95 protein-coding genes, 3 tRNA genes and 20 pseudogenes (1 of these 118 only partly in view) are annotated in these 115343 nt (G+C 35.4%); 69 read left to right on the top strand and 49 right to left on the bottom strand.

The window, feature by feature from the left end:
- From OPR49_RS05550 to OPR49_RS05520, 7 genes and pseudogenes are all read right to left on the bottom strand, one after another.
- Window positions 1–70: the beginning of a GPW/gp25 family protein gene (locus OPR49_RS05550; RefSeq protein ID WP_265026888.1), read on the bottom strand. 290 nt of this gene lie to the left of the window's left edge; 70 of the gene's 360 nt are visible here — the first part of the coding sequence; it begins with the start codon at window positions 68–70; the stop codon falls past the left edge of the window.
- 2 nt (window positions 71–72) lie between these two features.
- A complete protein-coding gene (locus OPR49_RS05545) occupies window positions 73–327 on the bottom strand; it encodes a PAAR domain-containing protein (protein WP_250295033.1) in 255 nt (84 codons plus the stop codon).
- Window positions 324–788 (bottom strand): phage baseplate assembly protein V, encoded by a 465-nt coding sequence (locus tag OPR49_RS05540; RefSeq protein ID WP_264328558.1) that lies wholly within the window; start codon window positions 786–788, stop codon window positions 324–326. The genes OPR49_RS05545 and OPR49_RS05540 overlap by 4 nt, the downstream gene beginning before the upstream one ends.
- Window positions 775–1257, bottom strand: coding sequence for a hypothetical protein (locus tag OPR49_RS05535; RefSeq protein WP_065095515.1), 483 nt, complete (start codon window positions 1255–1257; stop codon window positions 775–777). Before OPR49_RS05535 ends, OPR49_RS05540 begins: the two co-directional genes overlap by 14 nt.
- 9 nt (window positions 1258–1266) lie before the next feature.
- Entirely contained in the window at window positions 1267–1758 is a 492-nt protein-coding gene (locus OPR49_RS05530; RefSeq protein WP_065095516.1) for a phage tail protein, read from the bottom strand.
- 1 nt (window position 1759) lies between these two features.
- A complete protein-coding gene (locus tag OPR49_RS05525) occupies window positions 1760–2065 on the bottom strand; it encodes a head-tail joining protein (RefSeq protein ID WP_052265018.1) in 306 nt (101 codons plus the stop codon).
- A gap of 83 nt (window positions 2066–2148) precedes the next feature.
- Window positions 2149–2799 (bottom strand): annotated as a pseudogene (locus OPR49_RS05520) (major capsid protein); the annotation flags it as partial.
- Between the two features lie 54 nt (window positions 2800–2853).
- Between OPR49_RS05520 and OPR49_RS05515 the strand changes: the two are divergent.
- The 5 genes and pseudogenes from OPR49_RS05515 to OPR49_RS07650 form a co-directional block, all read left to right on the top strand.
- The gene (locus tag OPR49_RS05515) at window positions 2854–3942 is read left to right on the top strand and encodes an IS481 family transposase (protein ID WP_265027486.1); all 1089 of its coding nucleotides are present in this window, start codon (window positions 2854–2856) and stop codon (window positions 3940–3942) included.
- A gap of 227 nt (window positions 3943–4169) precedes the next feature.
- Window positions 4170–4790: a TRP75-related protein gene (locus OPR49_RS05510; protein WP_070356736.1), complete on the top strand. Its 621-nt coding sequence runs from the start codon at window positions 4170–4172 to the stop codon at window positions 4788–4790.
- Window positions 4791–4815: 25 nt separating this feature from the next.
- A complete protein-coding gene (ispG, locus tag OPR49_RS05505) occupies window positions 4816–6096 on the top strand; it encodes a flavodoxin-dependent (E)-4-hydroxy-3-methylbut-2-enyl-diphosphate synthase (protein WP_265026887.1) in 1281 nt (426 codons plus the stop codon).
- Window positions 6097–6239: 143 nt separating this feature from the next.
- Window positions 6240–6763, top strand: a pseudogene (locus tag OPR49_RS07655) (transposase).
- A gap of 34 nt (window positions 6764–6797) precedes the next feature.
- A pseudogene (locus OPR49_RS07650) lies at window positions 6798–7305 on the top strand (IS256 family transposase); the annotation flags it as partial.
- A gap of 256 nt (window positions 7306–7561) precedes the next feature.
- On the opposite strand, the gene OPR49_RS05495 reads toward OPR49_RS07650, so the two are convergent.
- The 6 genes from OPR49_RS05495 to OPR49_RS05470 form a co-directional block, all read right to left on the bottom strand.
- Window positions 7562–8020, bottom strand: a complete 459-nt coding sequence (locus tag OPR49_RS05495; RefSeq protein WP_265026886.1) for an IS4 family transposase — start codon at window positions 8018–8020, stop codon at window positions 7562–7564.
- Between the two features lie 75 nt (window positions 8021–8095).
- On the bottom strand, window positions 8096–8575 hold the full coding sequence (locus tag OPR49_RS05490) for a hypothetical protein (protein WP_265026885.1): 480 nt from the start codon (window positions 8573–8575) through the stop codon (window positions 8096–8098).
- Between the two features lie 206 nt (window positions 8576–8781).
- Window positions 8782–11169: a DNA topoisomerase (ATP-hydrolyzing) subunit B gene (gene gyrB, locus OPR49_RS05485; RefSeq protein WP_265026884.1), complete on the bottom strand. Its 2388-nt coding sequence runs from the start codon at window positions 11167–11169 to the stop codon at window positions 8782–8784.
- A gap of 216 nt (window positions 11170–11385) precedes the next feature.
- Window positions 11386–11994, bottom strand: coding sequence for an SCO family protein (locus OPR49_RS05480; protein ID WP_265026883.1), 609 nt, complete (start codon window positions 11992–11994; stop codon window positions 11386–11388).
- Window positions 11995–12038: 44 nt separating this feature from the next.
- Complete coding sequence (gene dnaQ / locus OPR49_RS05475) at window positions 12039–12734, bottom strand: DNA polymerase III subunit epsilon (protein WP_064124802.1); 696 nt, start codon at window positions 12732–12734, stop codon at window positions 12039–12041.
- Between the two features lie 17 nt (window positions 12735–12751).
- Complete coding sequence (locus tag OPR49_RS05470) at window positions 12752–13402, bottom strand: Tim44/TimA family putative adaptor protein (RefSeq protein WP_265026882.1); 651 nt, start codon at window positions 13400–13402, stop codon at window positions 12752–12754.
- A gap of 164 nt (window positions 13403–13566) precedes the next feature.
- Here OPR49_RS05470 and secB point away from each other — a divergent pair, with 164 nt between their 5' ends.
- Entirely contained in the window at window positions 13567–14070 is a 504-nt protein-coding gene (gene secB / locus OPR49_RS05465; protein ID WP_264338747.1) for a protein-export chaperone SecB, read from the top strand.
- A 198-nt stretch (window positions 14071–14268) separates the two neighbouring features.
- On the opposite strand, the pseudogene OPR49_RS07780 reads toward secB, so the two are convergent.
- Window positions 14269–14397, bottom strand: a pseudogene (locus OPR49_RS07780) (WPE palindromic element domain-containing protein); the annotation flags it as partial.
- 280 nt (window positions 14398–14677) lie between these two features.
- On the opposite strand from OPR49_RS07780, the gene acnA reads away from it, so the two are divergent.
- Complete coding sequence (acnA, locus tag OPR49_RS05460; protein ID WP_265026881.1) at window positions 14678–17263, top strand: aconitate hydratase AcnA; 2586 nt, start codon at window positions 14678–14680, stop codon at window positions 17261–17263.
- Window positions 17264–17438: 175 nt separating this feature from the next.
- On the opposite strand, the gene OPR49_RS05455 is transcribed toward acnA, so the two are convergent.
- Window positions 17439–18692, bottom strand: coding sequence for an MFS transporter (locus OPR49_RS05455; protein WP_265026880.1), 1254 nt, complete (start codon window positions 18690–18692; stop codon window positions 17439–17441).
- A 410-nt stretch (window positions 18693–19102) separates the two neighbouring features.
- On the opposite strand from OPR49_RS05455, the gene putA reads away from it, so the two are divergent.
- On the top strand, window positions 19103–22243 hold the full coding sequence (gene putA / locus OPR49_RS05450) for a bifunctional proline dehydrogenase/L-glutamate gamma-semialdehyde dehydrogenase PutA (protein ID WP_265026879.1): 3141 nt from the start codon (window positions 19103–19105) through the stop codon (window positions 22241–22243).
- Window positions 22244–22384: 141 nt separating this feature from the next.
- Here putA and OPR49_RS05445 read toward each other — a convergent pair.
- Window positions 22385–23520: pseudogene (locus tag OPR49_RS05445) on the bottom strand (transposase).
- A gap of 416 nt (window positions 23521–23936) precedes the next feature.
- Here OPR49_RS05445 and OPR49_RS07775 point away from each other — a divergent pair.
- Window positions 23937–24859 (top strand): annotated as a pseudogene (locus tag OPR49_RS07775) (IS110 family transposase).
- A gap of 75 nt (window positions 24860–24934) precedes the next feature.
- The gene (gene lpdA, locus OPR49_RS05430; RefSeq protein WP_182319365.1) at window positions 24935–26308 is read left to right on the top strand and encodes a dihydrolipoyl dehydrogenase; all 1374 of its coding nucleotides are present in this window, start codon (window positions 24935–24937) and stop codon (window positions 26306–26308) included.
- Between the two features lie 5 nt (window positions 26309–26313).
- Here the strand turns inward: lpdA and OPR49_RS05425 are convergent, their stop codons facing one another.
- Window positions 26314–26703: a hypothetical protein gene (locus OPR49_RS05425; protein WP_265021402.1), complete on the bottom strand. Its 390-nt coding sequence runs from the start codon at window positions 26701–26703 to the stop codon at window positions 26314–26316.
- 69 nt (window positions 26704–26772) lie between these two features.
- Here OPR49_RS05425 and murG point away from each other — a divergent pair, with 69 nt between their 5' ends.
- Window positions 26773–27804: an undecaprenyldiphospho-muramoylpentapeptide beta-N-acetylglucosaminyltransferase gene (gene murG, locus OPR49_RS05420; RefSeq protein WP_015589119.1), complete on the top strand. Its 1032-nt coding sequence runs from the start codon at window positions 26773–26775 to the stop codon at window positions 27802–27804.
- Here the strand turns inward: murG and gshB are convergent.
- Together gshB and OPR49_RS05410 are read right to left on the bottom strand one after the other, a co-directional pair.
- Window positions 27789–28718, bottom strand: coding sequence for a glutathione synthase (gene gshB, locus OPR49_RS05415; protein ID WP_265026876.1), 930 nt, complete (start codon window positions 28716–28718; stop codon window positions 27789–27791). The two genes, murG and gshB, sit on opposite strands and share 16 nt — an antisense overlap.
- Window positions 28719–28778: 60 nt before the next feature.
- On the bottom strand, window positions 28779–29375 hold the full coding sequence (locus OPR49_RS05410) for a BON domain-containing protein (RefSeq protein ID WP_006279461.1): 597 nt from the start codon (window positions 29373–29375) through the stop codon (window positions 28779–28781).
- Between the two features lie 140 nt (window positions 29376–29515).
- On the opposite strand from OPR49_RS05410, the gene OPR49_RS05405 reads away from it, so the two are divergent.
- The 5 genes from OPR49_RS05405 to lon all read left to right on the top strand — a co-directional run bounded on the left by OPR49_RS05405 (window position 29516) and on the right by lon (window position 35459).
- Window positions 29516–29597 (top strand) — tRNA-Leu (locus OPR49_RS05405).
- A gap of 158 nt (window positions 29598–29755) precedes the next feature.
- The gene (gene tig, locus OPR49_RS05400) at window positions 29756–31090 is read left to right on the top strand and encodes a trigger factor (RefSeq protein WP_265027536.1); all 1335 of its coding nucleotides are present in this window, start codon (window positions 29756–29758) and stop codon (window positions 31088–31090) included.
- Between the two features lie 11 nt (window positions 31091–31101).
- Window positions 31102–31728 (top strand): ATP-dependent Clp endopeptidase proteolytic subunit ClpP, encoded by a 627-nt coding sequence (gene clpP / locus OPR49_RS05395; RefSeq protein ID WP_265026875.1) that lies wholly within the window; start codon window positions 31102–31104, stop codon window positions 31726–31728.
- On the top strand, window positions 31728–33005 hold the full coding sequence (gene clpX / locus OPR49_RS05390; protein ID WP_265026874.1) for an ATP-dependent Clp protease ATP-binding subunit ClpX: 1278 nt from the start codon (window positions 31728–31730) through the stop codon (window positions 33003–33005). The genes clpP and clpX overlap by 1 nt, the downstream gene beginning before the upstream one ends.
- 15 nt (window positions 33006–33020) lie before the next feature.
- Window positions 33021–35459 carry an endopeptidase La gene (gene lon / locus OPR49_RS05385; protein WP_265026873.1) on the top strand — a complete coding sequence of 813 codons (2439 nt, stop codon included), beginning with the start codon at window positions 33021–33023 and terminating at the stop codon, window positions 35457–35459.
- Between the two features lie 11 nt (window positions 35460–35470).
- On the opposite strand, the gene OPR49_RS05380 is transcribed toward lon, so the two are convergent.
- Together OPR49_RS05380 and OPR49_RS05375 are read right to left on the bottom strand one after the other, a co-directional pair.
- On the bottom strand, window positions 35471–37249 hold the full coding sequence (locus tag OPR49_RS05380) for an ABC transporter ATP-binding protein (RefSeq protein WP_265026872.1): 1779 nt from the start codon (window positions 37247–37249) through the stop codon (window positions 35471–35473).
- 49 nt (window positions 37250–37298) lie between these two features.
- Window positions 37299–39086, bottom strand: coding sequence for an ABC transporter ATP-binding protein (locus OPR49_RS05375; RefSeq protein WP_265026871.1), 1788 nt, complete (start codon window positions 39084–39086; stop codon window positions 37299–37301).
- Between the two features lie 201 nt (window positions 39087–39287).
- On the opposite strand from OPR49_RS05375, the gene OPR49_RS05370 reads away from it, so the two are divergent.
- From OPR49_RS05370 to OPR49_RS05335, 8 genes and pseudogenes are all read left to right on the top strand, one after another.
- Complete coding sequence (locus OPR49_RS05370) at window positions 39288–40583, top strand: Na+/H+ antiporter NhaC family protein (protein ID WP_265026870.1); 1296 nt, start codon at window positions 39288–39290, stop codon at window positions 40581–40583.
- On the top strand, window positions 40576–41868 hold the full coding sequence (locus OPR49_RS05365; protein WP_265026869.1) for a cbb3-type cytochrome c oxidase subunit I: 1293 nt from the start codon (window positions 40576–40578) through the stop codon (window positions 41866–41868). Before OPR49_RS05370 ends, OPR49_RS05365 begins: the two co-directional genes overlap by 8 nt.
- A 1043-nt stretch (window positions 41869–42911) precedes the next feature.
- Complete coding sequence (recJ, locus tag OPR49_RS05360) at window positions 42912–44651, top strand: single-stranded-DNA-specific exonuclease RecJ (protein ID WP_265026868.1); 1740 nt, start codon at window positions 42912–42914, stop codon at window positions 44649–44651.
- Window positions 44652–44909: 258 nt separating this feature from the next.
- Window positions 44910–45808: pseudogene (locus tag OPR49_RS05355) on the top strand (integrase core domain-containing protein).
- Window positions 45809–45841: 33 nt separating this feature from the next.
- Window positions 45842–46165 (top strand): annotated as a pseudogene (locus tag OPR49_RS05350) (exopolysaccharide biosynthesis protein); the annotation flags it as partial.
- Window positions 46166–46262: 97 nt separating this feature from the next.
- Window positions 46263–46919 (top strand): exopolysaccharide biosynthesis protein, encoded by a 657-nt coding sequence (locus tag OPR49_RS05345; protein ID WP_265026866.1) that lies wholly within the window; start codon window positions 46263–46265, stop codon window positions 46917–46919.
- Window positions 46912–48285, top strand: a complete 1374-nt coding sequence (cysS, locus tag OPR49_RS05340; RefSeq protein ID WP_265026865.1) for a cysteine--tRNA ligase — start codon at window positions 46912–46914, stop codon at window positions 48283–48285. Before OPR49_RS05345 ends, cysS begins: the two co-directional genes overlap by 8 nt.
- 6 nt (window positions 48286–48291) lie before the next feature.
- Window positions 48292–48711, top strand: a complete 420-nt coding sequence (locus tag OPR49_RS05335) for a DedA family protein (RefSeq protein WP_320157597.1) — start codon at window positions 48292–48294, stop codon at window positions 48709–48711.
- A gap of 91 nt (window positions 48712–48802) precedes the next feature.
- On the opposite strand, the pseudogene OPR49_RS07640 reads toward OPR49_RS05335, so the two are convergent.
- The 3 genes and pseudogenes from OPR49_RS07640 to OPR49_RS05325 form a co-directional block, all read right to left on the bottom strand.
- A pseudogene (locus OPR49_RS07640) lies at window positions 48803–49000 on the bottom strand (ankyrin repeat domain-containing protein); the annotation flags it as partial.
- Window positions 49001–49021: 21 nt separating this feature from the next.
- Window positions 49022–49330 (bottom strand): annotated as a pseudogene (locus OPR49_RS07635) (ankyrin repeat domain-containing protein); the annotation flags it as partial.
- A gap of 5 nt (window positions 49331–49335) precedes the next feature.
- The gene (locus OPR49_RS05325; RefSeq protein WP_265026863.1) at window positions 49336–49629 is read right to left on the bottom strand and encodes a hypothetical protein; all 294 of its coding nucleotides are present in this window, start codon (window positions 49627–49629) and stop codon (window positions 49336–49338) included.
- A gap of 234 nt (window positions 49630–49863) precedes the next feature.
- On the opposite strand from OPR49_RS05325, the gene OPR49_RS05320 reads away from it, so the two are divergent.
- From OPR49_RS05320 to OPR49_RS05305, 5 genes and pseudogenes are all read left to right on the top strand, one after another.
- Entirely contained in the window at window positions 49864–50808 is a 945-nt protein-coding gene (locus tag OPR49_RS05320) for an IS110 family RNA-guided transposase (protein ID WP_265026757.1), read from the top strand.
- A 303-nt stretch (window positions 50809–51111) separates the two neighbouring features.
- On the top strand, window positions 51112–52200 hold the full coding sequence (locus OPR49_RS05315) for an IS481 family transposase (RefSeq protein WP_265027486.1): 1089 nt from the start codon (window positions 51112–51114) through the stop codon (window positions 52198–52200).
- 34 nt (window positions 52201–52234) lie between these two features.
- Window positions 52235–52324 (top strand): annotated as a pseudogene (locus tag OPR49_RS07505) (DUF3168 domain-containing protein); the annotation flags it as partial.
- A complete protein-coding gene (locus tag OPR49_RS05310) occupies window positions 52299–52688 on the top strand; it encodes a phage tail protein (RefSeq protein WP_265026862.1) in 390 nt (129 codons plus the stop codon). The pseudogene OPR49_RS07505 and the gene OPR49_RS05310, both read left to right, overlap by 26 nt.
- A 65-nt stretch (window positions 52689–52753) precedes the next feature.
- Entirely contained in the window at window positions 52754–53530 is a 777-nt protein-coding gene (locus tag OPR49_RS05305; RefSeq protein WP_265026861.1) for a hypothetical protein, read from the top strand.
- Window positions 53531–53601: 71 nt separating this feature from the next.
- On the opposite strand, the gene OPR49_RS05300 is transcribed toward OPR49_RS05305, so the two are convergent.
- Window positions 53602–54690, bottom strand: a complete 1089-nt coding sequence (locus OPR49_RS05300; protein WP_265027486.1) for an IS481 family transposase — start codon at window positions 54688–54690, stop codon at window positions 53602–53604.
- Between the two features lie 191 nt (window positions 54691–54881).
- Here OPR49_RS05300 and OPR49_RS05295 point away from each other — a divergent pair, with 191 nt between their 5' ends.
- Window positions 54882–55484 (top strand): hypothetical protein, encoded by a 603-nt coding sequence (locus tag OPR49_RS05295; protein ID WP_265026860.1) that lies wholly within the window; start codon window positions 54882–54884, stop codon window positions 55482–55484.
- Between the two features lie 330 nt (window positions 55485–55814).
- Here OPR49_RS05295 and OPR49_RS05290 read toward each other — a convergent pair whose 3' ends face one another.
- A complete protein-coding gene (locus OPR49_RS05290; RefSeq protein WP_256469370.1) occupies window positions 55815–55940 on the bottom strand; it encodes a hypothetical protein in 126 nt (41 codons plus the stop codon).
- Between the two features lie 443 nt (window positions 55941–56383).
- Between OPR49_RS05290 and OPR49_RS05285 the strand changes: the two genes are divergently transcribed.
- The 4 genes from OPR49_RS05285 (at window position 56384) to OPR49_RS05270 (ending at window position 59981) form a co-directional block, all read left to right on the top strand.
- On the top strand, window positions 56384–56968 hold the full coding sequence (locus OPR49_RS05285; protein WP_265026859.1) for a hypothetical protein: 585 nt from the start codon (window positions 56384–56386) through the stop codon (window positions 56966–56968).
- Window positions 56969–57054: 86 nt separating this feature from the next.
- Complete coding sequence (locus OPR49_RS05280; protein ID WP_265026858.1) at window positions 57055–57648, top strand: hypothetical protein; 594 nt, start codon at window positions 57055–57057, stop codon at window positions 57646–57648.
- A gap of 104 nt (window positions 57649–57752) precedes the next feature.
- On the top strand, window positions 57753–59459 hold the full coding sequence (gene argS / locus OPR49_RS05275; RefSeq protein ID WP_265027534.1) for an arginine--tRNA ligase: 1707 nt from the start codon (window positions 57753–57755) through the stop codon (window positions 59457–59459).
- Between the two features lie 54 nt (window positions 59460–59513).
- Complete coding sequence (locus OPR49_RS05270; RefSeq protein ID WP_265026857.1) at window positions 59514–59981, top strand: ankyrin repeat domain-containing protein; 468 nt, start codon at window positions 59514–59516, stop codon at window positions 59979–59981.
- 46 nt (window positions 59982–60027) lie between these two features.
- On the opposite strand, the gene OPR49_RS05265 is transcribed toward OPR49_RS05270, so the two are convergent.
- Window positions 60028–61116 (bottom strand): IS481 family transposase, encoded by a 1089-nt coding sequence (locus OPR49_RS05265; protein WP_265027486.1) that lies wholly within the window; start codon window positions 61114–61116, stop codon window positions 60028–60030.
- Between the two features lie 85 nt (window positions 61117–61201).
- Between OPR49_RS05265 and OPR49_RS05260 the strand changes: the two genes are divergently transcribed.
- A complete protein-coding gene (locus OPR49_RS05260) occupies window positions 61202–61351 on the top strand; it encodes a hypothetical protein (RefSeq protein ID WP_182366755.1) in 150 nt (49 codons plus the stop codon).
- Window positions 61352–61770: 419 nt separating this feature from the next.
- Here the strand turns inward: OPR49_RS05260 and tkt are convergent, their stop codons facing one another.
- Complete coding sequence (gene tkt, locus OPR49_RS05255) at window positions 61771–63822, bottom strand: transketolase (protein WP_265026856.1); 2052 nt, start codon at window positions 63820–63822, stop codon at window positions 61771–61773.
- 113 nt (window positions 63823–63935) lie between these two features.
- Here tkt and rpsD point away from each other — a divergent pair, with 113 nt between their 5' ends.
- The 10 genes from rpsD (at window position 63936) to OPR49_RS05205 (ending at window position 71958) form a co-directional block, all read left to right on the top strand.
- On the top strand, window positions 63936–64550 hold the full coding sequence (gene rpsD / locus OPR49_RS05250) for a 30S ribosomal protein S4 (RefSeq protein ID WP_010962555.1): 615 nt from the start codon (window positions 63936–63938) through the stop codon (window positions 64548–64550).
- A gap of 9 nt (window positions 64551–64559) precedes the next feature.
- Window positions 64560–64646: transfer RNA gene (locus OPR49_RS05245), tRNA-Leu, on the top strand.
- A 30-nt stretch (window positions 64647–64676) separates the two neighbouring features.
- On the top strand, window positions 64677–64877 hold the full coding sequence (gene iscX / locus OPR49_RS05240) for a Fe-S cluster assembly protein IscX (protein ID WP_010962556.1): 201 nt from the start codon (window positions 64677–64679) through the stop codon (window positions 64875–64877).
- Between the two features lie 814 nt (window positions 64878–65691).
- On the top strand, window positions 65692–66033 hold the full coding sequence (locus OPR49_RS05235; RefSeq protein ID WP_064125521.1) for a DUF721 domain-containing protein: 342 nt from the start codon (window positions 65692–65694) through the stop codon (window positions 66031–66033).
- Between the two features lie 37 nt (window positions 66034–66070).
- Complete coding sequence (gene rpmB / locus OPR49_RS05230) at window positions 66071–66385, top strand: 50S ribosomal protein L28 (protein ID WP_006279619.1); 315 nt, start codon at window positions 66071–66073, stop codon at window positions 66383–66385.
- Window positions 66378–67241, top strand: coding sequence for a lipoyl synthase (gene lipA / locus OPR49_RS05225; protein ID WP_264724115.1), 864 nt, complete (start codon window positions 66378–66380; stop codon window positions 67239–67241). Before rpmB ends, lipA begins: the two co-directional genes overlap by 8 nt.
- Window positions 67242–67294: 53 nt before the next feature.
- The gene (gene ubiE, locus OPR49_RS05220) at window positions 67295–68011 is read left to right on the top strand and encodes a bifunctional demethylmenaquinone methyltransferase/2-methoxy-6-polyprenyl-1,4-benzoquinol methylase UbiE (protein ID WP_265026855.1); all 717 of its coding nucleotides are present in this window, start codon (window positions 67295–67297) and stop codon (window positions 68009–68011) included.
- Window positions 68008–69126, top strand: coding sequence for an FtsW/RodA/SpoVE family cell cycle protein (locus OPR49_RS05215; RefSeq protein ID WP_265026854.1), 1119 nt, complete (start codon window positions 68008–68010; stop codon window positions 69124–69126). Before ubiE ends, OPR49_RS05215 begins: the two co-directional genes overlap by 4 nt.
- A gap of 68 nt (window positions 69127–69194) precedes the next feature.
- Window positions 69195–70895, top strand: a complete 1701-nt coding sequence (locus OPR49_RS05210; protein WP_265026853.1) for an ABC transporter ATP-binding protein — start codon at window positions 69195–69197, stop codon at window positions 70893–70895.
- Window positions 70896–71121: 226 nt separating this feature from the next.
- Window positions 71122–71958, top strand: coding sequence for a hypothetical protein (locus OPR49_RS05205; protein ID WP_265026852.1), 837 nt, complete (start codon window positions 71122–71124; stop codon window positions 71956–71958).
- 15 nt (window positions 71959–71973) lie between these two features.
- On the opposite strand, the pseudogene OPR49_RS05200 reads toward OPR49_RS05205, so the two are convergent.
- Window positions 71974–72111, bottom strand: a pseudogene (locus tag OPR49_RS05200) (IS481 family transposase); the annotation flags it as partial.
- 73 nt (window positions 72112–72184) lie between these two features.
- Here OPR49_RS05200 and OPR49_RS05195 point away from each other — a divergent pair.
- The 3 genes and pseudogenes from OPR49_RS05195 to OPR49_RS05185 all read left to right on the top strand — a co-directional run.
- Window positions 72185–72502 (top strand): annotated as a pseudogene (locus OPR49_RS05195) (transposase); the annotation flags it as partial.
- Window positions 72503–72576: 74 nt separating this feature from the next.
- Window positions 72577–73815 carry an IS256 family transposase gene (locus OPR49_RS05190; protein WP_265026724.1) on the top strand — a complete coding sequence of 413 codons (1239 nt, stop codon included), beginning with the start codon at window positions 72577–72579 and terminating at the stop codon, window positions 73813–73815.
- 22 nt (window positions 73816–73837) lie between these two features.
- The gene (locus OPR49_RS05185) at window positions 73838–74437 is read left to right on the top strand and encodes an IS256 family transposase (RefSeq protein ID WP_406833417.1); all 600 of its coding nucleotides are present in this window, start codon (window positions 73838–73840) and stop codon (window positions 74435–74437) included.
- Here the strand turns inward: OPR49_RS05185 and OPR49_RS05180 are convergent.
- Window positions 74382–75620: an IS256 family transposase gene (locus tag OPR49_RS05180; protein WP_265026724.1), complete on the bottom strand. Its 1239-nt coding sequence runs from the start codon at window positions 75618–75620 to the stop codon at window positions 74382–74384. The two genes, OPR49_RS05185 and OPR49_RS05180, sit on opposite strands and share 56 nt — an antisense overlap.
- A 73-nt stretch (window positions 75621–75693) precedes the next feature.
- On the opposite strand from OPR49_RS05180, the pseudogene OPR49_RS05175 reads away from it, so the two are divergent.
- A pseudogene (locus OPR49_RS05175) lies at window positions 75694–76194 on the top strand (IS256 family transposase); the annotation flags it as partial.
- Here OPR49_RS05175 and OPR49_RS05170 read toward each other — a convergent pair.
- Entirely contained in the window at window positions 76191–77186 is a 996-nt protein-coding gene (locus tag OPR49_RS05170; protein ID WP_406833434.1) for an IS481 family transposase, read from the bottom strand. The pseudogene OPR49_RS05175 and the gene OPR49_RS05170 sit on opposite strands and share 4 nt — an antisense overlap.
- Before the next feature lie 67 nt (window positions 77187–77253).
- On the opposite strand from OPR49_RS05170, the pseudogene OPR49_RS05165 reads away from it, so the two are divergent.
- Window positions 77254–77940: pseudogene (locus OPR49_RS05165) on the top strand (integrase core domain-containing protein); the annotation flags it as partial.
- Window positions 77941–78110: 170 nt separating this feature from the next.
- On the opposite strand, the pseudogene OPR49_RS05160 reads toward OPR49_RS05165, so the two are convergent.
- The 3 genes and pseudogenes from OPR49_RS05160 to OPR49_RS05150 all read right to left on the bottom strand — a co-directional run.
- A pseudogene (locus tag OPR49_RS05160) lies at window positions 78111–79079 on the bottom strand (IS4 family transposase); the annotation flags it as partial.
- Between the two features lie 135 nt (window positions 79080–79214).
- Window positions 79215–79763 carry an aminoacyl-tRNA hydrolase gene (gene pth, locus OPR49_RS05155; RefSeq protein WP_265026851.1) on the bottom strand — a complete coding sequence of 183 codons (549 nt, stop codon included), beginning with the start codon at window positions 79761–79763 and terminating at the stop codon, window positions 79215–79217.
- Window positions 79763–80374 (bottom strand): 50S ribosomal protein L25/general stress protein Ctc, encoded by a 612-nt coding sequence (locus OPR49_RS05150; RefSeq protein WP_155968825.1) that lies wholly within the window; start codon window positions 80372–80374, stop codon window positions 79763–79765. The genes pth and OPR49_RS05150 overlap by 1 nt, the downstream gene beginning before the upstream one ends.
- A gap of 145 nt (window positions 80375–80519) precedes the next feature.
- Here OPR49_RS05150 and OPR49_RS05145 point away from each other — a divergent pair, with 145 nt between their 5' ends.
- Entirely contained in the window at window positions 80520–80819 is a 300-nt protein-coding gene (locus OPR49_RS05145; protein WP_065094969.1) for an NADH dehydrogenase ubiquinone Fe-S protein 4, read from the top strand.
- 301 nt (window positions 80820–81120) lie between these two features.
- Here OPR49_RS05145 and ftsL read toward each other — a convergent pair whose 3' ends face one another.
- The gene (gene ftsL, locus OPR49_RS05140) at window positions 81121–81432 is read right to left on the bottom strand and encodes a cell division protein FtsL (protein WP_265026850.1); all 312 of its coding nucleotides are present in this window, start codon (window positions 81430–81432) and stop codon (window positions 81121–81123) included.
- Window positions 81429–82310 (bottom strand): 16S rRNA (cytosine(1402)-N(4))-methyltransferase RsmH, encoded by an 882-nt coding sequence (gene rsmH, locus OPR49_RS05135; RefSeq protein ID WP_265026849.1) that lies wholly within the window; start codon window positions 82308–82310, stop codon window positions 81429–81431. Before rsmH ends, ftsL begins: the two co-directional genes overlap by 4 nt.
- Window positions 82311–82530: 220 nt before the next feature.
- Here rsmH and OPR49_RS07500 point away from each other — a divergent pair.
- Window positions 82531–83740, top strand: a pseudogene (locus OPR49_RS07500) (MFS transporter).
- Between the two features lie 50 nt (window positions 83741–83790).
- Here the strand turns inward: OPR49_RS07500 and map are convergent.
- The 3 genes from map to ftsA form a co-directional block, all read right to left on the bottom strand.
- Window positions 83791–84573 carry a type I methionyl aminopeptidase gene (gene map, locus OPR49_RS05115; protein ID WP_265026845.1) on the bottom strand — a complete coding sequence of 261 codons (783 nt, stop codon included), beginning with the start codon at window positions 84571–84573 and terminating at the stop codon, window positions 83791–83793.
- 323 nt (window positions 84574–84896) lie between these two features.
- Window positions 84897–85118 carry a nucleoside triphosphate pyrophosphohydrolase family protein gene (locus OPR49_RS05110; RefSeq protein ID WP_265026844.1) on the bottom strand — a complete coding sequence of 74 codons (222 nt, stop codon included), beginning with the start codon at window positions 85116–85118 and terminating at the stop codon, window positions 84897–84899.
- 41 nt (window positions 85119–85159) lie between these two features.
- Complete coding sequence (ftsA, locus tag OPR49_RS05105) at window positions 85160–86398, bottom strand: cell division protein FtsA (RefSeq protein WP_265026843.1); 1239 nt, start codon at window positions 86396–86398, stop codon at window positions 85160–85162.
- A gap of 138 nt (window positions 86399–86536) precedes the next feature.
- On the opposite strand from ftsA, the gene def reads away from it, so the two are divergent.
- From def to uvrC, 10 genes are all read left to right on the top strand, one after another.
- Window positions 86537–87076: a peptide deformylase gene (def, locus tag OPR49_RS05100; protein ID WP_265026842.1), complete on the top strand. Its 540-nt coding sequence runs from the start codon at window positions 86537–86539 to the stop codon at window positions 87074–87076.
- The gene (locus OPR49_RS05095) at window positions 87066–87887 is read left to right on the top strand and encodes a uracil-DNA glycosylase (RefSeq protein ID WP_265026841.1); all 822 of its coding nucleotides are present in this window, start codon (window positions 87066–87068) and stop codon (window positions 87885–87887) included. Before def ends, OPR49_RS05095 begins: the two co-directional genes overlap by 11 nt.
- A gap of 940 nt (window positions 87888–88827) precedes the next feature.
- Window positions 88828–89040: a hypothetical protein gene (locus tag OPR49_RS05090; protein WP_182319003.1), complete on the top strand. Its 213-nt coding sequence runs from the start codon at window positions 88828–88830 to the stop codon at window positions 89038–89040.
- A 5-nt stretch (window positions 89041–89045) separates the two neighbouring features.
- On the top strand, window positions 89046–91094 hold the full coding sequence (gene nuoG, locus OPR49_RS05085) for an NADH-quinone oxidoreductase subunit NuoG (RefSeq protein WP_265026840.1): 2049 nt from the start codon (window positions 89046–89048) through the stop codon (window positions 91092–91094).
- Window positions 91078–92103: an NADH-quinone oxidoreductase subunit NuoH gene (nuoH, locus tag OPR49_RS05080; RefSeq protein ID WP_006280461.1), complete on the top strand. Its 1026-nt coding sequence runs from the start codon at window positions 91078–91080 to the stop codon at window positions 92101–92103. The genes nuoG and nuoH overlap by 17 nt, the downstream gene beginning before the upstream one ends.
- On the top strand, window positions 92096–93091 hold the full coding sequence (gene hemB / locus OPR49_RS05075) for a porphobilinogen synthase (protein ID WP_265026839.1): 996 nt from the start codon (window positions 92096–92098) through the stop codon (window positions 93089–93091). Before nuoH ends, hemB begins: the two co-directional genes overlap by 8 nt.
- Before the next feature lie 146 nt (window positions 93092–93237).
- Window positions 93238–93996 (top strand): phosphatidylglycerophosphatase, encoded by a 759-nt coding sequence (locus OPR49_RS05070; protein WP_265026838.1) that lies wholly within the window; start codon window positions 93238–93240, stop codon window positions 93994–93996.
- Window positions 93997–94039: 43 nt separating this feature from the next.
- Window positions 94040–94879, top strand: a complete 840-nt coding sequence (locus tag OPR49_RS05065) for a glycine--tRNA ligase subunit alpha (RefSeq protein WP_265026837.1) — start codon at window positions 94040–94042, stop codon at window positions 94877–94879.
- 3 nt (window positions 94880–94882) lie between these two features.
- Window positions 94883–97000 (top strand): glycine--tRNA ligase subunit beta, encoded by a 2118-nt coding sequence (glyS, locus tag OPR49_RS05060; protein ID WP_265026836.1) that lies wholly within the window; start codon window positions 94883–94885, stop codon window positions 96998–97000.
- On the top strand, window positions 96984–98801 hold the full coding sequence (gene uvrC / locus OPR49_RS05055) for an excinuclease ABC subunit UvrC (RefSeq protein WP_265026835.1): 1818 nt from the start codon (window positions 96984–96986) through the stop codon (window positions 98799–98801). Before glyS ends, uvrC begins: the two co-directional genes overlap by 17 nt.
- Window positions 98802–98902: 101 nt before the next feature.
- On the opposite strand, the gene OPR49_RS05050 is transcribed toward uvrC, so the two are convergent.
- Window positions 98903–98979, bottom strand: a tRNA-Arg gene (locus OPR49_RS05050).
- Window positions 98980–99127: 148 nt separating this feature from the next.
- Here OPR49_RS05050 and OPR49_RS05045 point away from each other — a divergent pair.
- The 4 genes and pseudogenes from OPR49_RS05045 to OPR49_RS05030 form a co-directional block, all read left to right on the top strand.
- On the top strand, window positions 99128–99901 hold the full coding sequence (locus OPR49_RS05045; protein ID WP_265026834.1) for an ABC transporter ATP-binding protein: 774 nt from the start codon (window positions 99128–99130) through the stop codon (window positions 99899–99901).
- Window positions 99902–100029: 128 nt separating this feature from the next.
- A complete protein-coding gene (tatA, locus tag OPR49_RS05040; RefSeq protein ID WP_006013840.1) occupies window positions 100030–100197 on the top strand; it encodes a twin-arginine translocase TatA in 168 nt (55 codons plus the stop codon).
- Window positions 100198–100363: 166 nt separating this feature from the next.
- Window positions 100364–100474: pseudogene (locus OPR49_RS05035) on the top strand (exopolysaccharide biosynthesis protein); the annotation flags it as partial.
- A 74-nt stretch (window positions 100475–100548) separates the two neighbouring features.
- Window positions 100549–100998, top strand: a pseudogene (locus OPR49_RS05030) (IS481-like element ISWpi2 family transposase); the annotation flags it as partial.
- 40 nt (window positions 100999–101038) lie between these two features.
- On the opposite strand, the gene OPR49_RS05025 reads toward OPR49_RS05030, so the two are convergent.
- Window positions 101039–102127, bottom strand: a complete 1089-nt coding sequence (locus OPR49_RS05025) for an IS481 family transposase (protein WP_265027486.1) — start codon at window positions 102125–102127, stop codon at window positions 101039–101041.
- A 79-nt stretch (window positions 102128–102206) separates the two neighbouring features.
- Between OPR49_RS05025 and OPR49_RS05020 the strand changes: the two are divergent.
- A pseudogene (locus tag OPR49_RS05020) lies at window positions 102207–102839 on the top strand (integrase core domain-containing protein); the annotation flags it as partial.
- A gap of 70 nt (window positions 102840–102909) precedes the next feature.
- Here the strand turns inward: OPR49_RS05020 and OPR49_RS05015 are convergent.
- A complete protein-coding gene (locus OPR49_RS05015; RefSeq protein WP_265026833.1) occupies window positions 102910–104313 on the bottom strand; it encodes an NAD(P)H-dependent flavin oxidoreductase in 1404 nt (467 codons plus the stop codon).
- Window positions 104314–104479: 166 nt separating this feature from the next.
- On the opposite strand from OPR49_RS05015, the gene coaE reads away from it, so the two are divergent.
- On the top strand, window positions 104480–105067 hold the full coding sequence (gene coaE, locus OPR49_RS05010; protein ID WP_182319052.1) for a dephospho-CoA kinase: 588 nt from the start codon (window positions 104480–104482) through the stop codon (window positions 105065–105067).
- 85 nt (window positions 105068–105152) lie between these two features.
- Here the strand turns inward: coaE and OPR49_RS05005 are convergent, their stop codons facing one another.
- The 6 genes from OPR49_RS05005 to OPR49_RS04980 form a co-directional block, all read right to left on the bottom strand.
- Complete coding sequence (locus OPR49_RS05005; RefSeq protein ID WP_265026832.1) at window positions 105153–105320, bottom strand: hypothetical protein; 168 nt, start codon at window positions 105318–105320, stop codon at window positions 105153–105155.
- 216 nt (window positions 105321–105536) lie between these two features.
- Window positions 105537–106715: a ribonuclease D gene (locus OPR49_RS05000; protein ID WP_010962422.1), complete on the bottom strand. Its 1179-nt coding sequence runs from the start codon at window positions 106713–106715 to the stop codon at window positions 105537–105539.
- Window positions 106716–106752: 37 nt separating this feature from the next.
- Window positions 106753–106887 carry a hypothetical protein gene (locus OPR49_RS04995; protein ID WP_265026831.1) on the bottom strand — a complete coding sequence of 45 codons (135 nt, stop codon included), beginning with the start codon at window positions 106885–106887 and terminating at the stop codon, window positions 106753–106755.
- Window positions 106888–107598: 711 nt separating this feature from the next.
- Window positions 107599–110094 (bottom strand): DNA mismatch repair protein MutS, encoded by a 2496-nt coding sequence (gene mutS / locus OPR49_RS04990; RefSeq protein WP_265027533.1) that lies wholly within the window; start codon window positions 110092–110094, stop codon window positions 107599–107601.
- A 485-nt stretch (window positions 110095–110579) separates the two neighbouring features.
- Window positions 110580–111398: an ankyrin repeat domain-containing protein gene (locus OPR49_RS04985; protein WP_265026830.1), complete on the bottom strand. Its 819-nt coding sequence runs from the start codon at window positions 111396–111398 to the stop codon at window positions 110580–110582.
- 185 nt (window positions 111399–111583) lie between these two features.
- On the bottom strand, window positions 111584–111766 hold the full coding sequence (locus OPR49_RS04980) for a hypothetical protein (RefSeq protein WP_006279522.1): 183 nt from the start codon (window positions 111764–111766) through the stop codon (window positions 111584–111586).
- Window positions 111767–112163: 397 nt separating this feature from the next.
- Here OPR49_RS04980 and OPR49_RS04975 point away from each other — a divergent pair, with 397 nt between their 5' ends.
- Entirely contained in the window at window positions 112164–112877 is a 714-nt protein-coding gene (locus OPR49_RS04975) for a TerC family protein (protein WP_265026829.1), read from the top strand.
- 175 nt (window positions 112878–113052) lie between these two features.
- Here OPR49_RS04975 and guaA read toward each other — a convergent pair whose 3' ends face one another.
- Window positions 113053–114615, bottom strand: coding sequence for a glutamine-hydrolyzing GMP synthase (guaA, locus tag OPR49_RS04970; protein WP_265026828.1), 1563 nt, complete (start codon window positions 114613–114615; stop codon window positions 113053–113055).
- Window positions 114616–115343: the final 728 nt, after the last annotated feature.

The raw sequence follows: 115343 nt of genomic DNA, 5'->3' as shown, positions 1-115343 counted from the left end.
CAATTATCGATTGCTTTAAGTGCTCTATTCCTTCTAATGTTTTTCCTGTTTTACCATCCATACCCTTCATTTCTATTTTGCAAAGACGCTTTCACTGCCTTTTATTACTTTAAACCCACATGAAACTATATCTCCTACTCTTCCTACACTAAGACCATTTGCAAACACTGTTTTTGATACTTGAATCATTACTTTTCCTTCACTAAAACTGTCTCCTTGTCTACATATTGACTTACCGTTTACAAAAACATTATTACTTCCGCTAATGCAGAAATGTGGTATAGCTTCTCCACAATAGTCTCCTAACCTTACTATTCCTTTGTTCAATTTAAGTCAATCCTTTCTGCTTTCAGTTTTATTCCACTTTTTGTCATTTCTATACTTGATTTCCCAGCCTTCAGTGTTATTTTGTCCACTACTTCAATCTCTAAATGATGCTTCCCTTTATCATATAACAATCTTGTTCCATCTTGAAATTTTATACTATTTATTTCTTTTTTATTCTCTGGTGCAGGGTATTTTTCCTGATATATTCCTCCTAATACCACTCCTAATGATAGTTCACCAAAAGGAGAAAATATCATAACCTGTTCACCGATATCTGGTGGAGACCAATCTCTATCTTTTCCTGCTTTGCTCGTTACCCATGGCAGATAATCTGTTAAAAATTCTCCTATTTTCACTCTTACTTTTGCTTTTTCATAATCTATTTCTTTAATAATTCCGATACGAATAATATTCGCTACTTTTCTCTGTAACTCTGCAATGGCAAAATTATTTTCCAACATGCATTTCTCCCACTGCTATTTTATGTGGCTTAATTTTCCCCTCTAACCAGACTGATTCTCCAAAATGCAGATAGTGAACCCATTCAACCAACCACACTAAATATGCATCGAGCTCTGGCCTAAAATCATCTCCTCCTCCTGATATAAATTCTCCTGGTGAAACATTTTTCACGTTCCAAGTATTTTTATTTACTACTCTTGCTACTTCTGCTGCTAATGACCTTACAACTAACGAGGAATACTCGACTGTTCCATCAACTACAATTCTCGCTTCAAATCTTGCTTTCAGCGCTAATTCCTCTGTTCCAGGATCTTTTCCCGATTCTAAACTCACAAGCTCTACAAATAACGCTGGCGCTAATAATTCTTTCCTTATTGCTGGATAAATTTCACATGTCTGTATAGACGGTATTTCTTCCTTCAGTGTGCTGCAAATTGCTTGATGTAAATCTTTCCAGAACTTTGTCATGCATATAATTTAACTCATGTAATGTATAAAATATTTTTCAAATACCTTTTCAACTTCATAATTAACAAGATTCCCTATTATCCTTGAAGCCTCAGGTTTCAGTGGCAACTTAACTTCCTTTATTGGCAATGCTGCCCTTCCTTCACGTTTAAACATACCGCTATTTCCTTTTGGCATAACTGCTGCAAATCCTCCTATAAACTCATGCTTTCCTACTTTCGATCCTCTTCTTGTTTTTTGTATCTTGCCAATTGTCGATGCTCTAATGTCATAGAGATTTGCTCTAATTAACACTTCTAATCTGCTAGTTTTCGCCTTAAAAATTCTTAATCTCTTTCTTATCAAACTTAATTTTATCTTCTTTTCCTCACTAATTTCTTTTGCTGTCTTCAATTTTAGCCATAGTGCTGTTCTGTTTAACGCTCTCACTATTGCTAATTCTATTTTTTTTCTTTTAGCATTTACACTTTCTATTACCTCAACTTCTATATGAACAGACATTTTACACCCCATACGCTTCGATTCGCCAGACCATTCCAGATTTATCTCTAAGTGGTGGTGTGTGTATTTTGTATTTGCAATCACCTATAACAAAAATATCTCCTACAATTGGCCTCAGTATATCAAAAATGCTTACCTCAAGAAAAAGCATCTCTCCCACAAATTGTCCTTCACCAATCTCGTATAATTTATCTGGCTGTTGCTTTAATACCTGTACCATATATGACTTATCCTTTGATTTATATAAAGCCACTTCTCCTAAATGGGCAAAACAATCTTTAAATAATCTCTTAATATTCTCTTGCACGTTTCTCCGCTATATACTAACATTTATATGCTAAGAAGAGGTAAAGCATTCTTCTGCCTCACACCGCTTTATATTTGCTCTACCTATGTTGCAACGATCTTGACTAGTATCGCTGGACGGTGGCACATTGGCAGAGGGTTTGACTGCGTATGCAAATCAGTCCCTCTATCAAATCTTCTTGGCTCTTGTTTTGCATAGAGTGGCTGTCCTAGTGTATTTACTGTTTCATTAAAATCTGCTGGTGCAAAATATGTTGTAAATGTGCTCGCTGTTCCTACTGGAAAACAGTGTCCTGTATCTCTTTCTATAAACCTTCTTACGGTTCCTTCAGGATCAGTTGCTTGCCCTCTATATTCCTCAAACGTGATTCCACAAAACGTAAATCCTGATCTCATATCATTCCTTAGCGCTGCTCCTTCTTGCCATCTTTCATATGCTTCTTTCACTTTACTATGCGAAGTTAATGCATCAAAAAACTCAGGGCTTACCAAGGCATGAATTCCGGTCATATATTCACCACTTAGATTATCTTCTATATGCCGGAGTACTTCCAGACACTTACGCTTGACATCTGTTGTTGCTGTTCCAAGGGCAAAATTTACTACTTTTGGTGTTATTTCAAATTCGTTGTACAGATTTAATAATTCTGACCCATCAGCATCTAAAATTATTCCCTTCAGCGCTCCCATTCGCAAATGCTCTAATGTTATTGCATGTGTATTAAACAGGACTTGATATGACACTTTAAAAAAGTAAGTTAAGAATAATAAAAATAAGGAGTGTTAGAAATGAGTACAATACAAACAAAAATACTAAAACCAAAACTAGGATTACTAGAGCTAGCAAAACAATTAGGAAATGTGTCTCAAGCGTGCAAAGTGATGGGATACTCAAGAGATACATTTTATCGATTCAAGGAGTTATATGAAAATGGGGGAGAAGAAGCATTACATGAAATAAGTAAGAAAAAACCGCTATTAGCAAACAGAGTTTCGGAAGATATAGAAAGAGCAATAATTGGCATAGCTACAGAATTTCCTGCATATGGACAAGAAAGAGCTGCAAATGAGCTGAGAAAAAGAGGTATAATAATTTCCCAAGGAGGAGTAAGATCTGTATGGCTAAGAAATGACCTTGAAACTTTGAAAAAGAGACTTAAAGCACTGGAGGCAAAAGTAGCTCAAGACGGAATCATTTTAACTGAAGAACAACTTGCAGCTTTAGAAAAAGTGAAAGAACAAAGGGAAGCTCATGGTGAAATTGAGACGCAACATCCAGGTTATTTGGGTTCTCAAGATACCTATTATGTGGGCAATATCAAAGGCATAGGGCGCATTTATCAGCAAACTTTTGTTGATACTTATTCCAGAGTTGCAATGGTTAAACTTTACACGGACAGAACAGCTATTACAGCTGCAGATCTTCTTAACGATAGAGTTATCCCATTTTTTGATGAGCAGAGAATTCCATTATTACGCATTCTAACTGATAGGGGTACGGAGTATTGTGGCAAGCCCGAAAATCACGCTTATCAGCTATATTTAGGAATCGAAAATATCGATCATTCTAGAACCAAAGCCAACTCTCCACAAACTAATGGCATATGTGAAAGATTCCATAGAACTATGCAAGATGAGTGTTACAATATTATCTTTAGAAAGAAAATCTACTATTCTTTGGAGGATCTACAGATCGATGTTGATCATTGGTTGCGTTCTTACAATGAGACAAGGCCTCACTCAGGCAAATACTGCTATGGCAAAACACCTATGCAAACGTTTTTTGACAGTAAACATATTGCTTTTCAGAAAAATATTAGTAGCATTAAACAACAGCCTGATATTAGTTTTGACTACGTCAATTCTTCTGTCAGTTAATTCTTCTCTGTCAGATTAAATCTTGTCTTTTACACATAACACTTTTCTTGAAAAGGTGTTACGCAACTTGTAACACCTTACTCTTCTCTTAGTCTGCGTAGGTTTTTTTGTAGTAAACATATCACTTTTTAGAAAAATATTTGTATTGTAAAGTTAGTAAAGATTCTGGTTTACTTAAAGTTTGTTAATTGCTATCTTTTAAAACACGATATTTACTATAGCACCATATGCTTAGGGTTTTTTCTAAAATTTTATTTATATTAATGTTTTTGGTTTCTAGCTTTTTTACTGTGCATAGTGCTGAAGCTAAATCTAAGCTCAGTAAGAGATACATACCTCCTGGTAACCCTGGTGGTGCAAACTTTCATACAGATGAGGATTTTGCTGAGTCATATAAACTGTATGAGAAGCGTAGGGAATTGCTCAAGAAAAAAAAATTACAAGATCGAGCTATAAATAAAGAAGATCTAATCAAAAAATTAAAAGAGAAAAAAATTGCTAGTCTTGATAATGAGCCAAATGACATGGAAGCTTGCATAGTCGACGATGAAGAGAGCACTATGATAAATCAGCATGGTATTAATATCGCACGTTTAAGGGGTGCTGTATTTATAGATCAAGAGTCAGTTTTCCAGTATGAAAATAAGCAGCATGAAAGTGAACAACAAGAAGAGAAGAAAGTTACTTCAACACGAGAAAAAAAAGTTTCTCCTATAAATGTCACTATAAAAGAAACTCCATCAAGAAGAACGTGCTCACATGATTCTATTGCTAATTTGGATAACGTAGATGCTTATAGTTTGAATGGTTCAAGTTCATTTGGCAGTGTAGCTGACACAGTAAAATAGTATCACAATATTGGCCATTAATAATATGCTAGATAAAGACCTGATATTGAATGATGATGCATATGAATTATTGCCGATTTCCAGGCACAAAACTCATGTTGTAGAAGTTGGAAAAGTAAAGATAGGTGGAAATAATCCTATAGTTGTACAATCTATGGCGCTTGGCGTGCATATAGATTCTGATAATATAAAAAGTAGCGCAAAACATTATGCAAAAGAGATAACAGAACTAGCGCGTACAGGTTCAGAATTGGTGCGAATTGCCTTGAATTCAGAGGAAGTAGCAAGGGCAATACCTTATATAGTAGAAGAGATAAATAAAGAAGGTTTTGACGGTAAAATATTGGTAGGCTGTGGTCAGTATGAGCTAGATAAATTAGTTCAAGATTATCCAGACAACATCAAAATGCTGGGTAAAATTAGGATAAACCCAGGCAATATAGGCTTTGGCGACAAACGTGATGAGAAGTTTGAAAGGGTTATAGAGTATGCAATAATGCACAATCTTCCGGTTAGAATTGGAGTAAATTGGGGTAGTCTTGATAAATACCTTTTGCAAAAATTGATGGATGAAAACTCTTCGCTTAGTAATTCAAGGCCTTCTGACGTTATACTGCGCAAAGCACTTGTAATGTCTGCTCTTGATAGTGCAAAAAAAGCTGAAGAAATTGGTCTAAATTCAAACAAAATAATCATTTCATGTAAAGTTAGCAAAGTACAAGATTTAATTTTAGTTTATATGGCACTTGCAAAATCTTCCAATTATGCGCTGCATTTGGGTTTAACTGAGGCTGGTATGGGCAATAAAGGTGTGGTAAATACCGCAGCAGGGCTTACTTATTTATTGCAAAATGGCATTGGAGATACAATACGGGCTTCTTTGACTCAACGTCCTGGTGAATCGCGTACTAATGAAGTGGTGTTGTGTCAGGAAATATTGCAGTCTATAGGCTTGCGACACTTTAACCCTCAGGTTAATTCATGTCCTGGTTGTGGGCGCACGAGTAGCAATCGTTTTCGTATATTAACTGAAGAGGTGAATGGCTATATAAAAACTCATATGCCGATGTGGAAGAAAAAAAATCCAGGTGTAGAGCATATGAGCATTGCTGTTATGGGATGCATAGTAAATGGTCCTGGAGAAAGCAAACACGCAAATTTGGGAATCAGCTTGCCTGGATATGGAGAAAAACCTGTTTCAGCAGTCTACAAAGACGGCAAATATTTCAAAACTTTACAAGGTGATAATGTCTCTGAAGAATTTAAGGTAATTATTGATAATTATGTGAAGGAGCATTACACGTAACCTTTCACGGTTAATTAATAGATGAATCGCAAATAAAAAAGAAAATTAAACCTTGTTTTTCTTTTTTCGTTGGGAATGTTCAAAAAAGTGTGTCAAACCGAAAAAAAAGTAATAAATTGATATAAAAAAATGGAGGTGTGACAATGAGTCAGAAAGTAGTAAACAGAACTAACGGATTGGTAGATTATAAAGAGTTGGAAACAAATATCCTGTCGTCTATACGAGAAGGAAGACCGTTGACAGGAAGGGAGGGAGCATTAACACCATTTATAAAAAAGCTGCTGGAAGCAAGTTTGGAAGGTGAAATAGAAAACCACTTATTAGCTGAAAGTGAAGAGAATAATCGAAGAAATGGGAGAAATGGAAAGACTTTACGGACAAGTGCAGGTTCATTTGAGCTTTTGACGCCTAGAGATAGGGAGGGAAGCTTTGAACCCCAAATAGTCAAAAAAAGGCAAACAAACCAGAGCTTGAAACGAAGATTTTGAGCACATTTGCCAGTGGTATGGGCTATAGAGATATAGCGTCACATGTTGAGGAAATTTATGATCACAAAATATCGGCGGCAGAGATATCAAGTATTACTGACAAATTGCTACCAGTAATCAACGAATGGCGTAGTCGCCCGCTGCAGTCTGTATATCCGATAGTGTTCATGGTTTTTTAAGGTCAAAGAGGACGGACATTGTGTAAGTAAATGTATGTACAATATATTGGGCATAGACCAAAATGGCAGAAAAGAAGTATTAGGTTTTTATTTGGCTGAAAGTGAAGGAGCTAACTTCTGGTTGGGAGTACTAAATGATCTAAAAGAAAGAGGAGTAGAAGATATTCTAATTGCCTGTGTTGATGGGCTAAAAAGCTTTCCTACAGCCATAAACAGTGTGTTTCCTAATGCGGAGGTACAGCTATGTGTGGTGCATCAGATACGCAATTCTCTGAAATATGTATCTAGCAAAGATGTAAAAATTTTTATGAGTGATTTAAAAAAAGTATATCAGGCTTCAAGTAGAGAAATAGCTGAAAATTATCTGCTTGAGTTGGAAGAAAAATGGGGAGAAAAATATCCACTAGTCATAAAATCCTGGCAGAATAATTGGATCCGGCTATTTCAAGTATTCTGGCCCAGTCAGGAGGCTAATTTATACTACCAATCCTATTGAGGGATTGCATAGACAGATTAGAAAATTTACTAAAACTAAGGGCTCATTTACCAGCTTGTATAAACAAGTGTATTGTGCTATAAAAAAGGCAGAGCAAAATTGGACTATCCTAATTGGGCTTTAACTATATCTCAACTTGACATTTTCTTTCCTGGCAGATTGAAAATTGAGTTGAATTAAAAATGCGGTTTGACACACTTTTTTGAACATTCCCAAACTCCCAAAACAAAGTCATTAATAGAGTCTTTTGGCTGTCATTTGCTTTATCTTCCAACATATTCACCTGATCTAAATCCTCACTTTTACCCACAATTTTGAGAGGTCATTATGTGAAGCATAACTATGCTCTCATTAAGGTTTTCATAGCCCCGCCATAGAGTCATAGACCCTGGTAAATTATCACTTTTTCTATTCATAAATCCACCCAATTTTCCTAACCAAATAATAGCTTGTTTTATGTTTGGAGGTTCTTCCGGTAATGTTGCTACCCGATACTCACGCATGTAAAGGACCTTCCACTCTTCGTTGCTTAAAATTTTAGTACAAATTTCCATGGGATTTGATAAAGCCACTTTTGTCAAATATAAAATTTTAAACGCGATTATACTTTTTATAGCAATTAACTTCTGTAATCTTTCTTTTGTAGCTAAGCGAGAGCTTTCTATCTTACATCCTGATTTTAAAATCCTAAAATACTCTTCAATTTTCCATCTTAGCTTATACCAATTTATCTTTTCTATGGCATCTAAAGTATGGTACATTAGTTAGTAGAGTCCAGTCGACAGCTTCCAATCCATCAGGAGCTTTTGCACTTACCACATATACAGGGAATTATTTTATGTATTGTATCTTTTGACCCATAAATGGAAGAAGATCTGATAGGCTTTCATATACTTAACTTCAATATTAGCTTTTCTTGATCTCTGGTTTCCACCTTTAGTAACTTCTAGAGAAATTTTCTTTTTTACTGGCAGTTGAATGATGCGTGTTTGCAAATCTGTTTTTCCGACTTCAGTACAGATAAATCTTCTATTAGCTCGATTGCGGATTACATAAAAACTACCTAACGTCTCAGCCACCCATAAAAATTTGAAGATGTCTGCTTCCCTATCACCAAGGGTAACAAGTTGTACATTTGGAGGAAGGTTGTTTATAGTTTCTTTGAGAGCTGTTATCCACTTATAACTTTCTTTTTCTTCTATGGAGGTACGGTATTTTCTGTTTGCTTTTTCTTGTGCCGTTTCTTCTTCCCTAATAGAACGCGCCCAACATTGTTGGGAAGATAGACCTAAAGGTAATCCGTCTTTGCTAGGCACTATGCAACAGTAAACCCATTTTATGCTTTGTATAAGCTTTAGAAATACTGCCTAGTCTCTTGGTCTTTATATGAGAGTCAAAATCCAAATAACTGGATTCCAGTGTCAAGCACTGGAATGACACCGTTATAAAGGAACCAGTGTCAGCTACTTGAATGACACAGTCTTTGCTTAAACCCGTAACGTTCGTACATTTTGCTAAAAGTTCAAATATCAACATCATGCACGTTGAGTGCATTGCTATTAATAAAATCACGGCGTGGTTCAACTATATCACCCATTAGTATTGAAAATATGGAATCAGCTTCTTCACAATCTTTTATTTCAACCTTTAATAAAGTTCTAGCCTCAGGATTTAACGTAGTATCCCATAGCTGATCAGCATTCATTTCACCAAGACCTTTAAATCTCTGCAGAGTTAAACCTTTTTTACCATAGTCCATTATTATTTTTGCAAGCGTACTTGGAGAAGTGATTCTTATTTCAGTTTCTTGTGACTTTAAAAATGAATCACCATTAAATAAATTACTTATACCATCAAGCAAACTTAATATGTTTTGCATATCTTTGCCTTCAAGCATACTAAGTGCAAATATATATTTTTCTGCCAATCCTTGAAATAATTTAGAGATGTGAATTTCTTTTTCTTCATCTTTTATTTCCACTTCCCAAGTGTATTCGCTGTACATTAACTTCAAATACTTTAATATCTCATCAGCCGATGATAGAGCATTCTTTTTACTTAAAATTAGCAATGACTCTAAGAGATTTTGTGGTATTTCTCTATCATAATTTTTGCTAATATTAGAAGTGCTAACGCATTTATTCAAAATAAGGCGCAAGTCGTTAAATTCTGTAGCTGTACCACTTAGTGTTAATCTTTTAACTGCTGAGTTTATTATATACTCTTCAAAAGTTTCGTCATCTTTAATATAAGTGTCTTTAGCATTCTTTGTAACTTTATATAGGGGTGGCTGTGCTATGTATAAGTAGCCTTTTTCAATAACTTCACGCATGTGTCTAAAAAAGAAAGTTAGAATCAAAGTTCTTATATGTGAACCATCAACATCTGCATCTGTCATGATGATAATTTTATGATATCTAGCTTTTTCAATATCGAAGTGTTCACTCCCTATTCCAGCACCAATTGCAGTAATTAAAGAGCCTATTTCTGCAGATGAAAAAATACGATCTAAACTTACACGTTCTACGTTTAGAATTTTTCCTCTTAAGGCAAGCACTGCTTGTGTTTTACGATTACGACCCTGCTTTGCAGTACCACCTGCTGAATTACCCTCTACTATAAATAATTCCGATAACTCAGGGGCTTTTTCCTGGCAATCAGCAAGCTTTCCTGGCAGAGTTGCAATATCAATATTATTTTTGCTTTTAACTAGCTCTCGTGCTTTTCTTGCGGCTTCTCTTCCTTTTGCTGACCTAATTGCTCTTTCTACTATGCTTGCCGCCAATTTGGGATCAGTTTCAAGGATTGTGCTCAATTTATCAGAAACTATACTTTCTACAACTGCACGTGCTTCAGAACTAACTAGTTTATCTTTTGTTTGTGAAGAAAACTTAGGGTCAGGCATCTTGAGAGATAAAACACAAGTTAAACCTTCTCTAACGTCCTCTCCAGTTAAATTTACTTTTGCTTTCTTTAAAAACCCTTCATTAGTTGCATAGTTATTGATACATCTAGTTAGTGCAGATCTAAATCCTGCCAAATGCGTACCACCATCTCGTTGCCGTATATTATTAGTGAAACACAACATATTCTCATAGTAGGAATCATTCCATTCCATCGATATTTCCAAGCTGATGCCAAGATCTTCTGCATCTCCTTTCATACTGGCAATTTTAGTTACATGTGTCTTATTCTTATCTAAATACTGCACAAAATTTGCTGTACCAAAATTGTCTTTAGATTGATTGCTCTGATTGAAATGAGATTCTGTATATGGTTCATTGCGCAGATCACGTAAAGTAATGTCGATATTTGAATTTAAAAATGCTAATTCTCTTATACGACTTTCAAGCGTTGAGTAACTGAAATTAATGCCATTAAAAGTCTCTGTTGATGGCATGAACGTGACTTTAGTTCCTCTTTTGTTTGTATTTTTGTTGACTACCTTTAAAGGTTCAATAGACTCACCATCTTCAAAACGCATAAAGTGTTCTTTCTTATTGCGCCAAATAGTTAATTCCAACCAGCTTGATAATGCATTCACAACTGAGATTCCAACACCATGTAATCCCCCAGAAACCTTATAGGTATTGCTGTCAAATTTACCACCAGCATGGAGTTGAGTCATTATTACCTCTGCTGCTGATATTCCTTCTTCTTCATGAATGTCAGTTGGAATGCCACGACCATTATCAGTTACAGATACTGAACCATCTGCATTTATACTAACTTCAATTTTATCACAATATCCAGCTAAAGACTCATCTATTGCGTTGTCAACAACCTCATATACCATGTGGTGCAAGCCAGATCCATCGTCAGTGTCACCAATGTACATACCTGGACGTTTCCTTACAGCATCAAGACCCCTTAAGATTTTTATTGCATCGGCATTATAACTATTTTCCATTAGATTGCTTCATTTATACACGTTGATTGATGTTACATTCAGATATACTAGTTAGCAACATTTTTAAACTGATAACCCATATTAAAAGCACAACTTTACGAATGTTTATTTTTGAAGACAGCAAATAGTGTCATTCCAATGTGTCTTCCAGGTGGAGATTAAATTATAACGCTCATGCAGTTGCGCACTCGACTAATTAACAGAAAAATCTATAATTTAGTTTACGTATTTTCTGATCTCAGCCAAAATCTTATCAGATTGACTTTCGTCTGAATTTAAATCGGCTGCAAAGTGTGTAACGTATTTTCCTCCAGGGCCAATAAGATATATTATCGAAGAATGGTTGATTTCTTCTTCTCCACCAACTTTGCTTGCATATACTTTGTATTTCGCAACTACTTCGTCTATTTTTTCTCTTTCACCAGTTAACATTTGTATTCTATGGTCAAATTGCTGTTGAAATTCTTTAAGTCTTTCCGTGCTATCGCGCTCAGGATCAACTGTGATAAAAAATGTTTGTAGCTTGTTGTTAGTCTTCTCATCTAACTTTGCAAGTGTTTCTGAAATTATTCCAAGGTTCATAGGGCAAATTCTTTTGCATGAGGAAAACCCAAAGAAAATCATCATGTATTTATCTTTAAAATCACTACTGTGCAGGGTCTGTCCGTCCTGATTAATTAAAGAAAAATCTCCGCCTATCTTAACTTCTGCGTTGTGAATCGCTGCTGGGGCAAATATGCCTTTTTTAGTGAAATAACAATAACCTAAAAAAACGACTGCTAATGCTGCTAGCATATTAGATAATAATCTTATAAACCTTACCATTAGGGTGCTCTCAGTAAAATTAAATTGTATCTTTATTGGTTGATCTATTCAATATATTTATTCCAAAGTGTATTGTTAATTTTGTCTAACAGTTTTTTATGTTCATCAATTTCTTCACTATTTGGTGAATGTTCTCTGGGAGTTAGATTACGCACTTTATGCTGAACGAATGTAGAGTTACTGTCCTGATTGCATTCATTATCAAACAGAAAGGTTTGTAACCCTCCTGTAAGTTCAACATATACCTTTGCAAGCAATTGAGCATCAACTAGTGCTCCGTGCAATTCTCTATTCTCTAGCGATATATCAAAACGCTTACATAATGCATTCAAAGAAGCAGGTGATCCTGCGAATTTTTTCCTCGCAAGAGGTAATGTATCTAGCACTCTATCTGAGGAAATTAACCCAGCATTCAGCTTGCTTAACTCCATGTTCAGGAACTTAACATCAAATTCAGCGTTGTGAATTACCAAAATATCATTAGATATAAAGTCAAGAAATTCAAGTGCAACATCTGAAAATAATGGTTTATCTTCTAAAAATTCTTCACTAATACCGTGAATCTTAAACGAGTGATAAGGTATATCTCTTTCTGGGTTAAGGTACCGATGGAATACTTTACCTGTTGGAATACGATTAATTAATTCCACACACCCTATTTCAATAATTCGATGACCAGATTCAGTGTCAAGACCTGTCGTTTCAGTGTCAAGTACTATTTCGCGTAGCTTGCTTTCCATTTCAAATAAAACTCATCTTACTTATCATTTGTCTTATCGTTACTTGTCTTTTTATAGTGAATAGAAACAAGCAACCAGCTTGGGTCTGATGAATTAATATTTTTTTTGAATTGCCATACATCCTCAACTTTATTAATGGTGGATGTACTACCTGATATTATATTTTCTGAGCTATCTTTAATAAAGTTAATTTGCTCTGAAAGGAAATATACTGCAATAAACACTACATTTTTTACTAGCTTTATTTCTAAAATCTTTTGTGAAACGACAGAAACAATTATAGACTCGTGCACCTCTTTACGATGTTTAATCTTCTCTACGAAGTTGTTGTATAAATCTTTATCCAAGAGAGATTTTAACTGGGGCAGATTTCCTTGATTGAAATACTTTATTATTAATTCAAAAGCTATGCTTGAACCTTCTATAAAGTGGGAAATGGAGAAGTTCTTGTTTTTTTGTAATATTTGTTCATAAGTAACTTTTATTGAACTTTTGTTGTTGCTATCAATGTAACCCTCAATGTTTTCTACTACATCTTCTCTACTTCGGCTTACATCCAATACACTAGTTAGGTTTTTTAGGTTGAGGTTGGCTGACCTTCCTAAAGAATTATACAAACGTGAAAAAATGAACGCCGCTAATAAAGCATATATTACAAGCTCTATCATAGTAACTCAACTCCTTGGCATATAAAGTATCCGAACATTATTAATTATTAATGAAAATATGTTTTTCATATCAACTTATAATCAGGTTTGCTATTTGTTTGTAAATGAATATATTATATAAGAAAGTATTAAATATCTCAACTTAATTAAAGGAGACGTAAGAAATGCCACAACAAAAAATGAGAATTCACGGTCAATATGTTAAAGATCTATCGTTTGAGAATCCGAATTCGCCATTCCTTTCTTCTAGCAAAGCTCCAGATATTAATGTAATGGTTAATATCAATTCAGCAAAATTAGAAGGAATGGAAAACAAAGAAGGAGTGAATGAGGAAAAATCTTTCCATGAAATTACTTTGCATATAGAAGTCAGAGCAACGATAAAAGATGAAGGTATAAAAGATGGCGTGGCTTTCATTTGTGAAACGAAATATTGTGGCATTTTTTCAATAGAAAATTTAAAAGAGTTGAGTGAGGAAGAAGTAAGACAAGCTTTGTTTATTGGCGGACCTACTTTTCTTTTCCCTTTTGCAAGAGAAATAATTGCAAGAGTTACAAGTAGTGGTGGATTTCCCCCACTGATGCTAGATCCTATAGATTTTGAAACTATGTATGAGCAGCAAGGTCAACAACAAAAAAGTAACGGTAGTAATTCCAATTTTAACTAATACAGTGTAATATATAGCTGAAAATAGCTGTGCTACTGAGGTACCAAAGGAGGAAATATCTGAAATGAAGCAGAATATGCATAATAATTTTGAATGTGATCTATATATCCAGTTGTCATCCAAATGTACTTCATCCTTGTCATCCAGGTGCAAATTATTCTTGTCATCCCAGTGCGTGACACTGGGATCTAGTTCACAACTGTACGAACGTTGCAATGTGACACGATGTTGCATAATAAATGATGTCATTCCAGTGCGTGACACTGGAATCCAGTTCTTATTATACAGCTATCTGGTGTACTTATTTAAAATTAAGTTTTCTGGATCTCAGTGCCAAAGCACTGGGATGACACCCTTCCTGGCGGAGATTATTCTCAAATCACAATGTTCGTACAGTTGTGGATCCAGTTTCGTTGTTCAATTTCATCAAAAGTGTTGTATAGCGTGCTTATTTGCAATCAAATTTTCTGGATCCCAGTGTCTGGGCACTGGGATGACATTGGTAGTTATGCTTACTCTACTGCAACACGGGACGTTCGTACAGTTGTGTGTCATGCACTGGAATGACATCATTAGTTGATTTTTCATTTAAAAATGGTTATGCAGGATGAATAATTCTTTAAACGCAAAAACAACTTTAAACATTGACGGGAAGTCATACAAATACTTTAGCCTTAACGCTGCTGGTAAATTTTTAGGGACAGATGTAACTAAATTGCCCTGCTCACTTAAGGTTTTGCTTGAAAATTTATTGCGCAATGAAGATGGAGTAAACGTAAAGCTGGATGATATAAGAGTACTAGCAGGCTGCGTTAATAAACACACTAATCACGAAATTAGCTATAAACCAGCAAGGGTGTTGATGCAAGATTTTACAGGGGTTCCTGCTGTTGTTGATCTAGCTTCAATGCGGAGTTATGTCAAGAAAAATGGAGGCGATCCAAGCAGCATAAATCCGTCTGTGCCCGTTGATCTTGTGATCGACCATTCTGTTCAAGTAGATAGTTATGGAAGTGTTTCCGCATTCAGTAAGAATGTTGAGCTAGAAGTAAAAAGAAATTTGGAGAGATATCAATTTTTAAAGTGGGGGGAATCGTCCTTCACAAATTTTAGAGTAGTGCCACCTGGCACAGGGATTTGCCACCAAGTAAACCTTGAGTATTTAGCGCAAGTTGTGTGTAATGATGATGGAGTCATATATCCTGACACTTTAGTTGGTACTGACAGTCATACTACAATGATTAACGGGTTATCAGTCCTTGGTTGGGGTGTTGGAGGCATAGAAGCTGAGTCTGTGATGCTTGGTCAACCAATTAGTATGGTGATTCCAGAAGTAGTTGGGTTTAAATTAACTGGCAGACTGCCGGAAGGAGTAACTGCAACTGACTTAGTGCTAACAATTACAAATATTCTCAGAACGAAAGGTGTTGTTGGTAAGTTTGTAGAATTTTATGGTGATGGTTTAGATTATTTATCTTTGGCAGATAGAGCCACTATAGCAAACATGGCCCCAGAGTATGGTGCAACTTGTGGGTTTTTTCCAATTGATCAGAAAACGCTAGATTATTTAAGCTTAACCGGAAGGCCAGAAAAGCTGATTAAGTTAGTTGAGGCTTATGCGAAAGAGCAGGGATTGTGGCGTGGCAATAATGAGTTAGCATTTTTTGACGCACTAGAACTTGATTTATCAAGCGTGAAGCCAGTAATGGCTGGTCCCAAAAGACCACAAGATAAGGTTTTTCTTTCACAAGTGGCAGAGTCTTTTTCTAAATCATTTTCAGTTAATGAGTCAAAGGAAAGCGATAAACTCCAAGATGGAAGTATAGTTATTGCAGCAATAACAAGCTGCACTAATACTTCAAATCCAAATGTGATGATTGCTGCAGGTCTTGTAGCTCGTAATGCAATTAAACTTGGATTAAAATCAAAGCCTTGGGTTAAAACTTCTCTTGCTCCAGGGTCACAAGTTGTAACAGAATATTTAGAAAAGTCTGGATTGCAGGTAGATCTAAATGCTTTGGGTTTTAATCTAGTTGGATATGGTTGCACAACTTGCATTGGGAATTCTGGTCCACTTAATAAAGATATAGAAGATGGCATTAAAAACAAAAACTTAACCGTTGCTGCAGTTTTATCTGGCAATCGTAACTTTGAAGGAAGAATTCATCAGTTAGTCAAAGCTAATTACTTGGCATCTCCACCACTTGTTGTTGCATATGCACTTGCTGGTACTGTGCAAACTGATTTGACAAAAGATTCAATATGCAAAGATAAGAATGGAAATGATGTCTATCTCAAAGATATATGGCCAACAAACAATGAAATCGAAGATTGCGTTAAAAGTGTGGTAACACGTGAGATGTTCATACAAAAGTATAAGGATGTTTTTTCTGGTGATGAACATTGGCGAAAGATAAAGTGTGAAAAAAGTGAAATTTATAATTGGGATGCAAACAGCACTTACATACAAGATCCGCCCTATTTTGATAATTTATCACCTAAAAATAATAAAATCGATATAAAAGGTGCACAAATATTGGCAATGTTTGGCGATAGCGTAACCACTGATCACATTTCCCCTGCTGGAAATATTGCCTCAAGTAGTCCTGCAGGTCTATATTTAAAAGGGCTTGGAATTGAACCACAGGATTTCAATTCATATGGATCTCGTCGTGGTAACCACAATGTAATGATGCGTGGGACTTTTGCTAACATTAGAATAAAAAATGAAATGGTAAGCATCGAAGGCGGCTATACAAAATATATTCCTTCTCAAGAAACTATGTCGATTTTTGATGCAGCAATGCGCTACAAGGAAGCTCTCATCATTGTGGCAGGAAAGGAGTATGGCACAGGTTCAAGTAGGGATTGGGCAGCAAAGGGTACTTCATTGCTGGGGATTAAAGCTGTAATTGCGGAAAGCTTTGAGCGTATACATAGGTCCAACTTAGTTGGTATGGGTGTTCTTCCGCTTATATTTAAAGATGGAGTAACTAGAAAGATATTTGATGGTAGTGAGGTAATAGGCATAAAAGGTGAAATAGTGCCAGGTGGAAATCTAGAATGCATCATCAAAAGAAAGGATAATTCAAAGCAATCAATTCAACTCAAATGCTGTGTACAAACCGCAACTGAGATTAAATACTTGATGTGTGGTGGAGTGTTGAGCTACATACTTGCACAATCCTTTTAAAGTTATTGCAGTAAGATTATAGCAGTATTGGAAGTTTATTGTCTGTAAGTTTTAAGTAAACACGCAATTTTGTGTTGATAATTTTTCAATCGTTGTTTTTTTTTATTTGACGCTCTTCTCTGCTGCCAGGTTACTGTCTTGACTTCTGCAGAAATGAGTATAAAAAACTAACCAACTATTTGTTGGTTAGTTTTTTTGCCTTCAGGCTTATAACTAAAACTACTGTACCACCTAAACAAGCACAAATTGGAATGGTACTAAGAGCATATTGATAAGCATAAAGATCATACAACTTAACCCCATCTTCACTTAAAGTTCCAGACCAAGATAAGTCTAGGATTTTGCCTATCACGGTGTGAAAAAATGAACCGCCTAACATGTTTATGCTGTTTAAAAATGCTGTAACAGTCCCTAAATTTTTCATCTCTACTAATTCGCTACCTACAGCAAACATTATAACTTGGTAGCAGCACATAATCCCTACAGAGAAAAGGAGACAAGATAGTGCAAGTACATCGTATGTTTTGTTCATTAAGAGTAATATAAAAGCTGGTGCCGTACTGAATCCGCACATTGCAATAACGGTATAATTACTCAATTTTTTGCTGAGCCAAGCTAATAATGGTCCACCAAGAAGTATACCGAAAAATATAAATGACGCAATACCAGCTGCATCACCTCTGTTTAAGTTATAGGCTGTCGCTAGATATGCAACTCCCCAAACATCAGCAAGTCCTTCTAATGAGCCTGCCATCAGGAAATGAGAGAGGGCCAAACACCAAATCAATCGGGAAGTAAGGATAGATTTCAAATTACCTATTTTAAATTGCTCGTCTGAAGCCATAATTTTTGTATTTTGTGGTAGACGCAAAGCAAAGTATGCTGCAAAACCAATTATTATTGATATTACTCCAAGTGTTAAAGCAACATTTTGCCATTCATAATTTTCTATTAGTAAACTTATGGGTTTGCCTCCGTAAATCGCACCCATAAACCCCAAGGTAAATGAAAAACCTATCATTTTTGCATATTGATCTTTAGGAAACCACTCTGAAACTACCTTAGAAACACCTAAAAACCCAGTTGCAGAGCATGCCCCTATTAAAAATCTACCTAATACTGCCAAGTAGAAATTGTTTGTATATGTAAACATTAAAGTAGCAATACCACAAAACGTAGCGGACACAAATACAACATATCGTGCACCAAATCTATCCAGTAAAATTGCAATTGGTATTTGCATTCCAGAATAACCACAATAATAAAATGCTGCAAGTACTCCAAAGTGGCTAGCACCTATAGAGAACTGATCCATGATCTGATGCATCATTAGTCCAGGCCAAAGACGTAAGATAAACTGATATGCAAAAAAAGATAATGGAAAAAACCACATAAAAAATGGCAAATATTTATGTTTGAGAGTAGACATAAGAACCTCATTTATATTTAAAATTTTGACAGTAAAAAATGATTATGAAGATATATATCGGCTTTAGCCGACAAGAATGAGGGGAGTAGTGATAAGATTGGAGTGCTTGTAATACATCAAACTTTAAATTATAAATATAATTCTTATTTTATGCTAATAAGCTTTGCCATAAAGTCAACAACTTTATTTCTGTAATATCACATTTATGGAAATTTTTCTCAAAAAGGTAGAGATTTTAAGAAAAATTAAAGGAAGGGAGCGTTACTAATTTCTCACAAAACTGCACTTGCGGCTCCCATTTAGGCTTTTTCATCCTAGCTCTTTTGTAAATAACAATTTGCTCTGTGCAAAGTTATGATATAATTTCACCATACATATGGTGTCAGAGTATTTTTTGGAGATAATTATATATGATAAGCTCTATACAAGAACCTAATGAACTCAGAAAACGTTTACAAGGGTTTTATCGTACTGATGAAAAGAGTTATATACGTTATCTTGTAGAAAAAGCAGAGCTTTCAGCTGATTCAAAAAGTAGAATTTATAATATTGCAAAACAAGTTATTGAAAAAATCAAACACAATAAATTAAGTATTGTAGATTCCTTTATGCAGCAATACTCGCTTTCCAATGATGAAGGAATAGCATTGATGTGCCTTGCTGAATCGCTACTTAGAATACCAGATGATTATACAATAGACGAGCTAATCAAAGATAAAATTGCCAATCAAGAATGGAGTAAATATTTAGGATATTCTTCTTCATTGTTCGTCAATGCTTCCACGTGGAGTTTAATGATAGGTAGCAGTATATTGAGAGATAATGAAGGCGATTCGAAGTTCTATTACGCAATTTCTAAGTTACTTAAGAATTTAGGAGAACCGATCATTCGCAAAGCAGTAAAACAAGCAATGTCTATGCTTGGTAATCATTTTGTTGTTGGAGAAACCATAGAAGAAGCTTTAAGGTACGCAAAACTAGATGACAATAGTAAGTTTTTATACTCTTTTGATATGCTTGGCGAAGCTGCTCACACAACTGAGGATGCAGAAGAGTATTTTAATTCATACATGCACTCAATAAAAGCTATAGGTGAATCCACTGAAATAAATGATTGTTTTAAATCCCATGGAATTTCAATCAAACTTTCTGCTTTACACCCACGTTATGAATTTAGTCAATTTGGCCGAATTGCTGGTGAGATATTCACTCAGGTTTTAGAGCTCTGCCGCGAGGCAAAAAAATACAACATTTCACTATGCATAGACGCAGAAGAAACAGAAAGGCTTGAAATTTCCTTAATCTTGTTTGAACAATTACGGCTTGATGAATCACTTTCTGAGTGGGAAGGGCTCGGCTTGGCTGTACAAGCATATCAAAAACGTGCTTTGTCTGTTCTTGACTTTGTAGAGGATGTTGCTATTCGATCAAATCATAAAATTATGGTGAGGCTTGTAAAAGGTGCATATTGGGATTCAGAAATCAAGTGTACGCAAGAATTGGGATTAAATGATTACTCAGTATTTACAAGAAAAAGCTATACTGACGTATCTTACCTCGTGTGCGCACAGAAACTTTTGAGTAAACCAAACAGCTTTTACCCATGCTTTGGAACTCATAACGCCTATACTTTTGCTTCTATCATGGAACTTGCTGATAAAAACCACCCTGGATTTGAATTTCAACGCTTACATGGAATGGCAAAAGACTTATATGATTATGCAATGTCAGAGCTTGCAACAAATGTTAGCTGTCGTGTCTACGCACCCGTTGGGGAACATAGTGACTTGTTGCCTTATCTTATAAGACGCCTTCTTGAAAATGGAGCTAATAGTTCGTTTGTTAATCAAATAAGTGATCCTAACGTTAAAATCGATGAGTTAATTTCAGATCCACTGGAAAAAGCTATAAATTTTAATTATGAACCTCATCCAAGCATTCCATTACCACAAGATATTTTGGGACCAGAAAGAAAAAATTCCTTGGGAATGGATATTAGTGATTCTGTGATAGTTTCACAATTTGCAAATGATATAAAGGATTTTAGTGAAAAAAAGTGGCAAGTTGGACCAATAATTGATGGAAAGGCACTATTTGATAGTGCTGAATTTATCGAAGTAGTGAATCCTGCACATTTGGAAAATGTAATTGGAGAAGTGTCAAGTGCAACAAGCGATCAAGCTTTAAACGCTCTTGAAATAGCACATAGTGCTTTTACTAAGTGGCAGAATGTTTCAGCAGTAGAGCGCGCTAAATACCTCGAAAAAGCTGCAGATTTGCTTGAGGAAAGGATGAAGGAGTTAATTTACATTCTGATTGTGGAAGCAGGAAAAATTTTATCCGATGCAATAGCAGAAGTAAGGGAAGCAGTTGACTTTCTGCGTTATTATGCAATGATAGCAAAGAATGAACTGAGCGACTGGAAAAAATTGCCAGGTCCAACAGGTGAAGATAACTTCATCTTTTTTGAAGGCAGGGGAGTTTTCTTATGCATATCACCATGGAATTTTCCACTTGCTATTTTTCTTGGGCAGGTTTCAGCTGCACTTGCAGCAGGTAATGCAGTGCTGGCAAAACCGGCAGAGCAGACACCTATTATTGCTTATGAAGCTGTCAAAATACTACATGAAGCTGGAATACCAAAAAATGTGTTACACCTCATTCCTGGGGATGGTGGATATTTAGGCAAAATATTAGTTCCAGACAATAGAATTGCCGGAGTAGCTTTTACTGGCTCAACACAAACTGCTCAAATAATCAATAAAATGCTTGCAAATAGGGATGGTCCTATCGTGCCACTTATTGCTGAAACAGGAGGGCTCAATGCTATGATAGTTGATAGCTCTGCTCTTTTAGAGCAAGTGGCTATGGATGCTTTGCTTTCTGCGTTTCGTAGCAGTGGTCAACGCTGTTCTGCACTTAGAGTGCTGTTTATTCAAGAGGACATAGCAGAGAAGCAGATAAAAATGATATGCGGTGCAGCGCAAGAACTCAAGATTGGTGACCAAATACAACTTAGTACTGATATTGGTCCAATAATTGACAAAGCATCTATCGATATGCTAACTCAACATACGCAAAAAATGTCAGAGGATGAAGATTCAAATCTGTTATTTAAACTACCCATGGATACAAATTCTCATAATGGTTATTTCTTTCCTCCATATATTTATGAGATACAAAAAATTTCGCAATTAAAGCAAGAGGTATTTGGTCCTATTTTACATATCATACGTTTTAACAAGTCACAATTAAATGAAGTTATAAGTGATATAAATAGTACTGGATATGGGCTTACGTTTTCTTTGCAGAGTCGTATACAAAGTCAAATTGACACTATAAGTAAAAAAATATCAGTTGGAAATGTCTACATCAACCGCAACCAGATAGGTGCAGCAGTTGGGATACAACCATTTGGTGGTAGAGGACTATCTGGCACTGGGCCAAAAGCTGGTGGTCCTCATTATTTACAGCGTTTTTCTACAGAAAAAGTTGTAAGTGTTAACACTACAGCATTTGGTGGTAACACTACACTTATGTGTTTGGATTAATTTGCAGGCCCTAATTTTTCTTACCCCTAAACTAGACGTTCGTGCAGTTATGTACACAGCGCTAAAATCCGAAAAGGACCAGCTCATGCACTGAAATAAATCGTATCCGTTCAGCCAATGGCGTCAACTTAAGAACTTTCATTAGCAAACTCTCCTAAAGACATGATGGCGTTTAGGCTTATCTACTTTATTGCGGCTGTCCCGGTCGGATTTTAACTTTAGCGCGTATACTTAAAAAGGGCTTGAAAGTTTTTTGGTGCAATAAGTACCTGATAGAGTTTCTGCCTCATTACACCAAATAAAACTGAAAAATTTAAACGATACTCAGTAATTTGATCTGGGTTCCAAGGCCCTTGTGCATCACACATATGAAGCGATAATATATTGCACATGACCAAGTTTGCCCAAAATTCTTGTAATACAGCCTCTCCAGAAAAATTCTCTAACTCTGCTCCTACTTTGAGTCGTTTCCTCTATGTGCCACCTTAACACATAAGCTTTGCTCCAAAGTCTCGGTCAAAAACTCTGTTTCTCAGTTGGCTAATGTCAGCACTATAACTCTTACTTTCTGTCCTTTCATTTTATTTTTTAGCTTTTCATTTTCTAATATAAAATCAAAATCTAATTCGCCAGCGTTCCCATAGCTTACTATAATTTCTTTTTTGCAAGCGAAAAATAAAATCTACTTCCAAATCATAATGCTGCTGAATGAATTTTACTGAAGACGATCATAGATAAATAATAATTTCTCTTGATTTAATAAACGCATTTGAGTGATAACTTCGGGTAATTGCTCTGCCGCCAACGTTTGTTCACCTATATTCCAAGCTGCAAGACGAGCACTACAAATCAGCGAAGTACACAAATCAACAAACAAATTGCCAATGGTGCCTGTTGTTCCATTTGGTTCAAACTCGGATACAATTTCCCCAGAGCTGGGTAATCTCATACCAGAACCATCTGCTGCAATAAGTCTATAGCCTCTCCAACTCAGGTTCATCCTGATAGGCTGTTTGGATGCTTAAATTCTTGAAAGCCTGTATGGCAAATCTTATACCTTGCTTTAGAAAAAGCTTGCTTTGAGGGTACATGTCAATGGCTCCATAAGTTCACATTCTATTCCCAAACTTTTTTTAACTAACTTTAAAATCATAGAAAATACTGTCGAAAAAGGAAGTTTTCTTGTTCGTGTAAAACTCAACACAATGGATTTTCTGAAAAGTTTTCGAGTATATTGCATTTTTAATTTGTAAGATAAGATCTTTTCCTTTTTGCATGCCTCACCTAAAAAAGACACATTTTAAACTTTTTTGTTGCAATAAAATAGAAACAAAAGTGCTGTCCCTTGCACTCTTTGGATAATTTAATGATAAAAAATTTAGAGAGAAATTTTATACACTATCGCTGATATTTTTCCTTAAGTTGACGCCATTGTGTGAACGGTTACGGTTTCCCGTCTTCACCATGCTGTATAGAAAAAAGTCTGGATTGTATCTTAAAAATAGTCAAAAGACTATAATAAGCAAAGGAGTGATACTGTGTCTGGATCGGTTGGTAAAAACCGTTGGAATCTTAGTAAACTCCTGGCTTAAAGCAAAATGTAGTACGAACGGTAGGTGGATCTAAAAGATCGAATTACAATCCTGTATACAGCATTTTGCATTATTGTTTGATGATATTTATAGGTACAAAAATGGCTAGAATAATTTTCATGGGAGTAGATGTTTCCAAGGAAGCATTGGACATCTCAATTAATGGCAAGTATAAGCGCATAGCAAACGTGAGTGATGCTATATCTAAGTTTATAGAAACAAATATAGTCGATTTACCCATCAAGTTATGTGTAAACTGGTGGCTATGAAAAGCTCATTATAAAATTGTTGCAAGATAACTGTCCATAAAGCTCACCCGAATCGGGTATATGCATTTGCCAAAGCTTGCAATCATTTTGCAAAAACTGACAAGTTAGATGCTAAATTACTGGAAAAATACGCTGAATTTGTCAGTAAAGACGGTGAAGTAAAAGGATGTATAATTCCACAAAAGCAAGAGGAATTAAAGGAGCTGGGGGCAGTTGAGCGTAATTTAAATGATGCAATTCATGCAAACAAGTGTCGCCTGCAAAGTGCGACGGGAAAAGCTAGAGAATACATAGAAAGACAGATAGGGTTTGCTGAAAAACAATTGAAAGAAATTAGGCAAGACATAGAAGACACAATAGATTCTGACCCTGAATTGAAAGGAAAAAATGAGCTTTTAATCAGCTATAAAGGTATTGGGTCAAAGACGGCGAGCGTTCTACTGACAGAGGTGCCTGAGCTTGGTGGATTAGAGAATAGAGAAATTGCATGCTTAGTTGGAGTTGCACCTAAAACTAGTGAAAGTGGAAGAAAAGTTGGCAAAGCTCAAATCAAAGGAGGCAGGTTTTATGCAAGAAAAGCACTATACATGTCAGCTCTTGTTGCTATGCGCCACAACAGAAAAATGAAAGCGTTTTATCAGCGTTTGGTTGATTCTGGCAAAGCTGCTAAGGTTGCATTAGTTGCTGTCATGAGAAAAATTATCGTTTGTTTAAATGCCATGATAAAAAATAACAACTTTTATCTTGACTCTTAAGACGGTAGATGACAGACCATTGATTGTATGGGTTCCATCTGTTATATATAATCTTTTTGAATACGAAGAAAACTGATGAATGAGTATGATATTACGGTTATAGGTAGCGGTCCTGGTGGTTATATAGCGGCAATTAGGGCGGCACAGCTTGGGTTTAAAACTGCAATTGTGGAAAAAGAAAAAAATTTAGGCGGTATATGCTTAAATTGGGGATGTATACCAACAAAATCACTGCTTAGAGCATCTGAGGTTTATAGGCTAATAAAAAGATCAAAAGAGTTTGGTATAGAAGTAAAGGGAGCGAATTTTGATATACAATCAATAGTGAAATACTCAAGAAACGTTGTTGATAAATTGTCAAGCGGTGTTGCATATTTGATGAAAAAAAATAATATCAAAGTTCATCAAGGTTTTGGTAAACTTGCAGGCAATAGTACTATAAAAGTCGTTAGCGATAAGGAAGAACAAGAAATTGTTTCCAAGCATATCATTTTAGCAACAGGCGTGAGGGCACGGAATCTGCCTGGAATAGAGGCAGATGGAGATTTAATATGGAATGCGCAGCACGCTATGACTCCAGAGAGATTACCAAAATCGCTACTAATTATAGGGTCTGGTGCAATTGGAATAGAATTTGCAAGTTTTTATAGTACTTTGGGGGTTGATGTAACAATCATAGAGATAAAGAGCACTATTTTGCCGCTGGAGGATAAGGACATTTCAGATTTAGCACAAGAAATATTCACAAAACAGGGGATAGAAATATATACAAGCAGTAGCGTAAAAGCTCTTACTAAAAGTAAAGACTCTGCTCAAGTGCTACTAAGTAGTGGTGAGAGCAAAGAATTTGAGAGGGTGATTGTTGCGGTTGGAATTCAAGCAAATATTGAAAATATAGGTTTAGAAAATACAAAAATTAAATTAAGCCCTTCTGGCTTTATTGAAACGAATGAATGGTATGAAACTAGTGAATCAAATGTGTATGCAATAGGTGATGTAGCTGGCCCACCATGTTTAGCACATAAAGCGAGCCATGAAGCCGTGATCTGCATTGAAAAGATTGCTGGTAAAAATGCTCATGCGTTAAAAAAAGAATGCATACCAAATTGCACTTATTCTCATCCACAAATAGCGAGCATCGGCCTTACTGAGGAACAGGCAATAAAAGGTGGGTATGATATAAAAATAGGAAAATTTCACTCTAACTTTAATGGTAAGTCTGTTGCACTCAGTGAAACTGAAGGGTTAGTGAAAACGATTATAGATAAAAAAACCGGAGAAATTCTGGGTAGCCACATGATAGGTGCAGAAGTAACGGAGTTAATTAGCAATTTTGCTCTTGCAAAGCAACTAGAAGGAACAGACTTCGACATAAAATCTACGATTTTTCCTCATCCAACCATTTCAGAGATGATACATGAATCAGTGCTTGCTGCAGATGTTAAATAGTTGAACTAACGTTCCATCGTTTTAGAGTTGTCAATGTCTTGGGTAGTAGTTTGATTAGGCACTTTAATTTCAATAGATTGATTACCAGCATCAGAATTCTGTAACTCTTCTTTCAATCCCTTAGCTGCTTCTTTGACTTCAAGCTTTGCCTTTGGATGAAGATCTTCTGGGCCTTTTCCTTTAGTATCCAAACCTTGTTGTAGATTAGTGCTTTTCATTTTATTATGCTGCTTGTGCTCAGGTAGGTCAACGACCGAATTGAAAAGAATTTTTATTATATTTTTTAGCAGTTCTAAAAAACCTCCGCTTCTGCCTTCTCTTTGTTCTTGAGGTTTATTTTTCTCATTAGGTTCTTTTTTACTATTACTTTTAGGCATTTTTAACTCAACTATCATAAGGCTTAATAAAATTCTACGTGCAAATTGTTAAATAACAGTTAACAATCTAGGATTTATTATTTACAGATGGATATTATTTTAGCAACAGGTGGCACAGGTGGGCATATCTTTCCGGCCATAGCTTTAGCAAAAGCACTAAAGACACAAGGATACAATTGCATATTATTCACTGATAAAAAAACAAATAAAAATACCGACATAGAAAGCTACACCTTACCATTACGTAGACCAAGCAGCAACAAATTTAAGTTTTTCCTTTTCTTGATATACAGCTCTATGTTAGCACTGTATCAAGTAAGAAAATTAAAACCAAAATCGGTCATTGGTTTTGGTAGCTATGCTTCTTTTCCAACTCTTCTTGCAGCAAGAGTTCTTTCTATACCTATAATTTTACATGAACAAAACACAGTTTTAGGGAGAGTAAATAGATTCTTTTTCAAGAGTGCAAAATTAATTGCAACCAGCTTTCCGGAGACTAAATATGCAGAGGGCAATAAATGTATTTTTACAGGAAATTTTGTTGATATAAAAGCACAGAGCCATTCTAGCACTGAGAAAATCCTAAATATATTGGTCATAGCAGGCAGCCAAGGTGCAAATTTTTTTGATGATGTAGTAAGCAGCGTAATTTGTGATTTACCTATTAAAATGAAAAAGAAAATTAGAGTGACGCAGCAATGTACGAAGAAAAATGTAAACAAGGTCAAGAGTCTATACAAAAGTGAAAAGATCGATTGTGAATTGAGTGAATTTTTTGATGATATGGAGAATAGACTGGCCAATGCTCACTTGGTAATTAGCAGAGCAGGAGCAACTTCAATAGCAGAGATCACTCTTGCTAGGCGTTCTGCTATATATATTCCTTACCCTTACTCAAAAGATAATCACCAATTTTATAACGCAAAATATATTGAAGACTCGAGAGCAGCTATAATAGTTGAGCAGAATAGTGAAGCAAAAAAAAATCTAACAGAGGTACTATTTGATCTATTAAATAATTCTCAAAAATTGCGTGATATGACCAATAGTACAGAAAAAACAGGGATAAAGAATGGGACTACTGAGTTTGTTAAGGTGATTGTTCACAGGTTTAGTTGATGGCTGCTTGCTTTTTCTTCAAACACGTCCCAAAGATCCTTTTCTAGCGATATATTATACAATTTATTGATATAAACTACTCCCGTGGGTGAAGTTGTGTTAATTTCGAGCAGGAAGTCATCTATAATATCAATACCAACAAATATTAGCCCTCTTTTCTTTAATTCAGGACCAATTTTGTTACATATTTCATTGTTTCTATCGTTCATTTGAGCGGGCTCAAAACTTGCTCCAAGTCGCATGTTTGTTCTGATCTCTCCACTGATTTTTGGAATTCGTTTCACTACACCAATTGGTTGGCCATAAAGTAGCAATATTCTTTTATCTTTATCTATGTTTTTACAAAATGATTGTGCAATCACAGGGCATTCGTATTTTGCTATCATGAGATCCACTACTACTTGAATACTATTCTCGTCTTGTATTCTTATCACATCGTTTCCTCCATAACTATACAATGGCTTCAGAATAATATCTTGATAGTTGTAGTAGAAATCTCTAATCATTGATATATTTTCAGTAATCAAAGTTGGCGGAATTAGTTCTGGAAATAATGAAGTTATCAATTTTTCAGGACAATTTCTTATTTCTGTTGGATTGTTAATTACCAATGCGCTAGTTTTTTCTAAGATATATGTTGTTGTAATGTAACGCATATCAAAAGGTGGATCCTGTCTGATAAATATGATGTTCATTTCATTCAAGTTGATAGCTACATCTTTTTTGGAGATAAAACTAAAATCATCAACGCTGACTTTCTGAGCAAAAGCAATTGGATAGTTTAGCTTTAGTGCTAAATTATCAGGAGTATAAACAAAAATTTCATACCCCCTCCTTTGTGCTTCTTTTATTAGCGCAAATGTAGTATCAGTTTCAAAATTTATATTTTCATCCATCTGAAAGGCAATTTTCATTTATGTTCTCTACCTATTGTCACAACTGTACAAATGTTATAATTTGAAAGCGATTTTTGCCTAATGGCGTAACTTACTGTACCTATATCGTACATAACTTACAACTTGTTTTACTCCCTTTACTTTTCTTGCAATTGCTATTACAGCTTTTAATTCCGCTTTATTTTGGGCTATACCCATCAAATAAACAACTCTATCAACCGTATTAACGCTATAATTAATTGACTTAATATTTCTTTTTCCCAGGAGTCTTGTTCTTATTTCCGCTGTTATCATGCCATCTACAGTGGTGTCTAGCATGGAAGCCATTTGAATTGGTATTACTCTTATTTCATTTATCACTTCTTTAATTTCTTTTTGCTGCCAAGCTATTTTTTCTGCTGTAAGTTGTTTTTCAGGAGTGTCAACACTTCCAATGAGCAATACTCTTCCTTCACTTACTTTAACCTTTATGGATGAAAATAGCCCATGTTTTAAGAGCCCCTTATTAATTCTGATGACCATAGTCGTATCATCAATGATATTTCCCAAGGATTTGTCCTGCATTGTTATTGCTGTTGCTGTCGCTGTAGCCACCACACCACCTATTATAAGGGTTGTGCAACCACTTTGTGTAATCAAAAAAATTGCGAGTAAGAAGCTTGTTATTAATCTCATTATTGATTTTCAGGGTTTAGAGCTTTCATTAAGAAATGTTAATAAGCTTTTTTGATTGTGTAAATACCATAAATTAAGTAAGACTTTAAACCTTGAATATTTTTAATGGAATACCTATAATAGGGTACTAAAAATTTCTTGCGGATATGGCGGAATTGGTAGACGTGCCAGGTTTAGGTCCTGGTGAGCTTGCTCGTGGGGGTTCAAGTCCCTCTATCCGCACTTTAAAGTCATGTAACTTAGGTTTTAAGGGAAAATGTATAATCACTAAATACACTTTTGTTTGTATAAAAATCTGTTCTTAAGGATTGTGTTTAACTTAAATTCTGGTAAAATAGCTCTATTAAGATATGAATTAAAATATTAATAAATGAATTATGATGTCTAATAATATACCTCAAAATACAGTCGAAGTAAGTAGCGTATATACCTACAAAGAGCTTAGTATAGATAAACTAAAGTATGAGTATGAAATCACAGTTAGTAGTGATTATATAAAACAAAAGGTAAATTCCAGGTTGCAAGAGATAGCAGAAAATGCAAAATCACCTGGATTTAGGGCTGGAAAGATGCCCTATGAACTTGTTGTTGCAAATTATAAAAACGAAGCTTTGGAATATGTGATAAATAATACAATTGATTATTGCTCAAGTGATTTGATGAAAAAAATTGAAGTCAAGTCTCACATTTATCCTAAGGTTGATGTTATATCATTACCAGATCTGGGCAAAGAAAATGAGGAGGGCAATTTTGTATACAAGCTATCTTTTGAGTCGATGCCTGAAGTACCAGTGATAGATCTCGACAAAATAAACTTAAAGAAAATTGAAGCAAAGATTGAAGAGGAAGATATAAAAGAATTTATTGATTCTATTAAAACAAAATTCCCCAATTTCGCCTCTGTTGATGATGCTTCTTATCAAGCGAAAGATGGGGATAAATTGATAATTGATTTTGAAGGGCGGATTAGGAATAAGCTCTTTCAAGGTGGAAGTAGCAAAAATTTTGCCGTTAATTTAGGGTCTGGCACATTTATTAATGGTTTTGAAGATCAATTAACTGGTATGAAAAAGGGAGAAACAAAGAACTTTAAGTTGAAATTTCCTGAAAATTACCAAGCCATTTCCCTTGCAGGACAGGAAGCTGATTTTTCTGTGCGAGTTAATGAGATTCAAATTGCCAAAGATTTTGAAAATGATGATGAAATAGCTAAGAGTATTGGGTTTAAAGATTATTCTTTGCTAATAAATCATGCAAAAAAAATGATTGGTGATCAGTGCACCGAAATGAGAAATCTCTTAATTAAAAAGGAGCTGTTTGATTATTTGGATGCTAATTATAGTTTTGATTTACCCACAGACATAGTAAAACAGGAGCAACAAAGAATGGAAGGAGAATTGGGTGCTCAAAATGATTCTCGTAAAGAAGCTGAAAAACGTGTAAAGCTTGCTATGTTATTTATGAAATTTAGTGCAGAACATAAAATATCATTAACTCAAAATGATGTTTTGAGTGTTATTGTAAATCAATATGTCAGTAAAGATGTGCAATTTGACAGAGTACTTAAGCATTTTGAATCAAATAAACAATTTCAAGAATTAGTTAGAGGGCAAGCGCTTGAGTATAAAGTGACAGATTATATAATAGAAAAAGTTAGTAAAGAAGAGCAGATTGTTTCTGTAAAAGAATTAAAGGAATTATTTTATAATATTTAATAGGAAAAGGTATGACTCTTATACCAATTGTAGTTGAACAAACTAGTCGCGGTGAGCGCGCTTATGACATATATTCAAGACTAGTGAAAGAAAGAATAATTTTTGTAACAGGTCCTATTGAAGACAATATGGCCAGTGTAATAGTAGCACAGCTTTTATTTTTAGAATCGGAAAATCCCGATAAAGACATTTGTATGTACATCAACTCACCAGGTGGTGTTGTAACTGCTGGTTTGTCGATCTACGATACAATCCAGTATATAAACCCAGACGTTTCAACTTTATGTATAGGTCAAGCTGCGTCTATGGGTTCTTTATTGCTTGCAGCTGGTACAAAAGGTAAGCGCTACTCTCTACCTCATTCAAGAATTATGATACATCAGCCATCTGGTGGTTATCATGGTCAAGCAACTGATATAGAAATACATGCTAATGAAATTTTGCGGGTTAAGAAAAAACTAAATCAAATTTATGAAAAACATACTGGAAATTCACTGAAGAAAATTGAAGGAATGATGGAAAGAGATAAATTCATGGATCCTGAAGAAGCAAGGAAAATTGGCTTAATTGACAGGGTGATAGCTGAGCGTACAGATATTGAAATTGAAAATATTAAAGTTAAACAAAAGGTGGGTTAATGGACAACAATAATGATTTACACTACTGTTCTTTTTGCAACAAGGTGCAAGATGAAGTAGATAAATTGATTACTAACTCTTCGGATGGTTTAAAGGTGTTTATTTGTAATGAGTGCATAGAATTATCCTATAAAGCAATAAGTCAAAAGAAAGATAGATCTTTTAATTCAGATCGTATATCTGATATGAAGCTATTACTAAAGAAACCTGAGGATATAAAAAACTTTCTCAGCAAGCATGTTGTAGGTCAAGAACACGCGCAACACGTTTTATCTGTAGCTATGTATAACCATTGTCAATCCATGGTACAATTTCATGCTATAAGTGATATTGAAATCGAGAAGTCAAATATAATGCTTATTGGTCCCACTGGTTCTGGTAAGACTTTGCTAGCCAAAACACTTGCTAAAGTTTCAGATGTGCCATTTGCTATGGCTGATGCGACAACTTTAACTGAGGCAGGTTATGTGGGTGATGATGTAGAAAGCGTGTTGTCGCGTTTATTACAAGCTGCAAATTATGACGTTGTAAAAGCACAGCGTGGTATAGTGTTTATAGATGAAATAGACAAGATTACAAGAAAATCTGAAAGCACTTCAATAACCCGTGACGTTTCAGGTGAAGGGGTCCAGCAAGCTCTGCTTAAGATTATGGAGGGTACAGTTGCTTATGTTCCGCCACAAGGAGGGCGAAAACATCCACAACAAGAGTTTATACAAGTGGATACTAGTAACATACTGTTTATTTGTGGAGGAGCTTTTGAAGGCCTCGATAAAATTATTGAAGCGAGAAAAAAGGGAACATCAGTTGGCTTTGGAGCAGATATAAGTCAGTCTAAAGAGCAAAAGAAAAAAAATGCTTTACATGATGTTCAACCTGAAGATTTAATCAAATTCGGTTTAATACCCGAATTTGTAGGGCGGGTTCCAATAACTGCTGTTTTAGATGAGCTGGATCATGAAGATTTAATACATGTTTTGACAGAACCAAGAAATGCGCTAATAAAACAATACAAAGCATTGCTTGCGTTTAGTAAAGTAAACCTTGAGTTTTCAGATGAAGCAATATCAGCTATTGCTAAAAAGGCTATAAGCTATAAAACAGGCGCAAGAATGTTACGTGCTATTTTAGAGTCGCTTTTGCTTGACATTATGTATACAGCCGGAAATGGAGGCTTTGAAGGTAGCACTATAGTAATCACTAAGAAAATGGTAGAGTTAGGAAAAGCAACGGTTAATCATAATAATAATGGCAATGTTATAACGGTTAATGATTAATTTGAGGCATATATTGTGAACATTGAACGTACTGTGAGCTCTGGTTTTGCTGCATTGTCAGTATTACCTTTAAGAGATGTAGTAATTTTTCCAAATATAATGGTGCCTTTATTCATAGGCAGAGAAAAATCTGTTAATGCACTAGAGTATGCAATAAGTAGTAGTAATCACCAAAATGAGATTTTTCTTGTAGCACAGAAAGATGGCTCTGTTGATAATCCAGAGCCTGAAGATCTTTATGAAGTAGGTGTGTTAGCAAGCATTGTACAACCGTTAATAAAATTACCTGACAATGCAGTAAAAGTTATAATCCGGGGGATAAGAAGGGGAAGGGTTGTAGAATATATTAGCTCTCATACTTTATTACAAGCCAGGGTAGAGTTAGACAATCATTATAAAGAAGATGAAGACAATATTGATTTAGAAGCTTTAAGGCGGTCTGTTGTAGACGCGTTCGATAGCTGGTGTAAGCTAAACAAGAAAAATCAGCCCGAGGTTGCCATTAACTCCATTGATCAAATCAAAGAAGTTGATCAACTTGTAGACACGGTAGCTTCACATTTAAATATAAAAGTATCAGATAAACAAAGTATACTTGAGGCTTATGACCCAGAAGAGCGTTTAAAAAAAGCTTTTTCTTTTATTGAGAGAGAAATGAGTATTTTGAACGCACAAAACCGTTTATATAAGACAATTAAATCGCAAGTTGAAAGCACTCAGAAAGTTTACTACCTTAACGAGCAATTGAAAGCTATACAGAAAGAATTAGGCGAATTTGAGAATGGTGATGAAGGGAATATACTCAATGAATTTGAAAAAAAGATAAATGAAACAAAGCTTTCTCAGGAAGCAAGAGAGAAAGCTACAACTGATTTGAAGAGATACAAGAAAATGAATCCCATTTCTCCTGAAGCTACAGTTATATCTAGTTACTTGCATTGGTTGCTTGAGTTGCCATGGGGAAAGTACAAAGATGCAAAAATTAACTTAAATGCAGCTAAGAAAATCTTAGATGAAAATCATTATGGCATAGAGAAAGTAAAAGATAGAATAATAGAATTTTTAGCGGTATTAAAAAGAGTAAAAGAGATAAAAGGTCCTATACTTTGCTTAGTTGGACCGCCAGGTGTTGGTAAAACTTCTTTAGCTAAGTCTATGGCAAGAGCAGTAGGAAGAGATTTTGTTCGCATAGCTCTTGGTGGTGTGCGTGATGAGTCTGAGATACGAGGGCATAGGAAAACTTATATTGGCTCAATGCCTGGTAAAATCATTCAACACATGAAAAAAGCTAATTCATGCAACCCGCTTTTTCTGCTTGATGAAATAGATAAGATGGGTTCTGATTCGCGTGGCGATCCTGCATCTGCATTACTTGAGGTTTTAGATACTGAGCACAATAAACACTTTACGGATCATTACTTGGAAGTTGAGTTTGATCTTTCAAGTGTAATGTTTGTAGCTACGGCAAACAGCTTAAATTTACCACATCCTTTGCGTGATAGGATGGAAATTATACAATTGTCCGGGTATACTGAAGATGAAAAAATCAGTATTGCTACACACCACCTTATTCCGAAGTTAAAGAAGGAGCATGGTTTGTATCAGAAGGAATGGGACATAACTAATGAGGCGTTATACGAGTTGATACGTTTATATACACGTGAAAGTGGTGTGCGGAGTATGGAAAGGGAGCTTGCAAAGCTCATGAGAAAGGCAGTTAAAGAAATATTGACTGATAAAAATAAGAAAATATCCGTAGGGGTTGACAATTTACAAGATTATTTAGGGGTACGTAAATATACCTTTGGCATTGCGGAAAATGAGAGTTTAGTAGGAATAGTAACTGGGCTCGCCTATACTGAAACAGGTGGTGATATTTTGATGATAGAATCAGTCCTAATTCCGGGCAAGGGAGAAATAAAATACACAGGAAAGCTTGGAGAGGTTATGCAAGAATCTATAAAAGCTGCGTATAGTTATATTCGATCAAATTGTTTATTTTTTGGTATAAAGCCCGAAAAATTCCAAAATAATGATATACATTTGCATGTACCTGAGGGTGCTGTACCAAAAGATGGCCCTTCTGCTGGCGGCGCGGTATGTACGTCTATTGTTTCTCTTATGACAAATATACCAGTTAACAAAAATGTTGCTATGACAGGCGAAGTGACATTGCGTGGTAGAGTTTTAGCTATCGGGGGCTTGAGAGAAAAATTGCTTGCAGCGCTCAGAGGATCAATCAAAACTGTGATTATACCAAGTGAAAATGAGAAAGATATGCAAGAAATTCCGGCAAGCATCAAAGAAGGGATCAACGTAGTTTTTGCTAAGAATATTGATGAAGTTATGAAAGTTGCTTTAATGCACCCTACTACTCCAATTGATGGTGATGATAATCAAAATAGTGTGCCTTCCTCTATAGAAAGTAAAGATGATACTTTTCCTATGTCGTAAACATTGAAGCATTAGATTAAAAAAATATTATCAATCTCCATTTCTCTTTTATCCGGCAAAAATCCACCAACTTGCGCATTCCATAGGGCCTTATACATTCCGTTTTTATTAAGAAGTTCCTGGTGCGTGCCATCTTCTACAATCTTGCCTTGATCAAGAACCAAAATACGATCCATATGTAGAAGTGTAGATAAACGATGGGCAATAACGATAGTTGTAGCATTGCTTGTTTCGAGTACTTCATTTAGTGATTCCTGTATTAACTGTTCTGTTGGAGTATCAAGTGCAGAAGTTGCTTCATCCAGAATTAATATAGGAGCATCTTTTAAAATAGCTCTTGCAATTGCAATACGTTGCCTTTGTCCACCACTTACTTTAACACCCCTCTCGCCTACAATAGAATGATACCCATTGGTCATTTGCATAATATCTTCGTGGATTTTTGCTTTTTTGCATGCTTCAACAACTTCATCAAAGCTTGCATCATGTTTAGCAAGCTGTAAATTTTCTAAGATAGTTCTATGAAACATAGTAATATCTTGCGGAATTACTGATATATTTGCTCGCAAAGATTCTTGTGTAACATTGGTAATATTTTGATCATCGATAAGAATCTGTCCACTATGCACATCGAAGTACCGGAGCAAACATTTAATGATAGTTGTTTTTCCTGCACCAGAAACGCCTACAATGCCGATTCTATGACCGGATTGAATATGTAAATTGAAATTATGTAGCACATCAGTTTTACTCCCACTGTATGCAAAGCATATATTCTCAAATTTAATTTTACCACGCACGTTTGTAATGAGCCCTGCATTTGGCATATCCTCGATGTCATAACCACGATTAATAAATGAAAATGACGCTTTCATTGATGCAATTCCTGGGTTTATATTAAATAACAGATTTGTTAAAAAACTATCCAGCTCTCCATGTATATTAAGCGTAGTAATTGCAATAAAAGCAAAACCACCTGCGGTGATTTGCCCACTTTGATATAAATAAGTAAGTAAATAAATTTGCACTGAATTCATTATCACTACCATGATTGTATCGGCATTATCTACCCAATAGGCATCAAATTTACGAACTTTTTTATCCAGATTTTGCAAATGTAATAATGCTGGAGTTAGCTTTAATTTTAATTCTGTCCACAAATTACCAATAATTTTTATACCGAATATGTTCATTACTGAATCATTTATGATTCCTACAACCTCTTGTTTTGCTGTAACATATTGCTCTTGCAGTGCCATCTGCTTTTTTGCTAGAATAACTATCACTGGAGTGTAAATTGTTGCAAATATAAATATTACAATAGCTGATAATGCATTGACATTTAACAAGAATATTATGCTTATAACAATAGTTGTTATATTGTGTAAGGCATAGTAACAACAGGTTGTTGTACTAGCCAAATTATCCTGAAAATCCGTAATCTTATTTGAGATTTCACCTGATAAATGAGAATCAAACCAATGTAATGAATGCCTAAGTGTCTTTGTATACATGTTAGTTATAGTTTCAGCTAGTATTATAGGTTTATACTTTATATCTAGTAGTCGATTGATAAAAAACATTCCATGATGCATAAGTTTATAAAAAATAAATAGCATTAATAATGTTGTAATATTAGTGTTGGATTGAATTGTATCGATAATTTCTTTTATGCTGTAATCAACAGCGACTTTCCAAATAGATGCAAGTATCTGTACTATAAATAATAAGCAAAAATATATCTTATACTTTGTAACAATGGATTTAAGATAGGTTGAAAATTTAGTCATTCTGTTTATTCAAAGTTTTCAGATGATCGTAACAAGTATACGGTAAAAATTAGTTCTGGCATTCACTTTCTTCATTTTCCTTTTTATCCGGCAAAAACCCACCAACTTGTGCATCCCATAGGGTCTTATACATTCCGTTTTTATCGAGAAGTTCCTGATGCGTGCCATCTTCTAAAATCTTACCTTGATCAAACACTAAAATGCGGTCCATATGCAAAAGCGTAGATAGGCGGTGGGCTATTACTATTGTAGTTTTATCTTGCATCAACTCCCATAAAGATTCTTGAATATTACTTTCAGTCACAGAATCAAGTTGTGAAGTTGCTTCATCCAGAATTAATATAGGAGCATTTTTTAAAATAGCTCTTGCAATTGCAATACGCTGCCTTTGCCCTCCTGAAAGTTTCACACCTCTTTCTCCAACAAGAGACTCATAACCTTGGGGTAATTTTGAAATAAACTCATGAGCATGTGCTTTTTTTGCCGCTTCAATTACTTCATCATCGCTAGCATCTGTTTTTCCATAGCGAATGTTTTCCATCAAAGTTCTATGAAAAAGCGATGGATCTTGCGGAATCATGCCAATATTTTTGTGTAAAGAATCCTGGGTTACATTGCGAATATCTTGTCCATCAATTAAAATTTTTCCAGATTTTATGTCATAAAGCCTAAGAATCAGGTTTACAAATGTTGATTTACCACCACCAGAATAACCAACAAGTCCTACTTTTTGACCAGGTTTAATTATTATGGATTTGTTTTCAAATATTGGTTCTGCATCTTTATAATGAAAATGAACTTTATCAAAACTAATTTCCCCCTTTTTAACGACCAGATCTGCTGCATTTGGCTGATCTTGGATTTCAGGGATTGAAGTAATTGTTCTCAAAGCTTGAGTAATCCTTCCCCATGACTTAGAGAATTGTGAGAAATCTTTAGCTATCATCCAAAGAAAATTAGCTATTGCTATATTAACAGTAAGAACAAAAGCAAAATCTCCAGCAGTAATTGACCCTTGCCCTCTTCCTTTAATTAGGAAATATAAATTAAGTATTTGCATGATTAGAAATAAGAAGCCATAGAAAGTAAAAATCCACGTATACAGCCACTGAAGTCTTTGCTCTGCTTGAACAGCCTCGCTATGAGTAGCTCGCAAAGATAATCTTTCTTGGTATTTGCTGGCAAATAACCTTACAGACATGATATTTGAGAAGACATCTACCATTTTACCAGTAATGCTTGAGCCAAGCTCTGACCATGCATCTGCAAGACGCGTTACCTTTCCTGCAAGTAAGAGGGAAGACAGAACAAATAATGTAGACCAAGTCAACATCAATAAAGCAAAATTAATATTTACTTGCCATAAAAAGTAAATTGCGATACTAAGCGCTAATGCACGACCCATGACCCTGTCAGCCATAATTTGCATGATATCTGGAATATAATTTGTCAAATCATTAACCTTGTTAGCAAGACTGCCGGAGAAGTTATTTTGATAGTAGCTATTATCCTGATTTAATAATATGGCAATACTCGATTCAACAATGTTTTTACGGAGATTAGGGATCATCTTAATTTCAAAAAAATAGTTGTATAATCTATTCATACACTCAAGTAAAAATAGTATTAGTACATAGGATATAGCAGGAGTTGCTATGCTACGAAAAAGATCATCTGCACTGATACGATCTATAATAACTTTTATTAAATATGGATTAAAGGAAATATCGATAGCCCAGACTAATGCTGTCAGTAATACTATCCCAATATGAAACAGAAATGGACGCAGTATTTTCAAGATGAAAGATACAACCTGCTTTGTTGTTATGTCATTCATATTTTTTACTTATTCTATCTCCCAGTTTAATTCAAGTGGATGATAACAATCATATTATAATAATCCTTTTCATGAAAACCTTTTCTGGTAGATTGCTTTCTCGAGAAAAATTGATAACATTACTCAAGATGCCAACTGTGGTTTATGATAATATAAATCATGTCACAGTTAATTTGTGCTTATCAGAGCTGGAGTAGAGGTATGTTTTATCTTACAAATTTTTTGCCTATTTTACTATTCCTATTTCTTTTTGTAGGAAGTGGTATATATTTTACTGTTCTTGGCGTGTCAAATGCTTTTTATCAGTTATCTCCACTGGTAGCTATTGTTCCTGCCATAGCTCTGGGTTGGGTTTTATACAAGGGCAATACTGAAGAAAAAATGTGTGCCTTTCTAGATGGGGTAAGAGATCGTAATATTATCACTATGTGCATCATTTTTTTACTTGCAGGTGCATTCAGTGAAGTAACTAAAGCAATCGGTAGTGCTGATGCCACAGTTAATTTGGCTCTTTCATTTATACCAACACAATTTTTACTCATAGGATTATTTTTTGTAGCAGCTTTCATCTCCACTGCTATTGGTACCTCAATGGGTACCATTGCAACAATTGCTCCTATTGCAGTTGAACTGACACAAGCTGGGATTTCTCCTTCCTTAGGAGTTGCAACCGTTGTAGGAGGAGCAATGTTTGGCGACAATTTATCTATTATCTCTGATACTACAATTGCATCTGTGATGTCTCAAAAGGCTGATATAAAGAAAAAATTAAAACTGAATGCAAAAGTGGCACTAATTGCTTCTATAGTCACAATAATTATATTATTTTATAGCTCAAGCAGTAGTGCTGCTATTTCAGTTAAGGAGTATTCTTTATTGCTTGTGACTCCTTACATCATACTTATATTGCTTGCAAACTTTGGAATCAATGTATTTACGGCATTGGTTTTAAGCATAACTTTTGCTGGAATCATTGGATTTATAAATAACAACAATTATGGTTTATTGTTTTTAAGCCAAAACATCACCAAAGGGTTTATGAGTATGCATGAGATTATGCTACTGTCATTGATGGTTGGCGGGCTTTCAGGACTGGTAGGTAAAAATTCTAAGGAGTTTGCAGATAAACTTTCATCTTGGGTTATGATACAACGTGGTGGACAAAAAACTGCGCAATTATTTATTGCAAAAATAGTCAGCATATTTGATATTTTACTTGCAAATAACACCATCGCTATAATTTTTAGTGGTGAAATTGCTAGAGATATTGCTAAGAAATATGAAATACCGCCTCACTATAGTGCAGCATGGCTAGGCATATTTTCTTGTGTATTTCAAGGATTAATACCGTATGGCGCTCAATTGCTTTTGGCTAGCACTATTGCTGGAGTTTCACCTTTGGCAGTCGTGCCACACGTATACTATTGCTATGTTTTAGGTATTATTGCAGTGTTATATATTGTATTGAACAAAATTGAGAAAAAAGATTGTGCTTAACATACAAGACAATGCTCTACTTTGTAAAAGATGGATATTCCTAGCAGTATGTGCTCTTGCTTGCTCTGGGTTACTGTCAATAATTGTTATTTTTCTACGATTGCCTTTTATCTCCTCTCTCGTTCCTTCTGCACAATATATCTTTGATAATGCGCTGGTGATACACGTAAATTTGTCAATTTTGGTGTGGATGTGCTCTATAATATCTCTGCTCTTTATCATAAACCTACAAAATACCAATAGTTGGTTTAACTTTTCATGGGTTCTATCAACCCTTTCGATGCTGCTCATGTTTATATCCGCATTCGTTCCAAACACTGAAGTTATCAAAAGTAACTATATTCCCGTATTACAAAACAAATTATTTTTACTTGGACTCAGTTTATTTATTGCCAGTATATTAGTAAATACAATGCTAGCATACACATCAAAAAAAGAGGTTTCATTTCTCTCTGTTGGGCAAATTGGGCTAGTTATTATACTCGTTTCATCATTTCTTTGCTTTGTTTTAGCATATCAAAATATGCCTCCAGGTCTATATCACTCAGATAAGAATTTGTTTTACGAATATCTCTTTTGGGGAGGAGGACATTTATTGCAGTTTGCTTTTACTCAAGGAATGTTTTTAGTGTATTTAATAATCAGTGATGTTAGTTTAGCTTCAAATAACAAAATTACTATTTTACCACTATTTATAAACACGATTTTAGCTGTAGGTGCACCGTTTGTATATTTTGTTTATCCAGTTGATAGTGCCAAGTTAATACAGTTTTTTACTTGGCATATGAGAATTGCTGGGGCAGTTTTGCCGTGCTTTTTGGTAATATTAGTGTGCTGCAACATCAGGACTTTTACTAATGATAAAAGCAACTATTTATTACATTCATTTTTGTTGTTCACTTATGGAGATGTGCTTGGAGTGCTGGCTATTGAAGGAAATGTCACGATTCCTGCTCATTACCATGGTTCTGTGGTTGGCATTACTATAGCTTTTATGAATTTCATTTATTGGCTGTTACCCACATTAAACTTTAAAGAGGTAAAAAACTCTATCGTAAAATTACAGATTTATGCCTACAGTATAGGGCATTTTCTCCATATCACTGGCCTTGTGTGGCTTGGTGGGTATGGTGCTTTAAGGAAGGTTGCAGATCTGCCAAGCATTTCGTCAATGTTAGCACGCACGTGCTTCATTATAGGTGGCGCTATATCAGTTGTTGGTGGAATGTTGTTCGTAATAATTGTGCTTTTACATCTGTTAAAAGGTAAAGCGCGTACCAGCTGACCCATAGAAACGAAAAACTTGCTTGACACCCTCCGCCAGCCCCTTTATCATGAAACTGAAGCTATTTATTTATCTTCGCAATCTGTGCAGGTTAATGACAAAAAACTTAGGGTATTTGGCGTCTCATGTTTAATTTTTCGCACTACGTGCATCGCATGTCTTTAAAAATTTTTAGGTTTTTACCTATATAAGCCGAAACGCGCTGTTTAAGACAGCAAAAAACGTCAAATTGACAAGGAAGAATTTGAATGCTAGCTACTACGGGGTTTCTTTGCCTTTTTTCCTGCTTAGTAAATTTCTTAAACACTTGCGGTGTAGGTTAGTTGCAAGTTAAAAGCAGCTAAATCGCTCTTAATCAAGCGTTTTAGAATAAAAAAAACGCTGATATTTTAGTACATAGTAAATAGCCAACCACTACAGGGCTTCTTTTGCCTTTTTTTCGTTTGGTAAATTTTTTAATATTTATAGCTAAACGACAACCGTCATCCCGCTACGTGTTAGCGGGATCTAGAGATACCGCGGCGGTATGACGTAGGACTGCTGTCATTCCAGTGCTCCTTGTGCCCAGACACTGGGATCCAGCATTTCACGCAATCCCATCAAGAACGTTGTATTTTACATAACACTTTTATGCTTACCAACTTAATAAAATTCCTGGATCCCAGTGTCAAGCACTGGGATGACAAAAAAAGGAGCACTGGGATGACAGGAGAGGGAGGCTACTTGGATGACATCATAGGGGCACTGGGATGACACCATTCTTTTTCCTGGATCCGAATAGTCAAGGCACTGGAATGACAAAAAAAGGAGGCACTGGAACGACAAAGTGGAGTGTCTGCTTCTGTCATCCTATGATAGCTAAAAAGACCTGGTCACGCGCTGGAATGACACCGAAGGGGCTACTGCCCTCTTGGATGGAGACCAGTGTCAGCTACTTAGATGATACCTTTTTTCTACTTAGTTTAGGTTATGCAGAAGTCTAATACAATTATAGAACAAGCTTAAAAATTCTGGTAAAGTAGTTTTATTTACAAAGAAAGAATATGCTACTTGAAATTGAAAAGCGCAGCATAACAAATGCATTGTGGAAGTTGCAAGAAGCAGATCAAAGGCAAATCTTAACTCTTACACAGAGATTTGAGTTACCAGAAATATTAGCAAGAATATTGGTTACTCGTGGTGTTAACATAGAAAATGCAAGCGACTTCTTATATCCACTAATCAGATCGCTATTACCAGATCCCTTTCACCTTCTTGATATGGATAAAGCTGTTTCTCGTATAATACGGGCAATAAAAAATGATGAAAACCTTGCAATATTTGGTGACTATGATGTTGATGGTGCAACGTCGTCAGCATTGATTAACAGGTACCTGAGAGCAATCGATATACACTCTATAATCTACATTCCAGATCGTGTTGATGAGGGCTATGGATTAAACACAGATGCTTTATTACAACTTAAAAAGAATGGAATTGATTTATGTATTTCCGTTGATTGTGGTACGCTTGCATATCAACCAATAGAAGATGCAAAGGCTTTTAGTCTTGATATTATAGTTGTTGACCATCACCTTGGTACGGAAAAATTACCAAGCGCCGTAGCAGTTGTGAATCCAAACCGCCTTGATGAGAGCTCTCCTTATAATAACCTAGCAGCAGTTGGAGTGTCATTTCTGCTAATTGTTGCTCTTAATAAAAGCCTACGTGAGCAAGGATTTTTTACCAACAAAAAAGAACCAGATTTATTTGATCTGCTGGATTTGGTTGCCCTGGGAACTGTCTGTGATGTTATGCAGATCACAGGCCTCAATAGAGCACTTGTCTCACAAGGATTAAAAGTTATGTCAACAAGAAAAAACGTTGGCTTGCGTGTTTTATTTGATGTTTTGGGAATCCTTGAAAAACCAAGTGTTTCTCGATTGGGGTTTAGTATTGGGCCATGCATAAATGCTGGAGGAAGAATTGGAGAAGCATCGCTTGGTGCAAGGTTGCTTTCCACCGATGATGATGAAGAGGCGCATTCAATCGCGCTAAAATTAATAGATTTGAATAATGCAAGAAAAGTGTTAGAGAATGAGGCTCTCTTGGAAGCTACAGCACAAGCGGAAAAGTCTGCCCAATCAGGTGCGAATTTTATAATGATAAGTGGCAATTGGCACCAGGGAATAATTGGTATAATTGCATCAAGGCTAAAGGAGCAGTTTCACTTGCCAACAGTAGTGATATCTTTAAATAATGGAATAGGAAAAGCAAGCTGTAGATCAATTTTTGGAGTTGATATCGGTGCTGCAGTCCTTTCCGCAAAGTTTATAAATTTGATTATTGAAGGTGGTGGCCATAGTATGGCGGCAGGATTTTCAATTAAAGAAGACAAAATAAATGATTTGCATGATTTTTTTACTGAAAGATTTTCAAATTCTATAAATGAGAAAACTTTAAAAGCTGATAGTATAGTAACTGCTAAAGCAATAAACTTGTCTTTATGGAATCAATTGCAACGCTTAGGACCATTTGGAGTTGGAAATCCTGAACCAAGGTTTATCATTCAGGGAGCAAAGATAAGAAAGCCTGAAGTTATAGGAGTTGACCATATAAAATGTTTTATTGCTGATGATAATGTTATGGTAAGAGCTATTGCATTTCGTTCTGCAAATACTCATCTTGGCTCTGCTATCATGCAGGGTAATGTTAAAGCTATTTTGGGTAAAATCTCTATGAATTACTGGAATGGAAATGAATTTGTACAATTTTTAATAGAAGATGTATTGACCATTAGTTGAGTGTATCTGTTCAGCAGAGTGGCAAAATAGGTAGACAAGATAAACCAAAAAATCAAGAAGAAGTGAGTTTACAACAAATGGTGTCATTCCAGTCTGGAATCCAGCTTTTGAGTAACCGTTCACACTTAATTCTTCAATCTCACTAATAGAAAGGCCAGTAAACTTGACAATAGTGTCAACATCAACTATATTAAACAGGACTTGATATGACACTTTAAAAAAGTAAGTTAAGAATAATAAAAATAAGGAGTGTTAGAAATGAGTACAATGCAAACAAAAATACTAAAACCAAAACTAGGATTACTAGAGCTAGCAAAACAATTAGGAAATGTGTCTCAAGCGTGCAAAGTGATGGGATACTCAAGAGATACATTTTATCGATTCAAGGAGTTATATGAAAATGGGGGAGAAGAAGCATTACATGAAATAAGTAAGAAAAAACCGCTATTAGCAAACAGAGTTTCGGAAGATATAGAAAGAGCAATAATTGGCATAGCTACAGAATTTCCTGCATATGGACAAGAAAGAGCTGCAAATGAGCTGAGAAAAAGAGGTATAATAATTTCCCAAGGAGGAGTAAGATCTGTATGGCTAAGAAATGACCTTGAAACTTTGAAAATCAGCAAACTTTTGTTGATACTTATTCCAGAGTTGCAATGGTTAAACTTTACACGGACAGAACAGCTATTACAGCTGCAGATCTTCTTAACGATAGAGTTATCCCATTTTTTGATGAGCAGAGAATTCCATTATTACGCATTCTAACTGATAGGGGTACGGAGTATTGTGGCAAGCCCGAAAATCACGCTTATCAGCTATATTTAGGAATCGAAAATATCGATCATTCTAGAACCAAAGCCAACTCTCCACAAACTAATGGCATATGTGAAAGATTCCATAGAACTATGCAAGATGAGTGTTACAATATTATCTTTAGAAAGAAAATCTACTATTCTTTGGAGGATCTACAGATCGATGTTGATCATTGGTTGCGTTCTTACAATGAGACAAGGCCTCACTCAGGCAAATACTGCTATGGCAAAACACCTATGCAAACGTTTTTTGACAGTAAACATATTGCTTTTCAGAAAAATATTAGTAGCATTAAACAACAGCCTGATATTAGTTTTGACTACGTCAATTCTTCTGTCAGTTAATTCTTCTCTGTCAGATTAAATCTTGTCTTTTACACTCCCCCTGTATTAGAAAAAATAGAAAAATTCATGAAGCCAAGACTGTCTTTCATTTTCTATGGGCCTGGTGAGAAGATTCTGGCTTTTATGATGTTGCTTTGTGCAATAATAATAGCTCTTCCATTGCCTCTTACTAACTTCATTCCTGCAATTGGCACAACTCTTATTTCACTTAGCATTATGAGTAAAGACGGGTTTCTATCCATATTGGGAGTTTTAGTGTCATTGTGTGCGTTGTTGCTTACTCTTGTTGTAATAGTCAAAGGACCACAACTTATAACTGGAGCACTTTCTCTTCTTAAAAGCTTTGCAACACTTTAACAAAAGAACGAATTACTAGCGCAAAATGAATAATGCATATTGAAATATGGCAATAATTATGTTAGTTAGAAAGAATAGTTGTATTAAAGAGTAACTTGTGCAAAAAAGTAAGAAACTGACCGAAAATAAAAAATTAGCTTCTGATATTCTAAAAGAGGTTGCAGATACCAATAACAATGATAGCGATAAAGTAACTTTGTTTGACATTAAAGCAGCTTTGCATGAGCGCGGTTTTGGTATTTTAATAATCATCTTCTCCTTGCCGCTATCGGTGCCTATACCGGTTCCACCTGGTTATACAACTATTCTTTCTATACCTTTAATCTTATTCTCACTGCAGCTTCTATTTGGATTTGATTCTCCTTGGATGCCGCATTGGTTGGAAAGAAGGTCTTTTCAGCGTTCAACACTAGCTTTTGTGGTAGAGAAAACTTCTCCAGCATTAAAAAAAATAGAAAAGTTCATGAAACCAAGAATGTCTTTTATTTTCTATGGGCCCGGTGAAAAGATTTTAGCTTTTGTAATGTTGCTTTCTGCATTATCGATAGCTCTTCCATTGCCTCTTACTAACTTCATTCCTGCAATTGGTACGACTCTTATTTCGCTTGGCATTATGAGTAAAGATGGGTTTCTATCCATATTGGGAGTTTTAATATCATTGTGTGGGCTATTGCTTACTCTTGTTGTAGTAGTCAAAGGGCCACAACTTATCATTGGGGCATTTTCTTTTCTCAAAAGCTTCGTATATGGTTAGGCTTTACAACACCTTAACAAAAAAAAAGGAGCTTTTTACACCTATCGATAAAGATCATGTGAAAATGTATGTTTGCGGACCAACAGTATATGACACAGCACATATAGGCAATGCACGGTCTGTTGTTGTGTATGATGTGTTATTTCAGCTACTTAAGTTTTGTTATGGCAAAGTTACCTATGTGCGTAACATAACCGACATTGATGATAAGATAATTAATGCAGCAAGTGAGAAAAATAGCAACATAGAAAGTATAACCACATATTACATTAAAGCTTTTCATGATGATATGGAAAGCATAAATTGTAAAAAACCAACATACGAACCAAAAGCAACGGAAAACGTAGATTATATTATAAAATTAATTGAACATTTGCTGCAATCAGGCCACGCTTATGAATCTGACAAACACGTGTATTTTAATATAGAATCTTACCATGAATATGGTGCTTTATCAGGAAAAAAAACTGATGAATTGGTTCCAGGTAGCAGAGTTGAAGTTAATGAAAATAAAAAGCACCCGGGAGATTTTGTGCTGTGGAAGCCTGCAAGTGATATTGACTACAAACTTTCAAGTTATTGGGATAGCCCATGGGGAGAGGGCAGGCCTGGATGGCATATAGAATGCTCAGCAATGTCATATGCTTACCTTGGCAAAGATTTTGATATTCATGGTGGCGGCATAGATTTACAATTTCCTCACCATGAAAATGAAATTGCACAGAGTAAGTCTGCATTTGCTGGATCAATGTTTGCAAAATACTGGATACATAACGGTTTTCTTACAGTAAATGAAGAGAAAATGAGCAAGTCCTTATTTAATATAGTCAAAGTAAGAGATTTGCTAGATAGTGGAATAAAGGGTGAAGTAATACGTTATGCACTGCTCAAAACTCACTACAGAAAACCACTTGATTGGACAGAAAACGTTATTTCTGATGCACAGGAAACCTTAAATAAATTTTATCGATTATCACGTGGTTTAGATACAACAAATATTGATGAAAGTAACGCAGAGATTTCTAAAGATTTTATAGACGCTTTAAAAAACGACTTAAACATTCCTGAAGCTCTAGCTATATTACATGAAATGGCTGCAAAAATCAACAAAATGAGTAATGAAAGTGAAAAGCTTAAATTAACTGAGAGTTTTGTTAAGAGTGCCAGATTTATTGGTCTTCTTGAGTCAAGTTATGAAAAGTGGTTTGCTGTGGATGTAAATCATCAAGAAATAGAAAGGTTGATAGACTTAAGAAAAATTGCAAAAAAAAATAAAAATTACGATACTGCAGACAAAATAAGAAATCAGTTGAAACAAATGGGGATTACAATTTCTGACAATGAAGATGGTACAACAACCTGGTAAATTCATATGGAAAACTACTTCCTGTTATTCACAGATAGTCTAGTATCATCATTAGTCTTACCCATACATCAAGGTTTTGTGTTCAATACCATGCTTTATTTCAGGTCGTATTACACTCCACTACTTATATTATTTTTTGGAGTACTAGGATCAAGCCTTGGTGGAATAGTTAATTGGTACTTAGGTAGAATAACAATCTCTATACGAAAATCATACCACAAATTAGAAAACGAATATACAACGCCAAAAGTTACAAAAAATTTGCTAATTTTTGCAACTTTATTACTTTCGTGGGTGCCAGCACTTGGAAGTGTGATTCAAATTTTATCAGGTTATTTCAAGTTAAACCTTTATATCCTTGCCCCTTTAATCATTCTATCTAATTTCTTCTATTTGTTATATCTAATACTTACTTTTGGAGTATAACAGCTATAGTACTACAGCCATTAAAGCCCACTTCTGTCATCCTATGCCCTGATAGAAGCGGAGCTATAAATTAAATGCAAAATTTCAATAGTTATAAGGATGCACCATGAGCTAAAAGCAATTCCACAAGGTCCCTATGATTGAAATCAGTGGCATAATGTAATGCTGTTCTTCCTTCATTATTTTTAGTGTTAACGTCTGCGTTGTGTTTTAGTAGCACTCTAGCCGTGTCAAAATTTCTCATAATAGTAGCAAGGTGTAGTGAAGTGTTGCCACCATTATTCTTAGCATTAACATCGGCACCTTTTTCGATGAGATGTTCTGTTATATCATAGCCTTTACACAAAGCAGAGAGGTACAATGGAGTGAAACCACGTTCATCCTTAGCATTAACATCAGCACCTTTATTGATTAGATACTCTACTATTCTCAAGTTTTGTCCAAGAACGGCAGAGTGTAGTAGTGTTCTGTCACCAGAATTAATGTCAGCACCCTTACTGATAAGATACTTCAATATATCTAATTTCCCACCACAAGCAGCTGAATGTAACGGAGTAATACAATCTTTATTCTTAGCGTTAACAATACAATTTAATCTACCTAAGTGCGCGTCTTCTATACGTGTTAGTATACGCTTAACTGCCTCATAATCACCACTTTAGCAAGCGAATGTAATGGCGTACATTTTTGTATACCATAAGTAAAATTAAAATAAAAATTATCAATCAACTCATCGTACTTACTTGCATATCCCCAAACAGATGCAACAATAGAATCATCGAATATGTAATCAGCGTTTATCAATTTTATAGTCTTCCTTAAGACCTCTTCCTCCCGACCTTCTTTTTTTAATTTTAATTCAGTCACTTTTTGCACTAGTCTATGAATGTTTGCTACTCCTCCTTCTAAGTCAATCATTGAATATTGTAAGTTAAAAATATGATATAAATAAAATTAAGAGGGAAAGATAACTCTACCCACTATAGAAATAGAGTTATCACGGGCATGTGCGACCGAGTGGATATTGGTATTACAACCGTATAGATCAAGGTACACTAGCCCTATCTCTCGATACGTTTGAATAGTTGCATGGGACATATGTATGCACCCGTTTACAATCTTAAATTAATTAAACTATCGAGGTTATTTATTATGATTACATCTTATCAAAATTTCATTGGAATTGATATCGGAAAATTTAAAAATGTTGCTGCAGCTCACAACCAAAGGAGCACTATCAAGTTTGACAATGATGCTACTGGTTGGCAACAGTTGTTTCAAAAATTTTCAGATATCCTACCTAATTCTCTAGTAACTTTAGAAAACACTGGAAAATATGAGCTTGGCTTAGCACATTTTCTTGTTGATAAGAATGTTGCTGTACATCGAGCTAATACTCGCAAAGTAAAAAGCTTTGTCATATCTCATGGAACTTTAGCAAAGTCTGATCAATCAGATGCAAGAGCTCTTGCTCAATATGGATATGAACGCTATAGTACTCTATCTCTATTTGTACCTATGTCAAAAGAACAAACAGCCTTAGTTGCACTTTGTCAACGACGTGATGACATTACACAAATGAGAGTTCAAGAGAAATGTAGACTGAAAACACCTGAAAACGAGCATATAAAGGAAAGTTGCCAAAAAACCATTGACTTTTTTAACGGTCAGATAAATGAGATCAATAATGCCATACAAAAAATCATTGATGAAAATCTAGAGTTACAAAAGCGCCAAAAAATACTTAGAACGGTACCGGGAATAGGTATCAAGTTATCTCAAGATTTTATATGCCTTATGCCAGAACTTGGCTACCTAAACAAAAAAGAAGTTGCAAGTCTTGCTGGAGTTGCCCCGCATCCAAAAGAAAGTGGAAAATCTATTGGTTACAGAAGTATAACAGGTGGTAGAAGTAGTGTCCGTAAAAAGCTTTTTACAGCTTCCATGGCTGCTGCAAGATCTAAATCTGCACTTGGTGCTTTTTACTCTGATCTCATTGGTAGAGGTAAAAAGAAAATGGTAGCTATAACGGCTCTAATGGGAAAAATCATAGTAATTGCAAATGCAAGACTTAAGGAAGCAATTAATATGAAATAAAAAAAACTGCATAGAAAGTAGGTTAATGAATATGTGCGCCCACACAAACTTAAAGCACATACTCATTAACCATAAAACCTAAGTAGTGGTAGCTATTTGACATAAATTCCTTTCTATATAAACTAGGGTTTTTATTGCCAAAAATACATTTTTCAATTGAACAAGAATACAAAATTATAAATAAGAGTTGTAATAAGACTAGATTCAAAAAATTTAAAAAACTTAGTTGTCTGTATTAAACAGGACTTGATATGACACTTTAAAAAAGTAAGTTAAGAATAATAAAAATAAGGAGTGTTAGAAATGAGTACAATACAAACAAAAATACTAAAACCAAAACTAGGATTACTAGAGCTAGCAAAACAATTAGGAAATGTGTCTCAAGCGTGCAAAGTGATGGGATACTCAAGAGATACATTTTATCGATTCAAGGAGTTATATGAAAATGGGGGAGAAGAAGCATTACATGAAATAAGTAAGAAAAAACCGCTATTAGCAAACAGAGTTTCGGAAGATATAGAAAGAGCAATAATTGGCATAGCTACAGAATTTCCTGCATATGGACAAGAAAGAGCTGCAAATGAGCTGAGAAAAAGAGGTATAATAATTTCCCAAGGAGGAGTAAGATCTGTATGGCTAAGAAATGACCTTGAAACTTTGAAAAAGAGACTTAAAGCACTGGAGGCAAAAGTAGCTCAAGACGGAATCATTTTAACTGAAGAACAACTTGCAGCTTTAGAAAAAGTGAAAGAACAAAGGGAAGCTCATGGTGAAATTGAGACGCAACATCCAGGTTATTTGGGTTCTCAAGATACCTATTATGTGGGCAATATCAAAGGCATAGGGCGCATTTATCAGCAAACTTTTGTTGATACTTATTCCAGAGTTGCAATGGTTAAACTTTACACGGACAGAACAGCTATTACAGCTGCAGATCTTCTTAACGATAGAGTTATCCCATTTTTTGATGAGCAGAGAATTCCATTATTACGCATTCTAACTGATAGGGGTACGGAGTATTGTGGCAAGCCCGAAAATCACGCTTATCAGCTATATTTAGGAATCGAAAATATCGATCATTCTAGAACCAAAGCCAACTCTCCACAAACTAATGGCATATGTGAAAGATTCCATAGAACTATGCAAGATGAGTGTTACAATATTATCTTTAGAAAGAAAATCTACTATTCTTTGGAGGATCTACAGATCGATGTTGATCATTGGTTGCGTTCTTACAATGAGACAAGGCCTCACTCAGGCAAATACTGCTATGGCAAAACACCTATGCAAACGTTTTTTGACAGTAAACATATTGCTTTTCAGAAAAATATTAGTAGCATTAAACAACAGCCTGATATTAGTTTTGACTACGTCAATTCTTCTGTCAGTTAATTCTTCTCTGTCAGATTAAATCTTGTCTTTTACAGATCAGCACGATGAAATTTTACATTCAACAATTAATTTTGATATTTTAATAAAAGGAGGTAATAATGAGCAAATTACAGCTAAAAATTAAAGATCATGACAATAATTTTATTGTGTTAAATAATATACGAAACCTAAGGTTTACTTTGCGTAATAACAGAGAAGAGGTGAAAGATATTTCTTCTTTTGGCTGGAGAAAAGTATTGGATTCTGCTGGAAGCAGACACATTACGATAAAAATTAATGGAATTTTAGACTCTGTATTAGCTGATGAATTATTACGTAATTCTGCTATGCTAAACTCTAATAATGATTATGAAATTAGTTTTAATGCTAAGGAAAAGATAAGGCTTAGGTGTTCAGTTGAATTGTATGAGAGGTATTATGATCCTGCCACTTTTGACAGTTTTACTGTAATTTTAGCGAGTGCTGAAGTTGTAAACGCTTTTCATTAATGTTAATTTAATTTTTTTATATACAATAGTAACTGGTGAGAATTTTAACTAAATAAAAAAAAATCATGAACGACAAAGACCTTTTCGAGGAAGACGGTGATGATATTGAAGAAAATAACGATGATAAAAGAGAGAGAAGTTTAGAAAATGAAAATCAGCAAAATCAAGAAGAACAACACAAAGAGGAAGATAAGCAATACATAATACAGTATATTCAAGACTATTTAAAAGTTTTTGAGGATATTCTAAATCAGATCGACGAAGGAATTGATAATTCTGATAGTTACGAAAGGACTATGCAAATAAAGCGAAGTATAGATAGGCTCATAGAGACTTTATATAGTCAGGCTGCGTCTGAAGATATTGATGCAGAATTTGAAACCACAAAGCATACTTGTGATAAATCAGAATCTATGAAAAGAGTTAGAGAGAAGAGAAGAAAGCAAGTGATAGAAGAAGTGTTAAGTAGCATGTTTGCCCAGCAACAAAAGGAGCTAATGAATGCTAAACACTTAAGTCATGGACATGAAACAGCACATGATGATGAAGCAAAGAAACGAGTGAAGTCTTCAATCAGGGGAGTGTTGTTTTCGGTGATTGCTCATAGGATGGATCCAAGAAGGAGGGCAGGGGAAACTGCTGACGGTAACGAAAAGCAAGCTCATATATATGGCAGGGAAGCAGTTGGTGGAGCTTTAGGTGCATTGTTAAAAACGTTTTTAACAGCAGTTATTGCCGTTGTGCGTGAAATTGCTAAGCCACTTCAGAAACCGGAAACATCTTTTGCAAAACAAGTTGAAGAAAGCAGAAACGCAGATTCACAAAAGGGTCGATCTGTGTAGATTTCTCCTTGTAATAATCTTTCGATTCTACTGTCTGTGTAAAAGACAAGATTTAATCTGACAGAGAAGAATTAACTGACAGAAGAATTGACGTAGTCAAAACTAATATCAGGCTGTTGTTTAATGCTACTAATATTTTTCTGAAAAGCAATATGTTTACTGTCAAAAAACGTTTGCATAGGTGTTTTGCCATAGCAGTATTTGCCTGAGTGAGGCCTTGTCTCATTGTAAGAACGCAACCAATGATCAACATCGATCTGTAGATCCTCCAAAGAATAGTAGATTTTCTTTCTAAAGATAATATTGTAACACTCATCTTGCATAGTTCTATGGAATCTTTCACATATGCCATTAGTTTGTGGAGAGTTGGCTTTGGTTCTAGAATGATCGATATTTTCGATTCCTAAATATAGCTGATAAGCGTGATTTTCGGGCTTGCCACAATACTCCGTACCCCTATCAGTTAGAATGCGTAATAATGGAATTCTCTGCTCATCAAAAAATGGGATAACTCTATCGTTAAGAAGATCTGCAGCTGTAATAGCTGTTCTGTCCGTGTAAAGTTTAACCATTGCAACTCTGGAATAAGTATCAACAAAAGTTTGCTGATAAATGCGCCCTATGCCTTTGATATTGCCCACATAATAGGTATCTTGAGAACCCAAATAACCTGGATGTTGCGTCTCAATTTCACCATGAGCTTCCCTTTGTTCTTTCACTTTTTCTAAAGCTGCAAGTTGTTCTTCAGTTAAAATGATTCCGTCTTGAGCTACTTTTGCCTCCAGTGCTTTAAGTCTCTTTTTCAAAGTTTCAAGGTCATTTCTTAGCCATACAGATCTTACTCCTCCTTGGGAAATTATTATACCTCTTTTTCTCAGCTCATTTGCAGCTCTTTCTTGTCCATATGCAGGAAATTCTGTAGCTATGCCAATTATTGCTCTTTCTATATCTTCCGAAACTCTGTTTGCTAATAGCGGTTTTTTCTTACTTATTTCATGTAATGCTTCTTCTCCCCCATTTTCATATAACTCCTTGAATCGATAAAATGTATCTCTTGAGTATCCCATCACTTTGCACGCTTGAGACACATTTCCTAATTGTTTTGCTAGCTCTAGTAATCCTAGTTTTGGTTTTAGTATTTTTGTTTGTATTGTACTCATTTCTAACACTCCTTATTTTTATTATTCTTAACTTACTTTTTTAAAGTGTCATATCAAGTCCTGTTTAATACACCTTAGATTGTTCCCAAGCTGAAAATTGTGGAGCGCATGCTTCTTGGTATACAACTTATAATAAGATAGGTCATCAAGGTTTTAATACATCTGATTTACTAAAGGAATTGTATCCTGAGATGTATAGTAATCCTAAAATTGCGACATATATAGAAAAGGGAATAGAGGGTTATTACGGTGTAGTAAATTTTAAATTTGCCTTTACAGGGCTTTTTGATTCAGCACACTATTTTAGTAATATGTCATGTAAAAAATGTATGGATAATCCACAAGAGATAGCCTGTCAAGACGATGAAATTAAGAGTTTCTGTTACCCTGCCGGTTATCATAATAATAAAGAATACAACAAAAGCTTTTTTGTTAGAGAATCATGTCCTGATCTCATTAGAGAGTCCGATCGAACAGTTGTTGCGAAAGCAAAACAAATTGTACCATTGATACTTGTTAACACATTAGGACAAATGATAGATAAAGAGGGCAATAACACTCAGATATTGTATGGTTCATTAAAGCCTTATCTAAAGGCTAATGGCAAAATAAAGGACTGTGGAGTTGATAAAAAGTGTGAAGATTTTGCTAAAATTATGAAGAAAGTTGCATGGGACAGTGATAAGGAAGTACTATTAAAAACTGTTTTTGATAGTACGGAAAAAACAAATCCTTACTATTATGATAATGACAATGAGGATAGTCTTGTTTCTGTTGATACTAATTTTATATAAGACTGAATGCTTTCTGGGCTTTTCAGCCCAGATGGCATTTTTGCAGAAAAATAGAGTGAGTAACCAGGATCGAACTGGCGACATTCAGCACTACAAACTAACGCTCTGCCAACTGAGCTACGGTTGCCAATAGGAACTCACAACTCTCTAATAAGTAAAGACGGGATGTATGCAAAACTGGCGAAGATACAGAGGAGTTGAAAGAAAATTTAAATCATACCGTTAGTTGATATGCTAGATTTATAATTAAAATTATTAAATTTTTAATTATTTTAATTTATAATAATCTCATAGTATTTTTTAAAGGATCATTATGGTTTATAATTATAGTCATTTACCAAAACTACCATGTACGGCTTTTAATTCGCCAGCATCAGTTTCACCAGCACCAGTATCGAACTGTGCACAAGCTTGTGCACCTGCATACGCACCTTGTGCTACTAATTCGTGCCACAATCATTTTAACTCATATCATAACTATTATGACACATGTCATAATCCTTGTGATGAATTTGGGTTTCTTTATTAGAAGATTGTTTTTAAACAACTCATAAACGCACGTCTAGCTAGACGTGCTTCCAAGAGCACATGGGTGTTATTCAACCCATGTGTTTCATGTCTTGCTTGAGAAGATAAGCAATTGTTATTCACAGTAACCATGTATTATAATTTATTTCAGCAACACGACTAATTTGACTACTGACAGCTTCTTCTTGGAATCTTATCATTATTCTACCATAGTAAAACTTTTAACTCTAACTATCTGTTACATTAAAGTCGTATTTTGAAATGTACTGTAAGTTAAGGACTTTGTATATGCTAATTTTAGCCTTAAAATTATTAAATCATTAACTTTTTTATCCTATAATAATCTAATAGTTGCTTTTTAAAGGATTTTTATGACTTACAATTTTTCTTCGTATCCACGTATGGATTCATGTACTCCTGTGCGCACAGCTTGCATAACTGACCCACGGTACCATCATAACTTTGACCCACGTTGCCATAACCGCTTTGACTCGCGGCATGATGGACTCGAATTAAATATACAGCTCCCCGAATTCGATTTAAATATACCACCTTGTCCTGCTTGTCCTGATACTGTTTGTCCCCCTGATACTGTTTGTCCCCCTGCTCCTGCTTGTCCCCCTTGTCCACAAGTTAAGCCTGAACCTGAATCTAAAACAATCGTTGATCTTTCAAAGCTTGTAATAACGGTCAATCCAATAACTGATGATATTATTGATATTGAGACCCAAAAGCCAACAGGCTACAAGTTTAAAGAATGTGCAGAAATTATTCAGAATGCTAAAAACAACCTTCAGGTTATAGATGGTAAACTTGTGGGCAGTTGTGAAAACAATTCTGTATGTGATAAATGTGTAGAAGTAATAAACTCTTCTATATTAGATGCAAAAAGTGCTGAAGCCTTTTTTTCTACCCACAATATGTCAGTGTTAGAAGGCACTGTTCATATTATATAAAAGTAATACAGTGTGTACATTGTTAGTACACACTTCCATCTTATGGCTAATTTTTTAATAATTTTATTTACTAATGGAGATATTTTATGCCAACGAATACTTTTTCTTGTCCGAATCAAAAAAATGCAAATCATGTACGTATATTGCCACTTGATACGTGCTATGTCAGTGATATGTTGAAAATTAATTTGTTCACAAAGTTGGATGATTGTAAAGTCAATAAGAGTAAGTTGATTTATGATAAATGTGGTAAAGATCTTAAGTGTAAGATTGATGATAAGACTAAGAATGAACTAAAAGAAAATATTAGGAATGAACTGGAGAAAAGTCTTAAGTTTGAGATTGACGATAAGACTAAGAATGAACTGAAAGAAAATATTAAGAATGAACTAGAGAAAGGTCTTAAATTTGAGATTGGTGATAAGACTAAGAATGAACTAAAAGAAAATATTAAGAATGAACTGAAGAAAGAGAAAGAGCCTGATGATGTTAAAGAGCCCGATGATGTTAAAGAACCTGATGGTGTTAAAGAACCTGATGGTGTTAAAGAACCTGATGGTGTTAAAGAGCCCGATGATGTTAAAGAACCTGATGCTATCCAAGATCCTGATGCTGGTAACGATGATCACAGCGAAAGTATGGCTTTCTCTTACCATGGTTACGGCAACGACTTAATATAAACTATAACTTTCCTGGATCATTTGAAGGTAAAATAGTTAAGATAACTCTTCAACTAGCCCCATTTATCCACTATACTGCTATAGGTCTTATAGCTTTTTAGTTGATGAACATTTTCAAGCAGGTTTCCTCTCTAATTTCCAGTAAATTAAATGAGTTGAAGCAAAGGGGTGTTATAAGCACGAATGCAACAAACTTTATCGTAGAGCCTCCAAGCAATAGAGCGCATGGAGATATTTACACAAACGTTGCCATGGTGCTTGCAAAGCATGAAAAAAAGAATCCAGTTGAGATTGCAGAGGTTTTAGCCAAAGAATTTGAACTTTTTGATGAAGTTGCAAAAGTGGAAATAGCAGGCCCTGGTTTCATCAACATGCACTTAAAAATAGAAGTGTGGCATGGAATTTTAAAACAAATAAATGAGCTAAAAACAGAGTTTGGCACCCTAGATATAGGGAACAATCAGGCCATTAATGTTGAATTTGTATCTGCAAATCCAACTGGTCCACTGCATATTGGTCATGCAAGAGGGGCAGTATTTGGTGACGTTCTGGCAAATTTATTGAAAAAAGTTGGTTATAAAGTTACTAAGGAATACTATATTAATGATGCTGGAGCGCAGATAGATATACTAATAAAGTCAGTATATTTGCGGTATAAGGAAGCTCTGGGAGAAAAAATCAGCATCGAAAAAGGTTTATATCCAGGTGAATATTTAAAACCGATAGGGAATGGGCTGGCCAAAAAATATGGCAAGGAGCTTCTAGAAAAGCAAGATAATCAGGTGATTAGAGAATATACTTTAAGTTCTATCTTAGAATTTATAAAGGAAGACATGAACTTACTTGGAGTAAATCATGATGTTTTTACTTCAGAGTATGAGCTACAAAAAAGTGGCAAAATTGAAGAGAGTATAAAGATATTGTCTGACAAGGGTCTAGTGTATGAAGGGTACCTGGAGAAACCAAAAGGCAAAGAAAGCGAAAATTGGACTTCCAGAAAAGAGATGCTATTTCGCTCTACAAAATTTGGTGATGACGTTGACCGTGCATTGAAGAAAGAGGACGGCAGTTGGACTTATTTTGCCTCGGATATCGCTTACCATTTTGATAAGATATCGCGTGGTTTTAACAATATGATCGTAGAGCTTGGTAGTGACCACGGCGGTTATGTCAAAAGACTCAAAGCAGTCGTCTCTGCGCTCAGTGATGATCAAGCAAAAATAGAGGTAAAACTGCATAATATTGTGAATTTTTTCGAGAACGGCAAACCTGTTAAGATGTCCAAAAGATCAGGAAACTTCCTAACAGCAAGAGATGTAGTGGAAGAAGTTGGCAGGGACATAACTCGTTTTATAATGCTAACACGCAAGAATGATATGGTCTTGGACTTTGATTTTGCTAAAGTTAAAGAACAGTCAAAAGACAACCCTATTTTTTACGTGCAATATGCGCATGCTCGTGCTCATTCGTTAATGCGTAATGCTCCAAAAGAGCTCCCAACAGCAGATCCTTCACTTTTAAGGACAGGTGGAGAGCTCTTCCTCATAAAAACCTTAGCAAAGTGGCCAGATGCGGTAGAAATTGCAGCAAGGCTTTGTGAGCCACACAGAATTACTTTCTACTTACTTGAAGTTGCAGAAGCGTTTCACGTTTTATGGGGGTATGGCAAGAGTGATTTAAACATGCGTTTCATACTGGAAGACAACTTAAACCTCACCGCTGCAAGAATGTTTCTCGTGCAGGCCTTAGCACACGTCATCGCTTCTGGACTTTCTATCTTCAATATAGAGCCTTTGGAAGAGATGAGTTGATTTTTTTGCCATAATATGTGATAATTAAAATATTATTGAAGTAGGGATAAAATTATGACAATGAACTATAAGCAGTGGAAAGAAATATTAGGTGCAGTTAATAAAGAAACAGATTTAAGTAAAGACAACGTAATTGACAAAATAAAAGAGGAATTAAAGAAATATCCAGAAGAATATAAGAAATGGGAAGAAGCTGGCTTTGGTGTAAATCACCTGTTTGAAGATGATCAACTTACATTATTACATTTAGCTGCTTCATGTGGCTATGCAAAAATAGTAAACCTTCTAATAGAAAATGATGCAAGTGTTGATGTAGAATACAAAGGGGTGACTCCTTTACATCGCGCTGTTGGAGGAGGTCATACAGATATAGTAGAAATTCTAGTAAAAAACGGGGCGAAGGTTGATGCAAAGACTAATGTAGAAGAATTTAAAGGATATACTCCTCTACATTGCGCTGGTGAAGGAGGTCATACAAAGATAGCAAAATTTCTCATAGCAAATGGGGCAGATCCTTTATGATTTAGCTGAAGGTGTAAAAGACAAGATTTAATCTGACAGAGAAGAATTAACTGACAGAAGAATTGACGTAGTCAAAACTAATATCAGGCTGTTGTTTAATGCTACTAATATTTTTCTGAAAAGCAATATGTTTACTGTCAAAAAACGTTTGCATAGGTGTTTTGCCATAGCAGTATTTGCCTGAGTGAGGCCTTGTCTCATTGTAAGAACGCAACCAATGATCAACATCGATCTGTAGATCCTCCAAAGAATAGTAGATTTTCTTTCTAAAGATAATATTGTAACACTCATCTTGCATAGTTCTATGGAATCTTTCACATATGCCATTAGTTTGTGGAGAGTTGGCTTTGGTTCTAGAATGATCGATATTTTCGATTCCTAAATATAGCTGATAAGCGTGATTTTCGGGCTTGCCACAATACTCCGTACCCCTATCAGTTAGAATGCGTAATAATGGAATTCTCTGCTCATCAAAAAATGGGATAACTCTATCGTTAAGAAGATCTGCAGCTGTAATAGCTGTTCTGTCCGTGTAAAGTTTAACCATTGCAACTCTGGAATAAGTATCAACAAAAGTTTGCTGATAAATGCGCCCTATGCCTTTGATATTGCCCACATAATAGGTATCTTGAGAACCCAAATAACCTGGATGTTGCGTCTCAATTTCACCATGAGCTTCCCTTTGTTCTTTCACTTTTTCTAAAGCTGCAAGTTGTTCTTCAGTTAAAATGATTCCGTCTTGAGCTACTTTTGCCTCCAGTGCTTTAAGTCTCTTTTTCAAAGTTTCAAGGTCATTTCTTAGCCATACAGATCTTACTCCTCCTTGGGAAATTATTATACCTCTTTTTCTCAGCTCATTTGCAGCTCTTTCTTGTCCATATGCAGGAAATTCTGTAGCTATGCCAATTATTGCTCTTTCTATATCTTCCGAAACTCTGTTTGCTAATAGCGGTTTTTTCTTACTTATTTCATGTAATGCTTCTTCTCCCCCATTTTCATATAACTCCTTGAATCGATAAAATGTATCTCTTGAGTATCCCATCACTTTGCACGCTTGAGACACATTTCCTAATTGTTTTGCTAGCTCTAGTAATCCTAGTTTTGGTTTTAGTATTTTTGTTTGTATTGTACTCATTTCTAACACTCCTTATTTTTATTATTCTTAACTTACTTTTTTAAAGTGTCATATCAAGTCCTGTTTAATACAGTTTAGTATACTTATGAAGCCTTTTTCATTAGTTGCATCATTTTTTGGTGGGTTTTTTTCATGGTTATTTTGTTTTGATGAGCCAACACAATCATCATCTGAATCTGATCAACCAGTTGTATTAGAATCACCAAGTAGTTCAGAAGGCAATGACATAATATAGCCAGAGGTTTACTAGATTCCAGCGTCACGCGCTGGAATGACATGGTGGTATGTATTCAAGTAGCTGACACTGGTTCCTTTATGACGGTGTCATCCTAGTATCTTCCCCTGTCATCCCAGTGCCCAGACACTGGAATCCAGGAAACTTAACTTTAAATAAGTGGCTGCATAATAAAGACTAGATTCCAGTGTCAAGCACTGGAATGACACCCTTTTTGGATCCTCTAAGTAGCCTATATGATGTCATGCCAGTGCTTGACACTGGGATCCAGAAAAATTGATTGTAAACAAGCATACTATACAACATTTTCGATCAAAAGCTGGATTCCAGTGTCAAGCACTGGCATGACATCATCTTGGATAACGTCACGCGTTGGAATGACAAAGAAGAGTGGGCTTTCATATGGTTATGCAAGAAGTCTACTGAATGTAAACCAGTTTCTCACACACACATTTTACCACATGATCGGCGCTGATATTAAAATGCTCATAAAGTGTTTTATAAGGTGCTGATTCTCCGAAGCTTTTCATGCCAATAAATATACCGTTTGAACCTATGTATTTATGCCAACCCATTTCACTTCCGGCTTCAATTGCAACTTTAATGCTGTCATTATTTAATATTGCCGCTTTATATTCATCGCTTTGCTCGTCAAAAAGCCTCCAGCATGGCATAGAAACAATCCTTGTACCTATACCCTTTTCCTGCAATTTCTCCCTTGCTTCAACTGCAATTTCAACCTCGGACCCCGTAGCAAATATCGTCACTTTTAATTCTTTTGAACATTCACACAAAATATGTGCACCAAACTTCGATAGATTAGCAGATTGATCGATATCAGAGTAGAACTTGCGCATGTAACTTACGTTTTGCCTTGAGAGCGCAAACAGTGCTGGAGATTCTTTCTTTTCGAGTGCAATGCTAACACACTCCAGAGTTTCAACTGCATCGGCTGGCCTAAAAACATATAGATTTGGTATAGCACGCAAAGAAGCTAAATGCTCTATTGGCTGATGAGTTGGGCCATCTTCTCCCACTCCAATTGAGTCGTGAGTCATGACATACATAACCTGCTGTTTCATCAGAGCTGAAAGACGTATAGCAGGACGACAATAGTCGGAAAATACCAAAAAAGTGCCGCCATAAGGAAGAATCGCGCCGTGAAGTGCCATACCATTCATACAAGCTGCCATAGCGTGCTCTCTCACTCCATAGTGGACATAAGAACCACTATAATTATTACTATCTATTACCTGCATGTGCTTATATTTAGTGCAATTTGACCCAGTAAGATCAGCAGAACCGCCGATTAATTCCGGCATAGACTCAGTTAAAAGTTCCATTACTCTGCCGAAAGAAGATCGAGTAGCTTCGTTTGGCATTGTCTCGTGTATTTGTTTCTTCAAGTTAGCCAAAACATTATCGATATTGTCTGGTAGACGTTTATCTAACCGTCTTTGAAGTTCTACATGATATCCTGTTACCCCAGCTCCACTTTTTGTCATCCCAGTGCTTGACACTGGGATCCATTCTTTTTCTTCTTTCCTGGATTCCAGCGTCACGCGCTGGAATGACATCGTGTAGTTTTGTTTTGCTCTCTCAACAGTTTTCTTCCAGGCATTTTTCACATCTTCTGGTACATGGAATGGTTCATAATTCCAGTTTAATTTCTCTCTCATCTGTTTTATGTCTTCCTCCGAAAAAGCACCACTGTGAGCAGAGGATGTGCCAGCACGGCTTGAAAATTTTCCGATAATAGTTTTGCAGCAGATCATTGTAGGTTTATCAGACTTTTTTGCTTGCTCTATTGCAAAGGATATGGCATCAAAATCGTGGCCATCAATTTTGTCAACATTCCATCCATACGCTAAGAAGCGTTTCTCTACATCATCAGAGAAGGAAAGGCAAGTAGCGCCATCTATAGAGATATCATTATCATCAAAAAGAGCTATGAGCTTATTCAATTTAAGATGCCCAGCAAGTGATGCTACCTCATGGCTTATTCCTTCCATAAGACAGCCATCCCCTAGCATCACGTAAGTGTAGTGATTGATTCTGAATTGCTTTTTAAGGATTGATTCAGCAAGTGCCATGCCAACAGCAGCGGCAAACCCCTGACCGAGCGGGCCTGTTGTTGCCTCTACCCCGGAAGTCAAGCCGAACTCTGGATGACCTGGGGTCTTGGATCCCATTTGCCTGAAGTTTTTTAGCTCATCTATGCTAATATAACCTGTCAAATATAATATTGAGTATAGTAACATTGACCCATGACCGTTTGATAAAACAAAGCGATCTCTATTGAACCATTTAGAATCATCAGGATTATGATTCAGATATTTAGCAAACAAAACAGTTGCAACATCTGCCATGCCAAGTGGCATACCTGGGTGTCCAGAGTTTGCTTTTTGTACTGCATCAATTGATAAAAAACGGATGGCGTTTGCCATAGATTTTAAATGTGAATGATTCATGTGTTAATAGAAAAACTTAAAAATGAAGTATAAAAGATTATATCAGCAAAAACAAGTTGACACTGAGTGCTAAAATCCTTAATAATCTAAAGTTAAATCGTGAGAGTTTTTATATGACAACTGTTATCACTAGAAAGTATAGGATTAGCCGTAGACTTGGTGTAAATTTATGGGGTAGAGCTAAAGACCCAGTAAACAAAAGGAAATACCCTCCAGGTCAACATGGTATTCTTGGATTCAAGAAGTTATCTGACTTTGGTAAGCAGTTTGCTGCACATAAGAAATTTAAGTTTTACTACGCGATTTCAAGTAAGCAGCTCAGACGTACATTTTTAGATGCTTATAACAGAAAGGGTTATACGGCTGATAATTTTATCGGTATCTTAGAATCGAGATTAAGTTCTGTTTTATACCACTCTGGTCTTGTTCCAACAATTTACTCAGCAAAGCAGCTCATATCTCATAAGCACGTTACAGTTAATGATAAGGTGGTTAACATATCGAGTTATCGAGTGAAGCCAGGTGATATAATAAAAATAAGAGAAAGGGCAGCAAAAATTCCTGTAGTAGTAGAGGCTGAACAAAAACAAGAGCGCAAGGCTCCGGATTATTTAGAAGCAGATAGTAAAGAGCATTCAGTAAAGTATTTGAGGTCACCTCAATATTCTGAGGTTCCTTATTCAGCAGACATGGAAGTCAATTTAGTAGTAGAGTTTTACTCTAGATAGATAAAAAAAGCCCGTGTGGCGGAATCGGTAGACGCAGCGGACTTAAAATCCGTGGGTTTTGCGACCTTGGGAGTTCAAGTCTCCCCATGGGCACCAATTTAACTTAGCAGATAAATACAAAAAAGTATGAAATGGCTTGATATAGAAGATATTGTAGAAGCTCTGGAGGAAAAATTTCCAGATGAGAATATAATTAGTATCAGATTCACTGAGCTTAAAAAAAAGGTCTTGAGTTTAGAGGAATTTGATGATGATGAAAAACGCTGTAACGAAAAAATACTCGAAGCTATTCAAGCAGCTTGGATTGAGGAAAGATTAACCGCATAACAATAAACCATACACAAATGTGATTTCTATTACAATTTGCATATTGATTACGCTATTTTTTTGGATCTAGCCTAGCAAGTTAATAATAATTTAACCAATTACAATTAAAACAGCTATAAGGTTAATTATGAGGCAAAACAAAAATTTTTGAATGGAACGACTTACTTGACAAGTGCTACGTTGAGATAAATTTTACATAAAAATACTGCTTTTATGGTGTGAGGCTAGAGGTTTGTAAAGCAGTTAGAAGGTTGTCATCCCAGTGTCAGCTACACAACTGTACGAACATTTATTTTTGTTAAACACAGCAAATGGTGTCATGCCAGTCTGGAATCCAGAAATTTTGCTTATAACTGAGCTGATGAGCTAAAGGTAGTTGTCTTACGCTAAAATAAACGTTTTTAATTAAGTTGCATAGAAGCTGGATCCCAGTGTCTGGGCACTGGGATGACACCCCACTGGTGGGAATTGCTCCCAAACTACAACGTTCGTACAGTTGTGTGCTCAGACACTGGGATCCAGCTTCTATGCAACTTAATTAAAAACGTTTATTTTAGCGTAAGACAACTACCTTTAGCTCATCAGCTCAGTTATAAGCAAAATTTCTGGATTCCAGACTGGCATGACACCATTTGCTGTGTTTAACAAAAATAAATGTTCGTACAGCTATGTGTCTGAGCACTGGGATGACAACCTCCCTGGTGGACTCAAATTACAATGTTCGTGCAGTACGCACTGGAATGACAGGGCTTTAAGAAATCCAATGTAGTGGTAAACCTTACTTATTTAGTTATACTAGAAACAAAACAGAAAAATGCTCAAACACAGCGGTCCAAAAAAATTAAAGTCTATAATTGAAAACTATGCATTAAAATGCATGAAAAATAAGATTAGTAAAAATGAAATACGTCTGATTTTAAACTGGCGAAATATAGTAGGGAAAGAAATAGCAGAGTGTACAAAACCGAAAAAGATCTCATATGCACAGAATATAAATTCGGGTGTGTTGCATCTGGTAGTAACAAATGGCAGTAAAGCATTGGAAATTCAGCATATGATTTCTCTTATAATAGAAAAAATTACGATATTTTTTGGTTATAAAGCAGTATATGGTATAAAAATTAAGCAAGAGAGTATTGACTATTTGACTATATAAGGTAATCTAAGTACATAGAATAATTTGGTATATTGAAGTGAGTAGAGTTTGTGAATTAACAAATAGAAAAAAATCTTTTGGTAATAAGGTATCACATTCAAATCGTAAAACAAAGCGTACCTTTCTTTTAAATTTGCATAAGGTTACGTTAACAAGTGATATATTAAATAAAAAGTTTAGATTTCGTGTAGCAACAAGAACTTTGAGAACTATAGATTACAAAGGTGATTTAGATGCTTTTTTGCTCAACACAAGAACGATTAAACTAAGTGAGAAAGCGCAGAAGATAAAAAGAAGGTTGAAAAAAGTTTTAGTAAAGCAAGAGGTAGAGTTAGCCGTTTCAGATGCATAGTAAGCCTCCATGGCTCAGAGCAAAAGCTCCGACCGGTGAAGTATTCAATGAGACCTTAAACATCGTTAAACTGCATAACTTGCATACAGTGTGCGAAGAGGCTGCATGTCCAAACATTGGTGAATGTTGGAATAAACGTCATGCTACTGTGATGATTCTTGGTTCTGTTTGCACTCGTGCTTGTGCATTTTGCAACGTTGCAACTGGCATTCCTGATAAACTAGACCCTCATGAGCCAGAAAATTTAGCAAAAGCGATAAAAAAGTTAAACTTAAAACATGTTGTCATTACTTCTGTTGATCGTGATGATTTACCAGATGGTGGCGCAAATCAGTTTATACAGTGCATAGAAGAAATTAGAAAGATAACTTCAGAAACAACAATAGAGATTTTAACTCCTGATTTTTTAAATAAGAAAGGAGCATTTGAAGCAATCGCTGTTGCATCACCTGATGTCTATAACCACAATATTGAAACAGTGCCGAGATTGTATGCAAAAATAAGACCACGAGCTCGCTATTTTCATTCACTATATTTACTGAAGATGGTAAAGCAGATTAATCCTAAAGTTTTCACAAAGTCAGGGCTTATGGTTGGTCTTGGAGAAACAAAAGAGGAAATACTTCAGGTTATGGACGATTTGCGCAGTGCTGAGGTTGATTTTATTACAATTGGTCAATATCTACAACCAACTCCAAAACATGCAAAACTTGATAGGTATGTTACCCCAGAGGAATTTGAGCATTATAAATATATCGCTTACTCCAAAGGGTTCCTAGTGGTTGCATCAAGCCCACTAACTCGGTCATCATACCACGCTGAAGAAGATTTTAACAGGCTCAAGGCTTGTCGTTGACATTTGTGTTAATTCAAATTAATTTTTACTAATTATAAAGGAGTTTTTACGTAATGTCTACTATAAAAATCGAGAAGAAATCACAATTAGTTAAAGAGGTATTCGATTCCGTGGCAAGTCGCTACGACACCATGAATGATATAATGAGCCTCGGAATGCACAGATTATGGAAAGATAAGATGGTAAATAGTGTGCATTTTACAAAAAACTCTAAGGTTTTAGATGTTGCTGGAGGAACTGGAGATATAGCAATAAGAATAGTAAGAAAAGAGCCAAGTGCTAAGGTTACAGTATGCGATATAAATCAAAATATGCTAAGCAGAGGACGTGATAAAGCTATAAATTCAAATCAAATTAATTTTGATTGGGTATGTGCGAGTGCAGAAAGTTTACCATTTGAAGACTCCGAATTTGATTATTGCACAATAGCTTTTGGTATTCGAAATGTTTCTGACCGCAAGAAGGCTTTAAATGAGGCATACAGAGTATTAAAACCACATGGGAAATTTATCTGCTTAGAATTTGCCCCTATGCACTATCAAAATGAGATATTTACCAAACTTTATGACTTATATTCATTTAAAGTAATTCCTAAAATTGGCAGCATAGTTGCTAAAGACAAGAGTTCTTATGAATATTTAGTGAAGAGCATTAGAGAGTTTCCAACTCAGGCTGATTTTAAAATGGAAATTGAAGAGGTAGGCTTTAAGAATGTTGAGTTTCATAATATGAGCTATGGAATAGTGGCATTACACATTGGAACAAAATGAATATTAAACTCTGGTATAGAACGCTGGATTATTATCTTATCCTTCCAGTGTTTTTTTTGCTCACTATAAGCTTCATTCTTGTTTATTCAGCAAGTCCTGTAATTGCGCAGCGTCTTTCTCTACCACAGGATTATTTTATACGGCGTCACACAATTTATATAGTCCTATCACTAATTACCCTGGTGACATTTTCTTCTCTCAATACAAAAACCATACTTAACCTCTCATTCGCAGGTTTCATTTTATTTACTATTCTAGTGGCAACTGCGATAATACTTGGTATAGAGGTAAAAGGTGCGAAACGATGGTTACATATTGTCAAAATTTCAGTTCAACCATCTGAGTTCGTAAGGCCATTTTTTTCTGTTGTTATAGCTAGTATCTTGGCCAGCGAAATGAAGTTTAAAATACACATATCAATCATAATATTTCTGTTAGTTTTTGTGTTGTTACTTTTGCAACCTGATTTCAGTATGTCTATGCTTTTAACATATTCTTTTATTGGTCAAATGTTTATTGCATGTATACCATTTTTATACTTTCTATGCATAATAGGAATGGCCGCAACTGGAACTACAATAGCTTACTTATGCCTCCCACATATAAAGCAAAGGATTTACAATTTTGTCTTTTTTACGCAGCGCGATAACTTTCAAGTCACAAAATCATTAGAAGCATTCAAAAGAGGTCAATTAACTGGGGTTGGACCTGGTGAAGGTAGCATAAAAGCCTCTCTTCCTGATTGTCATACAGATTTTGTGTTTTCTGTTTTAGCAGAAGAATTTGGTTTGATTACGTGCTTAGCCACATTGATGTTATTTGGCATCATTTCCGCCCGCTTGCTTTACATTGCATATAGGGAAAATGAATTATTTAATCTGTTGGTGATTCTCGGTATCTCAATTCAATTCATCACACAATTCATAATAAACATAGGGGTAACATTGAGTGTTTTTCCAACCACCGGCATAACCCTGCCGTTACTTAGCTATGGTGGTTCTTCTCTTTTATCTTCGAGCATCGCACTTGGCATAATGCTGTCTTTCAGTAGAAACCAAGCTATCGCATTAAAGTTTCGTGAGCGTGTTATGCTTGGAAGACATGCTGTAGACTAATGCCATACCTTTTCCCTTTCCCCTGAAACTAGAATCTATATACTTAACTTTAGAAACTTTAAAATACGATGCGATCTAATATTAGGCAGTTATTTTACTATATAAAGCCTAATCTATCTTATTTCATCATAGCTTTTATTGCAGTTTTATTTTCAGCCTTAACGATCCTCCTCTTTGGCAGAGGCTTAAACGATATAATTGATTCTGGCACAGAGCACGATTTTACTACCAAACTATTAGTTGCAATACTTATAGTTTTAGCCATTTCTCTCACTGCATTTACTCGGTTATATTTCATTGGCATTGGCAGCGAGAAAGTTATCGCAAGAATCAGATATGACTTATATAGCAGTATCACTAACTTGCAACCAAGTTTCTTTGAGAACACAGGCGTACAAGATGTTATCTCAGCGTTAGTTACTGATACATCTGTGTTGCAATCAATAATAAACAGCAGCTTACTAACCATATTACGAAATTTTGTGATTCTGATTGGTAGTGTTGCTATGTTATTGTATACAAATATACAACTAACTGCGTATGCAGCCGCAATAATACCTATACTACTCATTATCATGACCTCACTTGGAAAAAAAGTGCGTAGCTATGCACGCTTTGCCCAGGATAAATTAAGTGAGCTTGCGTCATTTAGTGAGGAAAATTTTAGATCTATAGTGACTATCAAATCGTTTGTACTCGAAGAAAATGAAAAAACCCGTTTTAAGGAGTATTTAAACTCAGTATCAAAATCATACGTAAAATTAGTACTCTTGCGTGCTATTCTAGTAACTCTAGTTATCACGTGTGTGATAGGTTCACTAGTTGTTTTGCTCTTTTTTGGTATTAAAGAAGTCTTAAGCAATAATATAACTATTGGAAAACTCTCCTCATTTGTGTTTTATTCAGCGCTCGCAGCAGGAGCTATAAATAATTTGAGCGATAATATCAGTGATTTACAACGAGGTCTTGGAATAGTAGAGCGTTTATTTGAATTTAAAAATATGAAAAGCTCTATAGCAGATCCCGATGATCCTATAAAAATTTGTAGTGTTCAAAAGGGAATTTCGTTTAATGGTGTAACATTTTTTTATGCTGATAAGCCAGCATTAGATAACGTATCATTTTCTATAGAGGCAGGTCAAGCAGTATCAATTGTTGGACCATCTGGCAGTGGTAAAAGCACCATTTTAAAGCTTCTGCTCCGTTTTCATGATCCAAACAAAGGTAGCATTACTATCGATGGGCACAATATTAAGTCAATTGCGCTAAATGACCTCAGATCGTTGTTTGGCTTAGTGCCGCAAGATCACATGATATTTTCTTGCTCAATAATGGAAAATATACTGTATGGCAAACCAGGTGCCGAATATGAGGAAGTGAAGCAAGCAGCCATCAGCGCTTATGCGATGGAATTTATTGATAAGCTGCCTGATAAATTTGATACATTTGTAGGAAAAAGAGGATTAAAACTTTCTGAAGGACAAAAACAACGTATTGTAATAGCAAGGGCCATACTCAACAATCCTCAGGTTTTAATACTGGATGAAGCAACCTCTGCCCTTGATTATAAAAGTGAGAACCTCGTGCAAAAAGCATTGAGCAAGTTAATGCAAAACAGAACAACAATCGTAATTACACACAGGCTATCAACCGCACTTAAAACTGACAAGATTATAGTAATTAATCATGGAAAAGTAGAAGAAGTAGGAACTCATGACTCTCTAATGAGTAAAGACGGGATGTATGCAAAACTGGCGAAGATACAGTAGGCATGAAATATTATGTAAATTAAAAGAGAATTTAAGCTATATCGTTGTTGATTTAATGAGCATGCTAGATTTAAAATTAAAATTATTAATTTTTTAATTTTATTATTTTATAATGGTTCCATAGTTATCCGGAAATTTCGTGACCTGTGGTTTCTTTCATTCACGTTATATTCATAGCTTGTTCTATCTTAATGTAATTCCAATTTTGACTGTATAGGAGGTCTCTATGTTAAAACATAACTATAGTGATAAAATCAATAATCGCTATTCATATACTAACAAATTTTCTTATAGTGATGAGGGTGTAGATGAGACGATCAAGGATAAAATCACAACTGAAGATCAGGTAGTAACTGATGATAAGGTAGTAACTGAGGATCAGGTTACGGATCTAAGAGATCAGATCGGAAACGGGAAAAAGGATGATGAATTTGCCGGAGACGAACTTAAAAAGTGCAAAGACGAGGCTAAGAAGGCAAAAGAAGATGCTGAAAAGGCAACAGAACGTGCAAAAAGTGATTCTGAAGAGGCAAGAGAACGTGCAGAAGAGGATGCTAAAGCTAAAGCAGAAGCTGAGGAAATAGCAAAACAAGCACAGGGTGAAGCTAAAGAAGCAAAAGAGGGGTTAACACAGTGTAAAGAAGAAATTAAAAATGCACAATTAGATGCCAAGAAGGCAGTAGAAGATACAAGAGCAGAATTTCAAGAGAAAGTAGAACAAGCACAGGGTGAAGCTAAAGAAGCAAAAGATGGATTAACACAGTGTAAAAAAGATGCTGAGAGGATAAAAGAAGATGCTAAAGCAGAAGCTGAGGAAGCAGTAAAACAAGCTCAGGATGATGCTAAGGAAGCAAAAGAGAAGTTTGCAAAGTGTGAAAAAGAAGCTCAAAAGGTAAAAATAGAGGTTGAGAAAGCAAAAGAGGAGGCTGAAAAGGCAATAGAGAGTGTAAAAGCTGTGGCTGAAGCAACAGTAAGACAAGTTCAAGATGAGATTGAAAAAGTGAAAGCAGAAGCTAAACAGGCAAAAGTAGACGCTGGAAAAGCTGTAAAAGACAAGATTTAATCTGACAGAGAAGAATTAACTGACAGAAGAATTGACGTAGTCAAAACTAATATCAGGCTGTTGTTTAATGCTACTAATATTTTTCTGAAAAGCAATATGTTTACTGTCAAAAAACGTTTGCATAGGTGTTTTGCCATAGCAGTATTTGCCTGAGGGGAATGTTCAAAAAAGTGTGTCAAACCGAAAAAAAAGTAATAAATTGATATAAAAAAATGGAGGTGTGACAATGAGTCAGAAAGTAGTAAACAGAACTAACGGATTGGTAGATTATAAAGAGTTGGAAACAAATATCCTGTCGTCTATACGAGAAGGAAGACCGTTGACAGGAAGGGAGGGAGCATTAACACCATTTATAAAAAAGCTGCTGGAAGCAAGTTTGGAAGGTGAAATAGAAAACCACTTATTAGCTGAAAGTGAAGAGAATAATCGAAGAAATGGGAGAAATGGAAAGACTTTACGGACAAGTGCCGGTTCATTTGAACTTTTGACGCCAAGGGATAGAGAAGGAAGTTTTGAGCCGCAAATAGTCAAAAAAAGGCAAACAAGGGGAATGTTCAAAAAAGTGTGTCAAACCGAAAAAAAAGTAATAAATTGATATAAAAAAATGGAGGTGTGACAATGAGTCAGAAAGTAGTAAACAGAACTAACGGATTGGTAGATTATAAAGAGTTGGAAACAAATATCCTGTCGTCTATACGAGAAGGAAGACCGTTGACAGGAAGGGAGGGAGCATTAACACCATTTATAAAAAAGCTGCTGGAAGCAAGTTTGGAAGGTGAAATAGAAAACCACTTATTAGCTGAAAGTGAAGAGAATAATCGAAGAAATGGGAGAAATGGAAAGACTTTACGGACAAGTGCCGGTTCATTTGAACTTTTGACGCCAAGGGATAGAGAAGGAAGTTTTGAGCCGCAAATAGTCAAAAAAAGGCAAACAAGCTTACATCCAGAGCTTGAAACGAAGATTTTGAGCACATTTGCCAGTGGTATGAGCTATAGAGATATAGCGTCACACGTTGAGGAAATTTATGATCACAAAATATCGGCGGCAGAGATATCAAGTATTACCGACAAATTACTGCCTATAATCAATGAATGGCGTAGTCGTCCACTGCAATCAGTATACCCGATAGTATTTATGGATGGGATGTTCTTTAAGGTCAAAGAGGATGGACATTGCGTAAGTAAATGTATGTACAATATATTGGGCATAGACCAAAATGGCAGAAAAGAAGTCCTGGGCTTTTATTTGGCTGAAAGTGAAGGAGCTAACTTTTGGTTGGGAGTGCTAAATGACCTCAAAGAAAGAGGAGTAGAAGATATTCTGATTGCATGTGTAGATGGGCTAAAAAGCTTTCCTGCAGCTATAAATAGTGCGTTTCCTAAAGCAGAAGTACAGCTATGTATAGTGCATCAGATAAGAAATTCACTAAAATATGTATCCAGCAAAGATGTGAAAGTTTTCATGAATGATTTGAAAAAAATATATCGTGCTACAAGTAAAGAAATTGCTGAAAATTACTTACTTGAGCTGGAAGAAAAATGGGGAGAAAAGTATCCTTTAGTTATAAAATCGTGGCAGAACAATTGGGAAAATTTATCTGGTTATTTCAAGTATTCTAGCCCAGTTAGAAGGCTAATTTACACCACAAATCCAATTGAGGGGCTGCACAGACAGATCAGAAAATTCACTAAAACCAAGGGCTCATTTACCAGCACAAATGCCTTGTATAAACAGGTATATTGTGCTATAAAGAAGGTAGAGCAAAAATGGACTATGGCTCTGCCTAATTGGGCTTTAACTATGTCTCAACTTGATATTTTCTTTCCAGATAGATTGAAAATTGAGTTGAACTAAAAATGCGCTTTGACACACTTTTTTGAACATTCCCCAAACAAGCTTACATCCAGAGCTTGAAACGAAGATTTTGAGCACATTTGCCAGTGGTATGAGCTATAGAGATATAGCGTCACACGTTGAGGAAATTTATGATCACAAAATATCGGCGGCAGAGATATCAAGTATTACCGACAAATTACTGCCTATAATCAATGAATGGCGTAGTCGTCCACTGCAATCAGTATACCCGATAGTATTTATGGATGGGATGTTCTTTAAGGTCAAAGAGGATGGACATTGCGTAAGTAAATGTATGTACAATATATTGGGCATAGACCAAAATGGCAGAAAAGAAGTCCTGGGCTTTTATTTGGCTGAAAGTGAAGGAGCTAACTTTTGGTTGGGAGTGCTAAATGACCTCAAAGAAAGAGGAGTAGAAGATATTCTGATTGCATGTGTAGATGGGCTAAAAAGCTTTCCTGCAGCTATAAATAGTGCGTTTCCTAAAGCAGAAGTACAGCTATGTATAGTGCATCAGATAAGAAATTCAGGGAATGTTCAAAAAAGTGTGTCAAAGCGCATTTTTAGTTCAACTCAATTTTCAATCTATCTGGAAAGAAAATATCAAGTTGAGACATAGTTAAAGCCCAATTAGGCAGAGCCATAGTCCATTTTTGCTCTACCTTCTTTATAGCACAATATACCTGTTTATACAAGGCATTTGTGCTGGTAAATGAGCCCTTGGTTTTAGTGAATTTTCTGATCTGTCTGTGTAGCCCCTCAATTGGATTTGTGGTGTAAATTAGCCTTCTAACTGGGCTAGAATACTTGAAATAACCAGATAAATTTTCCCAATTGTTCTGCCACGATTTTATAACTAAAGGATACTTTTCTCCCCATTTTTCTTCCAGCTCAAGTAAGTAATTTTCAGCAATTTCTTTACTTGTAGCACGATATATTTTTTTCAAATCATTCATGAAAACTTTCACATCTTTGCTGGATACATATTTTAGTGAATTTCTTATCTGATGCACTATACATAGCTGTACTTCTGCTTTAGGAAACGCACTATTTATAGCTGCAGGAAAGCTTTTTAGCCCATCTACACATGCAATCAGAATATCTTCTACTCCTCTTTCTTTGAGGTCATTTAGCACTCCCAACCAAAAGTTAGCTCCTTCACTTTCAGCCAAATAAAAGCCCAGGACTTCTTTTCTGCCATTTTGGTCTATGCCCAATATATTGTACATACATTTACTTACGCAATGTCCATCCTCTTTGACCTTAAAGAACATCCCATCCATAAATACTATCGGGTATACTGATTGCAGTGGACGACTACGCCATTCATTGATTATAGGCAGTAATTTGTCGGTAATACTTGATATCTCTGCCGCCGATATTTTGTGATCATAAATTTCCTCAACGTGTGACGCTATATCTCTATAGCTCATACCACTGGCAAATGTGCTCAAAATCTTCGTTTCAAGCTCTGGATGTAAGCTTGTTTGCCTTTTTTTGACTATTTGCGGCTCAAAACTTCCTTCTCTATCCCTTGGCGTCAAAAGTTCAAATGAACCGGCACTTGTCCGTAAAGTCTTTCCATTTCTCCCATTTCTTCGATTATTCTCTTCACTTTCAGCTAATAAGTGGTTTTCTATTTCACCTTCCAAACTTGCCTCCAGCAGCTTTTTTATAAATGGTGTTAATGCTCCCTCCCTTCCTGTCAACGGTCTTCCTTCTCGTATAGACGACAGGATATTTGTTTCCAACTCTTTATAATCTACCAATCCGTTAGTTCTGTTTACTACTTTCTGACTCATTGTCACACCTCCATTTTTTTATATCAATTTATTACTTTTTTTTCGGTTTGACACACTTTTTTGAACATTCCCTCCTGCAGCTATAAATAGTGCGTTTCCTAAAGCAGAAGTACAGCTATGTATAGTGCATCAGATAAGAAATTCACTAAAATATGTATCCAGCAAAGATGTGAAAGTTTTCATGAATGATTTGAAAAAAATATATCGTGCTACAAGTAAAGAAATTGCTGAAAATTACTTACTTGAGCTGGAAGAAAAATGGGGAGAAAAGTATCCTTTAGTTATAAAATCGTGGCAGAACAATTGGGAAAATTTATCTGGTTATTTCAAGTATTCTAGCCCAGTTAGAAGGCTAATTTACACCACAAATCCAATTGAGGGGCTGCACAGACAGATCAGAAAATTCACTAAAACCAAGGGCTCATTTACCAGCACAAATGCCTTGTATAAACAGGTATATTGTGCTATAAAGAAGGTAGAGCAAAAATGGACTATGGCTCTGCCTAATTGGGCTTTAACTATGTCTCAACTTGATATTTTCTTTCCAGATAGATTGAAAATTGAGTTGAACTAAAAATGCGCTTTGACACACTTTTTTGAACATTCCCTGCCTGAGTGAGGCCTTGTCTCATTGTAAGAACGCAACCAATGATCAACATCGATCTGTAGATCCTCCAAAGAATAGTAGATTTTCTTTCTAAAGATAATATTGTAACACTCATCTTGCATAGTTCTATGGAATCTTTCACATATGCCATTAGTTTGTGGAGAGTTGGCTTTGGTTCTAGAATGATCGATATTTTCGATTCCTAAATATAGCTGATAAGCGTGATTTTCGGGCTTGCCACAATACTCCGTACCCCTATCAGTTAGAATGCGTAATAATGGAATTCTCTGCTCATCAAAAAATGGGATAACTCTATCGTTAAGAAGATCTGCAGCTGTAATAGCTGTTCTGTCCGTGTAAAGTTTAACCATTGCAACTCTGGAATAAGTATCAACAAAAGTTTGCTGATAAATGCGCCCTATGCCTTTGATATTGCCCACATAATAGGTATCTTGAGAACCCAAATAACCTGGATGTTGCGTCTCAATTTCACCATGAGCTTCCCTTTGTTCTTTCACTTTTTCTAAAGCTGCAAGTTGTTCTTCAGTTAAAATGATTCCGTCTTGAGCTACTTTTGCCTCCAGTGCTTTAAGTCTCTTTTTCAAAGTTTCAAGGTCATTTCTTAGCCATACAGATCTTACTCCTCCTTGGGAAATTATTATACCTCTTTTTCTCAGCTCATTTGCAGCTCTTTCTTGTCCATATGCAGGAAATTCTGTAGCTATGCCAATTATTGCTCTTTCTATATCTTCCGAAACTCTGTTTGCTAATAGCGGTTTTTTCTTACTTATTTCATGTAATGCTTCTTCTCCCCCATTTTCATATAACTCCTTGAATCGATAAAATGTATCTCTTGAGTATCCCATCACTTTGCACGCTTGAGACACATTTCCTAATTGTTTTGCTAGCTCTAGTAATCCTAGTTTTGGTTTTAGTATTTTTGTTTGTATTGTACTCATTTCTAACACTCCTTATTTTTATTATTCTTAACTTACTTTTTTAAAGTGTCATATCAAGTCCTGTTTAATACATTTAACTGAAGAACAACTTGCAGCTTTAGAAAAAGTGAAAGAACAAAGGGAAGCTCATGGTGAAATTGAGACGCAACATCCAGGTTATTCGGGTTCTCAAGATACCTATTATGTGGGCAATATCAAAGGCATAGGGCGCATTTATCAGCAAACTTTTGTTGATACTTATTCCAGAGTTGCAATGGTTAAACTTTACACGGACAGAACAGCTATTACAGCTGCAGATCTTCTTAACGATAGAGTTATCCCATTTTTTGATGAGCAGAGAATTCCATTATTACGCATTCTAACTGATAGGGGTACGGAGTATTGTGGCAAGCCCGAAAATCACGCTTATCAGCTATATTTAGGAATCGAAAATATCGATCATTCTAGAACCAAAGCCAACTCTCCACAAACTAATGGCATATGTGAAAGATTCCATAGAACTATGCAAGATGAGTGTTACAATATTATCTTTAGAAAGAAAATCTACTATTCTTTGGAGGATCTACAGATCGATGTTGATCATTGGTTGCGTTCTTACAATGAGACAAGGCCTCACTCAGGCAAATACTGCTATGGCAAAACACCTATGCAAACGTTTTTTGACAGTAAACATATTGCTTTTCAGAAAAATATTAGTAGCATTAAACAACAGCCTGATATTAGTTTTGACTACGTCAATTCTTCTGTCAGTTAATTCTTCTCTGTCAGATTAAATCTTGTCTTTTACATTTTAGAAGATGAAATTGTTCATCAAAAGGTAGAATTACCAGAAATTAAGCCAATTGTAACTGAGTATAGCTCTTCTCATAATACCCTATATGGCTTTCCTTTCAGTTTATCAAGTTTTATATGGCTCTTATATTATTTAAATAATAATTCAATTTGCCATCTTACTCTGTAAATTGTTAATACTTGTTCAGCACTAATTTTACTCTTTGGAACATTAGTTATAAATATTGACCAATTCAATAACTTTTTATTCCTTTTAGAAGATATGTGATTTTGCTAATCTATTAGCCTTCCTTCTCCTGGCCATATTCAGTTAGCTTTTGACATATAATTCTCACTTTAACTTTTATTTCTTTTCCTAACAGCACCTCATTTTCTAGAAACAATTTATCCTCTAAACATTCTAATAACTCTATTTTTTGATTTGTTTCTATACCATATATGTTGGTATCAACGACTTATAAAATAAGCTCCAGCTTCATTGATTTGTTTAAAAGAACTTGGCACAAAATAACCCAAATCAGATATTAGTAAATCGTTGCTCGATATATTGCTTAAATGTCTTCTATACCCCTGATCTGACCTTATTCCCTCAGCTATATTAAGCTGGTCTAATGTCTGGTTTAGGTAGTCAAAAACTAATTGTAACTTTATTCCAGATTTAGTATTGCTTTCATAACCACTGTAGCTGGTACCATACCCTTTATACATGTCTTCCATACTGTTAGGTAAGCTAATATAGCTGCTGTCTAATAACTTCACACTTCTAAAGTGCTTCAAGATTCTGCAATCAACTTGCAAGGTGTTTTTAAGTAACATTAAAGATTCATTATACATTCTTTTCATGAATTCCACTGCTTCCTTGGTAAATCTAAAGTCCAGACCTTGTTTTGTTATATTTATCGAATCTTCATTCAATAATTGACATATTGTCTCTATACTACAATTATCAACCCCTATATTACCCAAGACTATGGCTTTTACGAACGATGAGCCTTTTAACTTCCTCTTTCTTTTTATGAATCCTGTTGTAGCTGAGATTTTATCTGCTTTTTCATTAAAAAATTCTTTGAGCTTTTTTGAGATGCAAACTATTCTTTTCATTGTATAAGTTCTCCATTTTGTTTGTTAAATTGAAGAGAACTTATATCTTCTTTTTCTTTTCTTTACACCAACTTTACCCACTTCTTCTTAACTTGACGCGTATGGTTTATTTAACACTCCCTGTGTTTCGTAATATTATACAATCAAATTGATAAAAGCTGTATTATCTCCTTGCAGCATTAAGTGTATATTTTTTGCTATTTTTTCCACTAAGGGAGTAACATTATCAAAATTTGAAAATTTTGATAACACATAATCTGCTAAGCTTCTTTGATCTTCAGGTCTACCCACTCCAAATCTCAAGCGCCAATAATCGTTGCCAATAAAACTATCTATGGATTTAAGTCCATTATGTCCAGCAGAGCTACCACCTTTCTTTATTTTTATTCTTCCAAGTTCCAAATCAGCGTCATCGTGTATGACAACGATATTATCTAGCGATAATTTGTAAAAGTTTCGTATTTTTGCAACAGGAATGCCTGAATTATTCATAAATGAATAAGGCTTTATTAACATGATTTTATTATCATTAATTATGCCAGAGGTTATTAGATAATCGGCTTTTTTAGAGAACGACTGGAAATTCCAATATTTGCAAATTGTATCAACTACGATGAAGCCGATATTATGATGAGTTAGCTCATATTGACTGCCAGGGTTACCAAGCCCAACTATCAGGTGCACTATTCCTCTGTTTCTGCTTGAGGTTCTTCAACGTCACTATCGGCAGCAGAAATTGTAACAATGGTAAAATTTTCTTCTTCATGAGCTACAAACTTAACACCTTCTGGTAATTTTACATCATTGATATGTATAGATTGGCCAATCATTTTGCCGGATAAATCAACTTCTATAACCTGAGGTATTTTATCAGGAGAGCATTTAACAGCAATAGAACGACACAAAACATTAAGCACTCCACCTAACTTGATCCCTGGAGCTTTACTTTCATTCACAAATGATAGAGGTATGTCTATTTTAATTTCGCTGCCTTTATCAACAAATTGAAAATCAACATGTTGCACAGTATCCTTTACTACATGCAATTGGATATCGCGAACAAGAGCATATTCCTTTTTGCCCGAAATATTCAGCTCTATCAAATGTGCAGAAAGAGAACCTGATTTATATTGCTTCGTGAATTCCTTTGCAGACAATGTCAAATTTACATTATTATGGCCCTTTCCATATATGATTCCAGGGATGTTTCCTTTCTTCCTTAGAGAATGCATCGCTTTTGTTTTTGTTATATCACGTAACTCTGCATTAATTGTTACTATTTCCTGTTGCGTCATCGGTTACTCCTATTTAGCTAATCCTTTTAATATAATTTAATAATAATATAACATAAAAATATTTATTTCAAACTTCATTCTTTCATACTAATTGTTTGTGAAAGGATTTATTTGGATATATATTTAAGCTTATTTAACAAGAACTATGGGCATTGACGATAAAGTAGTTTTTAGGATTTATAGACCAACAAGAACTGCAACACAATCTGGTTTAGGTAATACAAATTTCTGGCACCTAAAAATTGAATCTGGTTCTTACTACATTGAACCTTTGATGGGGTGGGTTGGCTCAAAAGATCCAAAAAAACAGATTGTATTAAAGTTTGACTCTCTTGAAAAAGCAGTATTCTACGCAAAAAAACGCAACGTTAAATACATAATTGAAATGCCAAAAAATGTTAAGAGGCTGCCAAAATCTTACGCAAGCAATTTCATACTAAAGTAAGTTGCACAACAAATGGTGTTATGCAAGTAGCTGACACTGCTCTTCTTTGTCATCCCAGTGCCCAGACACTGGGATCCAGGAATTTTATTAAGTTGGTAAGCATAAAAATAGCTGTTTTACGTTAAAATACAATGTTTTTGATGATTATGGAAAGGCTGGATCCCAGTGTCAAGCACTGGGATGACACCATTTGTTGTAAACTCACTTTTACTCTATGGTTATACTACCTTGCCGCTATCCTGAACGGATACAAAGTAAGTTTTATTGTGATGTGCTCATCTGTAAAAAATAAGACTTAATCTCACTGTTGATCATGGATTTTAAGTTGTGCTAGCACACTGCGGCCATTTAAAGAGTCAAGATTTTTAACCTGGCTAGCCAGTATTAAAGAGTTATTTTTCAAGTATTTCTTTACAAGACTTGCAAGCCTTTTTGGATTATTCAAATAGCTCCATTCTGCTTGTAAAACTTTTATATCACTTTGTACTAAACTAATTTCACTTTTTATTTTTATTAGCTCTCTATTTAACGACTGAACATGTAATTTTACCTTAAATAATCCTACAATGCTAAGAAAAAACACAACTATTGAGATGATGCAGAAAGTTCTCATGACAACCTCTGTATAGCTCTTAGTTTTGCTGAGCGTGAACGCGGATTTGCATTTACTTCTTCTATACTTGCTTTGATCACTTTTTTATTTAGAAGAGAGAATGTCTTGCAATCAGCAGCACATAAATCTTTAAAAAAAGTTTTGACTATACGATCTTCTAAGGAATGAAAGGTGACGACAATTAATTTGCCATTCTCACTCAAAATCTCAGATGCAGCTTTAATGCCCTTTTCAAGTTCTCCCAGCTCATCGTTTACCCATATTCTGATTGCCTGAAATGTTCTGGTTGCAGGATCAATTTTGCTTTTTCCACGAAATACCACGGAACGTACAATATCCGCAAGCTCAAATGTAGTTTTGATAGTTTTTTTCTTCCGTGCACTTACTATTGCTCTTGCAATTTTGCGAGAATGATGCTCTCCTCCGTAGTTATATATAGTATTTGCAATTTCTTCTTCGCGTAAAGCGTTAACAAACGTTGAAGCGTTTATATAAGAAGAGTTATCCATACTCATATCGAGTGGACCATCATGTAAAAATGAGAACCCTCTATCTCCGTTATCAAGCTGCATAGATGAAACTCCGATGTCAAAAACTATTCCATCGATACCTTCAATATTGTTGCTATCTAATAAATTTTTAATATTACTAAACTTCTCAATGAATAGTTTTATTCTATCGGGATATCTAACGCTTAAATCATCATAAAACTTAGTTACCGTTTCATCTCTATCAATTGCATATACTTTGCAATCAGCTGACTCCAATATTGCTTTGCTATACCCTCCAGCTCCAAATGTGGCGTCCACATATATACCATCATCCTGCGGTGATAGTAGTGATAGCATCTCTTTTAACAAAACTGGAGTGTGTGTCATAGTGCTCCATCAAGAGACTCTGTGCATACAAATAAAAATAACTTCCCACTAAAACATATGGAAGTATATAGGCAATAATATAAAAATACTTGAATATAGTCAATGATATAAAAATATTAAGATTTAATAAGATACTATTATTAATATAATGTTCAAATTTTTCTACTATATAAAAAAAAGTAATGTATATTACTAAATACTAAACAAACTATAGAAAATTATGCAGCAAATAACAAAAGTAATATTTTCAAGTTTGATTTGTAACACTTTATTGTGGTATGACCACATGCTTTTTGGCCACTTAATAAACATAATAGGTGGTGTGTTTTTTCCATCGGATGATCAACTAACCAGCGTATTGAAGGCTTTTGGAGTGTTTGCAGTAGGTTTCTTAATGAGACCAATCGGAGCTGCTATATTTGGTCACATTGGTGATAAGCATGGCAGAAGAGTTGCCTTATTGCTCTCGATTATATTAATGACTTTATCAACCGTATTAATTGCTTTTGTTCCAGGTTATCAAAGCATTGGAATACTGGCGTCAATGCTGGTAGTTTGTTTAAGGTTATTGCAAGGTATATCCATTGGGGGAGAAGCAGGAAATGCACCATTTTTAATAGAACACGCTCCTAAAAACAAAAAAGGATTTTTTGGCAGCATTGAAGTATTAAGCGCAATTTTTGGTTCAGTATTAAGCCTGATAGCGGTACTCATATGCAAAAAAGTATCTGATTTTGAGTCTTGGGGGTGGAGATTACCTTTCATTTTCAGTTTAGCAATGGGATTAATCAGCATATATATGAGATATATACTTGATGAAAGCCCAGAGTATAAAAGACAGAAAAATCCGTCTAAATTGCCATTAAAAGAGTTATTAAACAATTACAAAAGCCTGTTCTAATATCAATAGGTATTGACTTGGTTGAAAATGCGTCTCTCTATATATATTTGGTATTTTTCAATGTACTTACGAATAAAATATTAACAATAAATACTCATTTTTATCATATAGTGGAAATACTGAGTCAAATTGCACTTGGAGGATTGACAATATTATTTGCAATACTTTCTGATAAGGTAGGAAGAGAAAAAGTTATGAAGTTTGCATTTATAGCTTTTGTAATAGTAAGTTATCCAGTTTTTTCAATGTTATGTAGTGGCAATTACTTGCTGGCACACATTCTTTTATAATTCCAATAGCTGCATCGCTTGGTCCTGTCAGTGCACTTATGTGCGAATTATTTCCAACAAAGGTTCGGTACAGTGGATTTGGTTTGTCAAGAAATATAGCTGCTGGATTTTTTGGTGGTCTTGCACCATTTATATGCACAACAATTATCAAAGTTACAGGACAAGAGACTTCAGCTAGTTTTTACATGATTTTCTGTGCATTAATTGGGCTAGTTGCTATATCGCAAATTAAGGATTAGCTTTCTTCAAGATCCAAGTATAGTTGCAGTATAGCAGAATTTAAAAAAATCTAATTATATGGCGGGAAATGCCAATTCTTAGGTGATAATGTAAATATTTCAGCACCATCTTTTGTTACTCCGAGCGTATGTTCAAATTGGGCAGAAAGTGAAAGATCGCGTGTTGTCACTGTCCAGTCATCGAGTTTACTGAGCAGAGTCTCATGTTTTCCAGCATTAATCATTGGCTCTATTGTAAAGAACATACCTTCCTTCAAGACGAGATTTTCATCTTGATCATAGAAATGCACTACATTTGGTGGAGCATGAAAGACTTTTCCTATACCATGTCCGCAGTAGCTGCGTACGATAGAATATCCAAAATCTCTAATATATTTCTCTATAGCAAGCCCTATTTCATTTAACTTATTGCCGGGCTTAACTTGTTTAATTGCTTCCATCAATGCATGATAAGTAGCGTCACATAAACGTTTTGCTTTGATTGATGGCTTGCCAACCCAAAACATGCGACTTGTATCACCATGCCAGCCATTTAAAATCACCGTAACGTCAACATTCAAAATATCTCCATCTTTAAGCGGTTTATCATCGGGAACACCATGGCACACAACTGCATTTTTTGAAGTGCAAATTGACTTTGGATACCCCCTATAGTTTAGTGGTGCTGGAATTGCACCTGCACTAATTATAAAGTCATGACATAGATCATTTAACTCATTAGTTGTCACCCCTACCTTTACGTATGGTGCAATGAAATCAAGAGTTTCAGCAGCAAGCCTGCCAGCCTTGCGCATAAATTCAAAATCTTCTTGTGAGTGTATAGTTATGTTCATATTTTCCATGTCTTATTGTAATTGGTACGCTTACTTGCAAGTACATAAATGTAATACCTTTACGTATTATGAAAATAAGCCCTATGGATCCTAGTGTCAAGTCATTTGTATGACAAGTGGTTAAGCAAGAAGTCTATTTAATAATCTGAACTATACAACTACTATCTCAGGATAATCTGAAGGTTTTTTGTGATAGTAATCGATGCTCTTAGGATTCACCTCAATGTAAGTATTATAGATACGATTCTCAAAACCACCTCTCTCTTGTTTTTTAGAGATACGCTTTTCTTCAATTTGTTCTATTGATAGTCCACTTTCTTTGCCTAATGCATATATGACCTCAAAGCTAACTCTTCAAGGTTTTCATCTGAGGTTTTAGAGGCAATAACTTCCTTTGCTTCTTCTAAAAGTTTATCTTTGAGACATTCAATGTATTCATCTTTTTCCATCACCCTCTCATAAACAATAATTCCGTGGGAATGTATAATTTCAGTTGTATGATCACGGACAAGTTTATTAATTTTGAAACAATGTTTTTTATTCATAATGTTTCCTTTGATAGATATAAGAATTTCATTCAGTAAAATTAAACTGTAACTTTTGATTTAACCCAATTATACAATTTACTCATTTTACCATCTTGTCCTAACATACCAGAGTTATTTTTATAAAAAGTGTCAACTATTAGCTTTATAGAACCTATAGCAGCAGAAAATACAGGATTTTTATCATATTCGCCATCAAGACCGCTACAAGACTCAGGGCACCCAATTCGAACTTGCTTATTGAATATATAGCCTGCAATTTCCTTCATGCTTGTGAGTTGACTAGTTCCACCTGTGATCACTACTTTATTAATTGGATCTTTCTGCTCTTGAAATTGCTCTCTTACCATTTCAAGTATTTCTTCAACTCTTGGTCTTATGATGTTAATAAGCTCAGATTTGAATACTTGAGTAGGTTCATCATTTTCGTTGTTTTGCATTGTAATGTACTCATTCTCATCTATTGAAGTTACGATAGTGCTACCATACAGTATTTTTATATACTCTGCACGTTCTATGCTTGTGCATAGCCCGTAAGCAATATCTCGAGTGATATGAACGCCACCAATTGGAACGCTGCTTGCATACACAAGTTTCCCTCTTTTGAAAATTCCAATTGCAGTGCACCCACCGCCTATATCAACAATAGCAGTCCCGAGCTCTTTTTCATCTTCACTCAGACAGGCAAGACCTGCAGAATATGCAGAAGCAATACAACCTGCCATATTTAATCCACCATTATTGGTAATACAGTTTTCAATATTGGTAAGCGCTGGACGCGAAGCAGTGACAACATTAACATCAGCAGATAGTCTTTTTCCGTACAATCCACCAACTTCTTTTATGTCAGTCATGTCATCTAAGTGATATTTCAGTGGTATATTGTGAATGATAACATTTTCTTCAATATATTTCTCAAACGTCTGAAAAACTACACGTTTTATATCCCGGTCAGAAATTTCATGATTAGCTGCAATAATTTCATTATGTACATTAAAAGATGAGATGCCACATCCAGCAATGCTCACATATATCTGGTCTATAGTTTCCTCTGACACTTGCTCAGCTAAACCTATAGTTGATGAGATGGAGTAATTTGCGTGTTTTACATTAGTTATCGACCCACCGTTTACACCTTCTGCAATCTTATAACCCGTTCCTGTTACTTTATAGCTGAAGTTGCCATTTATCTTAACGATTAGACAGATAATTTTTGTTGTACCTATGTCTAAAACAGCAAAAACATTTCTCTTTGGTTTTGCTATTACTGCAGAGTACATTAGTTAACCTTATTACGCAATTTCATTTAAATTGTAGCTTTCTTTAATAATTTATATTTCTATTATAGATATAGCAACATTTTAATATACACTAAATTCTGGACAAAAGGAAAAGCAAAACATAGAATTATAATTTTTATGTCCATATTACCAATTGTAATTGCTCCTGACGAAAGACTAATCACACGTGCCAGTGAAGTAACAGATATAAACGATAAAATTAAAGAATTAGTAAACGACATGTTCGAAACTATGTATGATTCAGAAGGTCTTGGCCTTGCTGCAGTGCAAGTTGGAGTGTTAAAGAGAATTTTTGTTGTGGATGTTCAGCTAGAAACAATTGAAAATGAGCCAGCAGGATATGAATCAATTGGCAAATTTTGCATGATTAATCCAGAAATTACGGAATTATCTGATGAACAAGTGACTCTCAAGGAAGGGTGCCTTTCAATTCCAAAGCAAAGCTATGAAATTAAGCGTCCAAAGTATTTAACTGTGAAATATAAGGATTTAAATAATGAGGAACAGACGCTAAAAGCTAGTGGTTGGCTTGCAAGGTGTATTCAGCATGAATTAGATCACTTAAACGGCATATTATATATTAGACATTTATCTAAATTAAAGTATGATATGGCCATGAAAAAAGCACAAAAGGTTAAAAAGCATTATGAGCAATAAAGACCTAGAATTATTAAAATTTTACCATGAAGTGGGCGTTGATTGCACACTAATGGAGGGTGAAGAGGAAAAAAAATTGGAGAGCAAAGAGAGTGTACAACCCTCTGTTATCCAAACTGGGACCAAGAAGAAAGATGCAGATATGCGCTGGAATGACACTAAAGATGGAAAAGACATGTTTCCAAGTGACTGGATAATTGAAGCAAGAAAACTCGCAAGTAAATGTGGTAGTGTGGATGAATTAAGAAGTGCAGTGAAGTCATTTGAGGGTTGTGAAATAAAAAAAACTGCAACTAATACTGTCTTTTCCGATGGTAATCCAAACGCAAAAGTTATGCTCGTTGGTGAAGCTCCAGGGGCAAATGAAGACCTTCAAGGCATACCATTTTGTGGTGCAAGTGGAATGTTGCTCGATAAAATGTTAAATGCAATCAATCTTGATCGCACTAAGGTATACATAAGCAATACTGTATTTTGGCGTCCACCTGGCAATAGAAAGCCAACCGACCTAGAGCTTGATATGTGCAGACCATTTGTCGAAAAACACGTTGCACTAGTTTCACCACAAATTTTAATTTTGGTCGGGGGAATCGCATGTTATAGCCTTCTTGACAGCACAAAAACTATATCGAATTTGCGTGGTAGATTTCATACGTACACTAACCAATATTTGTCCAATTCAATCACCACAGCCGCTATATTTCATCCAGCTTACCTACTGCGTCAGCCAATGCAAAAACGTTTAGCCTGGGAGGATTTGAAAAAGATTAGGGAGTATCTTGATAACACCAATAACTGCACAAATACCTAATAAAGTGGTAGACCTCTTGCATAGTTTTTTGCAGCATGTTAACAATCGTTAGAAACGAAAAACTTACTTGACACCCTTCGCCAGCGCCCTTATCATGATAGTGAAGCTATTGTATTTGCTTTCGCCAATCTGCAGATTAAAAGGTAAGGATTACTTAATGTATCGGCGTCTTATGTTCAATTTTTTGCAGTATATAGATACTGTATGTCTTTACAAAACTTCATCTACATCTAGATTTTTATCTAAATAAGCTGAACGCGCTTATAAAGCGTTACAAGACATCAAAAAATGCCAATACTCGACAGAGATAGTAAAGGACTAGCTAATTCGGGGATTCTTTGTCTTTTTTTCTGCTTGGTAAATTTCTTAAACATTTGCAGCGTAAGTTAGTTGCAATTAAAAGCAGCTGAATTTCGCTTGTCAAGCGTTTAAAACATAAAAAACGCCAATATTTTAAAGCGGATAATAACCCCAGGGCTTCTTTTGCCTTTTTTTTCGTTTGGTAAATTTCTTAATGTTTATAGCTAAACGACAATCGTCATCCCGCTACGTGTTAGCGGGATCTATGCTTTGAGATACCGCGAATAAATCGCGGTATGACGTAGAGCTCGCGTTAGCTACACTTTTATGCTTACCAACTCAGTATCCAATCAAAACCTGGATTTCAGTGTCAAGCACTGAAATAACACCGAAAGGGCTACTGCTGTCTTGGATGGAAACCAGTGTCAGCTACTTGAATCTGCCACGCAAATTGCCTGCAAATTGCAATGTTCGTACAGCTGTGCGTCATGCGCTGGAATGGCATCAAGGGGTAACTTTTTATTTAAACAATGATTGTAAAATGATTATAATAAGAGATCTATTGAAATTTTAAAGTTATTAAATATTGACGCTGTATACTTAAGTGTTAAAATAGAATGAAAAGTTTTTAGGAGTTTATATGGCAGCAGGTGGGAAAGCAAAGACAGCTAGTAAAAATAACCCTACTCAGCGTAAGAAAGCTGAGCAAAAAGTGTATAAAGATAAACCGGTAAAACCTGTTAGATATATAGATCGTGATTCGCGCATGAATTATATGTCTGCTCAATATGACAACGGCAATCTGGTTGAAGATGAGATAAGCGGCAACCCTATAAAGTGGGAAGCTGTATAATAGTTGTGGTTAAAGTTACTATTAATTCTAAGGAATGTGAAGTAGAGCATGGGCTCACTATAATTCAAGCTTGTGAAGTTGTGGGCGTTGAAATTCCACGTTTTTGTTATCATGAGCGTTTAGCAATTGCTGGCAACTGCAGAATGTGTTTGGTTGAAGTGGAGGGTGGACCTCCAAAACCAGTAGCCTCTTGTGCAATGCCAGTTGCAGAAGGGATGGTTATTCACACTGATACCCCTAAGGTTAAAAAAGCACGTGAAGGTGTGCTTGAGTTTTTGCTAATCAACCACCCGCTTGATTGCCCAATTTGCGATCAAGGTGGTGAATGCGATTTGCAAGATATCACGATGGCTTATGGGAAAGGAACCAGCAGACTTGATGAGCATAAGAGGGCTGTGCCAAAAAAACACTTTGGACCACTGATTGAGACTGCGATGAATCGATGCATTCATTGCACTCGGTGTGTTAGATTTTTGTCTGATGTTGCAGGTACAAATGAACTTGGAGGAATCGGAAGGGGAGAAAATGTAGAGATTAGCACTTACATAAAAAGGCATATTAGTTCTGAATTATCTGGAAATATCATAGATCTCTGCCCGGTAGGGGCTTTAACTTCAAAGCCTTACTCCTTTACAGCGCGTCCATGGGAGCTATCACATTGTGAGACTATAGATGTGCTAGATGCTGTGGGTAGCGCAATTAGAGTTGATTATCGTGGCCCGGAGGTTATGAGGATATTACCAAGGCTGAGCGAAGAGGTAAATGAAGAATGGATATCAGATAAAACCCGCTTTGCCTATGATGGACTAAAAGTTCAGCGTCTTGATCGACCTTATATAAAAAAAGATGGTAAATTAGCCCCAGTTGATTGGAATGAAGCATTAACTGTTGCTGCAAAGAAATTAAAGAATACAAAATCAAATAAAATAGCTGCAATTGCAGGTGATTTAGCAGATTGTGAGTCTATGCTTCTACTCAAAGAAGTGATGCAGAAGCTCGGCTCGGGGAATATAGACTGTAGGCAAGATGGTGCAAAGCTTATACCAAGTAATCGTGGATCGTATGTGTTCAATACCACTATTGAAGGTATAGAAAATGCAGATTTATGCCTGCTTATAAATACAAATCCAAGGATAGAAGCACCGATCATTAACGTAAGATTGAGAAAGAGATATTTACAGGGCAACTTTCCTGTTGCAAGTGTTGGTCCTAACATTGAATATTTGTATCATGTTGAGAAATTGGGCGATAATCCTGATATTTTGAGTGAAATAGCAAATGGAAATCATAAGTTCTGTGAGCTGCTGAGTGCTGCTCAGAGCCCTATGCTGATTATCGGTCAAGATGCATTAGTAAGGGACGATTCTGAATCAGTTCTAGTTCTAGCTGGCAAAATTGCAGAAAAATTTAACATGGTCAGAGATGACTGGAATGGCTTTAATATGCTGCATAAAGCTGCAGCAAGAGTTGGTGGGCTAGATACTGGGTTTGTTCCTAAAAAAGGCGAAAGGGATATTAATCAAATATTGGAACATGCAGAAAGTGGTGAAATAGAAGTGGTTTATCTTCTTGGTGCAGATGAAATTGATACATCAAAATTAGAAAATACATTTGTAATTTATCAAGGTCATCACGGTGATAAGGGTGCACATGTGGCAGATATTATCTTGCCTGGTGCTGCATATACAGAAAAATATGCAACTTATGTAAACACTGAAGGTCGAGTGCAAAGAACAAATTTAGCTGTATTTCCTCCAGGTGAAGCAAAGGAGGATTGGTTAATTATTAAAAATCTCTCGCAATATTTGGATCTTTCCTTACTATATGATAGTTTATTTGACGTAAGAAAAAAATTAGATACTATCGGTCCACAGTTTAGAAATGCTGATCAAGTGGTAAAAAACACATGGGTACCAATCAGCAATGGTAAAATAAATTTAAGTAATACACCTTTTACTTTAAAGGAGTGTAATTTTTATATGACGGATTCAATAAGTCGCGCTTCAAAAATAATGGCAGATTGTACTAAAGCTTTTTATGAACACGCTAGTTAATATTTTATTTATTTTAGTACCGCTACTACTTTCAGTTGCATATTTGACATACTTTGAGCGTAAGGTCCTTGCTGCAATTCAACTGAGGCACGGCCCAAGTGTAGTTGGACCTTTTGGGCTATTGCAGCCATTTGCAGATGCTATTAAGCTCCTGATTAAGGAGCCGATAATACCATTTAGAGCGAGCACCATACTGTTCATTATGGCTCCAATGCTTACCTTTATCTTGGCATTAATTGCCTGGGCAGTTATACCGTTTGGTGCTGAAGTAATTGTAGAAAATGGCCAGCAAGTAGTTATTCCTAAGGTTATAGCAAATATTAATGTTGGAGTGCTTTATGTGCTAGCTATATCGTCGCTGGGAGTATACGGCGTGATTATTGCAGGCTGGTCAAGCAATTCTAATTATGCATTTCTTGGCGCTATACGGTCGGCTGCTCAGATGATTTCGTATGAAGTTTCAATAGGCTTAATAGTTGCTACAGTCGTTATTACCACTGGAACATTAAATCTTGGAGAGATGGTGGTAGCGAAACACAATATGCCATTTTGGGTTGATTTACTACTAATGCCTATAGGAATAATATTTTTTATTTCTTTGCTTGCAGAAACTAATCGTCACCCATTTGATTTACCAGAAGCTGAAGCAGAGCTTGTCTCTGGATATAACGTTGAATATTCATCCATGCCTTTTGCCCTCTTTTTTCTTGGAGAATATGCAAATATGATTTTAGCAAGTGCTATGATGACAATATTCTTTCTGGGGGGATGGTATCCTCCGTTAGAACTTGGTTTGCTTTATAAAATTCCAGGTTTAATTTGGTTCGTTTTGAAGATAATTATACTTTTATTCGTATTTATTTGGATTAGAGCAACAATACCTCGTTATCGATATGATCAGCTAATGCGCCTTGGTTGGAAAGTATTTTTACCAATATCAGTGTTTTGGGTGATACTCATTTCAGGGGTGTTGCTCTTTACTGGGAATTTGCCTGGATCCAATGTTTAATTTCCCAAATACAAGATTAAGACGCAGGCGCTCGAGCAAATGGGTTCGCAATTTAACAAGTGAAAATAGTTTATCAGTAAATGATCTGGTTCTTCCTCTGTTTGTTCATGACAGAGAAGAAACAACTGAACCAATTTCTGGCTTACCAGGCGTAAAGTGTTATTCAATAGATGGATTAGTGTCTATAGTTAAGGAAGCTAAAGATTTAGGGATTAATGCTGTTGCAATTTTTCCTGTAGTTGATAGTAAACTAAAATCTGAAAACGCTGAGGAAGCATATAATTCTGACAACTTAATCTGCAGAGCAATTTGTGCTGTAAAATTAAAGGTACCTGAAATTGGTATTATTGCAGACGTTGCATTGGATCCATACACTATTCACGGCCATGACGGCATTTTAAAAGATAATCAGATGGATGTAGAAAACGATGAAACTATATCAGTGCTGTGTAAGCAAGCGTTTGCTTTAGCGAAAGCAGGATGTGATATAGTTGCTCCTTCTGATATGATGGATGGTAGAATAGGAAGAATCAGAAAATCATTAGATGATAACAACTTTCAAGACGTATTAATATTATCTTATGCAGTGAAATACTGCTCTAGCTTCTATGCTCCATTCAGGCAAGTCGTTGGTTCATGTGGGCTATCACATTCTATAGACAAAAGTGGTTATCAAATGGATTATAAAAATGCGCGCGAAGCAATGTGCGAAATTGAAATGGATATAAATGAAGGTGCAGATTTTATTATGGTTAAACCGGGTATGCCATATTTGGATATTATCAAAACAGCAAGTGATAAGTTTTATTTTCCGATTTTTGCTTACCAAGTAAGCGGTGAGTACGCAATGATAAAAGCTGCTGCAAATAATGGCTGGCTAGATTATGACAAGGTGATTTATGAATCTTTGATTGGTTTTAAACGTGCGGGTGCAAGTGCAATATTCACTTACGCTGCACTTGATATTGCAAAAAATTTAAGTGCATAAGCCCTATAAAATTATTAAATTTTTGGCGCACGTTCTTCTACTGTTGCTGCATATTACTTAAAGTTTTCCAATACATGTTTTAAGTTGTTGATAAGTCCGTTACAATACAGTATTATAAATAATATAAACCAAGTGTTACTTAGAACATGGGGATTTTTTTTAAATTTTTGGGAAAGATGCTAGGTAAGGTTTTTCCTGCCAAAACAGTAAGCTCTCTTTTAGGAATAGGATATTTACCAAGTTGGCAGAACTATTGGTCTTCTTTTTTAATATTATTTATTGTCGATGTTATATTAATTCTTACATATGGAGGCGAATACTTACTATATAAAATGCCAGACTCAGGAATAGTTGTAGCTGCTGTTTTTACAAAATTGGCAATAGTTATGTTAGTAATGCAATTAATTGGAATATTTATTTTTCATGCTCAAGACCCTTCAGCAAACAGTGGTGAAGAAATAGTAATACAAATAGCGTCAGGGCAAGTACTGACTGTAGCACTTTCAATGCCAGCAATAATGTCAATTTATTATGCTGTAAGTAAACTCTATGGGAATATATGTAAGCAGATGTTTCAATGCCCATTTTGGTTTAATGATTTTATGCACTTTTTCTTTTTTCTTATGATACCTTACGTATTTTTTAATGTCGTAGAAGTGATAAAACCATGGCCAATAAGTTCAATACAGCTCAGCTATAATAATGCAATGTCAATTACATTTGAGGGGATTTTTCACACATTTTATGCGGTGATTTTACTGTATTTAACAGCATTTATATTCTGCGATTTAACTATGCATGATGCAATTGTCCTAAATAAAAGCATAATTCAGTATGTGAGGGAAAGTTCAGCAGTTTTAGGTGATTATTTACATAGTGCTGCAAAAAAGATAAATATTGAATAGTACTTATTTATTTATATATTTAGTATAAAAAGTGACAATTTGTGTGAACTTACAAAGTATAATAAAAGAGTTACAAGATTTTTGGGCTAGTGAAGGATGTGTTATACTTCACCCATACACATCTGAAGTTGGTGCTGGCACATTACACCCTGCAACAATTATGTCTGCAATTGATATAAAACCAACAAGAATTGCATATTTACAACCAGTAATTAGGCCAGCAGATGGGCGCTATAGTGATAATCCTAATCGCTTGTATCAACATCACCAATATCAAGTTATAATAAAGCCATCTGGTAATAATTTACAAGACGTCTATTTAGATAGCTTAAAAGTTCTTGGCATATCTACAGAAAAATATGATATTAAGTTTGTTGAAGATGATTGGGAAAATCCAAGTGTTGGTGCATCAGGACTTGGTTGGGAAGTTACATGCAATGGAATGGAAGTAACACAGCTTACTTATATACAGCAAGTTGGAGGGATTGACTGCAAGATGATTCCTGGTGAGGTGGCATATGGGTTGGAACGTTTAGCAATGTGCATACAAGGTGTAGATAATGTTTACGATATAATTTGGAACGATAACGGTGTAACTTACGGAAATATTTTTAAACAAAGAGAATATGAATTTTCTTATCTAGCATTAGATTATTATGATACTAAAGTGGTACAGCAGCAATTCGAAGATACGGAAAAATTGTGCAAGTTCCTTATTGAAAAGGAGCTACCAATGGCAGCTTATGACCAATGTATTAAAACTAGTCACCTACTTAATCTGCTTGATGCAAGAGGTGTGCTTGGTGTGAATGAACGTACAGCTTATATTGGTAGAGTTAGAGAGCTGACAAAAAAATGTTGTGAATTGTACATGAGTAAATAGCGTATGTCGTTGCAGTTGTTATTTGAGTGCCTTTCAGAAGAAATACCACCGAGAATGCAGAATTCAGCTACAGTTCAAGTTAAGAGCTGTATTGCCAATGTTTTTAACAAAAATAATGTAAAATTTACATCAATGGAGGTTTTTATAACGGCACGTCGCATTACCCTATTTGTCGACAACATAAATGCTTTGGAGCTAAAGGATTCCAATAACGAAGTTAAGGGACCAAACATTAACGCACCAAAAAGTGCTATCGAAGGTTTTTTAAGAAAATATCAGAAAAATGAAGAAGATTTGCTCGTTCGAAAAGTAAATAATGAGGATTTTTACTTCATTAAAAGAGAAAGCTGCTCATTTAACATTCAAGAGTTTCTTAAAAATCAACTAGGAGAAATATTAAAAAATTTCTCTTGGCCAAAAAGTATGAGATGGGGCAAAGGAAAAGAAAGGTGGGTTAGGCCAATTAAAAACATTTTATGCATTTTAAATGATGAAATAATACCTGTGTCTTTTGCAGGGATCACAGCATCTAACACAACATATGGCCATCGATTTCTCTCAAGTGGTACAGCGTTAACTGTTAAAGCACCTAAAGACTATTTTGAATTGCTAGAAAAAAACAGTGTAATTCTCCAAATGGACAAAAGAAAGCAATTTATACTAGATCAGATTAATAAATTCACAAAAGAGCAGAATTTACAACTTGAGAAAAATGATTATTTACTAAATGAATTGACAGGGCTTATAGAGTGGCCAATCGTACTGTTTGGTGAAGTGAATCAAGAAAAGTCATTTGGATTACCGAAGGAAGTAATACTTAGTATAGTTAATACACAACAAAAATACCTTGCTTTAAGTAATGGAAAGAGAATTTCACACTTTGTCACTGTTGTCAACGTCAACAATGGTGAAGTTGTTAAAGGACACGAAAGAATATTAGAAGCACGTCTTGCTGATGCCCAATTTTTAATATCTCAAGATAAAAAGGAAAATCTAGATTATTATGTCAAAAGATTAGGTTCAATATTATTTCATGCTTCACTTGGCAGCGTGGGGGAAAAGGTGAAGCGTATTACGGCTCTGTCAAAGTATATAGCTATATTTATTCCACATGCTTCGCTGATAAAAGTTGAACGTGCTGCATATTTGGCAAAAGCTGATTTGGCAACATCGATAGTAAGAGAGTTTCCAGAATTACAAGGAGTAATGAGTGGATATTATGCTTCTTATTTTCAAGAAGATAGAGAAATAGTGGAAGCTATAACTGAGCATTATAAGCCAATCGGGCCAGAGCAGGAGTGTCCTAAATCTCCTTCTGCAATTGCTGTGTCAATTGCAGACAAAGTGGATAGCTTAGTTGGTTTAATTGCAGCAGGTGAGAAAATCTCTGGTTCGTATGATCAATTTGGTTTGCGGAGAATGACAATTGGTATAATTAGGACAATACTTGAAAATAATTTGCATGTTCCAATTAGGCTAATGATAGACAAGTCAGTATCTTTATATTCAAGGCTTCTATTTAATAAAAATACAGCGTCAGTTGATAAGCCAAATAGAAAACAAATTTTAGAACTAGTATTTAGATTCTGCTTAGAAAGATTCAAGGTTATTTTAAAAAATAGAGATATAAGGCAAGATGTTGTAGATTCAATACTATATAAAATCGATATTAATGATCTGCTGACAGCAGAAAAGCAAACTGTTATATTGGATCGTTATCTTAGTACTCCAGAAGGTGAACAAATTCTAAGCACTTACAAAAGAGTCAGTAACATGATGAGCAAAGCAAGGAAAAGTGATGGCACTACTTATAGTGCATCTTACGGTAAGAGGTTTTTGATTGAAAGTGAAGAAATTGCGCTATCAAATTGTGCTATAACTGCTTGTAAAAACATAAAACAAGCGATAAAAAATAACCACTTTAATGTAGCACTTGATGAACTTGCTGGTTTTGCTCCGTTTATCAATCAGTTTATGGACAGTATAAAGATTAACTGTGATTCTGATAAGCTGAGAAGAAACAGATTATCTTTGCTTGAAAATGTAGTTTCCATCTTTCATTTAGTAGCAGATTTTAACCTCATACAGGTTAAGCAATGGATAAATGCTCAGGCAATATAAAGAACAAATCAAATCATCTCCACAGTCCTGTGGCGTGTATAAGATGGTTGGAGATAAGAATAAAGTTTTATATGTTGGAAAAGCAAAAAACTTGAAGTCGAGGTTATCCGACTACCTTCAATTCGAAAACCTTTCTGAACGAATTAGAGTTATGCTCTTACAGGTTATTAAGGTTGAAATATTCATCACTGAGAATGAAATCGAAGCACTGTTTCTTGAAGCACAGTTAATAAAATCATTGAAACCACTTTATAATATTGTGCTCAAGGATGGAAAATTTTATCCTTATATAACAATTTCCAAGCACGATTATCCAAGAATAGCAAAATATAGAGGCAAATTTAAGAAGAATGAGTTTCATTATTATGGTCCCTTTACATCTGCCGCTGCTGTTAAGCAAACTATATTGTCATTGCAAAAAGCTTTTCTCCTAAGAGTATGTTCAGATCAATACTTTTCCTCAACAAAAAGACCATGTATTGAATATCAAATTAAGCGCTGCTCAGCACCATGCATAAACAAAATCACAAAAGACGACTACTGCCAATCAGTAAAACAGGCACGAAATACATTGCTTGGAAGAAATAAGGAAGTGAAAGAACAGTTACTTTTCACAATGAGAAAGTGCAGCAGTGAAGAAAACTATGAGCTTGCTGCTATATATAGAGATCGGGTAAAGTTTCTTGAGCAAATTCAAATACAGCACACGGATTTTTCTTTTGAAAAAGATGCAGATTTCTTCAGTATTGTACGTGAAGAGGATCTAGCATGTATTAGTGTGTTATCGTTCAGAAATAAAGACAACTACGGCAGCACTCCTTACTTTGCCGAGAACTGTGGTGATCACTCAAATGATGAAATTTTATCCACCTTTTTGGTCAATTTTTATAATTCAGCTAACATACCTCCAATACAAATTTACGTTCCAGATTCTATTGTGGATAAGGAAATTATAGAACAAGCACTATATAAGGTTGCTCAAAAGCCAGTAAAAGTTCTGCATGCAAAGAATAAAAAAGAGCGTGATTTATTGAAATTTGTTTATGATAACTCTCAGCATAGCTTAGAGCAGAAGCTTATCGATTATAGAAATAACCTAGAAAAGCTTGAGGAGCTTAGCAAAATCTTCTTGTTACCAAATATTCCAAAGCGTATTGAGGTTTATGACAATAGCCATATATTTGGAAATCAACAAATTGGTGTAATGGTTGTTGCAGGGCAGGAGGGTTTTTTAAAGAGTGAGTACAGAAAATTTACTATAAAGGAAAAATTTTCAGGCGATGACTATAAAATGATGAGGGAAGTGCTAACCAGACGTTTCTCCGGCAATATAAAAGGCATAATACCTGATTTTTTACTGATTGATGGTGGACCAGGACATGTTTCCATAGTACAGAATGTACTGGAAGTATTGAATATAAACGTTCCTTTTGCTTGTATGGCAAAAGGTCCTGATCGTAACGCAGGAAATGAAAGATTTTATATGCTGGGCAGGGAAGAATTCAGTCTGGCAAATGACAGCAAAGTCATGCTTTACTTACAATCGCTGCGTAATGAAGCCCACCGTTTTGCGATAACTTCACATAGAAAAAAACGCGATAAACAGTTTATAGTTTCACAATTAAGCAAAATACCCGGCATTGGCAACAAAAGAAAAAAAGCGTTGATGTCTTATTTTGGTTCAGTGAAAAATACAAGCAAAGCTTCTCTGGCTGAAATTCAAAACGTACCTGGAATTAGTAAAGGTTTAGCAGAAGTCATTCTTAAATACGTGAATTATAAGAGAGGAGTACTGGAATGACACAAAACCCGTTTTATTATTAGGGAATTTATATCTTAAAACCGCAAAAAAAGGTGTGCATATTTGTGAAAAAAAATCTCCATAAAATTTGTGAAGCAATGTGGTGGGACTAGTGCGATTCGAACGCACGACCTTCGGATTAGGAGTCCAACGCTCTATCCTGCTGAGCTATAGTCCCGTGTTTCCTACCATTTATGTAAAGTTATAGCAAAAAATCCTTCTCTTTTCTAGATTTCTTGCATAACCAATTTATGACGACAAAAAACATTTCTGTACTTCTTGAGTATAATGCTATTATATTTAATAACATGGTTTAAGTAAGATTAATGCTAGTTAACAACATTGGTTATTTTTATAACAATCAAGACGACTTTGCTTTAAGCAATATAAACATTAAAGTCAAGAAAGGAAATGTTGCATGTTTATTGGGACATTCTGGCTGTGGCAAGTCAACAATTTTGAAGTTAATTGCGGGGATAGAAAATCCAAAATCTGGAACCATTTTTATAAATGATAGGTTAGTTGCAAGCAATAAGGCATCAGTTGCTATAGAGCATAGAAATATCGGCTTGATTTTTCAGCATTCTGCATTATTTCCTCATAAAACAGTAGTAGAAAATATAACCTTTGCTATCCGCAGCTCTTCCAAGAAAGAAAAGCACCTCATTGCATTGGAAATCTTGAAGTTACTCAATATAGAAAAATATGAAAAGATGTACCCTAACGCTTTATCTGGAGGACAGCAACAATTAGTTGCAATAGCAAGAGTGATGGCACAAAACCCTGATGTTGTGTTGCTAGATGAACCATTTTCTAATTTAGATATACTGCTCAAGTGCCGAATAAGACAACATATATTGTCCCTTTTTAGAAGTAAAAATATCCCTGTGCTAATGGTAACTCATGACCCGCAAGAAGCATTGAAAGTTGCAGATTTTATCTACGTAATGAAAAATGGTAAAATTATTCAATCAGGAGTTTCTAGCGATATATACCATAGGCCTAAAGATGATACGCTAGCAAAGTTTTTTAGTGAGCTCTCTTCTACTCTACAGTTAAGCGAAAAGTTTCCACTTATTCGCTGCAAGAAAATAATCTAGTTTGGAATTGTTATAAAATAATTAAAAAACCTTGATTTATAATTAAACAAAGGTGATATAATCTATGTGTTACTTGACACCAGTCAAGTTTTAATATTTAAAGGTCAATATTTTAAATGGAGGTGAAAATGAGTTTAGGACCATGGCAATTGTTTCTAGTCTTAATAATAATTTTAGTTCTGTTTGGTGCAGGCAGATTACCGCAAGTTATGGGTGATTTAGGAAAAGGCATCAAAAACCTTAAACAGGAGCTTAAGGACTCAGAAAAATTATCGTCTAATGAACCAGATCGTTAGCGTCCTCATACTTCGTGACATGCACCTTAGTGCATGTCATCTGTTTAAAAACTTAGTCAGGTTAAAGAATGAAAGAGATGAAGTGTTGGTATGAAATAAATAACAAATATTGAGATACAGCAACAACTATGTTAGCTTAGGAGGAATATTTTATTAAAGGATAATTGTGCAAAAAAGTGAGAAACTAACTAAAGATAAAAAACTAGCTTCTGATATTCTAAAAGAGGTTGCAGATACCAATAACAATGATAGCGATAAAGTAACTTTGTTTGACATTAATGTATTAAACAGGACTTGATATGACACTTTAAAAAAGTAAGTTAAGAATAATAAAAATAAGGAGTGTTAGAAATGAGTACAATACAAACAAAAATACTAAAACCAAAACTAGGATTACTAGAGCTAGCAAAACAATTAGGAAATGTGTCTCAAGCGTGCAAAGTGATGGGATACTCAAGAGATACATTTTATCGATTCAAGGAGTTATATGAAAATGGGGGAGAAGAAGCATTACATGAAATAAGTAAGAAAAAACCGCTATTAGCAAACAGAGTTTCGGAAGATATAGAAAGAGCAATAATTGGCATAGCTACAGAATTTCCTGCATATGGACAAGAAAGAGCTGCAAATGAGCTAAGAAAAAGAGGTATAATAATTTCCCAAGGAGGAGTAAGATCTGTATGGCTAAGAAATGACCTTGAAACTTTGAAAAAGAGACTTAAAGCACTGGAGGCAAAAGTAGCTCAAGACGGAATCATTTTAACTGAAGAACAACTTGCAGCTTTAGAAAAAGTGAAAGAACAAAGGTGTAAAAGACAAGATTTAATCTGACAGAGAAGAATTAACTGACAGAAGAATTGACGTAGTCAAAACTAATATCAGGCTGTTGTTTAATGCTACTAATATTTTTCTGAAAAGCAATATGTTTACTGTCAAAAAACGTTTGCATAGGTGTTTTGCCATAGCAGTATTTGCCTGAGTGAGGCCTTGTCTCATTGTAAGAACGCAACCAATGATCAACATCGATCTGTAGATCCTCCAAAGAATAGTAGATTTTCTTTCTAAAGATAATATTGTAACACTCATCTTGCATAGTTCTATGGAATCTTTCACATATGCCATTAGTTTGTGGAGAGTTGGCTTTGGTTCTAGAATGATCGATATTTTCGATTCCTAAATATAGCTGATAAGCGTGATTTTCGGGCTTGCCACAATACTCCGTACCCCTATCAGTTAGAATGCGTAATAATGGAATTCTCTGCTCATCAAAAAATGGGATAACTCTATCGTTAAGAAGATCTGCAGCTGTAATAGCTGTTCTGTCCGTGTAAAGTTTAACCATTGCAACTCTGGAATAAGTATCAACAAAAGTTTGCTGATAAATGCGCCCTATGCCTTTGATATTGCCCACATAATAGGTATCTTGAGAACCCAAATAACCTGGATGTTGCGTCTCAATTTCACCATGAGCTTCCCTTTGTTCTTTCACTTTTTCTAAAGCTGCAAGTTGTTCTTCAGTTAAAATGATTCCGTCTTGAGCTACTTTTGCCTCCAGTGCTTTAAGTCTCTTTTTCAAAGTTTCAAGGTCATTTCTTAGCCATACAGATCTTACTCCTCCTTGGGAAATTATTATACCTCTTTTTCTCAGCTCATTTGCAGCTCTTTCTTGTCCATATGCAGGAAATTCTGTAGCTATGCCAATTATTGCTCTTTCTATATCTTCCGAAACTCTGTTTGCTAATAGCGGTTTTTTCTTACTTATTTCATGTAATGCTTCTTCTCCCCCATTTTCATATAACTCCTTGAATCGATAAAATGTATCTCTTGAGTATCCCATCACTTTGCACGCTTGAGACACATTTCCTAATTGTTTTGCTAGCTCTAGTAATCCTAGTTTTGGTTTTAGTATTTTTGTTTGTATTGTACTCATTTCTAACACTCCTTATTTTTATTATTCTTAACTTACTTTTTTAAAGTGTCATATCAAGTCCTGTTTAATACAACAAAGGGAAGCTCATGGTGAAATTGAGACGCAACATCCAGGTTATTTGGGTTCTCAAGATACCTATTATGTGGGCAATATCAAAGGCATAGGGCGCATTTATCAGCAAACTTTTGTTGATACTTATTCCAGAGTTGCAATGGTTAAACTTTACACGGACAGAACAGCTATTACAGCTGCAGATCTTCTTAATGATAGAGTTATCCCATTTTTTGATGAGCAGAGAATTCCATTATTACGCATTCTAACTGATAGGGGTACGGAGTATTGTGGCAAGCCCGAAAATCACGCTTATCAGCTATATTTAGGAATCGAAAATATCGATCATTCTAGAACCAAAGCCAACTCTCCACAAACTAATGGCATATGTGAAAGATTCCATAGAACTATGCAAGATGAGTGTTACAATATTATCTTTAGAAAGAAAATCTACTATTCTTTGGAGGATCTACAGATCGATGTTGATCATTGGTTGCGTTCTTACAATGAGACAAGGCCTCACTCAGGCAAATACTGCTATGGCAGAACACCTATGCAAACGTTTTTTGACAGTAAACATATTGCTTTTCAGAAAAATATTAGTAGCATTAAACAACAGCCTGATATTAGTTTTGACTACGTCAATTCTTCTGTCAGTTAATTCTTGTCTGTCAGATTAAATCTTGTCTTTTACATAAAGTGAAAAATGGACTTTTCAGGCCACTGCTGACTCAATACCCAGTCAATATCCTTTCCACCAGTTCTTTTACTGCCAGTACGTAGCCATTCTCATAAAATGGATCTTGCTTAAATTTGTACACATTGTGCCCGGAAAACATGAGTTCGTTCTCAATATCACCATCGTGTATAACGTTTTGCAGTGTTTTTTGTATGCAAAAACTACGCGGATCTGGCTTTCGTCCTGTTGAATGGTCACCATGATCTTTCCAATTGCTAAACAAACAATGACTTAAGCATCCCATACAATTGATTTGATCTTGTCTTATCTCTGCAAACCTGCCTGGCGTCACAAAAATAACAGTTGTATCTGGAGTTTTCATTGCTTCTGTATACCCTGCTTTAGTCCATGTATTTGCCAGTTCTTTGTCTTTTGCAGTAAGGTAGATCTTTCTACCTCTGCTACCCATTGCAAATTCATTATTAAATTCTTCGCTAGCATTTTCTGAAAACTTTATTTGACGTGAATTCCGTTCCTGCAACTCACGTATGAAGTTATTTTTTACTGCAGATGAGTAAAACCCTGTTGGACTGAATTTATTTAAAAATACATCACCTTCTTCTAAAGTGAGTAGCTTCTTTTTCCACTCTGCAGAAATTGGGCTTTCTTTCGTCAAAAGTGGACGAGTGCCAAACTGAAAAGCTATTGGTCCAATTTGCAGATTGTCAAACCAATGTTCCCAATCTTTCAAATGCCACACTCCTCCTGCCATAACAATTGGTGTTTCTGAAAGACCGATCTCGTTCATGAAAGATCTAAGCTCTGCAACTCTTTCAAATGGAGCCTGTGGTAGCTCTGGGTCTTCACTGTTACTCAGTCCATTGTGCCCTCCAGCAAGCCATGGATCTTCATACACTACTCCACCAAGCAAATAGGAAGATATTCTTTGGTAAGCACGCTTCCATAATGCTTTAAAAGCACGCACCGATGAGATAATAGGGTAATAATAAACCTGATATTTAGCTGCAATTTCTCCAAGCCTATAAGGCATACCAGCACCGCAGGTAATACCATGAATCAAACCTTTCGCTCCTTCTAATATGCCATGAAGCACGCGTTCTGCTGCTCCCATCTCCCAAAGTACATTCATGTGTATTCTTCCATGACCTTTTGATATTTCATTTGCTATTCTTGCCTGACTAATTCCAGCTTCAATACTATACTCAATCAATTCACTATGCTTTTCATTTCTTGTTTTGCCTTTATAAATTAGTGGCACTAACTCGCCATTATCATCAATAAGCTTAGCATTTGCACCAGAAAATGTACCCACAGCATCTGCTGCAGCAAATGCTCCGCTTGATCTTCCATCACTAACTGCAATGCCTTTGCCGCCCTCGATGATTGGCCACACTTCCTTTCCTGAAATTACTATCTTTTTTATCTTATTTTTCAAAACTTCCTCGCAATCTTTCACTCTATTTTACTTAATTACTAAAAAAATGATAGCTGTTTATTTTTTCTTGTATCATCAGAGCCTCTGCATAGCCAAATTTGGGTTTTTAGTAGACACAGCAGCTACTGTAAATATAGTTTCAAAAGAAGTTAATGCATTTTGCTATATGATTATAGGTCTAACAGGCGGAATTGGGGTAGGAAAGAGCTTTGTAACTAATTGCTTTCAAGAGTTTGGTGCTGCTGTGTTTGATGCTGATTCTGTTGTACACCAACTTTATAGAGTGGATAAAAGCATAATAAGTTATGTAGAAAAAAATTTTCCTGGAGTGGTAGTAAATGGTGAAATAGATAGAACAGTACTGTCTAAATATTTCTTAGCCTATGATGAAAATTGGAAACAATTTCAATCTTTGGTTCACTCTGCTGTGCTGCGTGAATTAGAATTTTTTATTGCTAAGGAAAAAAAGATCGATAGAAAGCTTTTAGTTTTAGATGTGCCGCTTCTATTAGAGACAAAATTCTATTTATATTGCAACCTTATTGTTTTCGTCCATGCAGATAGCGTTGTGCAAGCTCAAAGACTCAACGAACGCAACATAGATAAAGAAAAGCTAAATTTAATCTTCAATGTTCAGTTATCTATTGAGGAGAAAAGGAAGATGAGTGACTTTATTATCGATACCAGTGTAAGCAAAGAGTATGTTTTTTCTCAAGTAAAAAAAATAGTGGATTCATTAAACCTAAACACGTAGCTTTACGTCATACCGTCACTTGGCCGCTAACAAGCAGCGGGATGACGGTTGTCAGGGTGTCATCCTAAGTTGACACTGGTTCACTCTATAATGGTGTCATCCCAGTCTGGGATCCAGGAAAGTTTGCTTGTAAACTAGCACGGAAAGTGGTTACAACGCTTTCGATGAGATTATATGGAAAACTGGATTCCAGTGTCAAGCACTGGAATGACATCCTTTTTTGGTCCTCTAAGTAGCCTCCTTCTCCTGTCATCCAAGTAGTCCCCTATGGTGTCATCCCAGTGCCCAGACACTGGGATCTAGCTTTTTGGTAATTTTATCGAAAATGTTTGCTCGTTTACAATCAATTTTCCTGGATCGAAGTAGTCAAGGCACTGGGATGACACCCTACTTAACCGTCATACCGCCGCGGTATCTCTTAGCCACTAACACGTAGCGGGATGACGATTGTCGATAAATCTAAGTTACTTTAGCAACAGTTATTCTCCACTAAATTACTCTGAATTTTGGTTATATTATTTGCGGATTTCACTGCTGAAATCTCAAATTTTGAGCTTGTGTTCAAAAATGATTCAACTGACCTGCCAAAAAAATCATATCTCCATCCCTTGAATAATTTATCTGTCTGTCCAGATATTGACCCGGTTAACTCATCTTTTGAAGAAACTAATTTCCTTGATATGTTACTTTCTTTACATTTACTATCTAAAATAATTGAGAGTATATCAAGTACAGATTTGTCATAATTACTCGATAAGGTGTTGTTTTGCTGCATCCAATTTCTCTCATTTTCATTAAAAATATTCACAAACTCTAGTAAATCCGCATCTTTTATATTTTTTGTATTCCTCTTGAGATCATCTAAAATCTCATCAACATGCTCTACATTTTTTTCAATAAAATCAGCTATTACAGCATTATTGATTATTTTATTACGGTTCATATTATAGCGCTGTGCTAAGGTTTCTTGCCACTCACTAACTGCTTTAACAGTTAGTATCAATCTTGGATTTACTTCATAATTAAATTTAATCCTCTTCCATGCATCTTTTGGGCTATGTAAATACTTATTTATATCAACTATTGATTCCATCTCTTCTTGAAACCAACCCATCCTATTATTTTCTTCAAGTTTATTGCACAATATTTGGTATAGGTCATATAGGTGTACCACGTCGTTTACTGCATAATCTAACTGATCTTCGGACAACGGACGCCTTAACCAATCTGAATTTTTAGCTTTAATTTTATCCAGTGCTATTCCTTGATATTGCTCCACTACTTTTGAGTAACCAATAAAGTCATGATAATAATGACAAAACATAGCAGCAACTTGGGTATCAAAAATGGGAGTGGGAATACATTTAAACACAGTGAGTAAGGATTCTATATCCTGCCGGCAGCTATGAAACACTTTGGTTATCCCCTGATTTAGCATTATTTTCTTAATGAATGATAAATCAATTTCTGGCACTAATGCGTCTACAATAAAACTCTTCTCTCCGTAAGAAATTTGAATTAACGATAATTTTGGGTAGTAGATTAAATTATTTCTAATGAACTCCGTGTCAACTGCTATAAATTTCGGCTTTTTTGCTATTAACTCTTCACATGTATTCTCCAGTTCTGATGTTGTACTAATTAGCATATATTTTTTATTCAGTGGATTTATTTTATAATTTATATTAAATTTTTGCAATTAATGACTTATTGTAGGACTTTCTATCACTCATTGGCATCACACAAATAGCCTTTTCCATCCCAATCCCAGTGCTTCCTTCTCCTGTCATCCCAGTGCCCTGACTACTTGGATCTAGCAAGCTTTGCTTGCAAATAAGTCTAATACGCGTCGCGTTTTATGCCAAAACACAATTGGAGTTACATGCAAAATAGATCCCAGACTGGGATGACAAAAAAAGGAGCACTGGGATGACAGCAGTCCTACGTCATACCGCCGCGGTATCTCTAGATCCCGCTAACAAGTAGCGGGATGACGATTGTCGTTTAGCTATAAATATTAAGAAATTTACCAAATAAAAAAAAAGGCAAAAGAAGCCCTGGGGTTATTATCCGCTTTAAAATATTGGCGTTTTTTATGTTTTAAACGCTTGACAAGCAAGATTAAGCTGCTTTTAATTGCAACTAACTTACGCTGCAAATGTTTAAGAAGTTTACTAAGCAGAAAAAAAGACAAAGAATCCCCGAATTAGCTAGTCCTTTACTATCTCTGTCGAGTATTGGCATTTTTTGATGTCTTGTAACGCTTTATAAGCGCGTTCAGCTTATTTAGATAAAAATCTAGATGTAGATGAAGTTTTGTAAAGACATACAGTATCTATATACTGCAAAAAATTGAACATAAGACGCCGATACATTAAGTAATCCTTACCTTTTAATCTGCAGATTGGCGAAAGCAAATACAATAGCTTCACTATCATGATAAGGGCGCTGGCGAAGGGTGTCAAGTAAGTTTTTCGTTTCTATAGCTACTACCACGATTGTATAGGTAATTCTTCACTTATAATAATGATTCAAGCCTTCAGCTCCTCAAACACTTCACTTGCTCTATTTAAAACAGAATCAGGAAAACCAGCAAGTTTTGCTACATGTATTCCATATGACTCATCTGCAATGCCTTCAATTACTTCATGTAGAAAAATAACCTCTCCGTTCCACTCTCTTATTTTTACACAAAAACATTTCACGTTCTTCAAGTATTTGCTTACTTTAGTTAATTCATGATAATGAGTTGCAAAAATGGCGCGGCACTTATTTACATTGTGAATATGTTCAATCACCGCCTGTGCAATAGATAATCCATCATACACCCCTGTGCCCCTACCAATTTCATCAAGTATCACCAAGGAACGGTCTGTTGCCTGATTTACTATCGTTGCTGTTTCGATCATCTCTACCATGAAGGTAGAATAACCAGCCGTTATATTATCCGTTGCGCCAACCCTGCTGAATATCTTGTCAATCACTCCAATATGCGCACTTTCTGCTGGCACAAATGACCCCATGTGAGCTAAAATTGCAATGAGAGCGTTTTGTCTCAAGAAAGTGCTTTTTCCAGCCATATTAGGACCAGTAATTAGATGTATACCAGCTAAATTGATGCTATTTGCAATGAATTTATCGTTAACCTCAACCACTGGATGTCTTCCTCCACAGATATTGAACTCTTTACTGTCATCGATAGTGGGTTTTACATAATTATTTTGCACTGCAAGCTCTGCAAACGCGGTTCTAATATCAAGTTTTGCCAAAGCATTTGCAACAAGAGCAATTTTTTCAGATTCTTTAGCGACTTCACTACACAGTTCACTAAAAATTTTCATTTCTAAGCCGATTGCAGCATCACGTGCCGTAAGAATTTTATTTTCTAGTTCTTTCAATTCATTAGTAGTGTAGCGCATGCTATTTGCTAAGCTTTGCCTATGAATAAATATATCCGAAGTTATTTTGTGATTTGCCGACACTTCAACGTAATAACCAAGTATGTTGTTGTGTAATATTTTGAGTGCGGCAATGCCAGTTAGGTCGCGATAAGATTCACGGAGTTTGGTTATTAGTTTATTACTATTATTTAATATGTAGGATAACTCAGATAATTCTGAGTTGTATTTTGAGTGAATAAATCCTCCTTCTTTCACGGAACTGAGGTTATTATCGAGTATAGCACTATTTAACAGTTCAAATAGGTCTTTATGATTGCCAAGGCTTTTATGTATTGTGCTTAGTTCACTCTCGTCTGATTTTACTGTCATTCCAGCGCGTGACGCTGGCTGGATCTCAGTTTGGATGACATATTGTTGTGGGAGAGATCCATTTTCACCTGATTCAATTTTACATAAGAACTCAGACAATTCTAAAGTCTTTCCTAGGCCTATTTTCAATAGGTTCATATCCTTTGGTGAACCACGCCCTAGTATTAAGCGCGATAAAGACCTCTCAATATCCGGAATGTTAGATAATATCTCTCGTATTTTTTTGCGTGAATCATGATTATTTACAAAAAATTGAGCGGTGCTGAGCCTTAGGTTAATTGCCTTAGAACAAGCAAGTGGTGAAGCGAGCATTTGTTTGAGCAGGCGTCCACCAGAGGCTGTAACTGTGTGATCAATAAGTGAAATTAGTGAACCTTTCTTTTCACCAAATTGAGTTGAAAACAACTCAAGATTTCTCCTTGCTGAAGCATCAATAAGCATGAAATTTTGTTGCTTATAGGTTTTTGGGAATTCAAGCCTTGGAATAGAGCCCCTTTGTGTTACTCTGACATATTCAAGTAGTGCACCGCACGCCATGATTTCTACTTTGCTGAAATTTCCTATACTCCCAAGTTCCCTGATTTTATAAAACTCGCATAACGTTCTGTGAGATTTACTATACTCAAAAAAACTCTGGGCGTGTTGTGTAATTGATATTTTATAATTTTTTAAAATCGATCTAATTTTTTCGTCCTCAGTGAATTTTTCAGAAATTAATAATTCTCTTGGTGATATACGCAATAAATCACTATCTAGAGCTTTCAAACTCGTTAAAGTGTGAAAAAATTTTCCCGTCGATAATTCAAGCCAACTAATAGCATATTCGTCATTTTGTTCAACTATGGACGCGAGATAATTATTGCTTTTATCCTCCAGTAGCGAATCTTCTATAATTGTACCTGGAGTTACAACTCGCACTACATCACGTTTTACTATGGATTTATAGCCCCTCTTTTTTGCTTCATCAGCAGTTTCTAATTGGTCACAGATTGCTACTTTGAATCCTAAATCTATTAGCTTGTGTAGGTAAGATTCACTACTGTGTGCTGGCACTCCACACATTGGTATTTCTTGCCCATTGGAATTGCCTCTCTTGGTTAGCACTATATTCAGCAATTTCGCAGCTTTAATAGCATCATCGAAAAACAACTCATAAAAATCTCCTAGCCTATAAAATAGCAGATGATCCTTGTATTGAGCTTTCAGGTTCAAATACTGCTCCATCACAGGGGTGTTTTTTTCTTTTACGAAGCTCATAATATTTTTTAATATATTGTATTGATAAACGTTATTATAGATTATATTGCACATGTGAATAACATAAATTTTAAATAGGTGTATAGAGGGGAAAATTTAAAACAATTAAATTTCTTGGATCCAAGTAGTCAGGACACTTGGATGACATAAAGAGTAGGAGTATTTGATGACAAAAAAGCAAAAACACAGTTGTTATTCCAGCGCGTGAAGCTGGAATCCAGCTTCTATGCAACCTCATCAAAAACATTCATTTAGTGTAAGATCAGCTACTTTCCATGCTAGTTTGCTTGTTCACAAGCAAACTTTTCTGGATCCCAGTGTCAAGCACTGGGATGACATCATAGGGGCGCTGGGATGACACCCTCCTTGTGTGTATTATAGCTAAAGTGACTTACGACAATTTGAAAAACGACACATTCGTCATTCCGCTACTAGTTAGCAGAATCTATACCGCGAATGAATCGCGGTATGACGTGTTGCTTGGGTCAGCTATATGTAAGTTGTGGCCCTTCTTTATTATTTTTATTAGCGGCAGTTGTATCATCAACAGATATTTCAGAGCTAACAGTGCTAATAGTTTTTTCTATCGCTTTAGCCTGTTCATAGTCTTGACTCAAAAAATACATGGCCAGCCCAACAGCTATACTAGCAACAAGAACAGATGCTATCATTACACCTAGTATCATACCACCAGAAAGACTTACTGCAACATACACACCAGCTCCAAGTACAACACCAAGAAAACCACCAATCATTATGCCAGGCACCACACTGCCTATCATAGCACTTTCTTTTTTCGCACTAGCTTGTTCTTTCATACTTTTAATAAGCACTTTTTTTGTTTCTCCTTGAGCTAAATCTAAAGGAACTTTATTATCCGCGTTTTGTATCAAAGGATTTGCACTATATGTAACAAGAAGGGTGGTTATTTCTTCAGTTTTATTACCTATAACTGCATGATGTAGTAATGTATTTCCCTCTTCATCTTTAAAGTTTATATGAGTACGAAATTCTTCATCTAGATTTCTTATTGGGTTGTTTTTTGCATATATCCCAGATTGTATTGCTCTATCTAAGCATTGTATCACTTGTTCTAGTGATTGCTCGCCAGGATTTTGTATAAAATGAAGCAGAATTTCGTGTACTATCGCTTCCTTTGTAGTTTGTAGGCATCGTAAAGCATAATTAAATGTCTGTGTAGTGATAACGTCTTCTTTTCTTTTTTTAAGAACAACCCTTAAATCTTCAATCGCCTTTTCACCATCTTTTATTCCAAGAATTATTGAATCTAAATTATTTATCATGCTATCCTCCTTGGTTTGATTGCATTACTCATTAATGAATAATATAATAAATCCTGCTAAAAGTCAAGCAATTAATTAATAAGTTAATATAATCCTCCAAAAGGAGCTCCTTACTTTTTGTTCAGCATGTCCATTGGATCAGACTCTTTAAGCTTGCTGTTTGCTGAATTTATTCATCACAATAGCTACAATGTGCTATCGAAGTTCTCTGTAATCTTAGTTGGTTCTTCTAGAATATTCAAAATATCAGTTGCACAATAAACCCGATCTCTCTTTCCTTGAGAAGTTTGTGAAACGATGCCTAAATCTTCAAGCTTTACGATTGCTCTTTGGGCTGTTGTAAATACGACACCTAAGTTTTCAACCACTTTCCTTATAGTAAAGTAAGGGTTTAAAGACTATTAACTAAATCATTGTCCCATTCAAATTTTGGTGGCAAGGGGCTTGATATAAATGCCTGGTAACCAGCGAATACTTTGCCTGATGGTGATCCTTTAATATACATTCATTCAACCTAGCACACTATTTTTATAGTATATATTATTTTCAAATAAAGTCAAAAATGAAAATAAGGCTTTATCTTATTTGCGTGCATGAAAATAAGAAACTCTCTTATTATTGATTTTGCTCAAAAACGAAAATAGAAGAAGCTGCTGAACTTTATATATCCTGTTTTTCTGGAGAACTGCTATAAAACTTCTGAGTGAAGTCACTTAATTTTTACACATCTATTGTAGAGTAAGAAGAACCGAATTTGAAACAAAAATGCTAACTGATGCTTGGACTTTACTGACACTTACACTACTTGAAACTATACTTAGTGTAGACAATTTAATCTTTATTTCTCTAGCAATAGATAAGGTACCAAATGTGCTGAGAGAAAGAGTGCGCCTTATGGGCCTTGGATTAGCGCTATTAATGCGTTTTGTAATACTATTTTTTACATCATCTATATTGTCAATGCAAAAACCTATATTTCACACTGCATCAGCAAGGGATTCACTTATGATCGCAGGGGGATTATTCCTTATTGTTAAAAGCTCTATGGAGTTACGGGATGACATCTTTGTATGTAAGAAAAATAAAAAGAAAGCAAACGTTAAATCAAAATTTTTTTTAGTTGTGCTACAAATTATATTAATAGATTTAGTTTTTTCGGTTGATTCGATATTAACTGCTATAGCACTAACTTATAACATGGTAATAATTGCTACAGCATTTACATTTTCCATGCTAGCAATGCTGTTTTTATCAAGTTATACCGCCCAGTTAATCAAATCTAACCCAGGGTTAAAAATAATCGCCATTTTATTTATTTTACTTGTCGGGGTGTACCTCATACTTCATGGATTTCATATAGAATTACCAAAAGGATATTTGTATTCTTCATTTATGTTTGCACTGCTTGTGGAAGTTATGAGCAAAATAAAGAAAATTAACCGTCATACCGCGATTCATTCGCGGTATCTCAGCCGCTAACAAGCAGCGGGATGACAGCAGTCCTACGTCATACTGCTGCGGATAGATCCCGCTAACACGTAGCGGGATGACGAGGTTATCGTCATGTTGCCGCGAACCGTCATACCGCGATTCATTCGCGGTATCTCGGCAATAAATCCCGCTAACAAGTAGCAGGATGACTAGACTTTTTAATTTACTCCCACTCAATAGTTGCAGGTGGTTTAGAAGTGATATCATAAACAACTCTATTTACTCCGGGAACATTATTAACAATTATACTGCCAACATTCTGTAAAAAATCCCAAAATACTAGCAAGTGTTGATCCTTATTTTCAAATGGAAATGCATCAGCTGTCATACCATCAGATGATGTTACAGCCCTTAAAGCACAAACATATCCGTATGTACGACCATCTCCCATGACGCCTACAGTTTTTATTGGTAATAATACAGCAAAAGCTTGCCATATCTTATCGTATAGATCATAATTTTTCATCGTATTAATATATATTTCATCTACTTCTTGCAGTATTCGCACCTTTTCTTCATCGACTTCACTTATAATCCTCACTGCAAGTCCGGGTCCAGGAAATGGATGTTGAAATATTATCTCATCTGAAAGCCCAATTTCCTTTCCAAGTAGCCTTACCTCATCTTTAAAGAGGTAACGTAAAGGCTCCACTAGCTTCAGATTCATCTTTTCTGGCAACCCACCAACATTATGGTGAGACTTAATTGTACTAGTGTTGTCTGAGGCATGCCCTGACTCAACTACATCAGAGTAGATGGTACCTTGCATCAAAAAATCCACATCACCTATTTTTTTTGCTTCTTCTTCAAACACTTCAATGAAAGCGTTACCGATAATTTTTCGCTTTTCTTCTGGATCAGTTATTCCCTTCAACCTACTCAAAAATAAATTTGATTTATCAACATAGTTTATCGGAATCTCTTTTAACATAGCAATGGTCTGGTTCTTGCGTAACAACCCAGTATCGATAAAAATACAGTTCAATTGTTTTCCTATAGCTTTATGTGTGAGAGCCGCTGCAACACTTGAATCAACCCCACCACTTACTGCAGCGATTACTTTTTTCTCTCCTACTACATTTTTGATTTCTTCCTTCTGTTTTTCAATAAACGATTTCATTGTCCAGTCTCTTTCGCAATTTGCAATATCCAAGAAGTTAGAGAGCAATTTACTGCCATTTGTTGTGGGCCTCACTTCAGGATGGAATTGAGTACAGTAAATCTTCCGCTGTTCGTTGACAATTATTGCAATTGTTTGATTTATCACACCTGATGCGATAACAGTAAATCCCTGTGGTATAGTATCAACACTGTCTGCATGATTCATTAATACATCCACTTCAGAATTAACATCCCAGGTATCCTTTATAATAGGGGATTCTTTTAGTATCTTGATTTTAGTTCTGCCAAACTCCTGTTTGAAACTCTCTTTTACTTTTGCTCCAAAATAATGACAAATGAGTTGCTGTCCATAGCATATTCCAAGTATAGGAACGTTTGTTGCCTCATTAAGTTTTATAATTTCATGTACTACTCTACTTGTTTCAGAACAATCATCATTTACAGATTGTGGTCCTCCAGAGAGAATAAACCCATTGAATTTTGATATTGTTTCAAAACTGATGTTGCTTGGAAATATCTCACAATAAACACCCATTCCTCTTACTTGTCTTGCGATAAGCTGTGTAAACTGTGAACCAAAATCAATAATGGCAATTGCTGACAATTTGCTCCTCCATATTATTTAAAATGATATCTGATAATAAAGAAAATAATGGAGTAAGTAAACCAAGACCTGTTTAAAAGCTTTAACGCGTGGTACAAGTTAGCTATATAGCTAATTTTCCTACACCATACCACCGCGGCGCTAACTAGTAGCGGAATGACAGCAATCTACGTCATACCGCCGCAGTATCTCAGCCGCTAACAAGTAGCGGGATGACGGTTGTCAGGCTAGCTGTCATCCCAGTGCTTGACACTGGGATCCAGGAAAGTTTGCTTGTGAGCAAGCAAATTAGCATAGAAAAACGTTTTCGATGAGATTGCAGAAAGGCTGGATTCCAGCGTCACGCGCTGGAATGACACCTTCCGTATAAATATTAAAAAATTTACCAAATAAAAAAAAGGCAAAAGAAACCCTAGTCATTGTCTATTTTTAGTATTGGCGTTTTTTAAGTCTTAAACGCTGCAATTTAGCTGCTTTTTAATGCAACTCACCTTAGTTTAAATGTTTAAGAAATTTACTAAGCAGGAAAAAAGGCAAAAAAACCCCGTGTTAGCTAGTTGTCACTCTCTAATCCTGCAAATCGGCGTACTATACTGTCTTAAACGACTTATAAGCGCGTTTCAGCTTATATAGGTAAAAACCTAAAAATGTTGTGAAGACGTAAGGTGTGCATAGTGCAAAAAATTAAAAATAAGACGCCAACTACGTAATACTGTTGTCGTTTAATC

The sequence above is a fragment of the Wolbachia endosymbiont (group A) of Bombylius major genome, from assembly GCF_947251895.1.
Lineage (GTDB): Bacteria > Pseudomonadota > Alphaproteobacteria > Rickettsiales > Anaplasmataceae > Wolbachia > Wolbachia pipientis.
This window is presented reverse-complemented; position numbering and strand designations above follow the sequence as displayed.

Excerpts from the sequence above, each read along its gene's own strand:
- OPR49_RS05540 (WP_264328558.1), bottom strand. The coding sequence starts at position 788 with ATGTTGGAAAATAATTTTGCCATTGCAGAGTTACAGAGAAAAGTAGCG.
- OPR49_RS05535 (WP_065095515.1), bottom strand. The coding sequence starts at position 1,257 with ATGACAAAGTTCTGGAAAGATTTACATCAAGCAATTTGCAGCACACTG.
- OPR49_RS05530 (WP_065095516.1), bottom strand. The coding sequence starts at position 1,758 with ATGTCTGTTCATATAGAAGTTGAGGTAATAGAAAGTGTAAATGCTAAA.
- OPR49_RS05515 (WP_265027486.1), top strand. The coding sequence starts at position 2,854 with ATGAGTACAATACAAACAAAAATACTAAAACCAAAACTAGGATTACTA.
- OPR49_RS05510 (WP_070356736.1), top strand. The coding sequence starts at position 4,170 with ATGCTTAGGGTTTTTTCTAAAATTTTATTTATATTAATGTTTTTGGTT.
- ispG (WP_265026887.1), top strand. The coding sequence starts at position 4,816 with ATGCTAGATAAAGACCTGATATTGAATGATGATGCATATGAATTATTG.
- OPR49_RS05495 (WP_265026886.1), bottom strand. The coding sequence starts at position 8,020 with ATGTACCATACTTTAGATGCCATAGAAAAGATAAATTGGTATAAGCTA.
- gyrB (WP_265026884.1), bottom strand. The coding sequence starts at position 11,169 with ATGGAAAATAGTTATAATGCCGATGCAATAAAAATCTTAAGGGGTCTT.
- OPR49_RS05480 (WP_265026883.1), bottom strand. The coding sequence starts at position 11,994 with ATGGTAAGGTTTATAAGATTATTATCTAATATGCTAGCAGCATTAGCA.
- dnaQ (WP_064124802.1), bottom strand. The coding sequence starts at position 12,734 with ATGGAAAGCAAGCTACGCGAAATAGTACTTGACACTGAAACGACAGGT.
- OPR49_RS05470 (WP_265026882.1), bottom strand. The coding sequence starts at position 13,402 with ATGATAGAGCTTGTAATATATGCTTTATTAGCGGCGTTCATTTTTTCA.
- secB (WP_264338747.1), top strand. The coding sequence starts at position 13,567 with ATGCCACAACAAAAAATGAGAATTCACGGTCAATATGTTAAAGATCTA.
- acnA (WP_265026881.1), top strand. The coding sequence starts at position 14,678 with ATGAATAATTCTTTAAACGCAAAAACAACTTTAAACATTGACGGGAAG.
- OPR49_RS05455 (WP_265026880.1), bottom strand. The coding sequence starts at position 18,692 with ATGTCTACTCTCAAACATAAATATTTGCCATTTTTTATGTGGTTTTTT.
- putA (WP_265026879.1), top strand. The coding sequence starts at position 19,103 with ATGATAAGCTCTATACAAGAACCTAATGAACTCAGAAAACGTTTACAA.
- lpdA (WP_182319365.1), top strand. The coding sequence starts at position 24,935 with ATGAATGAGTATGATATTACGGTTATAGGTAGCGGTCCTGGTGGTTAT.
- OPR49_RS05425 (WP_265021402.1), bottom strand. The coding sequence starts at position 26,703 with ATGATAGTTGAGTTAAAAATGCCTAAAAGTAATAGTAAAAAAGAACCT.
- murG (WP_015589119.1), top strand. The coding sequence starts at position 26,773 with ATGGATATTATTTTAGCAACAGGTGGCACAGGTGGGCATATCTTTCCG.
- gshB (WP_265026876.1), bottom strand. The coding sequence starts at position 28,718 with ATGAAAATTGCCTTTCAGATGGATGAAAATATAAATTTTGAAACTGAT.
- OPR49_RS05410 (WP_006279461.1), bottom strand. The coding sequence starts at position 29,375 with ATGAGATTAATAACAAGCTTCTTACTCGCAATTTTTTTGATTACACAA.
- tig (WP_265027536.1), top strand. The coding sequence starts at position 29,756 with ATGTCTAATAATATACCTCAAAATACAGTCGAAGTAAGTAGCGTATAT.
- clpP (WP_265026875.1), top strand. The coding sequence starts at position 31,102 with ATGACTCTTATACCAATTGTAGTTGAACAAACTAGTCGCGGTGAGCGC.
- clpX (WP_265026874.1), top strand. The coding sequence starts at position 31,728 with ATGGACAACAATAATGATTTACACTACTGTTCTTTTTGCAACAAGGTG.
- OPR49_RS05380 (WP_265026872.1), bottom strand. The coding sequence starts at position 37,249 with ATGACTAAATTTTCAACCTATCTTAAATCCATTGTTACAAAGTATAAG.
- OPR49_RS05375 (WP_265026871.1), bottom strand. The coding sequence starts at position 39,086 with ATGAATGACATAACAACAAAGCAGGTTGTATCTTTCATCTTGAAAATA.
- OPR49_RS05370 (WP_265026870.1), top strand. The coding sequence starts at position 39,288 with ATGTTTTATCTTACAAATTTTTTGCCTATTTTACTATTCCTATTTCTT.
- recJ (WP_265026868.1), top strand. The coding sequence starts at position 42,912 with ATGCTACTTGAAATTGAAAAGCGCAGCATAACAAATGCATTGTGGAAG.
- cysS (WP_265026865.1), top strand. The coding sequence starts at position 46,912 with ATGGTTAGGCTTTACAACACCTTAACAAAAAAAAAGGAGCTTTTTACA.
- OPR49_RS05335 (WP_320157597.1), top strand. The coding sequence starts at position 48,292 with ATGGAAAACTACTTCCTGTTATTCACAGATAGTCTAGTATCATCATTA.
- OPR49_RS05325 (WP_265026863.1), bottom strand. The coding sequence starts at position 49,629 with ATGATTGACTTAGAAGGAGGAGTAGCAAACATTCATAGACTAGTGCAA.
- OPR49_RS05320 (WP_265026757.1), top strand. The coding sequence starts at position 49,864 with ATGATTACATCTTATCAAAATTTCATTGGAATTGATATCGGAAAATTT.
- OPR49_RS05315 (WP_265027486.1), top strand. The coding sequence starts at position 51,112 with ATGAGTACAATACAAACAAAAATACTAAAACCAAAACTAGGATTACTA.
- OPR49_RS05310 (WP_265026862.1), top strand. The coding sequence starts at position 52,299 with ATGAGCAAATTACAGCTAAAAATTAAAGATCATGACAATAATTTTATT.
- OPR49_RS05305 (WP_265026861.1), top strand. The coding sequence starts at position 52,754 with ATGAACGACAAAGACCTTTTCGAGGAAGACGGTGATGATATTGAAGAA.
- OPR49_RS05300 (WP_265027486.1), bottom strand. The coding sequence starts at position 54,690 with ATGAGTACAATACAAACAAAAATACTAAAACCAAAACTAGGATTACTA.
- OPR49_RS05295 (WP_265026860.1), top strand. The coding sequence starts at position 54,882 with ATGTATAGTAATCCTAAAATTGCGACATATATAGAAAAGGGAATAGAG.
- OPR49_RS05285 (WP_265026859.1), top strand. The coding sequence starts at position 56,384 with ATGACTTACAATTTTTCTTCGTATCCACGTATGGATTCATGTACTCCT.
- OPR49_RS05280 (WP_265026858.1), top strand. The coding sequence starts at position 57,055 with ATGCCAACGAATACTTTTTCTTGTCCGAATCAAAAAAATGCAAATCAT.
- argS (WP_265027534.1), top strand. The coding sequence starts at position 57,753 with ATGAACATTTTCAAGCAGGTTTCCTCTCTAATTTCCAGTAAATTAAAT.
- OPR49_RS05270 (WP_265026857.1), top strand. The coding sequence starts at position 59,514 with ATGACAATGAACTATAAGCAGTGGAAAGAAATATTAGGTGCAGTTAAT.
- OPR49_RS05265 (WP_265027486.1), bottom strand. The coding sequence starts at position 61,116 with ATGAGTACAATACAAACAAAAATACTAAAACCAAAACTAGGATTACTA.
- OPR49_RS05260 (WP_182366755.1), top strand. The coding sequence starts at position 61,202 with ATGAAGCCTTTTTCATTAGTTGCATCATTTTTTGGTGGGTTTTTTTCA.
- tkt (WP_265026856.1), bottom strand. The coding sequence starts at position 63,822 with ATGAATCATTCACATTTAAAATCTATGGCAAACGCCATCCGTTTTTTA.
- rpsD (WP_010962555.1), top strand. The coding sequence starts at position 63,936 with ATGACAACTGTTATCACTAGAAAGTATAGGATTAGCCGTAGACTTGGT.
- iscX (WP_010962556.1), top strand. The coding sequence starts at position 64,677 with ATGAAATGGCTTGATATAGAAGATATTGTAGAAGCTCTGGAGGAAAAA.
- OPR49_RS05235 (WP_064125521.1), top strand. The coding sequence starts at position 65,692 with ATGCTCAAACACAGCGGTCCAAAAAAATTAAAGTCTATAATTGAAAAC.
- lipA (WP_264724115.1), top strand. The coding sequence starts at position 66,378 with ATGCATAGTAAGCCTCCATGGCTCAGAGCAAAAGCTCCGACCGGTGAA.
- ubiE (WP_265026855.1), top strand. The coding sequence starts at position 67,295 with ATGTCTACTATAAAAATCGAGAAGAAATCACAATTAGTTAAAGAGGTA.
- OPR49_RS05215 (WP_265026854.1), top strand. The coding sequence starts at position 68,008 with ATGAATATTAAACTCTGGTATAGAACGCTGGATTATTATCTTATCCTT.
- OPR49_RS05210 (WP_265026853.1), top strand. The coding sequence starts at position 69,195 with ATGCGATCTAATATTAGGCAGTTATTTTACTATATAAAGCCTAATCTA.
- OPR49_RS05205 (WP_265026852.1), top strand. The coding sequence starts at position 71,122 with ATGTTAAAACATAACTATAGTGATAAAATCAATAATCGCTATTCATAT.
- OPR49_RS05190 (WP_265026724.1), top strand. The coding sequence starts at position 72,577 with ATGAGTCAGAAAGTAGTAAACAGAACTAACGGATTGGTAGATTATAAA.
- OPR49_RS05180 (WP_265026724.1), bottom strand. The coding sequence starts at position 75,620 with ATGAGTCAGAAAGTAGTAAACAGAACTAACGGATTGGTAGATTATAAA.
- OPR49_RS05170 (WP_406833434.1), bottom strand. The coding sequence starts at position 77,186 with ATGAGTACAATACAAACAAAAATACTAAAACCAAAACTAGGATTACTA.
- OPR49_RS05150 (WP_155968825.1), bottom strand. The coding sequence starts at position 80,374 with ATGACGCAACAGGAAATAGTAACAATTAATGCAGAGTTACGTGATATA.
- OPR49_RS05145 (WP_065094969.1), top strand. The coding sequence starts at position 80,520 with ATGGGCATTGACGATAAAGTAGTTTTTAGGATTTATAGACCAACAAGA.
- ftsL (WP_265026850.1), bottom strand. The coding sequence starts at position 81,432 with ATGAGAACTTTCTGCATCATCTCAATAGTTGTGTTTTTTCTTAGCATT.
- rsmH (WP_265026849.1), bottom strand. The coding sequence starts at position 82,310 with ATGACACACACTCCAGTTTTGTTAAAAGAGATGCTATCACTACTATCA.
- map (WP_265026845.1), bottom strand. The coding sequence starts at position 84,573 with ATGAACATAACTATACACTCACAAGAAGATTTTGAATTTATGCGCAAG.
- OPR49_RS05110 (WP_265026844.1), bottom strand. The coding sequence starts at position 85,118 with ATGAATAAAAAACATTGTTTCAAAATTAATAAACTTGTCCGTGATCAT.
- ftsA (WP_265026843.1), bottom strand. The coding sequence starts at position 86,398 with ATGTACTCTGCAGTAATAGCAAAACCAAAGAGAAATGTTTTTGCTGTT.
- def (WP_265026842.1), top strand. The coding sequence starts at position 86,537 with ATGTCCATATTACCAATTGTAATTGCTCCTGACGAAAGACTAATCACA.
- OPR49_RS05095 (WP_265026841.1), top strand. The coding sequence starts at position 87,066 with ATGAGCAATAAAGACCTAGAATTATTAAAATTTTACCATGAAGTGGGC.
- OPR49_RS05090 (WP_182319003.1), top strand. The coding sequence starts at position 88,828 with ATGGCAGCAGGTGGGAAAGCAAAGACAGCTAGTAAAAATAACCCTACT.
- nuoH (WP_006280461.1), top strand. The coding sequence starts at position 91,078 with ATGAACACGCTAGTTAATATTTTATTTATTTTAGTACCGCTACTACTT.
- hemB (WP_265026839.1), top strand. The coding sequence starts at position 92,096 with ATGTTTAATTTCCCAAATACAAGATTAAGACGCAGGCGCTCGAGCAAA.
- OPR49_RS05070 (WP_265026838.1), top strand. The coding sequence starts at position 93,238 with ATGGGGATTTTTTTTAAATTTTTGGGAAAGATGCTAGGTAAGGTTTTT.
- glyS (WP_265026836.1), top strand. The coding sequence starts at position 94,883 with ATGTCGTTGCAGTTGTTATTTGAGTGCCTTTCAGAAGAAATACCACCG.
- uvrC (WP_265026835.1), top strand. The coding sequence starts at position 96,984 with ATGCTCAGGCAATATAAAGAACAAATCAAATCATCTCCACAGTCCTGT.
- OPR49_RS05045 (WP_265026834.1), top strand. The coding sequence starts at position 99,128 with ATGCTAGTTAACAACATTGGTTATTTTTATAACAATCAAGACGACTTT.
- tatA (WP_006013840.1), top strand. The coding sequence starts at position 100,030 with ATGAGTTTAGGACCATGGCAATTGTTTCTAGTCTTAATAATAATTTTA.
- OPR49_RS05025 (WP_265027486.1), bottom strand. The coding sequence starts at position 102,127 with ATGAGTACAATACAAACAAAAATACTAAAACCAAAACTAGGATTACTA.
- coaE (WP_182319052.1), top strand. The coding sequence starts at position 104,480 with ATGATTATAGGTCTAACAGGCGGAATTGGGGTAGGAAAGAGCTTTGTA.
- OPR49_RS05005 (WP_265026832.1), bottom strand. The coding sequence starts at position 105,320 with ATGACAGGAGAAGGAGGCTACTTAGAGGACCAAAAAAGGATGTCATTC.
- OPR49_RS05000 (WP_010962422.1), bottom strand. The coding sequence starts at position 106,715 with ATGCTAATTAGTACAACATCAGAACTGGAGAATACATGTGAAGAGTTA.
- mutS (WP_265027533.1), bottom strand. The coding sequence starts at position 110,094 with ATGAGCTTCGTAAAAGAAAAAAACACCCCTGTGATGGAGCAGTATTTG.
- OPR49_RS04985 (WP_265026830.1), bottom strand. The coding sequence starts at position 111,398 with ATGATAAATAATTTAGATTCAATAATTCTTGGAATAAAAGATGGTGAA.
- OPR49_RS04975 (WP_265026829.1), top strand. The coding sequence starts at position 112,164 with ATGCTAACTGATGCTTGGACTTTACTGACACTTACACTACTTGAAACT.